At 40.1% G+C, this 115,343-nt stretch carries 115 protein-coding genes, 2 tRNA genes, 1 other RNA gene and 2 pseudogenes (1 of these 120 running past the window's edge); 72 read left to right on the forward strand and 48 right to left on the reverse strand.

What is annotated here, in order from left to right:
- Nucleotides 1-654: outer membrane beta-barrel protein (locus tag G6Q06_RS02590; RefSeq protein WP_163565638.1), on the forward strand; the 654-nt coding region annotated here is incomplete at its 5' end.
- A gap of 8 nt (nucleotides 655-662) precedes the next feature.
- The gene (locus G6Q06_RS08400) at nucleotides 663-3,077 is read left to right on the forward strand and encodes an outer membrane beta-barrel protein (protein ID WP_205435790.1); all 2,415 of its coding nucleotides are present in this window, start codon (nucleotides 663-665) and stop codon (nucleotides 3,075-3,077) included.
- A gap of 68 nt (nucleotides 3,078-3,145) precedes the next feature.
- Here the strand turns inward: G6Q06_RS08400 and G6Q06_RS02600 are convergent, their stop codons facing one another.
- Both G6Q06_RS02600 and G6Q06_RS02605 read right to left on the reverse strand, forming a co-directional pair.
- Nucleotides 3,146-3,322, reverse strand: coding sequence for a hypothetical protein (locus tag G6Q06_RS02600; RefSeq protein WP_163533894.1), 177 nt, complete (start codon nucleotides 3,320-3,322; stop codon nucleotides 3,146-3,148).
- Nucleotides 3,323-3,376: 54 nt separating this feature from the next.
- Nucleotides 3,377-3,955 carry a DedA family protein gene (locus tag G6Q06_RS02605; protein WP_163533895.1) on the reverse strand — a complete coding sequence of 193 codons (579 nt, stop codon included), beginning with the start codon at nucleotides 3,953-3,955 and terminating at the stop codon, nucleotides 3,377-3,379.
- 54 nt (nucleotides 3,956-4,009) lie between these two features.
- Here G6Q06_RS02605 and G6Q06_RS02610 point away from each other — a divergent pair, with 54 nt between their 5' ends.
- The 3 genes from G6Q06_RS02610 to G6Q06_RS02620 are packed head-to-tail and all read left to right on the forward strand — an operon-like array spanning nucleotide 4,010 to nucleotide 5,949.
- A complete protein-coding gene (locus G6Q06_RS02610) occupies nucleotides 4,010-4,825 on the forward strand; it encodes a flagellar hook-basal body protein (protein WP_163565639.1) in 816 nt (271 codons plus the stop codon).
- Nucleotides 4,826-4,835: 10 nt separating this feature from the next.
- Nucleotides 4,836-5,474 carry an outer membrane beta-barrel protein gene (locus G6Q06_RS02615; protein ID WP_205435800.1) on the forward strand — a complete coding sequence of 213 codons (639 nt, stop codon included), beginning with the start codon at nucleotides 4,836-4,838 and terminating at the stop codon, nucleotides 5,472-5,474.
- Between the two features lie 28 nt (nucleotides 5,475-5,502).
- A complete protein-coding gene (locus tag G6Q06_RS02620; protein ID WP_240329168.1) occupies nucleotides 5,503-5,949 on the forward strand; it encodes a DUF4149 domain-containing protein in 447 nt (148 codons plus the stop codon).
- Here G6Q06_RS02620 and fliP read toward each other — a convergent pair.
- Nucleotides 5,920-6,672: a flagellar type III secretion system pore protein FliP gene (gene fliP / locus G6Q06_RS02625; protein WP_163533898.1), complete on the reverse strand. Its 753-nt coding sequence runs from the start codon at nucleotides 6,670-6,672 to the stop codon at nucleotides 5,920-5,922. The two genes, G6Q06_RS02620 and fliP, sit on opposite strands and share 30 nt — an antisense overlap.
- A 74-nt stretch (nucleotides 6,673-6,746) precedes the next feature.
- Here fliP and glmU point away from each other — a divergent pair, with 74 nt between their 5' ends.
- The 6 genes from glmU (at nucleotide 6,747) to G6Q06_RS02655 (ending at nucleotide 12,993) form a co-directional block, all read left to right on the forward strand.
- Entirely contained in the window at nucleotides 6,747-8,063 is a 1,317-nt protein-coding gene (gene glmU, locus G6Q06_RS02630; protein ID WP_163565641.1) for a bifunctional UDP-N-acetylglucosamine diphosphorylase/glucosamine-1-phosphate N-acetyltransferase GlmU, read from the forward strand.
- A gap of 71 nt (nucleotides 8,064-8,134) precedes the next feature.
- Nucleotides 8,135-8,815: a F0F1 ATP synthase subunit A gene (locus tag G6Q06_RS02635; protein ID WP_163565642.1), complete on the forward strand. Its 681-nt coding sequence runs from the start codon at nucleotides 8,135-8,137 to the stop codon at nucleotides 8,813-8,815.
- An 8-nt stretch (nucleotides 8,816-8,823) separates the two neighbouring features.
- The gene (locus tag G6Q06_RS02640) at nucleotides 8,824-9,045 is read left to right on the forward strand and encodes a hypothetical protein (protein WP_163565643.1); all 222 of its coding nucleotides are present in this window, start codon (nucleotides 8,824-8,826) and stop codon (nucleotides 9,043-9,045) included.
- 218 nt (nucleotides 9,046-9,263) lie between these two features.
- Nucleotides 9,264-9,608: a thiamine phosphate synthase gene (locus tag G6Q06_RS08505; protein WP_275896947.1), complete on the forward strand. Its 345-nt coding sequence runs from the start codon at nucleotides 9,264-9,266 to the stop codon at nucleotides 9,606-9,608.
- 71 nt (nucleotides 9,609-9,679) lie between these two features.
- Nucleotides 9,680-11,329, forward strand: coding sequence for an L-lactate permease (locus G6Q06_RS02650; RefSeq protein ID WP_163565644.1), 1,650 nt, complete (start codon nucleotides 9,680-9,682; stop codon nucleotides 11,327-11,329).
- 101 nt (nucleotides 11,330-11,430) lie between these two features.
- The gene (locus G6Q06_RS02655) at nucleotides 11,431-12,993 is read left to right on the forward strand and encodes a flagellin A (RefSeq protein ID WP_163533903.1); all 1,563 of its coding nucleotides are present in this window, start codon (nucleotides 11,431-11,433) and stop codon (nucleotides 12,991-12,993) included.
- On the opposite strand, the gene hemW is transcribed toward G6Q06_RS02655, so the two are convergent.
- Complete coding sequence (gene hemW / locus G6Q06_RS02660; RefSeq protein ID WP_163565645.1) at nucleotides 12,994-14,061, reverse strand: radical SAM family heme chaperone HemW; 1,068 nt, start codon at nucleotides 14,059-14,061, stop codon at nucleotides 12,994-12,996.
- Nucleotides 14,062-14,125: 64 nt separating this feature from the next.
- Here hemW and G6Q06_RS02665 point away from each other — a divergent pair, with 64 nt between their 5' ends.
- The 10 genes from G6Q06_RS02665 (at nucleotide 14,126) to G6Q06_RS02710 (ending at nucleotide 21,433) form a co-directional block, all read left to right on the forward strand.
- Nucleotides 14,126-14,428: a c-type cytochrome gene (locus G6Q06_RS02665; protein WP_163533905.1), complete on the forward strand. Its 303-nt coding sequence runs from the start codon at nucleotides 14,126-14,128 to the stop codon at nucleotides 14,426-14,428.
- A 117-nt stretch (nucleotides 14,429-14,545) separates the two neighbouring features.
- Nucleotides 14,546-15,016 (forward strand): RNA pyrophosphohydrolase, encoded by a 471-nt coding sequence (locus tag G6Q06_RS02670; RefSeq protein ID WP_006565159.1) that lies wholly within the window; start codon nucleotides 14,546-14,548, stop codon nucleotides 15,014-15,016.
- Nucleotides 15,017-16,219: an aspartate kinase gene (locus G6Q06_RS02675; protein WP_163565646.1), complete on the forward strand. Its 1,203-nt coding sequence runs from the start codon at nucleotides 15,017-15,019 to the stop codon at nucleotides 16,217-16,219.
- A 2-nt stretch (nucleotides 16,220-16,221) separates the two neighbouring features.
- On the forward strand, nucleotides 16,222-16,737 hold the full coding sequence (locus tag G6Q06_RS02680; protein WP_240329169.1) for a HobA family DNA replication regulator: 516 nt from the start codon (nucleotides 16,222-16,224) through the stop codon (nucleotides 16,735-16,737).
- On the forward strand, nucleotides 16,734-17,366 hold the full coding sequence (locus G6Q06_RS02685; protein ID WP_163565647.1) for a DNA polymerase III subunit delta': 633 nt from the start codon (nucleotides 16,734-16,736) through the stop codon (nucleotides 17,364-17,366). The genes G6Q06_RS02680 and G6Q06_RS02685 overlap by 4 nt, the downstream gene beginning before the upstream one ends.
- Nucleotides 17,366-18,499: a dihydropteroate synthase gene (folP, locus tag G6Q06_RS02690; protein ID WP_163565648.1), complete on the forward strand. Its 1,134-nt coding sequence runs from the start codon at nucleotides 17,366-17,368 to the stop codon at nucleotides 18,497-18,499. Before G6Q06_RS02685 ends, folP begins: the two co-directional genes overlap by 1 nt.
- A gap of 88 nt (nucleotides 18,500-18,587) precedes the next feature.
- Nucleotides 18,588-19,832, forward strand: a complete 1,245-nt coding sequence (locus G6Q06_RS02695; RefSeq protein WP_205435802.1) for an aromatic amino acid transport family protein — start codon at nucleotides 18,588-18,590, stop codon at nucleotides 19,830-19,832.
- A gap of 11 nt (nucleotides 19,833-19,843) precedes the next feature.
- Entirely contained in the window at nucleotides 19,844-21,235 is a 1,392-nt protein-coding gene (locus tag G6Q06_RS02700; protein ID WP_163565650.1) for an L-serine ammonia-lyase, read from the forward strand.
- 42 nt (nucleotides 21,236-21,277) lie between these two features.
- Nucleotides 21,278-21,352, forward strand: a tRNA-Gln gene (locus tag G6Q06_RS02705).
- A gap of 4 nt (nucleotides 21,353-21,356) precedes the next feature.
- Nucleotides 21,357-21,433 (forward strand) — tRNA-Met (locus tag G6Q06_RS02710).
- 2 nt (nucleotides 21,434-21,435) lie between these two features.
- On the opposite strand, the gene G6Q06_RS02715 is transcribed toward G6Q06_RS02710, so the two are convergent.
- A complete protein-coding gene (locus tag G6Q06_RS02715; protein ID WP_163565201.1) occupies nucleotides 21,436-21,744 on the reverse strand; it encodes a thioredoxin family protein in 309 nt (102 codons plus the stop codon).
- 96 nt (nucleotides 21,745-21,840) lie between these two features.
- Here G6Q06_RS02715 and kdsB point away from each other — a divergent pair, with 96 nt between their 5' ends.
- The gene (gene kdsB, locus G6Q06_RS02720) at nucleotides 21,841-22,557 is read left to right on the forward strand and encodes a 3-deoxy-manno-octulosonate cytidylyltransferase (protein ID WP_163565202.1); all 717 of its coding nucleotides are present in this window, start codon (nucleotides 21,841-21,843) and stop codon (nucleotides 22,555-22,557) included.
- Nucleotides 22,532-23,467, forward strand: a complete 936-nt coding sequence (locus tag G6Q06_RS02725; protein WP_163565203.1) for a CpaF/VirB11 family protein — start codon at nucleotides 22,532-22,534, stop codon at nucleotides 23,465-23,467. Before kdsB ends, G6Q06_RS02725 begins: the two co-directional genes overlap by 26 nt.
- On the opposite strand, the gene G6Q06_RS02730 is transcribed toward G6Q06_RS02725, so the two are convergent.
- Nucleotides 23,457-24,278 (reverse strand): sulfite exporter TauE/SafE family protein, encoded by an 822-nt coding sequence (locus G6Q06_RS02730; RefSeq protein ID WP_205435830.1) that lies wholly within the window; start codon nucleotides 24,276-24,278, stop codon nucleotides 23,457-23,459. The two genes, G6Q06_RS02725 and G6Q06_RS02730, sit on opposite strands and share 11 nt — an antisense overlap.
- A gap of 248 nt (nucleotides 24,279-24,526) precedes the next feature.
- Between G6Q06_RS02730 and G6Q06_RS02735 the strand changes: the two genes are divergently transcribed.
- The 3 genes from G6Q06_RS02735 (at nucleotide 24,527) to G6Q06_RS02745 (ending at nucleotide 26,859) form a co-directional block, all read left to right on the forward strand.
- Nucleotides 24,527-25,354 (forward strand): hypothetical protein, encoded by an 828-nt coding sequence (locus tag G6Q06_RS02735; protein ID WP_163565651.1) that lies wholly within the window; start codon nucleotides 24,527-24,529, stop codon nucleotides 25,352-25,354.
- Nucleotides 25,355-25,422: 68 nt separating this feature from the next.
- Nucleotides 25,423-26,265, forward strand: coding sequence for a phosphoethanolamine transferase (locus tag G6Q06_RS02740; protein ID WP_240329170.1), 843 nt, complete (start codon nucleotides 25,423-25,425; stop codon nucleotides 26,263-26,265).
- A 297-nt stretch (nucleotides 26,266-26,562) separates the two neighbouring features.
- On the forward strand, nucleotides 26,563-26,859 hold the full coding sequence (locus tag G6Q06_RS02745) for a hypothetical protein (RefSeq protein WP_163533917.1): 297 nt from the start codon (nucleotides 26,563-26,565) through the stop codon (nucleotides 26,857-26,859).
- A 478-nt stretch (nucleotides 26,860-27,337) separates the two neighbouring features.
- Here the strand turns inward: G6Q06_RS02745 and G6Q06_RS02750 are convergent, their stop codons facing one another.
- Together G6Q06_RS02750 and G6Q06_RS02755 are read right to left on the reverse strand one after the other, a co-directional pair.
- Nucleotides 27,338-28,687, reverse strand: a complete 1,350-nt coding sequence (locus G6Q06_RS02750; RefSeq protein WP_163565652.1) for an MFS transporter — start codon at nucleotides 28,685-28,687, stop codon at nucleotides 27,338-27,340.
- A 12-nt stretch (nucleotides 28,688-28,699) separates the two neighbouring features.
- Complete coding sequence (locus tag G6Q06_RS02755; RefSeq protein WP_163565637.1) at nucleotides 28,700-28,906, reverse strand: hypothetical protein; 207 nt, start codon at nucleotides 28,904-28,906, stop codon at nucleotides 28,700-28,702.
- A 77-nt stretch (nucleotides 28,907-28,983) separates the two neighbouring features.
- Between G6Q06_RS02755 and sppA the strand changes: the two genes are divergently transcribed.
- Complete coding sequence (gene sppA, locus G6Q06_RS02760) at nucleotides 28,984-29,844, forward strand: signal peptide peptidase SppA (protein ID WP_205435803.1); 861 nt, start codon at nucleotides 28,984-28,986, stop codon at nucleotides 29,842-29,844.
- 18 nt (nucleotides 29,845-29,862) lie between these two features.
- On the opposite strand, the gene G6Q06_RS02765 is transcribed toward sppA, so the two are convergent.
- Entirely contained in the window at nucleotides 29,863-30,615 is a 753-nt protein-coding gene (locus G6Q06_RS02765; protein ID WP_240329171.1) for a glycosyl transferase family 90, read from the reverse strand.
- Between the two features lie 352 nt (nucleotides 30,616-30,967).
- On the opposite strand from G6Q06_RS02765, the gene G6Q06_RS08725 reads away from it, so the two are divergent.
- Both G6Q06_RS08725 and G6Q06_RS08510 read left to right on the forward strand, forming a co-directional pair.
- Nucleotides 30,968-31,096: a hypothetical protein gene (locus G6Q06_RS08725; protein ID WP_275896943.1), complete on the forward strand. Its 129-nt coding sequence runs from the start codon at nucleotides 30,968-30,970 to the stop codon at nucleotides 31,094-31,096.
- On the forward strand, nucleotides 31,042-31,263 hold the full coding sequence (locus G6Q06_RS08510; RefSeq protein WP_240328766.1) for a DegT/DnrJ/EryC1/StrS family aminotransferase: 222 nt from the start codon (nucleotides 31,042-31,044) through the stop codon (nucleotides 31,261-31,263). Before G6Q06_RS08725 ends, G6Q06_RS08510 begins: the two co-directional genes overlap by 55 nt.
- Before the next feature lie 145 nt (nucleotides 31,264-31,408).
- Here the strand turns inward: G6Q06_RS08510 and G6Q06_RS02780 are convergent, their stop codons facing one another.
- From G6Q06_RS02780 to G6Q06_RS02800, 5 genes and pseudogenes are all read right to left on the reverse strand, one after another.
- Entirely contained in the window at nucleotides 31,409-33,043 is a 1,635-nt protein-coding gene (locus G6Q06_RS02780) for a hypothetical protein (protein ID WP_163565209.1), read from the reverse strand.
- A 618-nt stretch (nucleotides 33,044-33,661) separates the two neighbouring features.
- Nucleotides 33,662-34,075: an N-6 DNA methylase gene (locus G6Q06_RS08775; protein ID WP_346009285.1), complete on the reverse strand. Its 414-nt coding sequence runs from the start codon at nucleotides 34,073-34,075 to the stop codon at nucleotides 33,662-33,664.
- A gap of 158 nt (nucleotides 34,076-34,233) precedes the next feature.
- Nucleotides 34,234-34,299, reverse strand: a pseudogene (locus G6Q06_RS08830) (Z1 domain-containing protein); the annotation flags it as partial.
- A 414-nt stretch (nucleotides 34,300-34,713) separates the two neighbouring features.
- A complete protein-coding gene (gene yedE / locus G6Q06_RS02795) occupies nucleotides 34,714-35,823 on the reverse strand; it encodes a selenium metabolism membrane protein YedE/FdhT (RefSeq protein WP_240328730.1) in 1,110 nt (369 codons plus the stop codon).
- A 65-nt stretch (nucleotides 35,824-35,888) separates the two neighbouring features.
- Nucleotides 35,889-37,100, reverse strand: a complete 1,212-nt coding sequence (locus tag G6Q06_RS02800) for a saccharopine dehydrogenase family protein (protein WP_163535297.1) — start codon at nucleotides 37,098-37,100, stop codon at nucleotides 35,889-35,891.
- Between the two features lie 79 nt (nucleotides 37,101-37,179).
- Here G6Q06_RS02800 and gltS point away from each other — a divergent pair, with 79 nt between their 5' ends.
- The 4 genes from gltS to G6Q06_RS02820 are packed head-to-tail and all read left to right on the forward strand — an operon-like array spanning nucleotide 37,180 to nucleotide 42,527.
- Entirely contained in the window at nucleotides 37,180-38,421 is a 1,242-nt protein-coding gene (gltS, locus tag G6Q06_RS02805) for a sodium/glutamate symporter (protein ID WP_163531871.1), read from the forward strand.
- Complete coding sequence (gene ribD / locus G6Q06_RS02810; protein ID WP_240329172.1) at nucleotides 38,421-39,455, forward strand: bifunctional diaminohydroxyphosphoribosylaminopyrimidine deaminase/5-amino-6-(5-phosphoribosylamino)uracil reductase RibD; 1,035 nt, start codon at nucleotides 38,421-38,423, stop codon at nucleotides 39,453-39,455. Before gltS ends, ribD begins: the two co-directional genes overlap by 1 nt.
- A complete protein-coding gene (locus G6Q06_RS02815; RefSeq protein ID WP_240329173.1) occupies nucleotides 39,425-40,150 on the forward strand; it encodes a tRNA1(Val) (adenine(37)-N6)-methyltransferase in 726 nt (241 codons plus the stop codon). Before ribD ends, G6Q06_RS02815 begins: the two co-directional genes overlap by 31 nt.
- The gene (locus G6Q06_RS02820) at nucleotides 40,131-42,527 is read left to right on the forward strand and encodes a heavy metal translocating P-type ATPase (protein WP_240329174.1); all 2,397 of its coding nucleotides are present in this window, start codon (nucleotides 40,131-40,133) and stop codon (nucleotides 42,525-42,527) included. The genes G6Q06_RS02815 and G6Q06_RS02820 overlap by 20 nt, the downstream gene beginning before the upstream one ends.
- On the opposite strand, the gene pseC is transcribed toward G6Q06_RS02820, so the two are convergent.
- Nucleotides 42,483-43,610, reverse strand: a complete 1,128-nt coding sequence (gene pseC, locus G6Q06_RS02825) for a UDP-4-amino-4,6-dideoxy-N-acetyl-beta-L-altrosamine transaminase (protein WP_163565655.1) — start codon at nucleotides 43,608-43,610, stop codon at nucleotides 42,483-42,485. The two genes, G6Q06_RS02820 and pseC, sit on opposite strands and share 45 nt — an antisense overlap.
- Before the next feature lie 737 nt (nucleotides 43,611-44,347).
- Here pseC and G6Q06_RS02830 point away from each other — a divergent pair.
- On the forward strand, nucleotides 44,348-44,680 hold the full coding sequence (locus G6Q06_RS02830; protein ID WP_163565656.1) for a hypothetical protein: 333 nt from the start codon (nucleotides 44,348-44,350) through the stop codon (nucleotides 44,678-44,680).
- Between the two features lie 323 nt (nucleotides 44,681-45,003).
- Nucleotides 45,004-46,575, forward strand: a complete 1,572-nt coding sequence (locus tag G6Q06_RS02835) for a hypothetical protein (protein ID WP_163565657.1) — start codon at nucleotides 45,004-45,006, stop codon at nucleotides 46,573-46,575.
- 26 nt (nucleotides 46,576-46,601) lie between these two features.
- Here G6Q06_RS02835 and G6Q06_RS02840 read toward each other — a convergent pair whose 3' ends face one another.
- The 8 genes and pseudogenes from G6Q06_RS02840 to G6Q06_RS02875 form a co-directional block, all read right to left on the reverse strand.
- Nucleotides 46,602-46,715 (reverse strand): SEL1-like repeat protein, encoded by a 114-nt coding sequence (locus tag G6Q06_RS02840; RefSeq protein WP_205435807.1) that lies wholly within the window; start codon nucleotides 46,713-46,715, stop codon nucleotides 46,602-46,604.
- A 116-nt stretch (nucleotides 46,716-46,831) separates the two neighbouring features.
- Nucleotides 46,832-46,981: pseudogene (locus G6Q06_RS08835) on the reverse strand (tetratricopeptide repeat protein); the annotation flags it as partial.
- Nucleotides 46,951-47,295: a tetratricopeptide repeat protein gene (locus tag G6Q06_RS08525; RefSeq protein WP_163565730.1), complete on the reverse strand. Its 345-nt coding sequence runs from the start codon at nucleotides 47,293-47,295 to the stop codon at nucleotides 46,951-46,953. The pseudogene G6Q06_RS08835 and the gene G6Q06_RS08525, both read right to left, overlap by 31 nt.
- A gap of 50 nt (nucleotides 47,296-47,345) precedes the next feature.
- Nucleotides 47,346-47,486 (reverse strand): hypothetical protein, encoded by a 141-nt coding sequence (locus G6Q06_RS02855; protein ID WP_163565659.1) that lies wholly within the window; start codon nucleotides 47,484-47,486, stop codon nucleotides 47,346-47,348.
- Nucleotides 47,487-47,512: 26 nt separating this feature from the next.
- A complete protein-coding gene (locus tag G6Q06_RS02860; RefSeq protein WP_163565660.1) occupies nucleotides 47,513-48,127 on the reverse strand; it encodes a LysE family transporter in 615 nt (204 codons plus the stop codon).
- 71 nt (nucleotides 48,128-48,198) lie between these two features.
- Nucleotides 48,199-48,648 (reverse strand): hypothetical protein, encoded by a 450-nt coding sequence (locus G6Q06_RS02865; protein ID WP_240329175.1) that lies wholly within the window; start codon nucleotides 48,646-48,648, stop codon nucleotides 48,199-48,201.
- 229 nt (nucleotides 48,649-48,877) lie between these two features.
- The gene (locus G6Q06_RS02870) at nucleotides 48,878-49,459 is read right to left on the reverse strand and encodes a hypothetical protein (protein WP_163565661.1); all 582 of its coding nucleotides are present in this window, start codon (nucleotides 49,457-49,459) and stop codon (nucleotides 48,878-48,880) included.
- A 74-nt stretch (nucleotides 49,460-49,533) separates the two neighbouring features.
- Nucleotides 49,534-49,911, reverse strand: coding sequence for a hypothetical protein (locus G6Q06_RS02875; protein WP_163565662.1), 378 nt, complete (start codon nucleotides 49,909-49,911; stop codon nucleotides 49,534-49,536).
- Between the two features lie 313 nt (nucleotides 49,912-50,224).
- On the opposite strand from G6Q06_RS02875, the gene G6Q06_RS02880 reads away from it, so the two are divergent.
- Genes G6Q06_RS02880 through queF form a run of 3 tightly spaced genes read left to right on the forward strand, consistent with a single transcriptional unit; the run spans nucleotide 50,225 to nucleotide 53,727 of the window.
- Nucleotides 50,225-50,473, forward strand: coding sequence for a S4 domain-containing protein (locus G6Q06_RS02880; RefSeq protein WP_163565663.1), 249 nt, complete (start codon nucleotides 50,225-50,227; stop codon nucleotides 50,471-50,473).
- Nucleotides 50,474-50,482: 9 nt separating this feature from the next.
- Nucleotides 50,483-53,302 carry an isoleucine--tRNA ligase gene (ileS, locus tag G6Q06_RS02885; protein ID WP_163565664.1) on the forward strand — a complete coding sequence of 940 codons (2,820 nt, stop codon included), beginning with the start codon at nucleotides 50,483-50,485 and terminating at the stop codon, nucleotides 53,300-53,302.
- Nucleotides 53,290-53,727, forward strand: a complete 438-nt coding sequence (gene queF, locus G6Q06_RS02890) for a preQ(1) synthase (RefSeq protein WP_205435808.1) — start codon at nucleotides 53,290-53,292, stop codon at nucleotides 53,725-53,727. The genes ileS and queF overlap by 13 nt, the downstream gene beginning before the upstream one ends.
- Before the next feature lie 150 nt (nucleotides 53,728-53,877).
- Here the strand turns inward: queF and G6Q06_RS02895 are convergent, their stop codons facing one another.
- A complete protein-coding gene (locus G6Q06_RS02895) occupies nucleotides 53,878-54,381 on the reverse strand; it encodes a phenolic acid decarboxylase (RefSeq protein ID WP_163534504.1) in 504 nt (167 codons plus the stop codon).
- A 178-nt stretch (nucleotides 54,382-54,559) separates the two neighbouring features.
- Here G6Q06_RS02895 and G6Q06_RS02900 point away from each other — a divergent pair, with 178 nt between their 5' ends.
- A complete protein-coding gene (locus G6Q06_RS02900; RefSeq protein WP_163565665.1) occupies nucleotides 54,560-56,209 on the forward strand; it encodes an alpha-keto acid decarboxylase family protein in 1,650 nt (549 codons plus the stop codon).
- Between the two features lie 198 nt (nucleotides 56,210-56,407).
- Here G6Q06_RS02900 and G6Q06_RS02905 read toward each other — a convergent pair whose 3' ends face one another.
- From G6Q06_RS02905 to G6Q06_RS02960, 12 genes are all read right to left on the reverse strand, one after another.
- Entirely contained in the window at nucleotides 56,408-57,043 is a 636-nt protein-coding gene (locus tag G6Q06_RS02905; RefSeq protein WP_240329176.1) for an indole-3-glycerol phosphate synthase, read from the reverse strand.
- Nucleotides 57,034-58,317 (reverse strand): ATP-dependent nuclease subunit B, encoded by a 1,284-nt coding sequence (locus G6Q06_RS02910; RefSeq protein WP_163565666.1) that lies wholly within the window; start codon nucleotides 58,315-58,317, stop codon nucleotides 57,034-57,036. Before G6Q06_RS02910 ends, G6Q06_RS02905 begins: the two co-directional genes overlap by 10 nt.
- A 68-nt stretch (nucleotides 58,318-58,385) precedes the next feature.
- Nucleotides 58,386-58,763, reverse strand: a complete 378-nt coding sequence (locus G6Q06_RS02915; RefSeq protein ID WP_163565667.1) for a YkgJ family cysteine cluster protein — start codon at nucleotides 58,761-58,763, stop codon at nucleotides 58,386-58,388.
- Nucleotides 58,760-59,335, reverse strand: a complete 576-nt coding sequence (locus G6Q06_RS02920; protein ID WP_163565668.1) for a hypothetical protein — start codon at nucleotides 59,333-59,335, stop codon at nucleotides 58,760-58,762. Before G6Q06_RS02920 ends, G6Q06_RS02915 begins: the two co-directional genes overlap by 4 nt.
- Complete coding sequence (locus tag G6Q06_RS02925; RefSeq protein WP_240328736.1) at nucleotides 59,335-59,862, reverse strand: hypothetical protein; 528 nt, start codon at nucleotides 59,860-59,862, stop codon at nucleotides 59,335-59,337. The genes G6Q06_RS02920 and G6Q06_RS02925 overlap by 1 nt, the downstream gene beginning before the upstream one ends.
- Nucleotides 59,846-60,853 (reverse strand): hypothetical protein, encoded by a 1,008-nt coding sequence (locus G6Q06_RS02930; protein WP_240329177.1) that lies wholly within the window; start codon nucleotides 60,851-60,853, stop codon nucleotides 59,846-59,848. The genes G6Q06_RS02925 and G6Q06_RS02930 overlap by 17 nt, the downstream gene beginning before the upstream one ends.
- Complete coding sequence (locus tag G6Q06_RS02935) at nucleotides 60,853-61,476, reverse strand: lysophospholipid acyltransferase family protein (RefSeq protein ID WP_163565669.1); 624 nt, start codon at nucleotides 61,474-61,476, stop codon at nucleotides 60,853-60,855. Before G6Q06_RS02935 ends, G6Q06_RS02930 begins: the two co-directional genes overlap by 1 nt.
- The gene (gene miaB, locus G6Q06_RS02940; protein WP_163565670.1) at nucleotides 61,460-62,776 is read right to left on the reverse strand and encodes a tRNA (N6-isopentenyl adenosine(37)-C2)-methylthiotransferase MiaB; all 1,317 of its coding nucleotides are present in this window, start codon (nucleotides 62,774-62,776) and stop codon (nucleotides 61,460-61,462) included. The genes G6Q06_RS02935 and miaB overlap by 17 nt, the downstream gene beginning before the upstream one ends.
- A 3-nt stretch (nucleotides 62,777-62,779) precedes the next feature.
- A complete protein-coding gene (locus tag G6Q06_RS02945) occupies nucleotides 62,780-63,022 on the reverse strand; it encodes an HP0268 family nuclease (RefSeq protein WP_006564810.1) in 243 nt (80 codons plus the stop codon).
- A gap of 25 nt (nucleotides 63,023-63,047) precedes the next feature.
- On the reverse strand, nucleotides 63,048-64,319 hold the full coding sequence (mqnF, locus tag G6Q06_RS02950) for an aminofutalosine deaminase family hydrolase (RefSeq protein WP_163565671.1): 1,272 nt from the start codon (nucleotides 64,317-64,319) through the stop codon (nucleotides 63,048-63,050).
- Nucleotides 64,309-65,559, reverse strand: coding sequence for an amidohydrolase family protein (locus G6Q06_RS02955; RefSeq protein ID WP_163565672.1), 1,251 nt, complete (start codon nucleotides 65,557-65,559; stop codon nucleotides 64,309-64,311). The genes mqnF and G6Q06_RS02955 overlap by 11 nt, the downstream gene beginning before the upstream one ends.
- 9 nt (nucleotides 65,560-65,568) lie before the next feature.
- Complete coding sequence (locus tag G6Q06_RS02960; protein WP_163565673.1) at nucleotides 65,569-66,300, reverse strand: cytochrome c biogenesis protein CcdA; 732 nt, start codon at nucleotides 66,298-66,300, stop codon at nucleotides 65,569-65,571.
- An 85-nt stretch (nucleotides 66,301-66,385) separates the two neighbouring features.
- On the opposite strand from G6Q06_RS02960, the gene G6Q06_RS02965 reads away from it, so the two are divergent.
- From G6Q06_RS02965 to G6Q06_RS03050, 18 genes are all read left to right on the forward strand, one after another.
- Nucleotides 66,386-67,777 (forward strand): DEAD/DEAH box helicase, encoded by a 1,392-nt coding sequence (locus G6Q06_RS02965; protein WP_163565674.1) that lies wholly within the window; start codon nucleotides 66,386-66,388, stop codon nucleotides 67,775-67,777.
- 8 nt (nucleotides 67,778-67,785) lie between these two features.
- Entirely contained in the window at nucleotides 67,786-68,679 is an 894-nt protein-coding gene (locus G6Q06_RS02970; RefSeq protein ID WP_163565675.1) for a branched-chain amino acid transaminase, read from the forward strand.
- 9 nt (nucleotides 68,680-68,688) lie between these two features.
- Nucleotides 68,689-69,780: a prohibitin family protein gene (locus G6Q06_RS02975; protein WP_163533734.1), complete on the forward strand. Its 1,092-nt coding sequence runs from the start codon at nucleotides 68,689-68,691 to the stop codon at nucleotides 69,778-69,780.
- Between the two features lie 6 nt (nucleotides 69,781-69,786).
- Nucleotides 69,787-70,320 (forward strand): DUF2393 family protein, encoded by a 534-nt coding sequence (locus G6Q06_RS02980; protein ID WP_240329178.1) that lies wholly within the window; start codon nucleotides 69,787-69,789, stop codon nucleotides 70,318-70,320.
- A 55-nt stretch (nucleotides 70,321-70,375) separates the two neighbouring features.
- Nucleotides 70,376-70,867 (forward strand): flavodoxin, encoded by a 492-nt coding sequence (locus G6Q06_RS02985; protein ID WP_163534496.1) that lies wholly within the window; start codon nucleotides 70,376-70,378, stop codon nucleotides 70,865-70,867.
- Nucleotides 70,868-70,959: 92 nt separating this feature from the next.
- The gene (locus tag G6Q06_RS02990; RefSeq protein ID WP_163565676.1) at nucleotides 70,960-71,541 is read left to right on the forward strand and encodes a hypothetical protein; all 582 of its coding nucleotides are present in this window, start codon (nucleotides 70,960-70,962) and stop codon (nucleotides 71,539-71,541) included.
- A 178-nt stretch (nucleotides 71,542-71,719) separates the two neighbouring features.
- Nucleotides 71,720-73,279, forward strand: a complete 1,560-nt coding sequence (locus tag G6Q06_RS02995) for a mechanosensitive ion channel domain-containing protein (protein ID WP_205435840.1) — start codon at nucleotides 71,720-71,722, stop codon at nucleotides 73,277-73,279.
- Nucleotides 73,276-74,535: a tRNA (N(6)-L-threonylcarbamoyladenosine(37)-C(2))-methylthiotransferase MtaB gene (gene mtaB / locus G6Q06_RS03000; protein ID WP_163565678.1), complete on the forward strand. Its 1,260-nt coding sequence runs from the start codon at nucleotides 73,276-73,278 to the stop codon at nucleotides 74,533-74,535. The genes G6Q06_RS02995 and mtaB overlap by 4 nt, the downstream gene beginning before the upstream one ends.
- Nucleotides 74,522-76,171, forward strand: coding sequence for an AAA family ATPase (locus G6Q06_RS03005; RefSeq protein ID WP_205435843.1), 1,650 nt, complete (start codon nucleotides 74,522-74,524; stop codon nucleotides 76,169-76,171). Before mtaB ends, G6Q06_RS03005 begins: the two co-directional genes overlap by 14 nt.
- Entirely contained in the window at nucleotides 76,171-76,722 is a 552-nt protein-coding gene (gene bioV, locus G6Q06_RS03010; RefSeq protein WP_163565679.1) for a pimelyl-ACP methyl ester esterase BioV, read from the forward strand. Before G6Q06_RS03005 ends, bioV begins: the two co-directional genes overlap by 1 nt.
- 84 nt (nucleotides 76,723-76,806) lie before the next feature.
- Nucleotides 76,807-78,684: a methyl-accepting chemotaxis protein gene (locus tag G6Q06_RS03015; RefSeq protein WP_240329179.1), complete on the forward strand. Its 1,878-nt coding sequence runs from the start codon at nucleotides 76,807-76,809 to the stop codon at nucleotides 78,682-78,684.
- Nucleotide 78,685: 1 nt separating this feature from the next.
- Nucleotides 78,686-79,246 carry a hypothetical protein gene (locus tag G6Q06_RS08530; protein ID WP_240329180.1) on the forward strand — a complete coding sequence of 187 codons (561 nt, stop codon included), beginning with the start codon at nucleotides 78,686-78,688 and terminating at the stop codon, nucleotides 79,244-79,246.
- Nucleotides 79,246-80,124, forward strand: coding sequence for a signal recognition particle-docking protein FtsY (gene ftsY / locus G6Q06_RS03025; RefSeq protein ID WP_163565680.1), 879 nt, complete (start codon nucleotides 79,246-79,248; stop codon nucleotides 80,122-80,124). The genes G6Q06_RS08530 and ftsY overlap by 1 nt, the downstream gene beginning before the upstream one ends.
- A complete protein-coding gene (gene radA, locus G6Q06_RS03030) occupies nucleotides 80,117-81,448 on the forward strand; it encodes a DNA repair protein RadA (RefSeq protein ID WP_163565734.1) in 1,332 nt (443 codons plus the stop codon). The genes ftsY and radA overlap by 8 nt, the downstream gene beginning before the upstream one ends.
- Before the next feature lie 382 nt (nucleotides 81,449-81,830).
- Entirely contained in the window at nucleotides 81,831-82,268 is a 438-nt protein-coding gene (locus G6Q06_RS03035; protein ID WP_205435810.1) for a CopD family copper resistance protein, read from the forward strand.
- Nucleotides 82,269-82,392: 124 nt separating this feature from the next.
- Complete coding sequence (locus G6Q06_RS03040; RefSeq protein WP_275896944.1) at nucleotides 82,393-83,823, forward strand: amino acid permease; 1,431 nt, start codon at nucleotides 82,393-82,395, stop codon at nucleotides 83,821-83,823.
- A 57-nt stretch (nucleotides 83,824-83,880) separates the two neighbouring features.
- The gene (locus tag G6Q06_RS03045) at nucleotides 83,881-85,305 is read left to right on the forward strand and encodes a Do family serine endopeptidase (RefSeq protein WP_205426725.1); all 1,425 of its coding nucleotides are present in this window, start codon (nucleotides 83,881-83,883) and stop codon (nucleotides 85,303-85,305) included.
- Nucleotides 85,302-87,200, forward strand: a complete 1,899-nt coding sequence (locus G6Q06_RS03050; protein ID WP_163565682.1) for a 6-hydroxymethylpterin diphosphokinase MptE-like protein — start codon at nucleotides 85,302-85,304, stop codon at nucleotides 87,198-87,200. The genes G6Q06_RS03045 and G6Q06_RS03050 overlap by 4 nt, the downstream gene beginning before the upstream one ends.
- Here the strand turns inward: G6Q06_RS03050 and G6Q06_RS03055 are convergent.
- The 7 genes from G6Q06_RS03055 to G6Q06_RS03085 all read right to left on the reverse strand — a co-directional run bounded on the left by G6Q06_RS03055 (nucleotide 87,197) and on the right by G6Q06_RS03085 (nucleotide 93,296).
- Complete coding sequence (locus G6Q06_RS03055; RefSeq protein ID WP_163533745.1) at nucleotides 87,197-87,502, reverse strand: hypothetical protein; 306 nt, start codon at nucleotides 87,500-87,502, stop codon at nucleotides 87,197-87,199. The two genes, G6Q06_RS03050 and G6Q06_RS03055, sit on opposite strands and share 4 nt — an antisense overlap.
- A 2-nt stretch (nucleotides 87,503-87,504) precedes the next feature.
- Nucleotides 87,505-88,359, reverse strand: a complete 855-nt coding sequence (gene rsmH / locus G6Q06_RS03060) for a 16S rRNA (cytosine(1402)-N(4))-methyltransferase RsmH (RefSeq protein WP_163565735.1) — start codon at nucleotides 88,357-88,359, stop codon at nucleotides 87,505-87,507.
- A gap of 13 nt (nucleotides 88,360-88,372) precedes the next feature.
- An RNA gene (rnpB, locus tag G6Q06_RS03065) (RNase P RNA component class A) lies at nucleotides 88,373-88,695 on the reverse strand.
- Nucleotides 88,696-88,733: 38 nt separating this feature from the next.
- Nucleotides 88,734-90,275: a phospholipase D family protein gene (locus G6Q06_RS03070; protein WP_163565683.1), complete on the reverse strand. Its 1,542-nt coding sequence runs from the start codon at nucleotides 90,273-90,275 to the stop codon at nucleotides 88,734-88,736.
- A gap of 23 nt (nucleotides 90,276-90,298) precedes the next feature.
- Nucleotides 90,299-91,555 (reverse strand): MFS transporter, encoded by a 1,257-nt coding sequence (locus G6Q06_RS03075; RefSeq protein ID WP_205435812.1) that lies wholly within the window; start codon nucleotides 91,553-91,555, stop codon nucleotides 90,299-90,301.
- Complete coding sequence (gene lpxD / locus G6Q06_RS03080) at nucleotides 91,555-92,571, reverse strand: UDP-3-O-(3-hydroxymyristoyl)glucosamine N-acyltransferase (protein ID WP_163565685.1); 1,017 nt, start codon at nucleotides 92,569-92,571, stop codon at nucleotides 91,555-91,557. The genes G6Q06_RS03075 and lpxD overlap by 1 nt, the downstream gene beginning before the upstream one ends.
- The gene (locus tag G6Q06_RS03085) at nucleotides 92,568-93,296 is read right to left on the reverse strand and encodes a triose-phosphate isomerase (protein WP_163565686.1); all 729 of its coding nucleotides are present in this window, start codon (nucleotides 93,294-93,296) and stop codon (nucleotides 92,568-92,570) included. The genes lpxD and G6Q06_RS03085 overlap by 4 nt, the downstream gene beginning before the upstream one ends.
- A gap of 118 nt (nucleotides 93,297-93,414) precedes the next feature.
- On the opposite strand from G6Q06_RS03085, the gene G6Q06_RS03090 reads away from it, so the two are divergent.
- From G6Q06_RS03090 to G6Q06_RS03100, 3 genes are read left to right on the forward strand one after another with little or no spacing between them, the layout of a single operon-like run.
- Complete coding sequence (locus G6Q06_RS03090) at nucleotides 93,415-94,182, forward strand: fumarate reductase cytochrome b subunit (protein WP_163565687.1); 768 nt, start codon at nucleotides 93,415-93,417, stop codon at nucleotides 94,180-94,182.
- A 12-nt stretch (nucleotides 94,183-94,194) separates the two neighbouring features.
- The gene (locus G6Q06_RS03095) at nucleotides 94,195-96,180 is read left to right on the forward strand and encodes a fumarate reductase flavoprotein subunit (RefSeq protein WP_163565688.1); all 1,986 of its coding nucleotides are present in this window, start codon (nucleotides 94,195-94,197) and stop codon (nucleotides 96,178-96,180) included.
- The gene (locus tag G6Q06_RS03100; protein WP_163533751.1) at nucleotides 96,177-96,905 is read left to right on the forward strand and encodes a fumarate reductase iron-sulfur subunit; all 729 of its coding nucleotides are present in this window, start codon (nucleotides 96,177-96,179) and stop codon (nucleotides 96,903-96,905) included. The genes G6Q06_RS03095 and G6Q06_RS03100 overlap by 4 nt, the downstream gene beginning before the upstream one ends.
- Here G6Q06_RS03100 and G6Q06_RS03105 read toward each other — a convergent pair.
- Both G6Q06_RS03105 and rpsO read right to left on the reverse strand, forming a co-directional pair.
- Nucleotides 96,858-98,138 (reverse strand): O-antigen ligase family protein, encoded by a 1,281-nt coding sequence (locus G6Q06_RS03105; protein ID WP_240329181.1) that lies wholly within the window; start codon nucleotides 98,136-98,138, stop codon nucleotides 96,858-96,860. The two genes, G6Q06_RS03100 and G6Q06_RS03105, sit on opposite strands and share 48 nt — an antisense overlap.
- A gap of 2 nt (nucleotides 98,139-98,140) precedes the next feature.
- The gene (rpsO, locus tag G6Q06_RS03110; RefSeq protein WP_034376968.1) at nucleotides 98,141-98,413 is read right to left on the reverse strand and encodes a 30S ribosomal protein S15; all 273 of its coding nucleotides are present in this window, start codon (nucleotides 98,411-98,413) and stop codon (nucleotides 98,141-98,143) included.
- 113 nt (nucleotides 98,414-98,526) lie between these two features.
- On the opposite strand from rpsO, the gene flhA reads away from it, so the two are divergent.
- The 12 genes from flhA (at nucleotide 98,527) to G6Q06_RS03170 (ending at nucleotide 113,619) form a co-directional block, all read left to right on the forward strand.
- The gene (gene flhA, locus G6Q06_RS03115) at nucleotides 98,527-100,722 is read left to right on the forward strand and encodes a flagellar biosynthesis protein FlhA (protein ID WP_163565689.1); all 2,196 of its coding nucleotides are present in this window, start codon (nucleotides 98,527-98,529) and stop codon (nucleotides 100,720-100,722) included.
- 8 nt (nucleotides 100,723-100,730) lie between these two features.
- Nucleotides 100,731-101,822 (forward strand): DHH family phosphoesterase, encoded by a 1,092-nt coding sequence (locus G6Q06_RS03120; RefSeq protein ID WP_163565690.1) that lies wholly within the window; start codon nucleotides 100,731-100,733, stop codon nucleotides 101,820-101,822.
- 25 nt (nucleotides 101,823-101,847) lie between these two features.
- Nucleotides 101,848-102,531 carry a hypothetical protein gene (locus G6Q06_RS03125; RefSeq protein WP_163565691.1) on the forward strand — a complete coding sequence of 228 codons (684 nt, stop codon included), beginning with the start codon at nucleotides 101,848-101,850 and terminating at the stop codon, nucleotides 102,529-102,531.
- On the forward strand, nucleotides 102,521-103,534 hold the full coding sequence (pheS, locus tag G6Q06_RS03130) for a phenylalanine--tRNA ligase subunit alpha (protein WP_205435814.1): 1,014 nt from the start codon (nucleotides 102,521-102,523) through the stop codon (nucleotides 103,532-103,534). Before G6Q06_RS03125 ends, pheS begins: the two co-directional genes overlap by 11 nt.
- On the forward strand, nucleotides 103,535-105,820 hold the full coding sequence (gene ytpR, locus G6Q06_RS03135; protein ID WP_240329182.1) for a YtpR family tRNA-binding protein: 2,286 nt from the start codon (nucleotides 103,535-103,537) through the stop codon (nucleotides 105,818-105,820). It begins immediately after the preceding gene.
- Nucleotides 105,817-107,136, forward strand: a complete 1,320-nt coding sequence (gene aroA / locus G6Q06_RS03140) for a 3-phosphoshikimate 1-carboxyvinyltransferase (protein ID WP_205435816.1) — start codon at nucleotides 105,817-105,819, stop codon at nucleotides 107,134-107,136. Before ytpR ends, aroA begins: the two co-directional genes overlap by 4 nt.
- Entirely contained in the window at nucleotides 107,126-107,950 is an 825-nt protein-coding gene (locus tag G6Q06_RS03145) for a 4-hydroxy-3-methylbut-2-enyl diphosphate reductase (RefSeq protein WP_163564320.1), read from the forward strand. Before aroA ends, G6Q06_RS03145 begins: the two co-directional genes overlap by 11 nt.
- Nucleotides 107,951-108,122: 172 nt before the next feature.
- Nucleotides 108,123-108,398, forward strand: coding sequence for a lipopolysaccharide biosynthesis protein (locus G6Q06_RS03150; RefSeq protein WP_163565693.1), 276 nt, complete (start codon nucleotides 108,123-108,125; stop codon nucleotides 108,396-108,398).
- 11 nt (nucleotides 108,399-108,409) lie between these two features.
- The gene (locus G6Q06_RS03155; RefSeq protein WP_275896948.1) at nucleotides 108,410-108,928 is read left to right on the forward strand and encodes a glycosyltransferase family 25 protein; all 519 of its coding nucleotides are present in this window, start codon (nucleotides 108,410-108,412) and stop codon (nucleotides 108,926-108,928) included.
- Between the two features lie 319 nt (nucleotides 108,929-109,247).
- Nucleotides 109,248-111,305, forward strand: a complete 2,058-nt coding sequence (locus tag G6Q06_RS03160) for a carbon starvation CstA family protein (RefSeq protein ID WP_163565695.1) — start codon at nucleotides 109,248-109,250, stop codon at nucleotides 111,303-111,305.
- Between the two features lie 41 nt (nucleotides 111,306-111,346).
- Entirely contained in the window at nucleotides 111,347-112,786 is a 1,440-nt protein-coding gene (glnA, locus tag G6Q06_RS03165; protein WP_163565696.1) for a type I glutamate--ammonia ligase, read from the forward strand.
- A gap of 110 nt (nucleotides 112,787-112,896) precedes the next feature.
- Nucleotides 112,897-113,619, forward strand: a complete 723-nt coding sequence (locus G6Q06_RS03170; RefSeq protein ID WP_163534584.1) for an HpaA family protein — start codon at nucleotides 112,897-112,899, stop codon at nucleotides 113,617-113,619.
- Here G6Q06_RS03170 and G6Q06_RS03175 read toward each other — a convergent pair.
- The 3 genes in view from G6Q06_RS03175 to motA are tightly spaced (each overlapping or abutting the next) and all read right to left on the reverse strand, a layout consistent with a single transcriptional unit that may run on beyond the window.
- Entirely contained in the window at nucleotides 113,616-114,005 is a 390-nt protein-coding gene (locus G6Q06_RS03175) for a hypothetical protein (protein ID WP_240329183.1), read from the reverse strand. The genes G6Q06_RS03170 and G6Q06_RS03175 overlap by 4 nt on opposite strands.
- Nucleotides 114,002-114,775 carry a flagellar motor protein MotB gene (motB, locus tag G6Q06_RS03180; RefSeq protein ID WP_205435819.1) on the reverse strand — a complete coding sequence of 258 codons (774 nt, stop codon included), beginning with the start codon at nucleotides 114,773-114,775 and terminating at the stop codon, nucleotides 114,002-114,004. The genes G6Q06_RS03175 and motB overlap by 4 nt, the downstream gene beginning before the upstream one ends.
- Nucleotides 114,775-115,343, reverse strand: partial view of a flagellar motor stator protein MotA gene (motA, locus tag G6Q06_RS03185; RefSeq protein ID WP_163498815.1) — the 3' portion only. The gene runs 202 nt beyond the window's last position; 569 of the gene's 771 nt are visible here — the last part of the coding sequence; its start codon lies off the right edge, out of view; its stop codon occupies nucleotides 114,775-114,777. Before motA ends, motB begins: the two co-directional genes overlap by 1 nt.

Below are 115,343 nucleotides of genomic sequence, written 5' to 3' on the forward strand. Positions count from 1 at the left end.
GTAGTCGCAGACGCCCGCTCTTTTGCCTCTTATCTTAGTGGCGCTTTTTTCTCTTTGGGCATGAATCTTGGGGGCGGAAGTGTTTTAGTCTCCAAACAACCCTTTTTACAGCCAACAGGACATGGACGGTACAACTCTTTACAAATAGGCATGCAGGCAGAAGGGGGGTATCAAAGATACTTCACGCCTTTTTTTGGGGTCTCTTATTATGGCTATTTTGGCTACCGCTATTTGTATATGAATAGCGCTATGAAAATGGCCAGCGATTTAAACAATGTCAACCGCTACACTTTAGGTTTTGGCGCTAACATGCTTTTTAATGTCTATAGTAAGATCAAAAACGCAGACAAAGCCCACCCTAAAATGCAAGCATACGGCTTTTTTGGCGGCTTACTAGCTATGGTCAATATCTGGACTGAAAGCCTCATAGATCAGAGTCATAGCTATGTTAACAATAATGCTAATCTCAACGCTACTTTAGGTATTAGCTTGCGTACCGATCATTTTAAATGGAGTTTAGGGGTTTATGTCCCGCTTACTAATCAAATCCGCGTGATTAAAATCCCTAGTAGAAGCGGTGGGCTAGAAACCCTTGATATTATAGACAATTACAAAAGTACCCAAGTTTTCATGAATTTTACACGGGTGTTTTAAGTAATGCAATGCCAGCAAAGTACAAAATAGGCCTCTTTCTCTTCTTTCTTCTGCTCTCCTTTATTAAAGCCCATCCTTTTTCCTCTTATTTAGATGGCCCCTTTGTTTCCTTTGGCATGGGAGGGGGGCCGGGTGATATTATGCAAAGTAGCAACGCCACTTCCATTAATGCCCAAGCCCAACAAGCTTACAAGGCCGAAATTAACGCTTATGATAAGGCTATTTCTTCTCTGCAAGCTAATAAAGAACAAACCATTACCCAGCTTAAAAAATTAGCCGAGCAACTCCAAGAGGCAAACCCCTCCTCAGTGGCTCTAGATCACCTCATTGATAAATTAGACGCACTAGCTAAAAATCCAGATGTTAAAAATCTGCTAGCTAGTGTGAATAGTTCTTTATCTGCATACCAACAATACCTTGAAAATACGATCAATTCCTACAACAAGGAAAACCAACAACTCATCAACAGCGCCCAACAAGCGCTTAAACATGATGAGACTCAGATTAACCAATCCTACACGCAAAATCTAAAAACACTCACACAGGCTATTAGTACTTTTAACTCACTAAATAGTGCGATTGAACAAATTTCTAAGGATTTGGGTATATCCTACACTCCCCTATCTCTCCCCCCGCCTCTAAATACGGGTCATATCTCTTCTCTAACCCCCTCTCAAGTTTATCAAGCACTCTTAACCCTCTCTGGCGATATTAATAAAATGGTGGGCTTATTTAGCTCAGATGAAAAGACTTTAAGTCAAGATGATCAAAAAATTGCAGTGGCAAATGCTAATAAACTTTCTGCATTAAACGCGACTAAACAAGCAGACATCACTCAAGCGATGAACTCCATTACAGGCGTAACAGAAATTCTAGGACGGGCTTTTCATAACCAGTGGATCAATTATGCCGATGGACACACCTTTTTTTTAACCAATGGACAACATAGTTCTTATCTTACTGCGGGCGATCTTTGCGTCTTTAATATTATTTTTGGTAATGGTTTATCCGGTGCTAATGGTTGCGGGTATGCCAGCGACACTTATGCGCCTTATAATTCTTACGAACAGGCGCTTAAACAAGACGGTTATACCAACGCAGAGATTTGGGGTACACTTTTTAACTTAGACGAGCTAGAGAATAAGTTTACAATCTACCCTGCTGATTGCGATCATGCAAATGTCGGTTGTACAGCAGATGAAAAAAACTTCCAAACCTTTTTTAATTTGATGAATAACTATGTGGGAGCGGCTAATTTTGCGGGTAATTTTGAAAATTCGTCCATGTATAGTATCCTACTAGGGGATTTACAAAATGGAAATAGCTCAGCTGTTAGTGATTTTCTAAATGCCTATACCCATGTTTTTGCTACAGATATGATAGATTTTTTTGTGTATAACCCTATATGGATCATGAGCACTATCGAGTCTGGTAAACCCAAACCACCAACAACGCCTCCTGAACCCGCACAGGCTAAAAGAGATACCCAATACGGAGACAATGTTACCTACTGTTATCAGAGCCCTACAGTGGGGCTAAGTTTTTCACAAGGTTATCAAGTCTGCGGATATAATTCTTGGGCAAATGCGATTTTTGTAGGCTATTTTGGGTTTTTAACTAATCAAGTTTCTGATATCTTACACGATGTCCTTGAAACTGCCTACGGCCCCACTGGCTCTAGCACAAATCCAAGCTCTGATTCTGCACAAGCTAGTATCAATACCGCCCAAACTGCTTATAATAACTGGAAAAATTTTATCCCCCAACAAACCTTTCCCCTCTCCTCCATGCCTAATATCCCCACTTTAACCCCCACTAATCCTACTGGAATTATTCCTATCAGCACTAACGCGGCTAATCTGCCCCAAGTACAAAAACCCCAAGCCCCCTTAATCACCTTTTCTACTAAAGATTTGCGCCAAAACTCTTTAAGAATAGGGCTCTTTACAACTGCCGGGTATCAAAAATATTTTAATTCCTTTGTGGGCATGTCTTATTATGGCTATGCGGGCTACCGTTATTTATATATGGGCACACAAAGCAGTATAGATAATCTTAACCGTTACCAACTAGGCGTGGGGAGTAATTTACTTTTTAATGTTTATAGCAAAATTAGCGTACCTAAAATGGGGCTTCCTAGAATAGGGCATGTCCAAGTTAGAGCTTATGGCTTATTTGCTGGGCTTTTAGGGGTGGTAAACTTTTGGAATGCGAATTATTTTGGGGGCTCGCTTATGCGCTATGATTTAAATATTGATGCAACGGTGGGTATAAGCGCACGATTTAACCGTTTTAAATGGAGTTTAGGCGCGCATATTCCGCTAGTTAATCAAACCCGCACCCTTGATCCAGATGGCAATCTTAAACTCATTGATAGCTATAAAAGTACAGATATTTTTATGGACTTTACCACCTTTTTTTAACTTTGCTAGAAATTTTAAGCGGTGCTAGCCCTGCTAAATCCAAAGTCTTTAGCATAGAGGCATTTTGCTTACTCTACTTGTTTAGGTTCGCCATCATTGGGGCATTGATCGGCTGGGGCTTGCTGGGCTAGACCTTTTGCAACAGCGGGCTTTTTATTTGAACAATTAGCTGCACTTGCAGTTTTAGTACAACCCATCACCAAAACACCACTCAGAATAGAAACAAAAAACCACTTAATTTTCATAAAAATCTCCTTTAATTGGGAGTTTAACGCTACACTGTTTAAAATAACTGCGTGTTAACGATTAATTTTCTTGCTTAACTTAATAATTAAGAGCCATAAAATGATGAGAAATCCTATAAAAATTAAGGGTAAAACATAAGAGTAAGTACTACTTTGTTCTAAAGAGTGGCGCATCCAAGTACTTGCATAGTAGGCTAGCAAACTTAAAATCAAAGTCCAAAGCATACAAGAGAGAGCATTGAGCCATACAAAGCGTTTAAAATCAAACTTACTTAGACCAATGGCTAAGGGTACCATAGTTTTAACCCCATAAATGTACTTATTAATAAAGATCAACCACGCGCCATATTTGCGTATCCAAATATAAATTAAAGCAAATTTGCGTCTGTGTTTGGTTAAATAAGCATGCAATTCTTTTTTTTGAGTGCGCCCCACATAGACTAGTAAACAACTCCCCACAAAATTACCCAAACCCGCTACTAGCATGCTCATTTTAATATCCATGTGCCCCCCAGCGCTTAAAATCCCGGCTAGTACAATCCCTACATAGCCACTCCCAAGCGAGTAAACAAATAATAATAAATAACCCCATGTATTAAACATATCTTGGAAATGCTGGAGGGTTTCCTGCACGCTAGTCCTTGAGAATTTTTAGGGTATAATAACACAAAAGTTTTAGGAGTCTGCATGACAAATGGCTACTATGCTGCCACCGGTGGAATGGTTACAGAATTTAATAAATTAGATCAAATTTCTAATAATTTAGCCAATCTAAACACCCCCGGTTTTAAACGCGATGATGTGGTGGTGGGCGATTTTTTACGGCTTTATCAAAACTACCGCGACAAACTCCCTTTACATGATCAAACCAAACAAGCGGCTAAATATCTTAACCGCAACCTCAACCGCGTGCCCATTATCACCGAGCGCTACACTGATTATAGCTTAGGGCCTATGCAAAAAACAGATAATGAATTAGATTTTGCTTTAAGCGATCCTAACGCTTATTTTGCCGTGCAAACCCCGCAAGGGGTGGCTTTTACACGAGATGGGAGTTTTACTATTGATTCACAGGGGTTTTTAAGCACCAAAGAGGGCTACCATGTACTAAGCCGTGGGGGTATTGAAAACCAAGCAGGGATTCAGATGTTGCCCGGATCTAGTGTGAGCGTCAATCCTAATGGGGCGATCTTTTTTAGACAGGGTAATGAGGAAGTGCCGGGGGGTAATTTAGCTGTTGTAGGATTTGAAAGCCAAAAGCTTTTAAAGAAAATAGGCAATAATTTATACACCTACCCACAAGCAAAGATGGCAGAAAGAATAGAACTTAACGCGCCTATTGTGCGCCAACACTTCCTAGAAAAAAGCAATGTAAACGCCGTGCTTGAAATGACTCGTTTAATTGAGGCTAACCGCTTGGTTGACATGTATTCTAAAGTTTTAAAAACCCATATGGATGACATGCATACAGAGGCTATTAATAAACTAGCCCTCCGTGCATAAAGGAAATAAAATGCAATTATCAAAAACTTTAACCCTAGTTGGAGTACTAACTCTAACAGGGAATTTACAAGCAGAACAAAGTGCTTTTTTTGTGGGCGCGATGTATGAAGTGGGGGGGTCTACTTTTAAGGCGCGTATCTTGCACGATCAAACCCCTAGCTATGCTGATCGCAGTGCTATCACTCAAGGTATAGGGGTGCATGTAGGTTATAACCAGCTTTTTGGACAGAAGGGATATTTTGGACTGCGTTATTATGGCTTTTATAACTGGGGGCTGACTAACTTTGGTAAGATTGTGTATAACAACGCTGCGTATTTTGGTAAAAATACCTTTAATTTATCCGGTTATGGGGTTGGAATCGATCTACTCATTAATTTATTTAATGGTGAGCGGTCTAATTTTGGTGTTTTTGGCGGGGTAGCTGTAGGGGGCAATACTTGGTCTGCGATTAATGGAAGCAATGCCACACAATTTCAATGGATGTTTAATGCGGGCGCAAGGCTCGTGGTGGCTAGACATAGCGCTTTTGAGCTAGGGGTTAAAATCCCTATGCGTGTTACACGCATGTACACCCCTGTTATGGAGGATACTTATCTTTCCCTCAAACGCGATTGGGCTTTTACAGCCGCCTATTACTTTCTTTTTTAATCCCTTGTTAGCGCGTTTATGGGGAGGTTTGGTTCTTTTATTTATCGGTATGGGGGTTGGGATTGTGATTTTTACCGGAGCCTGTGTAGCCCCTGTTATTTTTAAAACCTCTAGCATTTTACCCACACCTATTACCCGTTATGATGCGGGTATTTTGATGAGTCATATTTTTATCCGTTCTAATTGGGTTTTAAACGCCCTAGCCTGTATCTTAGTGCTAGATAGTTTAATACTCAAAAAAGCCATTCTTTTACGCCTATCTCACCTAGCTAATGCTGTTTTGATCTTTCTCTTTAGTTTTTACTACACGCCCTATATTCTTAAGGCTCAAAGTCTAGGGAGCGCTTATGTGGCAACCCAAAAATTTGCCCAAATGCACGCACAAAGTGAAATCATCTTTAAAATCCTTCTAGCGTTGCTTTGTTGTTCGTTTTTTAGCCGTGCTTTAAGAAATATGTCTAAAACTAGCCACTAAATTTTCTACCAAGAGATTAAACCCATCTACTAAAATAAAAACTAAAATTTTAAAGGGTAAGGAGATCATCACGGGGGGTAACATCATCATACCCATAGCCATTAAAATAGAACTCACCACCATATCAATCACCAAAAAAGGCAAGTAGAGTAAAAAGCCAATTTGGAAAGCCGTTTTAAGCTCACTAATCATAAAGGCGGGTACTAAAATATTTAAGGGCACGGCACTAGCATTTTTGGGGTTTTCTAAATGGCGGATTCTAAAAAAAAGGGCTAAATCCTTTTCGCGGGTGTTTTTAAGCATAAATTCTTTAAAGGGTACAATTCCTTTTTCAAACGCCTCTGTATAAGAAATTTTTTCTGCCAAATAGGGTTTGATCGCACTTTCATAGCTTTGTTTGGCCGCAGGCTCCATGATAAAAAAGGTTAAAATAAGCGCTAGAGAGACTAAAATTTGTGTGGGCGGGGTTTGTTGCGTACCTAGGGCTGTACGCAGAAAAGAAAAAACCACAATGAGGCGGATAAAACTTGTCATCACTAAAATAAGCGAAGGGGCTAGCACTAGAAGGGTTAATACCAACACAACATTTAGCGTTGTTACAAGCTGAGTAGGTGTATGGGGGGCACTTAGTGAAAGATTAATAGTAGGGATAACCGGGTCTTTAAGTGTTGCAGCACATGTTAAAGAAAAAGCCAAAATAGCCCAAAAGAGAAAAAAGCGCAACAATAGACCTTTGGATGGGGATGAGAAACTTTGAGTATAATAATCCTGATGTTAAAATTGCCTAAAGGGGATTAATGGCGGTTTCGGTTGTGATTTTAGCAGCAGGTAAGGGTACGCGCATGCGCTCTTCTTTACCTAAAGTTTTGCATAAAATTTGTGGGCAAGAAATGTTACTTTGGGTGTTACAAGAAGCACTTTGTATTAGTGATGATGTGCATGTGATCTTACAACACCAGCATGAGAAAATAGAGGCGGTGATTAAAAAGGCATTCAAAGATGCGCCCCTCTTTTTACATTTACAAAATCCAGACTTCCCGGGCACTGGGGGGGCACTCATGAATAAAGATAAAAACCCTCTTAAAACTGCCCACTCCCATGTATTAGTTCTTAATGCCGACATGCCTTTAATTACCAAAGAGGCGCTACAACCCTTTATTAACAAAGCAAATAATGCCATTGGGGTTTTTAAACTAGAAAATCCAGCCGGCTATGGGCGTGTACAACTCAAACAAGGAAAAGTCAAAGCCATTATTGAGCAAAAGGACGCTAGTACAGATACTCTAGCGCTTGATACCCTCAATGCGGGGGTGTATCTCTTTGATCGAGCACTTTTAAACACATTTCTACCTAAGTTAGATAATTCAAACGCGCAAAAAGAATACTACCTAACCCAGCTAGTGCAGTTAGCAACCCAAGCGGGGGTAGAATTTCTCCCCGTATTTGTCAACCCAACCTACTTTTTAGGCGTTAACTCCCAAAGTGAGCGCGCAAGAGCTGAAGAGATAATGCTTCAAAGACTACGGCAAGGGGCAATGGATTTAGGCGTGTGTATGCACTTAGAACACACAATCTATTTAGAAAAAGGCGTGGTTTTTGAAGGGAATTGTATTTTAGAACAGGGGGTGCGTATTGTTGGATCGTGTTATCTTAAAGACGCACACATTAAAGCCCATAGTGTTATTGAGCAAAGCACAATTATAGCTAGTAGTGTCGGGCCACTTGCCCATATCCGCCCGGGTTGTTCTATCATTGATAGCCATGTGGGTAATTTTGTAGAGATCAAAAATGCCCAATTAAACGGCGTTAAGGCTGGGCATTTGAGCTATTTAGGGGATTGTCAAATCCAAAAGGGAACTAATATTGGAGCGGGGGTGATCACTTGTAATTATGATGGCAAAAATAAGCACTCTATAAGCATTGGAGAAAATGTATTTATTGGTAGTGATACCCAACTTATCGCCCCTTTAAATATTCCCTCCCATGTACTCATTGGAGCGGGTAGCAGTGTGAGTCAAGAGATGCAAGAGGGGGATTTAGTGCTAACACGCGCCCCCCAAGTTAATAAAGCTCAAGGGTATTACCGGTTTTTCAATAAACCTCCTAAAGTGTAATTGTGATTTAGGCTTTAAGGGTAAGCCTAAAATTTGGGTAATTTTGTTATAATAGAGATTTTGGAGAAGGCATGGAGCACCGGGTTTTTACTTTTGCAGGTCTAATTAATGGCGATCACAACTTCATCATCGGGTTTTACGCGGTATTTTGCGCCCTTTTTACTTTAATCATTAGTAGAATAGCCGCTCAGAGATTACAAATGGTACCCTTTGGGTTACAAAATATCTATGAGGCTGTGATTGAGGGAATTTTATCTGTAGCTAAAGATGTAATCGGCGAGGAATTGGCGCGTAAGTATTTTCCTCTAACCGGCACCATTGCGCTTTTTGTCTTTTATGCCAATATGATAGGGATTGTTCCGGGGTTTGAAGCGCCTACGGCAAATTGGAGTTTTACGCTTGTATTAGCCCTTATTGTCTTTTTCTACTACCACTTTGAGGGCATCCGTACGCAGGGTTTTATGCGCTATTTTGCCCATTTTCTAGGCCCAGTTAAATGGCTCATGCCTATTATGTTCCCTGTAGAAATTGTTTCACATCTCTCGCGTATCATTTCTCTATCCTTTAGGCTCTTTGGGAATATTAAGGGCGATGATATGTTTTTACTCATCATGCTTTTACTTGTACCATGGGTGATTCCCGTTGCGCCCTTTATGGTGCTCTTTTTCATGGGCATTTTGCAAGCCTTTGTTTTCATGATTTTAACCTATGTCTATTTGGCGGGTGCTGTTTTAGTAGATGAGGGGCATTAAGTTTTACAATGAGTAAAGATACACTGGTTTCTCTTTTAGATTTCTTTGCCGGGTTGTTTGCAGGGATTGCACTAACTTGTGGGGGGTTGTGTTTTTTTATTTTTAGCGATTTTGGTTTAGTGGTCTCAATCTTTTTAACTCTCTTTGTTTTTGCCCTTTTTAGTTTCTTTGCTTTGATCGCAAAATCCATGTCTGCCATGCTTAAAGAAAGTTCTAAGGAGCGCCTTTAAACCATCTGGAAGCCTATTGGATCACCCCTGCTTTTATTGGCGATCTTTCTACAGAGGCTTTTCAAACCCTTTTACAATCTGTTTTTAAAACCCACTCCATTGATAGAGCATGCCTAAGAGTTACACAAATAGCCAATTCTCATTTAAATCTCTTTGTCCAAACCTGCCATGCCCACCATGTTATCAGTTATCTTAACCTAGCTAGTCTTGAATTAAGTATACAAAAGGCATTAGAATATGGTTTTATGGGCGTGCATGTCAAGGGAGCAGAACTTGCAGGTCTTATAACAATTCCGCCCACTCTAAGTAGTTTTTATAGCGCCCATAGCGCCTTAGAAGTCATGCAAGCTTTAGATTTAGGCGCGCAGTTTTGCACCCTAAGCCCTATTCTTGCTACGCCTAATAAACCCCCCCCACTAGGATTAGATTATTTAGATCAATTTTGTTTAGAGGTTAAACAACACTTATTTGCCTTAGGGGGTATGCGCTCTGAACTATCCACACTTCTAGCAGACAAGGGTTTAAGAGGGTTTGCGGGCATGCGTTGCTTTTTAGATAAATAGCCTTATTTTTTATGGCTAACCTTTAGTTTATGTTATACTAGGCGGTTTTTAATTTAAGATAAAGGAAAACCATGCAATGGCATCAGGTTTATGCCCCCTTACTGGGAAATATTTGGCTTAGCGCGTTGGCTGCTGTCTTACCCATTGTGCTGTTTTTCATGTCCTTAATTGTCTTTAAATTAAAAGGGCATGTAGCCGCGTTTTTAAGTGTTGCGCTCTCAGCACTCATCGCGCTTATTGTATATAAAATGCCTGCAACGATGATATGGGCTAGCTTTGCCTATGGTTTTCTTTATGGCCTATGGCCTATTGCATGGATTATCATCGCGGCGATATTTTCCTATAAATTAAGTGTTAAATCCGGGTATTTTGAAATTTTAAAAGAAAGTGTACAATCCATCACCCCTGATCACCGCATTTTAGTGATTCTAGTTGGCTTTTGTTTTGGATCGTTTTTAGAAGGTGCGATTGGTTTTGGAGGACCTGTAGCCATTACAGCAGCCATTTTAGCCGGATTAGGGCTAAATCCGCTTTATGCTGCCGGGCTATGCTTAATTGCTAATACCGCACCGGTGGCCTTTGGGGCGGTGGGTATTCCTATTACAGCTATGGCTGGGGCGGTGGGTGTGAGTGCACTTGCTATTAGCGCCATGGCAGGCAAGATTTTATTTTTCATTAGTTTACTTGTACCCTTTTTTATCGTCTTTTTAATGGATGGGCTACGCGGGATTAAAGAAACTTTCCCCGCCGTTTTTGTTTCTGCTTTTAGCTTTGCTTTAGTCCAGTATTTAAGTTCTAACTATCTAGGCCCTGAACTTCCCGGGATTCTCTCAGCCATCATTTCTTTAGTGGCTACAGCTGTATTTTTGCGCTTTTGGCAACCCAAGCACATTTTTAGAAGTGATGGACAAACCCAAAGCACCCACCACCAACACCCGATTTATAAAATTTTAATCGCTTGGACTCCCTTTATCATTTTGATTTTAGCCATTATTGTCTGGACACAACCTTGGTTTAAAGGCCTCTTTGCTAAGGGGGGATTACTCGCTTTTTCTGATTTTTACTTTGAATTTACAAGCATTAGCCAAAAAATATTTAAGAGTGTACCTTTTGTCATTGAGGGTAAAAGCCCAACAGCCCCCGTTATTTTTAAACTTCCCTTAATTAACACGGTAGGTACAGCTATTTTTGTTGCGGCTATTTTGAGTGTACTTGTGTTAAAAGTTAAGATGAGTGAGGCGGTGGGCGTTTTTGGCGAGACACTTAAAGAGATGCGCTATCCGGTTTTAACAATCGGGCTTGTATTAAGTTTTGCTTATGTTTCTAACTATAGCGGGATTTCTGCAACAATGGCGCTAGCACTCACCCATACCGGTAAGGCTTTTACTTTCTTCTCGCCTATCATCGGCTGGGTAGGTGTGTTTTTAACCGGGAGTGATACAAGTTCTAATTTACTTTTTGGATCACTCCAGCAACTCACCGCTAATAATTTAAAAATTCCTGAAATTTTAACCATTACAGCTAACACTGTGGGGGGGACTTTGGGCAAAATGATTAGCCCTCAAAGCATTGCAATTGCCTGTGCTGCAGTGGGCTTAGCGGGTAAAGAATCTGATCTGTTTAAATTCACGGTTAAATATTCTATTTTATTTGTGATTCTAATTGGAATTGTTGTTACGGTTATTGCCTATGGTTTTCCTCAAGTTGTGCCGGTCTCTTAAAATGGGTTGATTTTAAATAGTAAGTTGAGTAAAACTATTTTTAACCGATATAGCAAGCGCCAAAGCAAGGAAGCTTTAGGAAACATTAACAAGGAGTTATGATGGCATTTCAGGTTAACACGAATATCAATGCATTAAACGCCCACGCGGTGGGGCTAGTAACACAACGCGATTTAAAAGAATCGCTTGAACGCTTGAGTTCTGGTTTGCGCATTAACAAGGCAGCTGATGACGCTTCGGGCATGACTATTGCGGATTCATTGCGCTCTCAGGCTAAGAGTTTAGGGCAGGCTATTTCTAATACCAACGACGGTATGGGAATCATCCAAATCGCAGATAAGGCAATGGATGAGCAAATTAAGATTTTAGATACCATTAAGACTAAGGCTACACAAGCCGCTCAAGATGGGCAAAATACGCAGTCCAGAAAGGCGCTTCAGGCTGATATTGTGCGCTTGATTCAAAGTTTGGATAATATCGGGACTACCACTTCTTACAATGGGCAAACTTTATTATCAGGCGCGTTTTCTAATAAAGAGTTCCAAGTGGGGGCGTATTCTAACGAAACCATTAAGGCTAGTATCGGATCAGCCACTTCAGATAAAATCGGGCAAACAAAAATTGTAACCGGTAGCCTTATTACAGCTGCTGGAGAAGTAGCCTTAACTTTCAAACAGGTTAATGGTACCCATGATGTAACTTTAGAAAGCGTGAAAATTTCTACTTCTGCAGGTACGGGTCTTGGTGTGTTAGCAGAGGTGATTAATAAAAACTCCAATACAACAGGTGTACGGGCTACGGCTAATGTGATTTCTACCTCAGATACGGCTGTGCATTCGGGTAATTTGCACAATATCGTGCTTAATGGTATCCATATCGGGAATGTAATAGGCATTAAGAAAAACGATAGCGATGGCCGCTTGATCGCAGCGATTAATGCTGTAACTTCTCAAACTGGTGTAGAGGCCTATACAGATGCTAAGGGACGACTCAATCTTAGAAGTCTTGATGGTAGGGGCATTAGTCTTAAAGCCGATAATGAGGGGGGCAATGATCGAAAAGGGGGCGGTTCTGGCGTTATGGCTGTAGATACTATGAATGGAGGCCAAAAGGTTACACAAGGTTCTGTAAATTTTGGTCGTCTTTCTTTGGTACGCCAAGATGCTAGAGATATTTTAATTGTTTCGGGGGCTAATGTAACCGATCCTAATGCGGGTTATAGAGCCATTGGTTTTGGCAGGGGAGAAACGGCTAATACGACGGTTAATCTTAGAGATGTCTTAGGTGAATTTAACCAAGCAGTGCGCTCTGCTTCAGGGGCTAACTACAATAAAACCATAGCCGCAGAAAATCTCACTTTAGGTTCTGGGGTTACCACTCTTAGGGGAGCTATGGTGGTTATGGATGTTGCTGAGTCTGCGCAGAAAATGCTAGATAAAATCCGCTCTGATTTAGGTTCTGTGCAAAACCAAATGGTTAGCACTGTTAATAACATCACGATCACCCAAGTGAATGTAAAGGCGGCCGAATCACAAATTAGAGATGTGGATTTTGCTGAAGAGAGCGCTAACTTTAGTAAAAATAATATCTTAGCCCAATCTGGTAGTTATGCTATGAGTCAGGCTAATACCGTGCAACAAAACATTTTACGGCTCTTAACTTAGTTAGTCTAGCAGCCACAGGGCAATTTCATCAGCTAGGGAAAAATCCCTAGCAGTTAGCCTTTGATTTTTTACCTCACAGATTTTCTCTTTTAGAAGGGTTTGGACTTTTAAAGAGTCTAAGCCTTCTAAGGGCGCGCCTAAAATACAGCGCAAACCTAAAAACAACGATTCAAACCACAAATCTTTTTGGCTTAATTTTTCTACCCGCGCTTTAAAAGGGTTGTCTATATAGGTGGCAACATCTTTAATTTTATAAAGCCTTTGTTGTTTGATCCTCCCTACAGCCCCCGCCCCACAGCCTAAATACTCCAAACCCTCCCAGTAGCCTAAATTGTGGCGTACTTGATAATCTCTAGCATAGTTAGAAACTTCATATTGTTTAAACCCTCTATCTTTTAAACATTGCTTGAGGAATGTATCTAAATGAAGGAGACTACAAGAGTTCATGTCTTTGGCTAACCTTGTATTATCCTCCAGAGTGAGGCTGTAGGCTGAGAGGTGATCAATGGGGAGTTTGCTAGCTTGGTTACATTCTTCTTCTAGGCGCTCTTTTGTATCTAATGGGGTGTTATAGATTAGATCAATACTTAAATGTTCAAAGCCACTTTGATAGGCTATGTCAAGTGCTTTAAAAATAGCGCTGTGATCGTGTTTTCTTTGTAGGAGGTGTAATTTATCAGGAAAAAAGCTCTGCACACCTATAGAAAGGCGCGTAGCCCCTAGTTGTTTTAATCCACAGCACCACTCTTGATTAATGAGATCTGGATTAGCCTCTAAAGTGATTTCTATATCTGATTTTAAATAAGCGTATTTGCTAATCGTGTTAAAAATTTGCTCATAAAACTTAGGCTTGAGGCTATTGGGCGTACCCCCACCCACAAAGATAGAGGAGAGCACAGGGGAGGCTGCTAGGCTTGTTTTTAGATCACAGATTAAAGCTTGTGTGTAGGCCTCTTTTAGCGCATCTAAACCTACAAAAGAATTAAAAGCGCAGTAGCCACATTTACTTTGACAAAAAGGAATGTGCAAATACAGGCTACTAGGGCTTTGAGGTGGGATTTTAAACATGGCTTAATCTTTAAATAGTATCATCTTACCATGTTTTTTGATAAAAATAATCAAAGGAGATTGTGTGAAAAAGTACTTGTTTTTAAGCTCTGTATTAGGGCTTAGTTTGTTAGGAGCAGCTGATCCGTCTGCGCTTGTTAAAAGATGTGCTGGATGCCATGGACCTGCTATGGATAAAAAGGCATTTGGTAAAGGGCATGTAGTTAACACCCTAGATAGCGCGACGATTAAAGAGGATTTATCAGGTTATAAAGCCGGTACGCTTAATCGGTATGGAGCAGGTGGTGTGATGCATGCACAGGCTCAGGGCTTGAGTGATGAAGATATTGATGCGCTATCAAAATTTATCCCTACTCTTAAAAAATAATCCAATCATCTAGTTTAGATACAGCGGGGTCTTTGTCTTAGTTTTGTGTGTGCTATAATGTCCCTTAGTTTTAAGTTACGCAGTCAAAGATATGGCGCAAATAGCTAAAGGACAAGCATGGAAACTAAGAAAAGTTATCGGCCTAATGTGGCCGCTGTTGTGCTTTCCTCACATTATCCTAGTGATTGTGAGTTTTTAATCGCACAGCGCATTGATATTCAAGGAGCATGGCAGTTTCCTCAAGGAGGGATTGATCAAGGCGAGACGCCTTTAATGGCATTGTACCGCGAGCTTTTAGAGGAAATAGGCACGGATGCGGTGGAGGTGATTGCAGAATATCCCAAGTGGATCACCTATGATTTTCCCCCAACCATGACTAAAAAACTCTACCCCTTTGATGGCCAAAGACAAAAATACTTTTTAGTACGGCTTAAAAATAACGCTTTAGTTAACATTAAAACCCTTTGTCCAGAATTTGATCGTTATTGTTTTGTCAAAACTAAGGATTTATTCCATAGGGTGGTGTATTTTAAACGGCAGGTTTATAGGCAAGTGATTGGTTATTTCCGCAAGGAAGGATATCTCTAGGTGTTAGTGGTCCAAAAGTTTGGGGGCACGAGTATGGGGGGGTGTGCGCGTATTGAGGCTGTAGCTAAACGGGTACTTGAAAGCAAAAGACGCTTTGAAGACCTTGTGGTGGTGGTCTCGGCTATGGGGGATACTACAGATGATTTTTTAAATCTAGCCCGCCATTTTGGAACACGCCCTAATCAAAGAGAATTAGATAGACTGCTAAGTAGTGGGGAGCAAATTGCTAGTGCTTTATTAGCCATTGCTTTAGAATCTTTAGGGCAAAAGGCTTGTTCATTAAGTGGGAGGGAGGCAGGGATTCTAACAGATTCACATTATAGTAAAGCCCAAATCTTAGAGATCAACCCCTCTAAAATCCAAGAACTTTTAGCCCAAAATTTTGTGGTGGTGGTGGCTGGATTTCAGGGAGTAAGTGTACATGGAGAGATCACCACTCTAGGTAGAGGTGGGAGTGATTTAAGCGCAGTGGCTTTAGCCGGGGCTTTACATGCTAATCTTTGTGAAATTTATACAGATGTAGATGGGATTTATACCACAGATCCGCGCATTGTACCACAGGCTAGAAAGATCGATCAAATTAGTTATGAAGAAATGTTAGAACTAGCCTCTATGGGAGCCAAGGTTTTATTTAACCGCTCGGTAGAATTAGCTAAAAAGTATCATATTCCGCTAGTTACCCGCAGTTCATTTAGTACAGCAGAGGGGACGCGCATCACTTCAGAGGAGCAAATTGTGGAAAAACCCATTGTAAGCGGTATTGCTATGGATACAGATCAGGCGCGTGTAAATATCGTTGATGCCCGTGATTACCCCGGAATTGCCGGAGAAATCTTTGGGCTTTTAGCAGATGCAAATATCAATATTGATTTAATCGTGCAAACTGTGGGGCGCAATGGCAAGACAGATATTAATTTTACAGTGCCTAAGGAGGATCTACAAACTTGTAAACAGGTTTTAAAAAATCTACAAGATATTGGATCGGTAGAATGTGATGATCAAATTGCTAAAATCTCTGTTGTGGGGGTTGGTATGCGCTCTCACTCAGGAATTGCTAGCGCGGCCTTTAAAGCTTTAGCCAAAGAAAACATTAATATTTTGATGATTGGCACGAGTGAGATTAAAATTTCAGTTGTGGTAGATGTTGCTTTAGCCCAACTAGCTTTAAAAACACTACACGCTGCTTTTAAATTAGAAGTATAGGGATGCATCAATGGTTATACCCTATTTTACAAGAACAACCTTCTTTTTTAAAAGATTGGCTACAAAATTGCAACTGGATTGCTTGTATTCAGGCAATCAAACACATTATAGAGGGGGGGAGTGTTTTGATGGATACGGATACAGAGCGCGCATGGTTTAAGCTTTATGTCCTCTCTCATCTAAATAACCACCCTTTGCGTCCTTTAATCCCTATTTTTGAAATCCCTACAACCCTTCAATCTCGCCTAAATCAGTCAGAAAATGCATTGGTGAGCAGTACTTTAAATCTTGTTTATCAAAGCCATATTCTATGGTATGTGGGGGCTTTTAGCTCTCCAGTAGCTAATCTAGTCTTGCAAGAACGCGGGCTTTTATGGGCTTTTGATTCGCCACCTAGAGAGGAGATCATTAGCTTTAATTCTTTAGACCCATTAAGCGATCACCAATTACTCCAACTCTATCAAGTTTTTGAACGCGTGTTATTAGACGCTTTATTAGGAAAGCTGAATTTAACATGACAAGTAGCCTTATTTATGCAAATACACCTTGTGAGGAGGCTAAGCACTACCAAGCAGAATTAAAACAGCATTTTTTAGAGCAAAATACCCCGGTTTTTATAGAGTTGTTTATAGAAGAAGAACTTAAAATTGATCATGCCCATGAAATTAAACGGCGCGCTACTTTAAGCTCTAGGGAACAAAAAGTCTGCATCATTGCAGCCAATACTTTCAATATCTTTGCCCAAAATGCCTTGCTTAAAATTTTAGAAGAACCCCCTGAAAAAACACTATTTATTCTATTTGCTAAGCATAAACATGCATTATTGCCCACTATCCGTTCACGCCTGCCATGCATAGATAAACGCGTTAAACCCACGCCTAAGCCCTTTGGGTTAAATTTGCGCACCTGTAGTTTAGATGAAATGTATCGCTACTTACAAAGAATTGATCAAGAAAATTGGAGTAAAGCAGAAACACAAATGCAAATTAGCGCTTTACTTGAAGAAATAAAGCGTACCCATATCACACTTAAGCGCGAAAAACTAGAATATTTTCAAGAGGCCATTTATGCTAATGCTTTGTATTTGCGCCCTAGTTATAATCTATTACCTTTATTGTTAGCAATTTTGGAGGCTAGAGAAGTTTGATGTTTTTACGGCGTCTTAATCCTAAAAGTTTTCCTTTAGCCCTGCAAACTATTAAAGTCCATAAAATCGGCCAAGAGATCATGGCAAAAAAAGGGCGACTCTTTAGTTTTAAAATTGAGGATTTACCCTTAAGCGCTACCTTGATTTTAAAACAAGAAGCTTTACGCGCAGGGGCTGAATTAGCCACACCCAAAGATTGTATTTTGGCAAAAAAGAAAGCCTATGATTGCCTTTTAGTGGGCACTCAAGATCAATTAGAACGGCTCAGCCAAAAGTGTAAAAAACAAGATTTTGGTTTAAAAGTTTTAGCTCAAATGCTAGAAAAACACCTCAAAGTCTCCCAAATTCAACCCACTTTAATGGGTGTACTTAATCTCACTCCAGATAGTTTTTATCCTAATAGCCGCTACAGTACAAAAGAAGCCCTAAAAACAATCCAAACTTTTTTACAGCATAAGATTGGTTATATTGATATTGGAGCGGCTAGTTCTAGGCCTTCAAGCACTTATGTAGACTCTAATACAGAAATAGCGCGCCTAAAAGAGCTGTGTTTAGAGATTAAAAACCAGAAACTTTATACGCACACTAAATTTAGCATTGATACTTATAACCCTAAAACGGCTGCTTTTGCACTTGAACATGGCTTTGCTGTACTTAATGATGTCAATGGGTTTAGAGATACACAAATGCTAACAATTGCCAAGCATTATAAACCCGAAGTTATTTTAATGCATTCATGTGGCGTACCTATGGATGGGACTTTACTTTCAGCTAAAAATTTATGGCAGGATTTAGAAGTGTTTTTCACTTCTAAAATTGAGGAGTTATTAAAATCTGGAGTGGATCGCATTATTTTAGATATTGGCTTTGGTTTTTCTAAAGGCACAACTGAGAATTTAACCCTTATCCAGCATTTAGAACATTTTCTACACTTTGGTTATCCGTTATTAGTGGGCTGTAGCCGTAAAAAGAGTATAGGGGAAGTCTGCAAACAAGAAGTACAGGATAGATTAGCCGGAACACTAGCCTTACATGGTTTAGCTTTAGCACATGGGGCTAGTATCTTGCGTGTCCATGATATACCCGCCCATGCAGATTTAATAGCCATTCATAGCGCTTTATCTTGCTTGTAGCGGATTTTATAAAAATTAGGCATGAAAATTAGTATTATTATAAAATTTGTTGGTATCACAACATTTTATCTTATATCAAAGGCAATGCATGGACGATTCGCGTAAATCTCTTAATCTTTTTGACATCCGCTGGATGTGGTCCATGTTTGGTACAGCTATTGGAGCTGGAATCTTATTCTTACCCATTAGAGCTGGTGAATACGGGTTTTGGCCTGTGGTGGTGATGGCACTTTTAAGTTTTCCGATGACTTGGCTAAGCCATAGAGCCTTAGCGCGCTTTGTAAATGCCATTGGCAATGAGGATATTACCCATGCCGCTACACATTTAGGTAGAAAAGTTGGTTTTTTCATCACGCTTATGTATTTCTTTGCGCTTTATCCTATTTGTTTAGCCTATGGGGTGGGGATTACAAATACCGTTGATTCTTTTTTTAGTAACCAATTAGGCCTGCATTATTTTGAAAATAACCGCTTTTTTTTAGCCGAGCACCTCATCACTGGCATGATTTTTGTCATGATTTTTAACACTACTGTGGTTACCCGTATCTCTAATGCTTTAGTTTACCCCTTAGCTTTAATTTTATTGGTATTTTCCCTCTATCTCATTCCTTACTGGAAAACTTCCATGCTCACAGATATTCCCACTTTCAAGGGGTTTTTTGCGGCTCTATGGTTTACCTTGCCTGTTTTGATTTTCTCTTTTAATCATAGCGCCATTATCTCTACTTTTGCCCAAGCGGTAGAAAAACATTACGGCGAACTCAAACACTATAAAACTAACCAAATTGAATTACTCAACACTTCGCTTTTATTATTCTTTGTCATGTTCTTTGTCTTTTCTTGTATTCTTTGTTTAGAACCAGCCGATCTAATCAAGGCTAGAGAACAAAATATCCCCATATTAAGTTATTTTGCCAACACTTTAAATAACCCTATTATCGGCTATGCGGGGCCTGTTGTGGCCTTTTTAGCTATCACCACCTCTTTTTTTGGGCATTATTATGGGGCTAAAGAAGGTTTAAAAGGCTTAGTGGTGCAAATCTTTACAAAAGATAAACTCAATACCAAACGGCATAAAACCATTGATTTATGGATCACCTTGTTTTTATGGGTGAGCATTATTGCAGTATCCTATGCCAACCCTAGTATTTTAGGTTTTATTGAAAGCTTAGGAGGACCGGCTCTAGCCGCTGTTACTTTTATTTTACCCATTGTGGCGATGTATGCTCTGCCTTCTATGAAAGAATTTAGAAGCCCTTTAGCCGATGGCTTTATCTTTTTAACCGGCGTGTTAACCGTTTTAAATGCTATTATTGAGATTGTTTTTAAATAAGGAGTGTATCCATGCCCTCTTCTAACCAATCAATCACCGCGATATTTAAAATTGGAATTGGCCCTAGTTCTTCACACACCATTGGACCTATGGATGCCTGTGCGCGTTTTTGTGCTCTTTTATGCGATCAAGGTTTAATAGAACAAGTTAATCGCGTGCGTGTGATTTTACATGGCTCGCTTGCTCTCACCGGTAAGGGGCATTTGACAGATTTAGCCTGTATTGTGGGCTTAAGTGGTGTGAGTGCTAGAGAGGTGCGGCTAGAACAAAGAGAGGTTATTTTAAAACAAGCTATCCAAGATCATAAAATCCTTTTAGCCCAAAAAAAAGAGATCGCCTTTTCCCTACAAGAGGATATTCTCTTTGATTCTAAAGCCCTACCACTACATGAAAATGGCATGGAAGTACAAGCCCTCAATGCGCATGGAAAAGTACTAGCCCAAGAAATTTATTACTCCACCGGCGGGGGATTTATCTACACACAAGAGGAATTACAGCACAAAAAAAATAGCACTACACAAGATTGCCACACCCCCTTTGACTTTGCAAGTGCTCAGGAGTTAGAAAAATTATGTGAGAAACACCATACCCACATTGCCGGCATTGTAGAGATGCATGAAAATACCCTGTTTAAAGAAAATTATGCCCGTAATTATTGTCTAGAAATTTATCAGACCATGCTAGCTTGCTATCAAAGTGGGGTTTCTTCTAGTGAAAAAAGCTTGCCCGGTTATATTGGCATGGCTTCTTTAGCCCCTAAAATTTACACACGCCTAAGCCAATCACATAATAAAGCTAATCCTTTAAGCCTAGTAGATTACATTACACTCTATGCGCGGGCGGTGAGTGAGGAAAATGCCAGAGGGCATAAAGTGGTTACCGCTCCGACTAATGGGGCTTGTGGGGTGGTGCCTGCGGTGTTACTTTATTGCCACCAGCACATTAAACCTTTAGAAACCGAACAAATTGTAGATTTTTTGCTCACCTGTGCGGCCATTGGCTATTTATATAAAAGAAATGGCTCACTAAGCGGGGCTGAGGCGGGGTGTCAGGCTGAGGTGGGGACTGCTTCTTCTATGGCTGCTGCTGGGTTTGCTTTTGTAATGGGGGGAAATGTGCGGCAAGTTTTAAGCGCGGCTGAAATTGCCATGGAGCATCATTTGGGTTTAACTTGTGATCCGGTAGGTGGCCTTGTTCAAATTCCATGCATTGAGCGCAATGTAGTAGGGGCGATTAAAGCGGTGTCTTCTGCGCGTTTAGCGCTTGAAGATGGCTATCAGGCTAAAGTGAGCTTAGATGATGTGATTTCAACCATGTATGAGGTGGGTAAATCTTTAGACCCTAAATACCGCGAAACTTCTTTAGGCGGTCTAGCTACCCATGTACACATTCCAAGATGTTAGCTTGACTTTTACACTGCAATTAGATAGAATGGGACTTTTTGTTGGGGTATCGCCAAGTGGTAAGGCACCAGGTTTTGGTCCTGGCATTCAGAGGTTCGAATCCTTTTACCCCAGCCAAAGACGCGGGGTAGAGCAGCCCGGTAGCTCGTTGGGCTCATAACCCAAAGGTCGGTGGTTCAAATCCATCCCCCGCAACCAAATCACAACAGCGCTTTTAAAGATTTTTCAATCTCTGCCTTACTACTAGGCTCTACTAGCCTGTTACCCACTTCTACCCCATTTTTATAAAAAATAAGTGTAGGGATACGCTTAATGCCTAGTCTCTCTTTCAAATCTGTGCTTTGATCAAAATCTACTTTAAAAAACGCTACCTCCGTGTAAGTTTTCTCTAAAACTTCCATAATTGGCTCAATGCGCCGGCAATCCGGACACCAATGCGCACCCACATTAATCACTACCGCCCCCTTAGCTATTTTATTTTGATAATCTTGGCTATTTAGTGTTTGCAAACAAATCCTTTCTTCTAAAGATAAATAAGAGCATAACCAAAAAAGCTAAGCTTGCTATAAAAGACTATAATAATTTATCTGATAAAAAGGCTATCTATGATTATTATTCCTGCTAGATTAGAATCTAGCCGTTTTAAAAGAAAACTCCTTGTACCACTTGGTGGAGTTCCTATGCTAGTGGTTACAGCCCGTAACGCCCAAAAGGTAGATGAGGTGGTGGTAGCTTGCGATGATGTATTGTTATTAAAAGCCTGTGAAGATTTTAAGATCAAGGCTATTTTAACAAGTGTGAATCACACTAGCGGTACAGATAGATGCGCACAAGCCTGCGTGCTTTTAAATTTACCTCCAGAAACTCCGGTAGTTAATTTACAAGGCGATGAGCCTTTTTTAGAACCAGAAATTATTGCTACTCTTTTAGAAGAATCTAAAAACACGCCCTTCATGCACACATGTATTAAAACAATCACCCCAAAAGAAGCCCTTGATTCTAATTTAGTTAAGGTGGTGCTAGGGGCAAATAAACAAGCTTTGTATTTTTCCCGCGCTGTTATTCCTTATAATCGCGATGGAATTTCTGTAGAACTTTTAGGGCATATTGGTATTTATGGTTTTAGAGCCCATACGCTTTTAGAATTTTGTGCGCTTCAAAAAAGCCCCTTAGAAGAGATTGAAAAACTTGAACAACTCCGTGCTCTCTACCACCATAAGATCATCACAACTAGCCATGTACAAACAAATAGCATAGGCATTGATACCCCAGAAGATTTAAAAAAAGCGCTTAACCGTGTTAGATCAACTCAGCACCCATAAAGTTTTAAAAGCCCAGATTGCCCGTTTTATCCCTTATTTAGAAAGTGGCATTAGCGAACTAATTAGCAATACAGAGCAAGAACTGTGGCTTTATAAACTAGATGGATCGCGCCATAAAATCCATGACAGCACTTTTAGTAAAGAGTTTTTATTGCACTTTTGTGAGCAACTGGGCAATTACCGCCATTTATCCTTTAATTTGCAAACCCCTACCCTTAACTGTTCCATTCCCTTTACCCGCTATAGAGTGAGTGCTAATCATTTTAGTATCACCACTAATAACCAAATTAGTTTAAATATCCGTATCCCAAATCTCCAAAAATTCCCTTTAGAAGCTTTTATCATAGCGCCAAATTGCGCTTATAGTTATGGCGATCTAAAGGACATGGTTAAAGAGGGGTGTAACATTCTAATTAGTGGCGGTACAGCTAGTGGCAAAACTAGTTTACTTAACGCGCTTTTAGAATATATTCCTAAGGGGAGTCGGGTTGTGAGTGTAGAGGATAGTCAAGAATTAGATTTAAGCGGGTTTGAAAACCATGTAGGGCTTTTAGTGGGCAAGAATGAACAAATTCCCTTTAGCTATGAAAACGCTCTTAACATGGCCATGCGTATGCGCCCTGATTGTCTTATGGTTGGTGAGATTGATACTAGAAACGCGCTTTTATTCTTGCGTTTAGCCAATACAGGGCATAAGGGCATGTTAAGTACTTTGCATGCTAATAGCCTCTCTCAAGTTTTAGAGGCCATTGCACTTAATATTGAAATGGGGCATAAGGCTAAATTTGATCTAAGAGTTGTAGAAAAGTATTTTAAAAGTGCTGTTGATGTACTCATACAAGTTTGTAAAATCCAAAAACAGCACCATATCCAAGAAATTGTTTTGACTAAGGATTTAATTAGCCTGTAATGAGTTTATAAAGTGTGGCTGAAATACTGAGCGCATAAATGCAGAGTAATAAAATTTTATGGATTTTTTCATTAGCTAATAAAATCAGTTTAATCCCAATGCCAACACCCACTAGCGCACCTAATCCGGTGATTAATCCAGCTTGTAAAGCGTGGCTATTTAACACGCCAGAGTGGGCTAAAGAGATCACCCCTGAGAGTGAGGAAAAGATCACAAAGAACAAACCTAAAGGTACAATTTTTTGTGTGTCATATTTTAAAAAATAGCCTAAAAAGGGCACCATTAAAATCCCCCCACCCATGCCAAGAGGAATAGAAAAAATCCCTGTAATCAAACCTGCTAGGACTAAAATAGCATGTGTCTTACTCAAATGCCAATGGATAATAGGGATTTTTAAGGGGACTTTTTTTGCGTGCATGTAAAAGTGCGCGTTTTGATAATGCCTTTCTTTGCGCCCAAAAGCATATTCAGTAAAGGTATAGCACACCACCACTACAAACACGCTCATGAGTACGCGATCATCTATCACTTTTAATAAAAAGCCCCCTACGATCGCTCCTATTAATCCCCCACAAGCAGCAAAAATACCCTCTTGTAAATTTAACAAACCTTTTTTATAGTTAATCACCGAGCCTACTAGAGAAGAACAAAGCATTTGGGCTAGTGAAATCCCGACGGCATGGTTATAACTAAAACCTGCAAAGATAGCAGCAGGTACCACAACTTCGCCCCCACCAATGCCAAAGAATCCAGCCGTAATACCAGTTAGCACCCCCACCACACATAAAACAAGGGCTTCTGAGTTTTCCAGTACTAGCATTATGGGCGCTTAATGGCTGGTGTTTGGCATGGATTGTAGGTATCTTTGAAAAACCCTAGAAATGGAGCATTAATAGCCTGCATAAAAATCTGTCTCCTGTTGTTTATGATTGTTTTGATTATAAGTAATAATAACCAAAAAATGGTGTTCTTAGAGTAGTAGAACTTTGTTCACTTGTGCTAAAATCACAATTTTTGGCTTGCTTACAAAGTTTGTCCTCATTTTAAAAAGGAATTTATATGCCTAAAGTGATCTTAGATATGCACTTTTTAGTGGCGTGGCTTGCGCCTATTGTAGTTTGCTTTTTCTCTCCAGATGTGTATATAAGCGGCATGCTAAGTTATCTAGTGATCAAAGTGGCCTTTTATGGCTTTGCACTTTTCTATACTTTATATTTTCTAGTCAGTTTCCTCCCCCCAAAAATCAACACAATTTGTAAAAATCTTATTGTTATCCTCTCTCTTGGCTGTGCTTCTTTAGATTTTTTTACCTCCTACTATTACCAAATGGGTTTAAACCAAGCCCTGATAGAAACCTTACTAGCCACCAGCCTATCTGAAGCCTATGAATTTTTTCTTAGCGCCTATGCGCATTTATTCTCTCTCTTAGCTGTGTTACTTGTAGTGGGCTTATTCTTATACTTTGTACGCTACAACCTTTCACTTTCTCTTAAACAAGCCCTCTTGGTCTTTGTACCTTTTTTAATCGGATTTAGCGCACACTGCATACGAACAGGCTTAAATACACACAGAAATATCAGCGCCTTTGCTAATACTGTGCATATCATAGCCCGGGATACTCCTTTGATCAAAGAGATGCTAGCGCTTTTAGATACCTTGCATAACCACAAACAAGCCCAAGAAATCTATCAAAATTTTTATAAACCTCTCCCACAAGACTACATGCAAGTAGATCAAAACAGCGTATCCTTTGTAGTGCTTATTATCGGCGAGAGTGCCTCTAAAAATTTTATGGGAGTTTATGGCTATGGCCTGCCTAACACGCCCTTTTTAAGTGGCTTTAACGAGAGAGAGAGAGAGAGAGAGTACAAGCGTAGCTTGTCCTAATTGCTCTAATTTCCTCCTCCCTACTTGTAAATCCTACCCTTAAAGGAAATTTATCCGTCTTTACAGATGTGATCGCACCCTTTGCCTCCACAGAGGCTACTTTCCAGGTTTTACTTAATTATAGCGATGTAGAAAACCGCAATATCCCTTGGTTTAAAACAAAAAATTTAATTGATATTTTTAAAGGTGCGGGCTATAACACCTTTTGGCTGGATAATCAAGAACCCCCAGAAACTAGCAACGCCCGCAATTTAATTTCTAGACAATCCAAGTGGCGCGTATATACTCCCCTCTCTCTTAAAAGGGTTTATGATGGCTCTTTAATTACCACCTACCACTCCCTTAAGCCCCACTTAGGGGCTAAAAATTTTATCATCTTTCATCTGATTGGAAGCCATGTTCTCTACAAAGATCGCTTCCCTAAGTCTTTTGCTAAATTTAGCGCGACTCAAGTCCCTACTAACCATTTGCACATAAAAGATAACAAGGATAAGCAGATTGTGGCTGATTATGCCAACTCTCTTTACTACACTGATTTAGTTTTACAAGAAATCTTTAAGCTTTTTGAAGATAAGGACGCTTTGATTCTTTATTTATCCGATCATGCTCAAGACATTTACCAAAGCGATTCTACCTATGGGCATAAGTGTAGTGTTTATGGCGTACAAATCCCCTTTATCCTCTACACCACCCCAACTTTTACAAAAAAGCACCCCGAAAAAGTCAAAGCGATCTCCTTGGCCACCCATAAGCCCTTTATGAGCGATGATTTGATCCACTCGCTTTTACCCTTAGTAGGCATCCATACTAAAGATAACCTAGAAAGTAAAAACCTTTTTTCTCCAGCCTTTGATACCACAAGAAAGCGGATTTTCTGTAATGGGTTGGAATATAAAAAAGAGGGGGATTAGGGCGGTGATATTGTCTTAGAAGGTTGGCTAAAAACCTATGCTTATGCTTTTCAAACGGGCAAGAAGATGATGATATTGTTTTGTTAGGTACTAGTGGTGTGTCATATGGGCTTTATATGCATGGGATTAAGAAACTATCCCCCTTGAACCGCCACAAGAACAGCCATACGCTCTTAGCTAAACCTAAAACGCGCATTTTCTGATCAAAGCCCATTGTAAAGTCCATTCAAAAAAAGTTAAGGCTATTTTTCTACAGCGCTACAAAAACTAGAGGATCGCATTAGTGGGCTTAATGTGATGCGGGGGCGGCTTATTAAGTTTGTTAATCCACAGAGCGCACAAATACCGCCCGCTCCTAGCGCCGCTAAAGTGGTTAACACTAGCACACAGAGCGCCGCCCCTGAAGTGAGCAACACTAGCGCGCCCACTCAAGCGGAACTAACAGATCAAGAAAAACAAGAGCGGCTAGACTTGATTAACAAATTAGTACGCGCTAACAATATTACCAATGAGGCAATCGCCCCGTTAGGTTTGCATTTTGAATATATAGAGCCTTTTAATGGTGTGGTTTGGCGCAATAATGAATTAACCTAAGCCTTTAAAGATTATATGCGCGGCATGGATAGTATTAATGCTTTTGGCGTTATTCATGAATCTATGTGGGGGTGGAGTTTAGAAAACTTGATTTTACACTCATAACCGGAGATAGCGGAGTAGCTTTTATTCACTATAGATATATTTTAGGTTTAGTTGATCTTTATATAAAACAAATAAGCTACTCAAGCCATTCATGATGTTTTATTTGCCTTTCTTCACTTTTTCACTTTCATCTTTGCCTTCATTAGATTCCAATCCCAATAAAGCACTAAATAAGCCCATGTAAACCCCTATTGTGTTTTTTAATTCATTTTAATACAATCTATTTTAATACAAGAAGTAGTTAATGGTCAAATTTCCAACCTTGCAAGTTACATTTACAAGTTCGTTAAAAATTCATCACTCAAACACCACTATATTAGCGTTTAAGGATAAATTCGCCTTATTTATCTTGGCTAAACTTAAGATTTTAACCCTACACAGACGACTTTCTAAAAGCCACTGAAGTCTCTATAATCTGCTCTCTACTAATTTGCAGGGCATCGTATTTGACAATGATAGTATTTTGGGTTTCATTCACATACCACTCTAAAATCCCCGGTGTGTTTTCCAGTGTGCTAAACTTTGCGCGCTCAAAGGCATCTAAGGGGAAATAGACATTTTTTTGTTGGTTGGGGTTACTTAAAAAACAAACCAAGCCAAACCACAACGCACACACACCCACCACAATGAGCGCTAATTTTTCTACACCCAAGTAGTGATAACCTATTCCTCCAAGCATTCCTCCTATAAACGATCCTACATAGCCATAGGTTACAAACATCCCAAGCACTAGCCCGCGTTGGTGTGCTTTACAAAACTTACTAGCCAAAGATTGCATGATAGGCTCAAGCGTACCAAATCCGGTAAAAAAACACATAATCCCGGTGATAAAGAGCCAAGTAGCCGGAGAATTAACATGGTAATCGGCAAAGGCTAAACATAAATAGGCAACTAAGAATAATGTAATGCCCCCTAAAAGTACACCCTTAGCTTTGTGGAATTTTTCAGCAATGATGGCTGCTGGCCCCATGCTTATCATTCCAAGCACGGCTCCAGAGGTATAAATTTTCCATAACACACTTTTATCCATTTTAAATTCATGCACAATAGCCAAAGGCACAACCACAAAAATCAAAGTCATCAAACATTTTTCAAAGAAAGAGCAACTACTGATGATAAAAATATCTTTGTTTTTAAATACATCTCTTAGTTGGGGTTTTTCTTTGAGGCTATAAAAAATCTTGGGGGGCTCTTGGACTTTAAAAGCCATTAAAAACATAGAAAAAAGAGTCAAAAGCGCGGTAAGAAAAAAAAGCCACTGCACCCCAAAGGCCATGCCAATACTAGGCCCTATTACCATAGCTGCGGTAAAACTCATAAAAATCCCTGCTCCCATAAAAGCCATAGCATGGGTGCGCTTTTCTTCTTCTACCACATCAGCTACCATAGCGCTAAGCACACCCCCCACAGCTCCCATGCCTTGTACTAATCTACCCGCCACTAGACATGTAATATCATGGGCAAAAAAACAGAGCAAAGACCCTACAGTAAAGACTCCCAAACACCCAATCACCACCTTTTTACGGCTATAACGATCGCTTAGTGCCCCTATGGGGGTTTGGAAAAGAATTTGGGTAAAATACGCACCCCCTACGGCTAAACCCACCATAGAGGCGCTCGCATGGAAACTAACCGCATAAAGAGAAATCACGGGTAAAACAATGAACAAACCCAAAAAACGCAAAGACGATACAAAAACCAAAGGTAAAATTTTTGCTAGCATATTAACCCCCATTTAAGGCGCATCTAGATTTAAAGATTCTGGCATGCTTTTATCTTGGTGTGAATCAGCCTTTTGGATTTTGCGTGGGTTTTCTATGTGTTTTTTTGTGGCTTCTATGGCTGCTATTTGGTGCGTATAAACCCCATAAAAGGCCCCACCCGCAATCAACACAAACAGCAAATCCGTAGATCTGATTTTAGGACAAAACTTGCACGCCATGACATTTCTTTTTGTCGGTTATAACACACTTTCATTAAAGGTAGTATAATGGAGGCTTTATCATCCTAGGAGTTTTTATGTTTAATAAGTTAGCCAAAACCATCACCATTCCCTTAGAATTCATCACCCGTTATTTTAAAGCCCTTGTACTTTTATTAATTGTGGCTGTTTTACTCATCAGTACCAAAGGCACTACAACACAAAAACCCAATTTGGCAAAACTCTATCTGTATGGCCCTATTTTTGAAAGCGAGAGTTTTTACGATCAGATCAATAAAATATTACAAAACCCCAGTATTAAAGGCACTCTTTTGATGATTGATTCTCCGGGCGGAACTATTAGCGCGAGTGTGGAGTTATCTGACATGGTGGCCAGTTTAGCTAAAAAAATGCCTGTAGTGGCATATGTACGCGGTGTGATGGCTAGTGGGAGTTATTATGCGGGTATGATGGCTAGTAAGATTTATGCCAACAGAGGCGCACTTATTGGATCTATTGGTGTGATCTTTAGTGGCGTAAATATCGCGCCCTTAATGGATAAATTGGGGATTAAGACACAAGGTGTTGCTAAGGGTGCGTATAAAGAAGTGGGTACTTTTATGCGGGAGTGGACACCGCAGGAAAAACAATATCTCAATGGCTTACTCAATGAGCAGTATGGCATGTTTGTAAGCGATGTGGCTAAGGCTAGACATTTAGACCCTAAAGACGCCCCCGTATTTGCTGAGGGCAAAATCTTTAGCGCCAAACAAGCCCTATCTTTAAAGCTCATTGATCGAGTTAGTACTTATGATGAAGCGATTAAAGCACTGCAACATTTGAGTGCGGTTAAAAATCCAATCTGGCTTCAAAAGGATAAATTAGAAATTTTTATGGACAAGTTTTTTAAATCCAGTAGCCAAGCACTCGCCCAAGTCTTGAGCTATCAGATGCGCTAAGATAAAAAAGTGTGTTATCTAATGGAATAAATCCTCTTCTAAGGGACAAACTTGCAATTGTCCTGTAACATAGAAGTACTTGCGCATCACCAAAAAAGCCACCAGTTTTTCTAGCTTGAGAAAGGTCCGCACATAAGCATTAGCATGGGCGATGAGCCTCAGGCAATCCCTGGGGCGAGCACTAAAAAATTTGAGCTGCGCTTCCACATCGCTGTAATCATCCTTAATGAGAATGTAGTGGACATTGGGGATAAGCTGGCTTTCTAAAAAAAAGCTTTCAAATTTGGGTGCGGGCATCAGCGCAATCGAATTAGAACTTAGGATCCATTTCAAATTACTCGCCACATCATAACCCTCCAAAGAGAGAATAAATTTGTACCTTAAGTGCCTAGCAATGCTGGCTCTTGGCTTACTTAGAGGGAGCAAGATTTGCTCTAACTTAGAATCGTTTAGAGTAGCACCCACATGCCCTAAGTCCATAAGAGGATGGTTGAAGTAGCGTTGCAAAAAGGCAATGCGATGGGGTTGTAAACTTGCGCCCCTAAAAAATAGCATGTCTTTTTTAGCACCAAAGGGTAGGTTTACTGGAGGAAAAATATATTTGAAGTGCCGCCTTTTATCTAGGGGAAGCAACACATTGTAGGAATAAGGGTGGGTCTTGCTTAAAACAGGCCTGCTTTTACAAAAGGTAGGAATCAACATATTGTAATTCACATCACCATATTCCAAATGATAAGCCAAACCTTGGGGGAAGTGCCTAAAATGTTGCATAAAATCGTAGTAGTAGCGACTTCCTTTAGCTATACCTTTAAAGAGTCCTAAAGATTGGGGGGGGGGGGGGGGGTAAAAGTTGCAGTAGAATTAGGAAAACTGCAACAAATATTGACTCTTCTTTTAATATCTTCTAATTCTGCCGTTGATAAAAACCCAAGCTGTTTAAGTACCCCATTAATATGAGATTTACACCTCAGAGTATGTAGAGGCAAATAAGGATCTACACAGGCAAAAAGACCCACAAGATTTGTTACAAAAGCACCCATGCTAAGAAGCGAGCAAATTTTATACCTTGCTAAGGAATACTAGGTGCTTGCTTGAATTTAATCAGTTTATATAAGGTTAGCCTATGAACCCCTATAGCACCCAAAGCATTAGCGCTGAGGATATTTTAGCTCTCAGTCAAGCGCTTTGGCGGGTTATTTGGGGGTTAAGCATGTTTGTGTATGCACCTCTGCAACAAGTGCGCTTTTTATGATCTATCAGGCTTTAAACTTCAAAGATCAAACTATCCTCACCACTCCGCTAAGTTTTGTGGCCACTTCAAGCATGTTACTTGCTAATACTAGGAGAAGAGTATCGCACTTACCAGCAATAGCCTTATCAAGCAATAACTCCGTCATGTTAGAATTCTCAGGGTTATAAGGCATTTCTGCACTCACTAAGCCGCCTACATTAAAATCGCTACTATTAAACTGCACAAGATACTTTACATTGCAATCAAATTTTGCTGCTATTACTGTGCGGCTAGAACAACCACCAACTGGCAAAGTGAGCAACTCACAACTTCTTAATGATCAAGTAAGACTAAGATTTTTTCTAAGGGGGGCAGGGCTTGATCTTCCCCCTCCCATAATTTTTCTAAAGCTTCTTGAAGTATTTGTGCGATGCTTTCCTTTTTATTCTTAGATAGCGTTTTAAGAATTTCTTCTACACCTTTCCTAGCTTGATCAAGGATTTTTTCAGATTCTTCCAGCCTCTTGTCCGTTATAATCCCCTCTTGTTGGAGTTGCTGGTAGGTTTGCTGGTAGTTTAAAAAGGCGCCTTGAGTTTGCGAGAGCACAAATTCTAGATCGATTCGAGCCACATCTTCAGCTAGCTTCAGATCAACAGCCATGTTAAAGGCAACATCCTCCAAAGGCTTAAACATTTCTCTTTCTAAATTCTCTAGTCTTGTTTTTAAACCATTATTTGTTGTGAAGTCATGTTCTAGATAAAACTGGTAAACCATTGGCATATATTTTATCCCTGCTAACCAAGCCCGGCGCACTTGATCTACCCCTAAACTTATATCATTAGCCAAGAGCAACGCCCTTATATGTGCCTCTAACTGATAGCTTAACTCTATAAGCGACTCGCAGATTTCTTTTGCTAACACCTCTTTTTCATCATCAGAGTTACTAATACCTCTTTTAGCCTTTTCTGATGCATAAAGGGATAGTATCTCTTCTATATCTTGCTCTACCTTAGCCCTAGCCTCTTGCACCTCTGTATCTGAATTTCTCACAAGGGCTATAGCTTCTTTTAGTTTGAGAATACTAAAAATTTTGTCAGAAATAATATTCCAAGAATAATCAGATCTAAAATCAGAAAAATACAAGTACTCTACTTCTTTCTCCGCATTCTCAGCTTTACCCCCGTTAGAAAAATACAACGAATAACCCGGATTTAATAGCCTGCGCAGAGTACCTATCCCAGAAATACAATCCATGCATGCCAAAAACCCATCAAGAGCCCCTTCTAGATCATAATAGACAAGATGATTCTTATGATTAATTTTTTTCTTACCCCTCTCCTTATACTTCTGTCTCTTATACTCTAATAGACTCCAATAGCCCTTTAACCTCCGCTCCTTAGTGTTGGGGAAAGTGTTGAAAAAGAATGATGAAGGAGAATAAGAAAGAAAGGATAAACTTCCAGACAGAGTCTTAAAATCCTCTTGAAGTTCTGTATCTGTGTATGAGAATAGAGTAGAGAATGGATCTAAGTGTAATATGGATACAGGAGAATAAGAATTTATTAAAGAACGAAGCCTTTCACTCAGATATTTTCTTAAAATTCTTGTAGTATGAAAAAAGGAGGTTAATTTTTCAGATAAAACCTCAAAATCTATGCGAAATTTTGCCTCCTCTCCACTTTCAGAGAATAGGTTCAAGTCTAATCCAAAAGGAGACCTTCTTAAAAATCTTACAACCTCTTCTTTCCATGTCTCTTGTGGGTCCGCACTTTCTTTAGCAAGTAGGTAGAAATAGAAAGTGCCAATTAATGCCTGCCAATGGTATTCAAGCGTTTCTACGCTTTTAAAAAAAGTATTTTTTTGTTGTAGGCGCTTATCACAAAGGGATTTATACTCCCCCCATGCTTTTTTAAGAGTCTCTACGCAGGCTTGAATATCACTAATAGCTGCGTCTAAGTCATCACGCATGCAAACCCCTTTAAACAAACAGTGCAAAAATTAGTTAGAGAGAAAGAAAAAGAATTAGAGAGAGTTACCCCCCCCCCCCCCCGAAGTAGAAGAGTAAACCATAAAAGCCCTTTAAAAAAAATAACGGGTATCATAGTAGATCGAAGTAAACTAAAAGCAAATTTGTTTTTAATGGGTAAAATGCGCGTATTCAAGATTATGTGGCCTCTAATACAAAGTGCGCTCTAGAGAGTATCTATTAAGCTTAATCAAACTTGCGTTTTATTGATTAATGCCGCTGTGAAATAGCGCCTATACTTAATTTTGCATATATTGTTTGAAACACGCGGGGCCGAGGCGCTTGACATACTATCCACAGCGTTAAGCTTGCGAGATTGAGAGGATCATCAAGGCTTGAGCGCTAGACCGGTCTAGCGCCTCCACTCTTAGAGTTAAGCCCTTACCCTGGCGATTTAGCACAAAACCTTATAGCTGCGCCTTAATCGCTTTAGCTAAACTTGCGGGCTTTAACGCGCAATTGGTAAAGCTAGAGCGGTGGTATCAAATACAAATAAGTGATACAGAGCTAGTCAGTTTGGAGCATTCCAAAGAAGTGTTCATATTAAAAAAGGGTTTGAATTAAAAATTGATTTTAAAAAGCTCAAGGAGATCTGCTACTCTAAGAGCCTTACACTTTTTCTCAAATAGTTTTAGCGACACTAAAAAACGAGGTGAATTTGTTAATCTTGGATAACAAATAAGATCACCATCCCGAGATATATCAAATCTCTGTGTTAGGATTGCGCTAGGGTTATAAGCTCCCATCTCTGTTAAAAAATGCCCCGCTCCACAAGCAAAATCAAGCACTTTAAGATCTGAACTGAGTTTGGGCAAGGAAGCAATCATAAAATTAGTAAGAGGCATGGGAGTGAAAAAGCGCCCTTCTGTTTGGTGTACTGAGCGGTTTAAAAACCCTTCAAAGAGATCGCCTAGAAATTGGTTAGATTCGCTTTCACTCAAGTATAAATCTTGAATGAGCCCAGATACTTGCACCAATACCTTGTTTCTAGCTGTGGGCAATATTTCAAAAAATACTGAATTTTTAGTGCAATGTCTAAGGGAGTTTGCTCCTTATTATCTCTCATTTTTCTCATTTTTTTAAGTTGTTTCATGAGATTATTCGTGGTTTCAGTGATCGTCTCAAAAGTATCTTAGACTTCTCTTGGCATGTAAATTTTACACAAATCCTCATAACCTATCCTATAGCCAAGCCAACGGGCATCTGCATGAGAGTATCAGCGGTAACTTTTTCTGTGGTTTCTTTGAATCATATAGCCTCCCCCGAATAAAATAATTCACACTTAGCGATAAGCCCAGTCCGCCCACTACAATTACATTTAATGTGTTTTATTTGTAATCAAGCCCCTCTTTGCTTTTTTGGTTGACAAGTCTTACTGATATACTGGATACCATATCAAGCGATACTTTTTAGACTTTTTCCCACGGAAAATTAACATTTTTAAACTTACAATCAAAAGTTGTCTTCATCTCTGTAATGAGACTGACTTTATCTTAAAAAATAAGGGCATTTTTGAGCACCTAACTAGCAGATGGTGCTGTATTTACCTAAATATCCTTAGCTTTACCCCCCACAACGATTTTAGCGCAGGCATTAACTCCTTTAGAACGCTTTAAATACGACTCATTACTCTTTTAGCCACTCTTTGGATTATAAAATAGAGCACAAAGAGTAAAATTACTTGGAGTATTAACCCTAAATTGCCCATGTCTAATAAGTTAATTTTAGGAAAGCTAGTAAAAAGTGGTGCGTAAAAATCCCAGCTTAAGGCCACTAAACTAGCCCCCACAATATTACCCAGCCCTATAAAAAGCGCGCGCCCCTCCCCTTGCATGGTGCGATACATCCAACCACACTCACACCCCCCGGCTATGACAATCCCAAATCCAAAGAGTAATCCCCCCACAACAATACCCGGACTAGCCCACATAATTTTAGGCATAACCCCCAACCGTATATAAGTCATCACCCCGATACTCCCCACTAACATAGCCCAAACTAACGCGCTAGCCTCTAAACCCTGCCCCCGAGTAAAGAGGCGCGCAAAGGCAGCTGTAAAACAAATCTGTCCTTTAGAGACAATAAAGCCAAAGACATAGCCAAAGAATAGCGCATAGGTTAATTTAGAGGGAAAATACCCACATAGAAGTAGCCCCATAAAACCTACTAAAGCAAATAGGCCTAAGAGTTGGCTGAGTTTAAGCGAAATAGATTTTCCTTTAGGCGGGATAAAACAGGTGGTAGGAAAGCATTTAAAGGCAAGATACATGCCAAGAAGAGTAGCCAAAGTAAAAAACCACGCATGCAGGCTAAATTGGGGGATACCGGTTAAAAAGCTAGCTAAATTACAACCTAGTCCTAAACGCGCCCCTAGTCCGGCTAAAATCCCCCCTAAAAACGCACGCCCTAACTCTTTGATTCTAGGCCAACTTAGACAAATAGAACCGCTTAAACTAGCCGCACAAAACATGCCAATAAACATGCCTAAAACCATCACCCCATCTATGCGCTCTAAGAAATTGCCATGTAGACCGATGATTTTAAAATACCCTAAGTGATTTGTATTGACATGCAAGGCTTGTAATAAAGCCCCGCCCCAACGGGTAAACTCACCCGTAACCGCCCAATAAGTGCCCAAAAGACCAAAGTAATAAACAGAACCAACGCTTAAAGCCAGACAAGAAGGCGCAAAATCCCATTTGCGCATTAAAAAGGAGTACATGGAAACTCCAAAGATCAGAGTCCATTCTAAAAAGAGAATGTGTGCCTTAACTAAGGCCTAAAAATCTACCGTTCAATCACTTCGTATTTAAGCCCTTGCTTAACTAGTTCTTCTAAAAAAGGATCGGGATTGAGTTGTTCTAAATTAAACACCCCTTTAGAATTTTCCCCGCCCCAAATGCCCTTACAAATTAAAATCGCCCCTACCACAGCGGGTACACCTGTTGTATAGCTAACAGCTTGGCTACCCACCTCTGCATAACATTTTTGGTGATCGCAAACATTGTAAATATAAAGGTATTTTTCTTTCTTATTTTTAGTGCCATGGATATAACAACCAATATTAGTTTTGCCCCTCACTTTGCCGGCTAAACTAGCTGGATCGGGTAAAAGTTGTTTGAGTATTTGGATAGGCACGATTTTACCTATTTGGCCATCAGCTAGGGGTACATCTACAGGTTGAATACCTAACATCCCCACATTAGCCAAACAGCGCATATGGTTAAGATAATCATCTGAAAAGGTCATGAAAAAGCGGATGCGCTTTAAACCCTGAATATACTTGGCTAGAGATTCTAATTCCTCATGGTAGAGTAAATAAGAAGTGCGCTCGCCAATTTCAGGATAAGCCCAAGTTTGCTTAATTTCTAAAGGTTTTGTTTTAATCCATGCCCCATTTTCATAATAACGCCCCGGGGCACTCACCTCACGCAAATTAATCTCAGGGTTAAAATTAGTCGCAAAAGGATAGGGGTGGGTGCCGGCATTGCAATCTAAAATATCAATGTTATAGATTTCATCAAAATGGTGTTTTTGGGCATAAGCGCAAAAGACATTGGTTACACCCGGATCAAACCCGCTACCTAGCAAAGCAAAAATCTGCGCATCTTTATAGGCTTTATCAAAAGCCCATTGTTCTTTATATTCAAACTTAGCTAAATCGGGGTGTTCATAATTAGCTGTGTCTAAATAATTGGTCTTGGTGAGTAAACATGCCTGCATGATTGCTAAATCTTGATAGGGCAGGGCGATATTAAGCACCACCTTAGGTTTGTATTTTTCAATTAAACTCACCACAGCCTCTATACAATCTGCATCCACTTGCTCACAAATTATCTCCCCTAACCCCTTAGCTTTAATGCTACTAGCAATACTTTGGCATTTACTTAAAGTGCGGCTAGCCAGTACCACCCTTTCAAACAAGTCGCGGTTTTGGCACAACTTATGCGCTACCACGCTTCCCACGCCCCCGGCTCCAATTTGTAAAACTGTGAGCATTTATTCCCTTCTGTCAATCTTCACAACTATGCTATTATACAAGAGGTATATTACCTTTTGATTAAATGAAAGAGTCTTTATGATGATGATTAGCCTAGATATTTATGCGACTTTAGTTTGTATGGTAGGCGTGTTATTGCTTGGCCGTTTGATTATCCGCCATGTCAAATTCTTAAGAGACTATGATATTCCTGAACCGGTAGTAGGCGGGGTACTGGTTGCCTTTGTAATTACGGTGTTACACCATTTCTATGATTTCAAACTCGTTTTAGACTCTAGCCTTAAAGACCCGCTCATGCTCACTTTTTTTATCACTATTGGTTTAAGCGCAGATTTTGCCTCTTTAAAAAAAGGGGGCAAAATGCTAGGGGTGTTTTTAATCGTAGTGGGGGTTTTTGTGGTGATACAAAATTTAGTAGGTATTGGGGTGGCTAGCCTCATTGGGGTTAATCCTCTCATGGGTTTGTTAGGGGGCTCTATTTCTCTAACTGGAGGGCATGGTACGAGCGTGGCATGGTCTTCTACTTTTTCTCAACCCCCCTATAATTTCCCTGAAAGTTTAGAAGTTTCTATTGTGTGCGCCACTTTTGGGTTAGTCAGTGGAGGGGTTATTGGTGGGCCTGTAGCTCATTATCTGATTAAAAAATACCACTTAGAACCCACCAGCCAAGAGAAACAACAACGCGAATTAGCCCCCAAGCTTGCCTTTGAAACCCCCAAACAAGAAAGACTCATCACCGCTAATAGTTTTATTAATAGTTTGGCTTTAGTCAGTCTTTCTTTATTGCTAGGTACATTTATTGCTAAATACGCTAAATTTGCCCATATCGGGAGTTTTACCCTACCCACTTTGCCTACTTTTGTTTGGTGTTTATTTGTGGGCGTGCTTTTAAGAAATTTTCTTTTTTATAGCAAAATCCACCAAGTTTTTGATCGCGAAGTAAGCGTAATTGGCAATGTCAGTTTGAGTTTATTTTTAGCCTTTGCCCTCATGAGCATTAATTTAATGGAATTGATCAATCTTGCTTTACCCATTGCTATCATTCTGACCGTTCAAGTAGCGGTGATGATACTTTATAGCGTCTTTGTAACTTTCCGTGTGTGTGGTAAAAACTACGATGCAGCCGTGCTAAGTGCCGGACATTGTGGCTTTGGACTAGGCGCTACCCCTACAGCAATGGTCAACATGCAAACTATTACCAACCACTATGGCCCTAGCCATGTTGCCTTTATTGTTGTACCTCTAGTGGGGGCGTTTTTTGTAGATATGATCAACGCTCTAGCGATCAAGGGATTTTTAGCCCTACCCTTCCACTACTAATGCTCACTGAAATTTTAATGCGCGCCTGCCTTGATTGTGCCTATAAAAGCCAGACTTTAGCCTTGCCAAATCCTAGCGTGGCTTGTATGATCTTAGATCAACACCATAACATTTTAGCCTTGCAAGATCACAGCCAAGCAAACACCCCCCATGCTGAAGTACGCGCCCTTAAAGAAGCTTATGATAAACTAAGCCCCATACCCTTTCCAAAAGAAATTAATAGCAAAGATAGAGAACAAACCTACCAATTTTTAAGCAAGCATCATAATAACCTATTTAAAGATTGCACTCTTTTAGTTACTCTAGAACCCTGTAATCATTTTGGTAAAACCCCCCCTTGCGCTGCCCTTCTAGCCCAAATCAAACCTAAAAAAGTGATCATTAGCTGTTTAGAAACCCATAAAAAAGCTATGGGCGGTTTGGCTTGCTTAAAAGAGGCCGGTATTGAGGTGATTACTGGCGTATTAGAAAAAGAGGGCAGGGCTTTACTGTATCCTTTTAAGCGTTTAGAACAAAAGGGGGTGTTTAATCTCTTTAAAATTGCGCTAAGACTAAATGGCTCTTTTGAGGGCAAAATTTCAGGAGAATTAAGCCAAATTTTTACCCATACCCAGCGATCTATTGCCAATTACCTCATCATCTCAGGCCAGAGTGTGCGTAGCGATCGCCCCATTTTAGATAGCCGTTTGAGTGCTTATACAAAGCGCCCCCCTAATATAGCTATTCTTACAAGAAACACAACGCCCTTTGATCTTACTATTCCTCTTTTTCAGGTAGAAAAACGCCAAGTACAGATATGCCACCAAGTGGAGGAGTTGCCATTACAACAGGGTTTTAACATCATTGAGGGAGGTTGGGACTTGTTTGTCAGTCTACAAAAACACATAGACATGCTTTTAATACACCAAAATAGCACCCTAGCCGGATCGCTTAAGTCTACTAAAATTCCTCTACAATCCTTTATTTTTTGTCATAGCCAGCTTTTAGGACCTGATGTATTGGAGTGGTTTATTTGCGATTCTACCAACCACTAAAGGGCTATGCCTACAACAGCACTAGTTTATTTTTAGTCCACTTTGCTTTGCCCTTTATCAAAAAAGGCGATCGGCTTTTAGATGTGGGGGCGGGCTGTGGGATTGTGGGGATTTTGTGCGCTAAAAAATATGCTAATTCTTTAGATTTGATAGAAATAGATAGCAATCTTGCCTTCTTTGCTAGACTTAATAGCCAAAACCTCCCTCAAGCACAAGTCTATCAGGCAAATTTTTTAGATTATCCTTTAACTCCGGGCTATGATGCCATTCTCTCTAATCCCCCCTACTACCCAGCAGAAAGTCTTAAAAGCCCCTACACACAAAAAGCCCGCGCCACGAATCAAAGCTTTTTACCCTTGCTAGATTTTTGTACTAAAGTCTCCTTTTTACTCAAACCAAAGGGTTATTTCATTCTTTGTTACCACGCTAGCTTAGTAGATACCCTTCTTCATGCCTTACAAAAGGCTAAACTGAAAGCTATTTTGTTGCGCTTTGTACACCCCTTTATAAATCAAAAAGCTAGTTTAATTCTTTGCTGTGCGCGTAAAAATTCTAAAAGTCTCTTGCAAGTTAGCCCCCCGCTTATCACGCATAAGGCCAAAGATCAACGCGCCATTACAGATGAGGTTGCTAGCATTTATGCGCGTTTTAAAACCCATAGTATCAAGGCCTCCCTTGAAATGTGCGCATTGTAAACTCCCTATCTCCTCTAAACCTCTAAGCCTAGAGACACTCCATGAAAAACCCCTACAAACCCCGCTTTATTTTTGTTGTAGTGGCTGCAAACAAGTTTTTTTACTCCTACACTCCTTAGAGTTAGAAAGTTTTTATACTAAGTTAGGAGATCGCACTCTAGAGCCTATCTCCCCCATAAAAGAACATGATAGCAATTACTACAACTCTGCCTACTTTCTAAAAAACTTCACCACCCCTTTAGAAAATGGCTATTTAGAAATAGCCCTTTTATTAGAAAATATCCATTGTGCTGCCTGTGTGTGGCTTATTGAGCGGGTACTTTTAAAACAAGAGGGGATTAAAAAAGTACAGATCAACTACACAGCCCAGCGCGCTACCTTAGCCTTTGATCCGCAAAAAATTAACATCGCCACCATTTTAAACACCATTGCCTCCATAGGATACAGAGCGCAAGTCTACGATCCGCGTATCCAAGATAGCCATGCTAGAAAAGAGGAGGAAAAAGCTTTTAGGGCACTAGTGGTGGGGATTTTTGCTAGCATGAATGTGATGTGGATAGCCATTGCTAGCTATGCGGGTTATTTTTCAGGAATGGATGCGTCCATGGCCTTTAAACTCAACCTTGCCTCATGGACGCTAGCTAGTTTGACGCTTGCTATTACAGGGTGGCCATTTTTAAGAGGCGCATTTTATGGACTCAAATATCAATTTGTAGGCATGGATTTTAGCGTGAGTGTGGGCGCGCTGGGGGTTTATGGCTACTCTATTTATGCTACCTTTAAGGGACTAGAACCCTATTTTGAATCCGTATGCATGCTGCTTACCTTTATCTCTGCCTCTAAATTCTTAGAACTTAAAAGTAGGCACAAGGCCAATGCAATCTTAGATCAGTTACAAAATAGTTTACCCTTGCAAGTGCTGGTTTTAGAGTTAGAAAACGGCCAAATAAAGCGCGTACTTAAAGAACCCCAAGAGGTAGAAATTGGAGCGCGTGTAGAAGTGTTGCCCGGGGAGTGCGTGGCATTAGATGGGATTTTAAAAAGCCCTAGTGCTTGTGTGAGTACGCAAGCGCTCAATGGAGAAACTCTACCCATAAATCTTCAAAGCGGGGATAAACTCCTAGCTGGTTATGTCAACCACGCACAAGCCTTTATCTATCAAGTTACAGAGAGTTTTAAACTCTCCTTTTTAAGCCAAATGGTTCAACTTATCCAAAAAAGCTTTGCACAAAAACCTTTATTACAACAAAAAGCCGACACTTTAGCTAGATTCTTTAGCCTAGCTATTCTTTTTATCGCTCTTTTGGGGTTTTTAATCTGGTGTTTTCTAGCAGGCTTATCCAAGGCTTTTATGGTGGCTATGGCGGTGGTGGTGGTTGCCTGCCCTTGTGCCTTTGCTTTAGCAACGCCTATTGCCCTAGTGGTGGGGGTACATTTGGCCTTTAAAAAAGGGGTTTTATTTAAAAAGACAGAAAGTTTAGAGTACTTAGCCAAAGCCAACACGCTTTTTTTAGACAAAACCGGGACTTTAAGCACGGGCTTAAGTGTGGTAGATTATCAAATCCACGCCCCCTATAATCCTAGCTTACTTTTATCTTTAATTTGGCATAACTCCCACCCTATCTCACAAGCTATCAGTGCCTTTTTAAGAAAAGATACCCGCCCAGATATACCATTAAAATCTATCAAGCAAGAGGAAGGCGGCTTAGAGGGGCATTATCAAGATCAACTTATACACGCAGGCAGTGTGGCTTATTTAAAAAGAAAGGGCGTAGAAGTGGGCAATTTGTGTGCAGATTTTGCATGTAGCATTAATTTAACATTGGTATCTAGCTTTGCCCTAAATTCTCCACTTAAACCTAAAGCCATGCAACTTGTACAAACTCTTCAGAAAAAGGGGCTCAATCTAGCCATTTTAAGCGGCGATAGTTCGGCTCAGGTGTTTGAGATCGCTAAAAGTTTAAATATTGCCTGTTTTGCGCCCCTCACGCCCCAGCAAAAATTACAACACATAGAACAAGCCTTAGCCAAACGCCAAATTGTAGTCATGGTAGGCGATGGAATGAATGATACGCCAAGCCTAGCTAAGGCTCATGTCTCAATTTGCATGCATGAAGGGCATGATTTAAGCTTACTGTATAGCGATGTGATTGTGCTTAATAATAGTTTAGAGGGTGTTTTAGAAGCCTTTAGAATTTCTACTAGGGTACACCGCCTCATTAAGCAAAATCTAGCCCTAAGTTTTCTGTATAACACGCTTTTTATCCCCTTAGCCCTCTGTGGGCTTATCACACCATTAATTGCCGCACTTGGCATGGGTTTGAGCTCTTTATTAGTGGTGGGTAATAGTTTGAGACTTCTCTCTAAGAATTTCTAAAACTTTTTGGGCCGTGTCTTTGGCTTCTTTTAAACTCATTTTTTGATGACAGGGTAAAGAAATTTCACTTTTGTAGAAATCTTGCGCCTTAGGAAAATGCAAAGGCCCTAAGAGATTTTGATAGAGTTTAAAGGTGTGGATAGGTTTATAGTGCACCTGCACTCCAATTTGTGCCTTTAAAAGTTGCTCTAAAATCTGGGGCTTATGCGCCCATAAAAAGGGTTTGAGCAAAATAGGGTAGAGGTGGTTAGAGCTTGTGATGTAATTTGGAATTTGTGCATGCAAGCAAGTAAAATAGGGATTATCTTTAAAAGTTGCATCGTAAAACTTAGCAATTTTCTCGCGTGTGGCAATAAAACTATCTAGTTTTTTAAGTTGGCTTAAACCTAAAGCCGCTTGTAATTCTGTCATTCTAAAATTAAAGCCCAAACTTTCTACTTCTACCTCAAAGCCTTTTTTGATCACCCCGTGAGAAACTAAGAGTTTAAGTTTTTGATATAAGTTACTATCATTGGTTGCAACCGCCCCGCCCTCACCGGTGGTGATGGGTTTAATGGCATGGAAGCTAAAAATGCTAGCATCGGCTAAAGTCCCAATCTTAGATCCCTTATAACTACCCCCTAAGCTATGCGAACTATCTGAGATAAAATACAAATTGTGCTTTTTACAAAATGCTTTAATCGCATTTGCCTCTACACTTTTACCCCCATAATCCACACTCACCACCGCCTTAATCGCTTTGTTTTGCACATGCTCTAAAAGATTCTCATCTATATTTCCATCTTCTTTAATGTCGCAAAAAAGAGGCAAGGCATTATTGGCAAGTAACATGCTTGAAGTGGCCACAAAACTTAGCGGAGTGGTAAGAACGATCTGTCCTTCTAAATGCAAAGCCCTATAGATCATAAAAAGCGCACTTGTTGCAGAGGTACACACCACAACATGCTTAACCCCCAAATAACCCGCTAAAGCTTGTTCAAATTGCTCCACTAAGGGCCCTTGTGTGAGATGTGGGCTTTGCAGGGCTTGACTGAGAGCTAAAATATCCTCAGCGCTAATGCTTTGGGTGCTATAGGGGTTCATAGGCTAACCTTACATAAACTGACAAATAAATAAGCATCTAGTATTCCGTTTTTAAAAGTTTCTAGCTAGGGTATCCAGTTTGTTAGAGCTAGACTCTAACCATATCTTAGCAGAAATCCCAAACAAAGGCGTACCAACAAACGCGAAGCATTTGTTATATCAGGAAAAATAGATTTATTTTTAATTTACTTTAATCCACTATTAATAACTCCTATTAGTTTTTTTGGAGGTTTTGCATGTTTAATCCTACCATTTCCGCTGTTCTACGGGGGGGGGGGGGGGGGTAATAGTGGTACTGAGCTAGAGGTTCTTGAAAAGGAAGTTTTTAAAAAGCGTGGGGAGGGTATAAATCCTGCTGGTGGGCGTTTGCAACCAAGTGCGGGGGTATTTGAGAAGCATCGGCAGTTTTTGGCCGACATGGCATATTTCTACCTGCTTGCTAAAAAGAGTGTGGACTCACAAGAATATCCTCTGAAATTAGACTTAGATCCGTCCTTGTTCCATGATATATTGGATATATACATAGAACTTCTAAAAGATTTCGAGGCCTTATTTGAAGAGTTGATCTCTCTTTCTCATGATTTGCTAAATCTTCTAGATATAGAAATTTAAGTATCTTTGGCAAAAATCCCACTCGTCTTTAGCGGGTGGAATGAGTGCCGTCTATTTCCACTTTCGCGGTACAATACCCGCATGTTACGACGATACCCGTTAATTTTTTTTAACAAGGATGTTTTATGTTTGGTGGGTTTTTGTTAGAGGGGTTGTTACTCGCTTTGCTACTTGGTGGTTGTTCTAGCCGCACAGTAATAGCAGCAAAATTTGATCGCAATGTAAAGTATCTTGTGCAGTTTAATAGTAATGATTTTAATGTGGGTGGCTTAGTGAGTGCAGAAATGCCCTATAACCCCAAGAATCCTAATATGACGGAATTGTTGCTTGATAAGGCTATTGCTGCATGTAACTGCGATACTCTTCTCCTACCCCGTTATGAGATTATTCATCCCGGCGGTTATGGCATAACTTTGATCAAAGTTACAGGGAGAGCAGCCACTTTTAGGGCGAGGTAGTGATTGTCCTTCATGTCCATTGCATTCTCATCAAGGATAATTACCAATTGCGCGCTAAAGCCCGCAAGCTTAGCTAAAGCGATTAAGGCGCAGCTATAAGGTTTTGTGCTAAATCGCCAGAGTAAGGGCTCAACTCTAAGGGTGGAGGCTGTGAGAGCGGCCTAGCGGGCGAACCTTGATGATCCTCTCGATCCTCTAACCTATGGGGAGTATGCCAAACACTAAAAGTAAGTTTGAGAATCTTAAAGCTTTTATAGAACAAGCTAATATTTCAAACGTAAAACTACTCAGCGCCATGGATAATGAATAGAGCGATTATTTTTTTGATCCTGATCCGAAGCAACTTAAAAGTATTTGATGATCGTTTTTTCTACTTCCTGCACTATGCCAATGCTTTTTTTGCACTCGAGCATAAGTATACAGAGCAAGATAACAAAGACCAACAAGGCCGAGAAAATATCACTATTACAGATATTTTGAATACAGAGCGTGCTATTGATAAATCTTATAGGTTTTTACAAGAAGGAGAGAACTTAGAATTACTTGATCAAACGATTAAATTATTGCCAAAATGGCAAGAGAAGGGAAAAGAGCTGTGGTTTTTTGGAGTTGAAAGGCCTAAGTTCTTTAATCAAACATTAGAGAATAAAGAAGTATGCCATTTCTTTGCGCTTTTATTCATGGTTAAGACCGGTGCAGAAAAATTGAATCTAGATTATTTGCGCGTTTGTGGGCATTTTATAGAGAACTTCTACTTGTACACTGGAGATATTGAAGGGTGTTTTGGGCTTTTAAAAGAAATTTCTAAGGGGGTTACTGGGGATAATTTTTACCGGTTCTTATCTGAGCATAAAAGAACATCACAATTTAATGAAAAAGTCTACGAGGTAGAACACAGAAAGGCTAAACTTATCTCTAATAATTCAGACTGGAGGGAGGTTTTAGAAAAAGTAAGCGATCATAGATATTTAAGAGGTTATGTAAACTTTTTGCTAGATTTTAGTGGAGGGAAAGATAAAGAAGATTTAGAAAAGTTTAGAAAGTATGCCGAGTTGACTATAGAAATTTTAGATACATTTTTCCTAAAGACAGAGGATTTAGCACTATTCCAAAGAGCGTTTTTGTGTTTTGGGAATTATAGTGTTGGAGCAACTAAGACTACAAATAACATGTTTTTTGGTAACCGTCACGAGACGGGGAGTTTCAGATATAGACAACCTGTATTCCGTCTATTTGAAAAAAGCGATAGGCGCTCTAAAGATGGCAAGTATGAGATAGAGATTTTATATTTTAAAAAGCTTTTAGATTACCTTTTAAAATCTCAAAAGCAAACATTAGAGGAAAAACTGAGAGATATTATTCAGAACTACAGAGATGGAAAATTAAAGGGTGGTGAGGGTTTAGAGCCGCTTGAAAAGAGGTCTTGGTGGGAGCAGCTTTTGATCCAACAAGGAGAGTTGTTTGGATTTATTAATCAAAATCAATCTAAGGATTGTAGGAAAATTCAGATAAACGATCAACAAGTTTACCTTATAAAAGAACGGAATTTTTCTTCGGAATCTAGAGATCTTTTAGGCTATGCCTTGTACTGCTACTGTAAGGAAAAAGAAATTAAGGAGGAAAAAGAAATTAAGGAGCTGAGCTTAGAATATGAAAACAACAGGGGAGCTCGCCAATTTACCATTAAAAATTCTGCTATTTTTGCAGATAGTAAAAAATCTATGATCGAGGTCGCAAAAATAAAATCAGAAGAACAAGAGGGGGAGATAGAGGAATCCATTAAGATTGATCTTAAAGAAGGCGACATTCTTAAGGAATTTGAAAGGGTGTTACCTAAAATCGTAGAAATCGTAGAAAAACAAAAAAACGATCAAAAGAAAGATCAAAACCTCTAAGTGGCTTACTAGCACATTGCTTTTTACTATTCTACGCCCGCTTTTTCATAATACTCCTTAGACTTTTGCGGGGTTTTTTGCACACCAAGTCCATCTTTATACATGATTGCTAGTTGGGTAGCAGCCTTAGTATCCCCCATATCTGCAGCCTTTTTATAGTACTTAAAAGCTTTTTGTAATCTTGCTTTTTTAAAGGAGACTCAAATTGATACATAGTCGCTAAGTACTCATAAGCTTTAGCCAAACCCATATCTGCAGCCTTGTAAAGATACTGCATGGCTTTTTGCACATCCTGTTTGATACGGCACTCATATTGATCCCCCCTATAATCTCCTAAATACATGTCGGCCACATTATAATATCCTTCTGCATTCCCTAAGTCTCCAGCCTTTTTATAATATTGCATGGCTTTTTGGCAGTCTTTTTTACACCCATCCCTTCATAAATATCCCCCTCTTTATACTCTGCTAAGTTTAAATAGCCTTGAGAATCTCCTCTCTTTGCGGCTTTCTGCCAGTATTGTAGAGCTTTTTGAACATATTCTTTAGCTTTTTGGTGGTCTTTTTTCACACCTTCTCCATCCTGATAGAGAAACCCCATGCCAATATAAGCATCTACATTTCCCATATCTATTGCCTTTTGATAATATTCTTTAGCTTTTTTAAAATCTTTATCTGTATTTAGACCATCTCCACTTCTATAAGTCCCATCTCTATACATCTCTGCTAGACTTAAATAGCCCCTAGAATCTCCCTCCTCTCCAGCTTTTTCTAGTACTTTAAGGCTTTCTGAGTGTCTCCACTTCTAAGGGCTTTTTCAGCGATAGAATAAGCGCTCTTCTCCTTAGCCTGTATATTTGCCAAACACAACACCCCCGCCAACGCCATATACAAAATACATTTAAACACCATCTATTTTCTTTAAATTCAATTGATTTTTAACCCACCACCCACTCTCTATAAAGATTAATCGCAATATAAATAACAAATCCAATAAAAATCAAGGCACAGATAAGATCTATCTTTTTGTAATGTTTAAAATATAAATTTTTAACTTTGGGATTTGAAAAGAGCAGGGCTATACAAAGAAAGTATAAAAAACTTTCTGCCACCAAAAGAAACACAAGCAAGCAGAGGGTTAAAAAGTGATAGGAAAAATTTAGGCTTGAGAAAATACTACTGAAATAAAATAAAGCCTTAACATTGCTGATATTTGTTATAAAACCTCTGATAAAGGGTCTGTCCATGTTAATTAAAGTTTCAAAATTCTCTTTTTGCTTTAAATTTTTTAAGAGCAAGAAGGCTAAGTATGACAAATAAAACATGCCAAAGAGAGTTAATAAAATTTTCATGAGAGGGAAAGCCTCTAAAAGCATTTTTAATCCGCTTAATGAGAGAATAATCCAAAAAAAGCAGCCTAAAGAAACGCCACAAACAACCAAAAATGCGCTTTTAAAGTTTGTTTTTAAGGCGTACGAACTAACGATTAAAAAATCAGGTCCTGGGAGTAACAAGGCAAAAAAATCAATCAGCAGAATGGGCAAAAAGCTCACGACTAGGTCCTTTGTTGCAAAATAGTACGCGTTTTAGTTTAAAGACTTTGGGCTAAATTTTAGCCATAAAACTAATGAGAGAAAAGAGATTTTTTGACTTTGTCGTATAAATCTGCGGGGGCTAGCCATTCTTTGATATTATGTTTGATTGAAAAATCCCTTGCTTGAAAATCAATGCAGTGTAATAACTTGAAAATAATTGATTCATTTTCATAGGGTGCGACCAAGCACATGCTAGAAAGGTGGAATTTATCAGAAGATAGCACGATAAAAGTAGGGTATCGGCACAATAAAGGATTTTCATTATTTAGAGTAATCACATCTCCAAAAGATAGTTTTTGAGCTAATTCAATCTCACATGATTTATTTTGTAAAATGATTTGTTTTAAAAATTGTTCAACTAAGCGCTTTCTATCCATTAATATTTTTATATCTCGCAGTTGGCTAGCAAGCTCTGTTTTCTGATTCTCTTTAAAACTTTGGATTTGTAATCTTGGAATGATTTGTAACTGATCTACCATCACCTCCCCACCGCTTACAATATAATTTCTATGTGAAGGGTATTTTCTACTCTGTTTATCTTGTGTTGTTACCGGGAAAGCTAGAACAAATACTTTGTCTTCATAAATAACAAAGTACGGGCGTTTTTCCCCTGTTCATGCCCTTTTCTATAAATATTTTGGGCATACATAAATCCAAGCACCAAAAGCCCCTAGATTTGATAATTCATTTGAGTATAGCGGTGTGCTCTTAAGCGATGCTATGCAGGGGCAGATGCGCAATCTCTTTAAATCTAGCCTCTTTGCTCAAATAAGTAAAGTTGCCTTTTATATCGCGACTCTGGCAGACATCATGGGCCAAACAGTATTCTTGGAGAGGTGCTAGGATAAAAGGGAATTTATCTACAAGACTTTTATGGATAAAAAACGCATTGGTGCTAGATCTATCACAGCCTACCAAAACATAACCTTTCTTAATTCCTAAAGAAAGAAGTGCTGGCAGACTCGCTCCAAAATAAAGCCCGCTGTGGTGTGCTTTAAGGCGGTTAAAGTCCGCCCTATAGGGCACACTCACACAACAATTAGCCCCAAAAATAGCGTTAAACTCGATCACAACAATTGCCGGCTCTACACATTTAATTGCCTCCCATACAAAATAATCCACCCCATCAATGTCTATACTCAAAATAGCGACATTGCTTAAATCTCTAGAACGCAGGTAATCCTCTAAAAGAGAGTTGATATTTTCACGGGTGATAAAGGCACAACGCGCCTCTAAATCATGCGAGACAGAAACAACATCATCTTCTTTAATTTGTTTGTTATGTTCCAAGCTCCCATCCATCACAAGACCTGCAAAACGGCGTTTTCTAAGAAGATAACGGGTGTTGGATTCTTTGTAATTTTCTACGCCAAATTCAATAAAAGCACGGGGGTAGGCAGAGAAGAAGAATCAAGATCAAGCGTTTCTATGAGCAAATCTAAAATCCCATCCTCGCCATTTTGAGAGTAAACCTTAAACTCAAAATCGCGAATATCCACCCCCCCCCCCGATATTATGATGTTTTCGTAAGTTTTTTTATGTTGGTCAGAAAGAGTTTCTGCCTGCAACATGAGGAGCTTTTCTAATTTATCTTGATTAGAACAAGCCTCTGCTTGTAACATGTTTAATTTATCATTAAGGTGGATAGTAGAGGCATAGTTGAGATTAGAAAGCGATGCATACAATCTCTTTTTAAGTGAGCGTATCAAAGGAGCATTTGAGAGCAGTTTGAATAAATCCATTTTACATTCCTGATTAGTGTATTTGATTCTATTGTAAGCCGTTTTGGCTTAAATTCTGTGCACCAAGCATGGCAAAACAAATTTTCCATGACGCGGTAATGTAAAAAAGATATTTCATTTTCACTAAATAACATAGACAAACTAGCCATTATTTGTAAGGATTTCACATAGTTTAAGTTTTTCTTAGCATCTAGTTCAAAAAAGTTTGTCAAGATAACACCGCTATAATCAAAAAGATCGATCAACAATAACAAAATTGGCTATTTATCGCCATCTAGGATAGTTTTAAAGGATTAGGTGCTACAATACTCCCATGCGCATAGATAAATTTTTAAATGCTGTCAATCTTACTAAAAGGCGCTCTATAGCGCTAGACATGCTCAAAGAGCGGGTTGTTTTTGTCAATGGGGTGGTTGTTAAGCCCAGTAAAGAGGTAAAAGTGGGCGATGTGATCGAGCTTAATTGTTTAGATCAAAAAAAGCGCTACAAAGTGCTTGCTATCCCCACCCTTAAAACCATTCCTAAAAGCCAAAGCCATCTGTATTTCCAAATCCTTGATTAAAGATTAACCATGCCCAAAGATTACAAAGATACTTTAATTTTGCCCATAACTTCTTTTCCAATGAAGGCTAATTTAGGTGAAAGTGCGCCTAAGGTTTATGCTAAATGGCAAGAGCAGCACATCTACAATGCTATGCAAAAAAAACGCGCCCACGCACAAGAAAGTTTTATTTTACACGATGGCCCGCCCTATGCTAATGGGCATTTACACATCGGGCATGCCCTTAATAAGATTTTAAAAGATGTGATTTTCAAACACCAGTATTTTTTAGGCAAGCGCGCTAACTATGTGCCCGGCTGGGATTGCCATGGCCTGCCTATTGAACAACAGGTAGAAAAAGATTTTAAAACAGAGCAACATAAACTGCCCCCAGAAAAGCGCCACAATTTAGATGCTTTAGAATTTAGGGATCGTTGCTATAAACACGCGCAAAAATTTATCCATATCCAGCGCGCTGAGTTTTTAGAGCTAGGGGTGGTAGGCGATTATGATCACCCTTATGAAACTTACCAATACGCCTTTGAAGCAAGTATTTATGAAATGCTTTGTATTGCCGCACAAAAAGGTTTACTCAAACAGCGCTTTAAGCCGGTTTATTGGAGTTGGGCGTGTCAAAGCGCGCTAGCAGAGGCAGAGGTAGAATACCAAGATAAACAATCTGATTCGATCTTTGTAGCTTTCAGATTAGAGCAGCAGGCGGGGCAATTTCTTAAAGAGGAGGCGCATTTTAGCACGCAAAATATCCCCAGCCATTTTTTTGTAGTGATTTGGACAACTACGCCTTGGACTTTGCCGGCTAATGTTGCCCTTGCACTTAAACCAAAAACTACTTATGCTATCACCTCCAAAGGGCACATCATCGCTTTAGAGCTAGCCCAAAAACTACTCGATCAAGGCATCTTAGAGGGCGAAATTATTGGCAGTTTTACTAGCGATCTTTTAGAGCATAAACGCGCTATTAACCCGCTTAATCAACGCTCTTCTTTAGTGGTGTTAGGCGATCATGTGAGTTTAGAGGAGGGCAGCGGGGCGGTGCATACTGCCCCCGGGCATGGGGAGGAGGATTATCATTTAGGCTTGCGTTATAATTTAGAGGTACTGGTACCGGTAGATGATAGGGGTTGTTATAATGAGGAGATTTTACAAAAAAAGCTTTTGCCGGAGGCCTTTTTAGGCAAACATGTTTTAAAAAGCCAGCCCCAAATTTTAGAACTCTTAGGGGAGCATTTATTACACCACAAAATCATCACCCACTCTTACCCGCATTGTTGGCGCACCCATGAACCCATTTTATACCGCGCTACCACCCAGTGGTTTATTTTAATGGATACGCCTTTTTTACAAGCCAATGGGAGTTTGAAAACTTTAAGAGAGGTGGCGCTAGAGGCATTAGAAAGTGTAAATTTTTATCCAAAGCAGGGTAAAAATCGCTTAAAAGCTATGATTGAGCAGCGCCCTGATTGGTGTGTGAGTAGACAGCGCAACTGGGGCGTGCCTATGGCTTTTTTTCTAGATAAGAAAACCCAAGAGCCCTTGTTAGAGGAGGCGATTTTAAAGCATATTAAGCAGACCTTTAAAGAGCAGGGTTGTAATGTGTGGTGGGAATTAAGCATTGCAGAACTTTTACCCCCTGAGTTTAAACATTTAGCCCCAACTTTAGAGAAAAACACGCATATTTTAGATGTGTGGTTTGATAGCGGGAGTACTTTTAAGGCGGTGTGTGAGGAGCGCTTGGGGGTTTATCCTAGCGATCTAGTTTTAGAGGGAAGCGATCAACACCGCGGGTGGTTTCAAAGCTCGCTACTACTTAGTTGTATCAAACACTCTAAAGCGCCCTTTAAAGCAGTGCTCACACATGGTTTTACCGTGGATGCTAAGGGGCATAAGATGAGTAAATCTAAGGGCAATGTCTTTTCTTTAGAGGAAGTGCTTAAAACCTATGGGAGTGATATTTTACGCCTGTGGGTGGTGATGAATGACTATCAGGATAACCTCAGCGTCTCTAGTGCCTTTTTTAAACAAACCTCTGAGAGTTATAAAAAGGTGCGTAATACCCTGCGCTTTTTGCTAGCTAACATGGAGGGGTTAGAAACTCTAGTACCCTTACAAGATTTAGGTTTGATTGATCGCTGGATTTTAGCGCTAAGCTCTAGGGTTTTTATACAAGTACAAGATCATTTTAAACATTTTGATTTTGTAAAAGGTTTACAAAAACTTTTAGCTTTCATGGCTAATGAGCTCAGTGGCATTTATTTAGATATTTGTAAAGATAGCCTCTACTGCGCCTTTGAAAAAGATCCTAAACGGCTAGCGATTCAAACTACCATGTTGTACCTTGCCCACCAACTTTGTTTTACTCTAGCCCCCATTTTGACCTACACCATAGAGGAGGTTTTCACACATGCTAGTGATCTGTTTAAAGAGGTGACGCTAGAAGGAGGTGGGGTGTTTGATCTAAAAGAGCCTTTGTTATTTGAGGGGGATCAAGAAATTTTAGAGGATTTTAAACGCCCCTTAGAAGTGCGCGCCCTCTTTAGCGAGGCTTTAGATAGCCTTAAAAAAGAGAAAAAGATTAAAACTTCTTTAGAGTTAGAATTAGGCTTTAAAAACCCTAAAGATTTAAAATTTTCCCACTATGAGGAGTGGCTTATGGTGAGTGTAGTAGGGGGTTTGCAAACAAAAGAGCCACTTTTAGAGGGTGAGGGCTTTAGCCTTTATCTTGCTAGTAAATATAAATGCCCGCGTTGTTGGCAGTTTAACAGTGTGGATCAAGAAAATATTTGCCCGCGTTGTACAGAAGTTTTAAAGAAAAGCGCATGCAAGGTTTAAGCCATTTGGGGCATAAAACCCCCTATATTGACAAATACGACCCCAGTCTCTTAGAAGCCTTTGACAACCCCCACCCGCATTTAGATATTTTTACCCGTCTCTACACAGAGGAATTTACAAGCCTTTGTCCTATCACTTCCCAGCCAGATTTTGCCAGCTTAAGCATTAATTACATTGCCCATTTAAAAATGGTGGAGAGTAAATCGCTTAAACTCTATCTTTTTAGTTTCCGCAATGAAGGCATGTTTGGCGAGGATTGTGCGGGCAAGATTTTAAACGATTTGGTTGCTCTTTTAAAGCCTAAATATTTAGAGGTACAAGCCAAGTTTAGTAAACGCGGGAGCATTGCCTTAGAACCCTTTGTGAGTTACGCAACAAAGGACTACCAAACTTTAAAGCAACAAAGACTTGTAAGGATTTATTAGAGTCTTTTTAAGGCTTTTATCAATCTATGCGTAAACTTTTGCTTTTTTGGGCGTAGTCAGTTATTTGGTAGTTGTAAGCAAATTAGTATGCTTGTGTTATCTGTAAAAGGGCATTTTAGAAACTCTGCAAGAAATCATAACCTAAAGAACCTACGGTTCTTTTCCAGAACGAATCGTATCTGTTAAACCGGGGTAGGGGGCTTTGTTAATCACGGCCTCGTTATTTTGCCCCCTATTTTTGGCATAGGTGATCGTGGCAAATTCAGAGACAAGGTATTTAGGATAGGTGGCGTAGGTATCGCGCGATTTTTCCATTAAAGGGATGTGTTCGTTTTGAAAACAAACCGTGATTTCAGGATGTTCATGTACCCATTTAGGGAAGAAAATCATGCCATGGATTCGCTTTTCACAGGGCATAAAATCCAGAGCTACATCTGTACCTGTAGGTTCTGTCCAAGTGATCTTAAACACGCCCTCTACTAATTGCACTAAATCCACCTCTTGATTTTTAACCCAGCGCCCTGCTACCATGCCCCCGTGGATGCGATAATCAATGGTGTGGCTGTTTTTCACATACAATTCATACTCCCACCCATTATCATAAGTGTAAATAAAATGCATACCTAAAAAATCCTCTAAAGTCCTGCAATCCATTTTTATCCCTTATTTTTCTTTTAATTATAGCCAAGTCCTCCTAAAATGCGGACAAATTTAAAGATTTTACATGATTAATTAGCGATTTTTTGCTAAAGTTGTGGTTTGTATTTTCAGCCTAGCTAACAAAGTTAGAAAGATTGAGATTGCAACAATATTTTTAAACAAGGAGTTTATGATGACAACAACTGTAGGCCAGTATCTGCTGGATCGCTTAAAGGATTATGGGGTACGGCATGTCTTTGGAGTACCCGGGGATTATAATTTGGAGTTTTTAGATCTGATTGAAGATGATCCGGGCTTAGAGTGGGTGGGTAATTGTAACGAGCTTAACGGCGCATATGCTAGCGATGGTTATGGGCGTATTAACTCTATGGCCGCTCTAGTAACTACCTTTGGCGTGGGCGAACTGAGTGCGATTAATGGAATCGCGGGCTCTTATGCTGAAAGTGTACCTGTGGTTAAGATTGTGGGCATGCCCTCAAGAAATGCCTCTATCAATCGCCGCTACATGCACCACACTTTAGGCGATGGGGAGTTTATGAAGTTTTATGATATGTATCGTGCTATCACGGTTGCTCGCACGGTGCTTAACAAACAAAACGCTAAAAGCGAGATCGATCGCGTGTTGGCTGAGTGTGCTTTGCATAAAAAACCGGTTTATATTGGTATCCCTGCTGATGTAGCCCACCTCTCTATTGAGGTTTCTACGCCCATGCTTTATAAACCCAAGAGTGATAAAAAAATTTTAGATTCTTTTTTAGAGGCGGCTAAACAGATTATCAAAAACGCCAAAGCGCCTCTTGTGCTGGCCGACTATGAGATCAAACGCTACAAACTTCAAGATGAATTGCTTGAATTTATTGAAAAGGCTAATCTACCCATCTCCACGCTTGCTATGGGTAAGGGCGCTTTTCCTGAAACACACCCTAATTTTATAGGGATTTATAGCGGTATTTTAAGTGATGAACGGGTTACTTCTGTGGCAAGAGATAAAGATTGTTTGATTCTTCTTGGGGTTAAATTTACAGACTTTTTAACAGCCGGATTTCACTACATCAACACAACCCCGGGCTTTGGTGTCCCTGTTATAGAAGTGCACCCTCTTTATAGCCAAATAGGTGAAAAAGTTTATAGCGATATTTTAATGCCCGATGTGCTCAAAAAACTAGCCACCCTTAAATACAGCGCTAAGTTGCCTCACCCTGAAAAACACGAGCACACTAAACTAAGCGGTAAACTCACCCAGCATAAATTTTTCCAAGTGATTGAACAACATCTGCGCCCTAAAGATGTGTTGCTCACGGAAACAGGAACTTCCTTTTTTGGTTCTATTACAATCCATCTCCCCGAAAAAGTTACTTTTGTAGGACAACCGCTTTGGGGTTCTATTGGCTTTACCTTTGGGGCTTTGCTTGGAACTTGTCTTGCAGATAGAAAACGGCGCAATATTCTTATCATTGGCGATGGCTCTTTCCAGCTCACCGCTCAAGAATTATCCACAATGCTACGAGAAAACCTCACACCTATTATCATCGTGATTAATAACGATGGCTACACTGTGGAGCGCTGTATCCATGGGCCCAATCGCAAATACAACGATATTAATATGTGGCATTACACTAAATTAGTTGAAGTATTTGATGTACATCTCAAACGGCATGCCTTTAGCGCGACTGCCTCTTCTGTAGAAGAACTCAACCACGCCCTAGAGGAAGCGGATAAATCTAAAAAGCTCTCTTTTATAGAGGTGATTATGGATCGCGACGATGCTCCCGTTCTTTTAAAGAAATTGGGCGAAATTGCCTCCAAAAACAACCAACAATAAGGATTGATAGCGCCTAAGGGCGCTACCGCTTAGCCTTTTCATCACCCCTGTAGTTAAGCCAAGAGAATTGACCGGTCAAAATCGGTGGCTATTGTGGCTGTGCTATCGCCTGAACTATTAAAAGGAGTTTAATCGTCCCCGCTTGCTTGTGCGCTATAAGTAATTGCCTCCATGTTTAGGCGTTTAAGTCCAAACCCCCTAAAAAATCAGAGCGTCCGCGCCATACTCAGAAGTGGTAGCTTCTTTTAAAATCACAAAATTTTGGGGGGTGAGTTTGAGTAGGTTTTCAGAATCTCTAGCAAGAAAAAGCGCCTTAGCTCTAGCAAAAACAGCTCTTTGTAAATCCTTACTACTGCTAATTTGTACAATAGCAAGCAAACCTAAATGCGCGCTATACTCCACCATTTGCTTTAAATTCTTTTCTAAAAATTGTGCTTCTAAAAGCAAAGCATCCGCCCCATACACTAGCGCCTCTAAAACTTGGTAACGATCCATAAAAAGATCTTTTTGGATAATAGGCTTACTGCTTAAACGGCGGATATAACCTAATAAATCAAGCGTTTCTAAAGACGGGGGGCTTTGATAGATTTGGCTAAAATCTAGCAAAAGGGCGGAGTAATTACTCTGCTCGGCTTCTTGTACCCTTTGTACTAAATTTTCTAAATCGTGGGTGGCATTAAGGGTAAGGATTTTATGAGGTTCTTTAAGGCGTCTGAGATTTTCTAAATCAAGTCTTGGCAAATGCGGGTTATAGGCTAAACTCCTGCCCAACATCTCAAAGGGGCGTAAAGTTTGCCTTAATTCAAGAGATTGCTTTAAATATTCTAGTGACACTCTGCAATAGATTTAGAGTGGGCTTTAAGCTCGGACTGAGAATTAATCGCCTCCTCAGAAATGGTTAAAAAGAGCTTTTTAGCCTCAGCACAATTACCCAGTTTATAATATCCCCAAGCTAGAGAATCAATATAAAACACCGAATCGGGTTCTATTTTCAAGGCCATTTTGACATAATCAATACCCTTACGGATATTTAAATTATATTCAATCAGAGAATAACCCAAGAAATTATAAAAAAAGGCATCTTGGGCGTCTAAATTGCCCTTATTGCGCCTTAATTGGTACTGGCGTTCTGCAATGGCTTGTTCTAATTTACGGGTTATGGGGAGAATTTCAGCCCTTTTAGGGGGTTTTTTAGCGCTTATATCCTCGTAAGAATAAACAGCCTCTAGGGCTAAAAACTTAGGGTCTTTGCGTTCATTATAAAGTAAACCCGCCTGTTTAGAAGCAAGGGCAAATTTCTTTTGCGCGGTGTATAGATCAAGTAATAGCCGTCTATCAAAGGGATAATTTAAAGCAATTTTCTCCGCCTTACTAAACTCTTTTAGCATGGTCAAAATCCCGATATAAAGCTGGGCATTTTGCACCACTGGATCTTTTTCATAAAGAGTAGCAAAGGCTTCTTTGGCCTTTTGTAATTGGTGGAGCTGGATTAAAGTATTAAAACTTTTTTGGCACAACTCAGGCGAACAGCCATATTCCTCTAGATGTGAGGCGATCAAATCGGCGGCCTCTTGCTGGTTATTTTGAATCAAATAGAGGGTAATGAGTTTTTCTAGACTATCCTCATCGTGTACTTGGTTATAAAGCTTACTTAAAACATCAAAGGCTTTGGTGTATTTTTTCTGGCTAATATAAAGCGATCCCAGTACATTATCTAGCATTAAAGACTTGTCTTCTTTGCGGATTTTCTCTAACAAAGCAACCGCTTTATCCAGCTGACCGGTTTTAATATAGCCATCTACTAAAATCTTATTGATAGAAAGGTCTTTATTGTTCTTAGTAACCCGCTTATAAAGCATGGCTAATTCTACAGCGGTGTTAATATCCCCATAGCTAGCAGCAGAAATCGCCGCCTCTTTGGCATAAATGATATTATTAGTTTCTTTATACAAATGGAGATAATCTTTTTTAGCTGCCGCAAAATCCCCCCGCTGGAAAGCATCTGAAGCGATCAAAATCTGTTGATCTTCAGTAACGCTTTGGGCTAAAAGGGTGCTACAGAGTAATCCTAAATTTAACCATTTCCATTTACGCATCTGCTTTTGCATCACACCTCACTTCCTAGAGTTTCAACGAGTATATAATAAATTTTTTAATTAAGAGTATTTCTCACACATTACAATCCATTAAGCACAACGCCCGGGCATAGCGCGGCTAGCTTTTCTAATTGTTGCTTTGTTTTAAAACACTCCCAAAAAGGAAAAGTCGCACATTGTTTGGGGCGTACTGGATAAATACGGCATCGCTTGGTTTCTTCTTCTAAAAACACACAAGCCCACCCGTTTTTTGCATCATGGGCGGGTTTTTCTAAAAGGCTATAAGCATTTTGGACTTTTCTAATGTATTTTAAAGTGAAAGTTTCAAAGGATAGATTTAAAAAGGCGCTAATGGCGCGCATTTGCTCCACACTCACAAAAACATACCCCCTTTTGCCTAAACAACACCTAGCCCCACAAGTAGTACAAGCATTTGGATTAAAAGAAAATGATCTCAACGCTCAATTGCTCCATAGTCAATATGAATCCCAAAGGCTAGTGCGAAGGCTTTGTTGGTTTTAGTGATGCTAAGGGGGAAATCTACTTGTACATGGGCACTCATACCCACGATATTATCTAAAAATTTATACAAATCATCTAAATAATTTGCCATAGCCTTAACCTCTAATTCTTCATGGAAAAAATGCCCTAAGGGGTCTATTTTGCGGTTTTTCTCTTGGATTTGTACATGGCTAAAATGTTGGTTTAAAATAGCACTAATGGCATTAGCCACTCTTTCATAACTAGGGGGTTTGAGTACATCTCTATTTTCTTGTCTAATAGAGTAGTAAGATCGAAGTACACTAGCAAAGTTCTTTTGCTGGCGCGTCTCAATAATGCGCTGTTGTTTGGCTTCTATATCTTGAGCTCTAAAATCTTTAATCTTAGGATAAAGCACCATGCTTATGCCCCCTGCTGCTATAATAATAAACAGCGCGCCAAAGATGAGGTTTTTAACCATGCCTTGAAAGGCGATGTCTTTATGGTAGTGGGTTTTAAAGAGGGCTTCTAGTTTTTGTACTTCTTGCATCAGTTAACCTTTTTTGCAATGAAGGGTAAAACAGATGAATTGATAGAAACAAAGCTAAACCAGCCATTGCTTAGCGGGTAAAATTCCACATGGCTATTTTCAAAGATCGAATCTAGTCTTTGTTGGATCGTTAATTCAAAAGATTGTTTGGAGGGGACAATCCCTTTAAGAATGAGGCTAGAGTAATCAATGGTGATAGATTGAATCGTAATACTATCTGGAATCATCTCTAAAACGCCCTTAATGGACTCTTTAATGTTGACAATGTAATTAGATTTATCCTGAACACCTTGCAGAGTTTGCATGGTGTTTGCAATGTCTTCTTTAAGCCGCAAAGTTTCATGGTTATAGATACTGCTTTGTACTTTTAAAATTTCTACATTACGGGCAACTAGCCAAGTGTATTTTTGTAAAGCATAAGTTGTGCCATAGATTGCCAACACAGAGAGTAAGATATAAAAAATCCAGATTTTGGTAAGCGAACTTACCATGCGTTTGACAAGTGGATTTCTATAACTCAGTTTCACGGTACTGCTCTTTTTTAGCCAAAATACTCATTTGCTCTGTAAGAGACATGGGGATACTCACCACATCTAACATAGTCTCTTCTGCAAGCGTTTCAATGAGTTGGTGGGAAATTTCATAAGTGTTTAAAATAACAACTTTCTCAATAAAATCATTGACATGGCAACTAGGATCGTCATAAACCGCTTTAATAGACTCTTGTAAGAACTGGACAATATTAGTTGCATGGAGCATGTTATCCACTAATGTCTCTGGATCGTCTGTGGGCTGTTCTTTGGATACAGGTTGGCCAAAATCCATATTCATCAAATTTGCCTCAATGGATTTTAAAAAAGATTGGAGCTTGTGCTCTTCTCGTTCATAAGCTTCTTTGTCCTCTTGTTGCATCTGCAACCCTAATTTAGCATCCTTTTCAAAATGATAAAATTTACTATAACAAATCTCCTTTTGATTACTAACCATTACAAGAAAGCGCGCATGTTCTAAAATAGCATAGATAACGATATTATCCTCTAACATGGGTTTGATAAAACTATACATCAATAAAAAAGGCGAAAAGAGATAATCAAATTCGCGCAAGTCAGAGTTAAAGGTGTTGACTTCTTGTTCCAAAGCCCTTTTAGTGATGAAAAAATAATAATTATCAATTTCAAGGATAACTAAATCTTTAGGGGTTGTTTCAGGGGGCAAATGCCGCTCTAAGTCTGTTTTTTTACACATACCCTGTTCTGTACTCTTTGGCATGCCACATAGATAGGAGAAGGGATAAGTTGTGAAAAAATCACTCGCATCTTTAAAGGCTCTAATTGTAACAAGGCCATTTTTTACCGGGTAGACTCTATCAATAATTTCACGGGTTTGCTTCCATTTAATGCGTTCAATGCGGCTTAAAAAAATATCGCTGTCATAATTAAAACACAAAAACACATCAGAGAAAAACAAAGCCCGCACATTGTCATAAAAAGCATCTTTAAGAGATTGCCACACCCCCACTATTTAACAACCTCCATGTGTGCTGCAAGTAAAGCCTTAGCCTCTGATAAATTCATGTCTTTTGGAATAAAGAAGGGCTCTAACATGTAATAATGGACTTTAGAAAAGGGTTTGGGGAGTTTAAAGCGATCCCAAGTGTTAAAAGTAAAGGCATTAGCAAAGATCACACGGCAAACCACAACCCCCACTCCGGTTTTTTGTGCTAAAGCCACCACCCCATCGGCAATGCTATGATAAGGCCCTTTGGGCCCATCTGGTGTAAGCCCTACATCTGCTCCCTCTTTTAAATGTTTCATGCCCTCTACTAACACCCGCACACCTCCCCTTTTAGAAGAACCTCTAATAGACATAAATCCAAAGCATTCATAAAGCCTTGCGGCTAAACTCCCGTCAAAATGTTGGCTAGCCACCACATACAAATTAGGCTTTTTTTTCAAGCGCAAATAAGCAAAGGGCAACATCGCAATTTCTCCATGCCAAAAACTGGCGATAAAAGATTGTTTTTCTAACCCTTGAGCCAAATAAAAGCGGTTTCTACAAGTCTTAAAAAGGCATGTCAAAACCCAATAAATTAACACCGGTACAGCCCGCAAAACAAAGCCATTTCTAAAGCGCTTTAACAAGGTTAAAATCCTCTATTAAACGCCCCTTTAACCTGCCTTTATGATGTGCTACTACTTGCACACGCACTAAATCCCCCACCCGTGCATTCAGCGCCTCAAAGCTTAATAGCCGTCCATTATCGCTACGGCCTTCTGCTAGGGGTTCTGTAATATTTTCTATTAATACTTGATGGACTTTCCCAACCTCACCTTTTGCCTTTTGTTCTAAAATCTCTCTATGGCGGCTTTGTAACCGTTCTAGATTATGGTGGGCGATGTTTTTTGGTACTTTTTCTAAATGATAGGCAGGGGTAAGCGGGCGTGCTGAATAAATAAAACTATAAAGCGTATCAAAACGCACCTGTTCTAACACCTCTAAAGTTTGTTCAAAATCCTGCTGTGTCTCACCCGGAAAACCCACAATAATGTCTGTGCTAATCCCTACATCTGGTACAAGACTTTTTAAACGGGTGATGCGATCTAAATACCACTCTTTGCTATATCCCCGCTTCATCGCCTTTAAAATAGCATTTGATCCACTCTGCAAGGGGATATGAATACTCTTACACACTTTAGGATTTTTAGCAAAACATTCTAAAAAGGCATTATCCATATGCAAAGGGTGGGGGGAGGTAAAACGGATGCGCTTTAAACCCTCTATCTGGCTAAGATTTTCTAAAAGGGCGCTAAAATTAACCTTGGGGTGCTTGCTACTAAAACGCACCCCATAATTATTCACATTTTGCCCTAAAAGTAAAATCTCTTTAACCCCTTGTTTGGCTAGTTTTTCTGCCTCTTTTAAAATCAAATCCATAGGGATAGAAATTTCTTTACCTCTTGTATGGGGTACAATGCAGTAAGTACAGTGTTTATCACAGCCAATGGAAATATTTAAAAGGGCTTTAACTTGGCTAGGGGCGTGGGTGTTAAAAACATAGGTGCTATCATCATGATCTAAAGAAATCTCAACGGCTTTTTCTCGTTTAATAATATCTGTAATCTTAGAAACATTGCGCGCCCCTAAAACAAAATCCACACTCGGGGCTTTTTGTAGAATTTGTGCACCCATATGGCTTGCGCTACACCCACACACGCCAATTTTAGCATGGGGCTTTTTAATCTTGGCAAACTGCCCGATCTCAGAAAAAAGCTTTCGTTCGGGTTTTTCGCGTACGCTGCAAGTATTAATTAAGATCAAATCAGCTTCTTTGGCCTCTTTTACCTCTACATAACCTACTTTACTTAACTCACCTATTAAATGCTGGCTATCGCGGGTATTCATCGCACAGCCCATGGTTTCTATATAAACTTTTTGGTGCATGGTTTAAATGATGTGGAGCTGGTAGATAAAATCCTTCTCATCTGAACTAACCTGTACTTCAGATAAATGCACACGGCAATTTTGCTTTTCTAAAAAAGCCACAGCTTGTAGCATATCCTTATGGGAGTTGGTGGGTGCAAAGTAAAAAATATGTTCTTTCTTAAGGGCTTTTTGGTAGAGTTCTTCTAAACTAATGCTATAAAGTTTACTTTGCTTTCTATCCATCTTAGCTAAACGCAATTCCATAAAACACCTCCAATGAACTAGCCGCCTAGCTTAGCGCATGTTGGCTTAAAAGCGTTTTTAAGCGCCATGCTAGTACGACCCTCTCCCCCTGTATCCATAAATCTTTCACACGGCGTGCATGTAAAAGCCAGTTTAAAATATAGGCAAGTGTGGGCTCTATTTGTCCAGAGAGGCCAAAGAGTGCCAAATCTGCATCCTTGCCCTTTTCTAAACTCCCGGTATTTAGCCCTAAGGCTTTACTAGCATGTAGAGTTGTACCTAATAAAACCTCTGGCAATAAATCTAATAAGGGTTTTTGAAATGACCATAGGGCGATGCGCAATTCCTCTAAAAAATTGATATTGTAATTAGAACTCTCTCCGTCAGTAGCGATAGCTATAGGGATGTTTAATTGCTTAGCTAATCCTGTTTTTAAAATTTTGCCACTTAAAAGGCGGTTAGAGCGCGGGCAGGTGATAAGGGTGGTTTGTGTACTAATACGCTTAGCATATTTTAAATGCTGGCGGTTTGCAAATAAAGCATGCACGAGTAATAAACGCTGGTTTTTAAAGAGGTCTAAAAATTCAAAAGGGCTTGCAAAACTAGGTGAGGGTACAACTTTTAAAATCTCTGTGTAAAAATGATTAAACCAACCTTGTTGGTTTTCTAGCCATTTTAATTCGGCCTGTGATTCTAAAAAGTGGGTGGAGATCACAGAACTTTTAAAGGTGTGTAAAACCTGTTTAGCCAAATCTTTATGTACCGAATAGGGCGCATGGATAGCAATAGCCGGGATAAAACGCGCACTTTTAAGTTGCTTAGTGAGGGTATGGCGCTGGCTAAAAGCTTTAAAATTAGAAGAAGTGGCCTGCCCCCCGATGAGCTCATCAAAAAAGACTACCCGCAAGGGCGAGTTTTTAAGGCAATACCGATCCAGCCCATAACTGCTAATAGCCCCCACACTGCCTACTCCGCTAAGAATCTGGGCATTAATAGTCTTTTGCATAGAAATTTGTGATTTTTCTAAAACCCTTGTACGCTTTTTAAGAAGAGAGCTAAGCCACCCTTCAAAACTCCCATACTCAAAGCATCTTTGGCCACTAAATTCAAAGTGTACATGCGGGTTTATAAAAGCAGGGAGTAAAAGTGCTTTTTTATCAAAGAAAACCGGGGCATTTGGATAGGTTTTACAAAGATATGTTATATCACCTAATTCTATAATTGTGCCTTTCTGTATCACCACACCCGCATTTGTTAAAATATCAAAGTTAGGGTTACAGGTTAAAACAAGCCCTGCGCCAATGATTTTAGTAGGCAAAAAGTACCCTCTCTCCTTGCAACACTTGGCACACCCGCCCCTTTAAAACTTCTCCTTCATAAATGCTTAAAGGGTTATTTACGCGAGTAGTTGCCTCTAAGTCTACTAACATCAAGCGGGCTTCTTTTCCTAGCGCTATTTCTCCATAATTAGCTTTCAAAAAGCAAGCAGGATTAGTTGCCATTAAAGTGATTAACTGCTTGAGTGTGAGGGTTTTATTGTGCACAAGGTGGGTATAAGCCAAAGGAAAGAGATGATCAATGCTTTGCATGCCAAAGGGGGCTTCTTCAAATATTGTTAAAGAGGGCGTGTGGGTGTAGTGTAGTGAGGTGAGCATGTCTATTTGGCCATTTTGCAAAGCGTGTTTGAGTGCCTCTTGTTGATCTTTACTTTTGAGGGGGGGCAAAATTTTAGCGCGTGAATCATAGCGCCTATAAATTTGCTCTTCTAAAATCAAATGGTGTAAGGGGGTTTGTATCAAAAGAGGCGCGCCTAAAGACTTAAAGGCCTGTGTAATTTGAAGCGCTTCTAATTCCACTACACTATCTAACATAGTAGGTAGTTGGGTGTGTAAAGCCATAGCTGCATACTTGCCCACTTCTTTAATTTGAATCAAGGGGCTTACACTGGGCAAACCTAATTCATAAGCTAAAGGACTAGAGTCCATGATAGCAAGAGTAGGCCGCCCCTCATAGCCACGCACCCCGCATACCAAAGGCAAACCAAGCATTTTGGCATAATCTAAAGCGGGTAAGAGTTTTTGCCCCTCTAAGTTATAAATATACAAACACGCCGGGCTATTTGGGGGTAATTGTCCATGTAACATGGCTAAATTTTGTAATCGTTCCTTATTGTTTAGAGGGTGAAAACAAATGGGGTCTTTAAAGGTAATAGCCTGCTCTAATGCAGCTTCTAGGGGGCTAGGGCTCTCTTGTTCTAAACTTAGAGGTTGCATGTCAGGTTCATTCAAAGAATATAAGGGGGTTAGATCAATGCCCATTAAAGTCCCCACACCCCCTTTTAAGGCCTGATTCTTAAGTTTTAGATAGGTTTGGGCTTGCAAATTATGTAAAAACACGCCTAAATCTACAAAACTAGGTAAGAGGGTATGTTGCTGGCAATCTATTACATTTTCATGTTGACTAGGGCTTAAAAAATTTTCTATTGCCACAATATAATCGCCCACCACCCGCACATCTACTTTTTCCCCCTCTGCTAATCTTGCATTTTTTAATACCAAAAAGATCTCCTATAATCGCAATAAAAAAGCGCCCAAACGATCCATCTGTCCGCTTATAATTAAAATCCCCATTAAAAGTAACACTAACCCTGAAATCTTTTCAATCCAATAAGCATATTGTCTAATCTTTTTAAGAAACCCTAAAGCTTGGTTGATCACCAAAGCCACGATTAAAAAAGGCACGCCAAAGCCTAGTACAAATACCCCTAATAATGCCATGCCATAAACATGCTGGGCTCCGCTTAGTAGTACAATGCTTGTAAAAATAGGGCCAATACAAGGAGTCCACCCTAGCGCAAAACTCATTCCAAGTACTAAGGGCACTAAACTTTGTAAAAACGGGTTTTTAAATTCCAAACGCATATCCCAAGTTTTGCTTTGATAGAGCAATTTAATGGGCAAAATCCCTAAAAAGTGTAGCCCAAATAAAATCACTAAAGATCCAGAAATTATGCGCGTCCATGTGCCATTTAAGTAGGCATGCATGATCTTAGCCATAGAAACCCCAATGAGCCAAAAGATCAGCCCAAAACCTAGCACAAATAAGCTAGCCTTAATCAAGATAGAAAAACGGCTAGCTTGGCCATTTTTAAGGTCTTCTAGGGAGGTTTGGGAGATATAAGACATGTAGGCTGGAATGAGGGGTAAAATACAGGGGCTTAAGAAGGCTAAAATCCCTGCAAAAAACGAGGCCACTAGGGGCATGTGATCAAAAATAGATAGTAAAGTATCCTCCAACATTTCAGTTATCCTAAGTGTTTTTTGCTATAATAACAAATCTTTAAGGATACTTAGCACTAAAAATAAGGATACTGACATACACCACATGCCGACAAATAACCCTGAAGAATCTCCCGTTTGTTCTTTTAAAGATTTGGGTTTGCACTCTAAAATCTTAAAATCTATTGCTGATGCGGGTTTTACTAGCCCTAGCCCTATCCAAGAAAAGGCCATTCCTGTTATCTTAGAGGGTAAAGATGTGATTGCCCAAGCCCAAACCGGTACCGGTAAAACCGCTGCTTTTGCTTTACCCATTATCCAAAACTTACAAAATGATAAAAGTATAGAAGCACTTATCATCACCCCCACGCGTGAACTAGCCATGCAAATTAGCGATGAGATTTTTAAGCTAGGTAAAAGTTCACGCACCCGCACTATTTGTGTTTATGGGGGGCAAAGCATTAAAAAGCAATGCGATCTTTTAGAGAGAAACCCACAAGTCATGATTGCTACCCCCGGACGACTCTTAGATCATCTAAAAAATAAACGGCTTAAGCGTTTTGCTCCTAGAGTAGTTGTATTAGATGAAAGCGATGAAATGCTAGACATGGGTTTTTTAGATGACATTGAAGAGATTTTTAATTATTTGCCAGAAGATGCCCAAATTTTGCTCTTCTCAGCAACCATGCCCGCTCCTATCAAAGACTTAGCCAACAAAATACTACAAGATCCGGTATCTATCCACATCGCCCCTACCCATGTAACTAATGCAGATATTTCCCAGCGTTTTTATGTTATCAATGAACATGAGCGCAATGAGGCAATCATGCGCTTACTAGATAAAGAAAATCACAGCAAAAGCATTATTTTTATGCGCATGAAAAGAGAAGTAGATGAGTTACACCAATTTTTAAGCGCTAAGGGCTATAAAACCACGCCTTTACACGGCGATATGGAACAACGCGCCCGCCGTGAATCTATCAAAGCTTTTAAATCTAAACTCGCTGATGTCTTGGTGGCTACGGATGTAGCCAGTCGTGGTTTAGATATTAGTGATGTGAGCCATGTTTTTAATTATCATTTACCCTTAAACACAGAGAGCTATATCCATCGCATTGGGCGTACTGGGCGCGCGGGTAAAAAGGGTGTGGCTATCACTTTAGTAACACCCCTAGAATATAAAGAACTCCAGCGCATGCAAAAAGACATCGGTTCTTCTATTGAGCTTTATGAAATCCCTAACATGAATGAAGATCGCTTGATTCAGGCTATCTCTAAGGTAGAAGTAGATGCAGAGGTGGTAAGTCTATACGAACAACTCACCGAGCAATTTGAGCCTTCTCAATTAGTGCTTAAACTCTTGAGTTTGCAATTTAAAAGCTATAAAGTTGATTTAGATCAGGTTTTAGCAGAACCCAAACCGGTTACGCGCCCTAAAAAACATGCCTCCAAAACTTATAAAAGTGGGCGCTTTAAAGACTCTAGACGCAGATATTAAGGTTAGATATGAATCATCGCTATATTTGGCAAGATAACGCCGTTATTCCATTTGATAAGGCTACAGTCCATGTGCTGAGTTATAGCCTGCACTATGCAAACGCTGTCTTTGAGGGTATCCGCGCCTATAAAGGTAGCGATGGCCTCTATGTTTTTAGATTACACGATCACATGCAAAGACTCTTAGATTCTTGTAAAACTTTGATGCTTGATCAGGTTTATAGTTTGGAGGCCTTAAAACAGGCTACTTTAGATCTTTTAAAAGCCAATGCTTGCATGGAGGATACTTATATCCGCCCGCTTGTATTCATGGGGCTTGGTAGTTTAGGGATTTGTAGTAATAATCCTCCTATCCATACCGTAATTGCCACAGTAACATGGAAACACAACCCTATAGAGGGCATTAAGGTTAAAACCAGTTCTTTTAGAAAAAACGATGTACAATCTAGCCCTAATAAAGCTAAGGCTAGCGCACATTATCTTAACTCCCAACTAGCCAAACAGGAGGCACTTCTGTGTGGGTTTGAAGATGCGTTGTTACTAGATAATCAAGGTTTTGTGGCTGAAGGTTCTGCTGAAAGTTTTTTTATGGTGCACCGCGATCAGCTCATCGTTCCTCCCCTAGATTATGCCCTAGATTCAATCACCCGCCAAACCGTTTTAGAATTAGCGACGCATTTACAAATCCCCACCATAGAGCGCCACATAGCACGGGAGGAAATTTATAGCGCGCAGGAAGCTTTTTTTGCAGGTACAGGGGCAGAAATTTTACCCATTCAATCTTTAGATTTTAGACCCATAGGTGGCCAAGAAAAACCCATTACTCAAGCTCTAGCAGAGGCGTATATGCAATTAGTCAGAGGCGAGCTTAGCGCACTTAAACACCATATAACGAAGGTGTAGGGGAAACACATGCCCATTGATCTAAACGAGCATTTGAAAAAAAAACAATCCAATCAATCAGAACCCCCTAAGATTCCTCCCAAAAATACCACCCCTCTTAAACCCCCATTCCCCCCTGTATTGCAATCTAAAAAGATCACTTATTTAATTATCTTTTTTATTCTCTTGGCTTTTTTATTGATCGCCAAACCTTTTACGGTGATTCAATCAGGCGAAATTGGAATTAAAATCACAGCCGGTAAATACGATCCCATTCCTTTACAACCGGGCATTCACTTTTTTGTCCCCATTGTGCAAGATATTTTAGTGATTGACACGCGCGTACGCACCATTAACTTTTCGCGTACAGAAGACATGGGCATTGTGGGCAAAAATCAAGGGATTTTTAGAAACGATGCGATCAATGTGATGGATTCTAGAGGGCTTACCGTTTCTATTGAGTTAACCGTGCAGTACCGCTTAAATGCTAAAACCACCCCCCAAACTATTGCCACCTATGGACTAAGCTGGGAGCAAAAGATCATTAATCCGGTTGTGCGCGATGTGGTGCGATCGGTGGTGGGGCGCTATCCAGCTGAGGATTTGCCCATTAAACGCAATGAAATTGCTGCTTTGATCAATACAGATATTAATAAAGAAGTTTCTAAGTTGCCTAATTCTCCGGTAGAGTTAAGTTCGATTCAACTTAGAGAAATTGTACTACCCCAAAAAATTAAAGAACAAATTGAAAAGGTACAAATTGCACGCCAAGAATCTGAGCGGGTTAAATATGAGGTAGAGCGCGCCAAACAAGAAGCCCAAAAACTCGCGGCTTTAGCAAAAGGTGAGGCGGATGCTAACCGCATTAAGGCACAGGGGGTAGCTGATGCAATTGTAATTGAGGCTAAGGCTAAATCTGCGGCTAATTTAAGTATCGGGCAAAGCCTTAATGATCGGCTCTTACAACTCCGCCAAATTGAGGTACAAGGGCAATTTAACGAAGCGCTTAAGGCTAATAAAGATGCTCAGATTTTACTAACCCCCGGGGGGGCAGTGCCTAATATTTGGCTAGATACAAAAAGTAAGCAAAAAGCCCTAGCAGGGCATGCAAACCAACATTAAGATTACATGCTCATCTCCACTCTTTTACAAACAGTTTTAGATCACCTAAAAATATTCTGGGAACAGGCTAGTCTTTTTGCTTTGGTGATCTTTGGGTTGCATTGTGCTTTTTTTCTTGGCTTTTTTATTCTAGGATTGTATTTTAGGGGATTTACATCTACTCTATTGCATTTAATCGCTCTTGTCTTTTTATTAGGAACGCCCTTTGGAGTGCGCTATATTTTAGAGCAACAGCTTTTTAAAATCCAAGCCACCGTACAACAAGCTTTTTCTTTCACTTATACAAGTGCTTTTGTTGCTAAGGTGCGGATTAAAAATGAGGGTTATTTACCCATCCGCAAATGTTTTTTACGCCTAGATGTGTTGTTGCCCTCTACTAATAAATTCCAGAGTTTTTTACACCAGTGGATTTTTGCACATTCCTATATCCAACCTTTCCAACTCTTTTTACCACCCCACAAAGAACAAAATCTGGTTATGAATATCGAGCCCTATCCTTATAAACAAGCTTCTTTTAAACTTTCTAGTACCTGCCACTAGTTTTATTAACTAAACTTAGTTAGAATGGTCAAATCTTATTTTTAAAGGATATAGCATGGCAGTTGGCATCTTCTATGGCACAGATAGCGGGAATGCAGAAACAGTGAGCAATAAAATCGCAACACATTTTAGTGGCGCAAAAGTCTTTGATGTGAGCAAGGCTAGTAAAGGCGATTTTGATGGCTTTAGTTCTGTGATTTTGGTTGCGCCTACAGCAGGGGCGGGGGATTTACAAAGCGACTGGGAAGAATTTTTAGGGACACTAGATGCATCCAATTTTGCTAATAAAACCATTGCTCTAGTGGGACTAGGCGATCAAGATACTTACTCTGAAACCTTTGCTGAGGGCATTTTTCATATCTATGAAAAAGCTAAGGCGGGTAAAGTTGTGGGCTTTACTTCCACAGATGGGTATACCTTTGAGGGGTCTAAATCTGTAGAGGGTGGTAAATTTGTAGGGCTTGTGCTAGATGTGGATAACCAAGATGAATTAACAGATGGGCGCATTAGTGCTTGGGTTAATGAAATTAAGGGGCAGTTGAATTAGCCTTTTTAAAAACTTGTAGGGAGGAGGGGTTTTTCAGGTTTGTTTATCATGAGTATGTGTAACAACCTTTTGATCTCATTATAAGGAAACCTATGCGACCTAGACGGTGTTATTTGCACCCTGAAATGATCTTCTTAGCCTTTCTAGGAGTTTTGGGCTTTTCTGCTTGTGGTTCTAATCCTCCCCACAAAAGAGATGTTTTTTTGCAAAACATGCCAGCTTGGATGGTAGAAGATCGCAGCATGTTTGTTACCCAAGGCATTGATAGCTCCCATGTTATTGACGGACAAGTGGAGCGCTCAGAGGGAATAGCCAGAGAACGGGCGCGTTTCCGTGTAGCGGAGCACATCGCTAATAAGATTAAAGAAATCTACACAAAAGATCAAAATGCCGACCAAAAATCCTATGATAGCGAAGTCTTTTCAGAGATCACGCAGGCAATCGCTGCTAGTTTTGATAAATGGGTGCAATTAGGGGAGTATATTAACCCTAATAACCAAGAGGTGTTTATGCTCATGCGAGTAGATGGCTATAGCCCCGGTGTTTTACAAGATAGACTTGAAAAAATAGAGTCTCTAAGTACGCAGACCATTAAGGACATTATACAATCTGTAAAAACCATCTTTAAAGAGGCCATAGATTATGGTGATATTAAGGTTCCACAAAGCATGTAAGCACTACCTAATAGGTAGTGTGCTTAGAGGTTTTACTTGGTAGGGCGCGGTTAGATTTGATTCTAGTTACACCTTATTATTTAGATTGAGTTGTCCTTGTGTTAGACTGCCCCTTAGCCTATTAAACGAGGGTGTGTTGTATTTTTTAAAATCGTGGTATACGCGGCCTATTGTGTCTATGGTTTTGCTTGTTTGGGGGTGGGCTGGAGCTGATAATTTGCAAATACAACACCTCAAAGAAGAATATAAGCGTATCGAGCACCAGATTGATTCTAGCAATAGCATTTGGTTGAAAAAATTTAGTAATGCTGAAAGTTATGAGGAAATTTATACAGAGATCCAAAGCGTCCAGCGCCAACTCAAAACTCTTGACAGCAAGAAAGATAGCGATACGCTTAAAATTAATACACTAAAGCATGTTTTACAAGCCCTTAAACACCAAGAGGAATTACTCGAACGCTATAAGATGAATCCTTTTAAAGACCTTGTAGAAAAACCCAGTATCCCTAACATTCCTAGTATCACTAACCCTATTGCAATTGTGGAGGGGATTTCCTTTATTAAAAAAATCAAAGCCCAGTATAGTGTCATGAAGTCTCACCAAAAGAGTTTACAAGCTATCTTAGCCTTAATCAACAAAAAGTTAGAGATTCTAACCCAATTAGAATCTAAAGAGGAGGGCGAAGCTTCTAAGAAAGAAAAACTTGCTAAGCAAATTTATCAAGAACAGATCAAAAAGATTGAATTACAAGGCGCACAAAATCTTTTAAAAATCAGCATTGATGTTTTTGCTAAGGATATTGAAGAAGCTAGCTTAAATGTCAACTCCCAAATTAAAGATCAAATCCTTAAATTAATCTATGTTGTTTTAATCGCCTTAGTTAGCATCGTTTTGGCATGGGCTTTAAAAATCATTAGCCATAAATATATCCATAGCAACGAACGCGCCTACACCATTAACAAGGCGATTAACTTTGTCAACGCTAATGTCGTGGTGTTGATTTTTTTATTTGCCTATCTTGAAAATGTTTCTTATTTAGTTACTGTGCTAGGTTTTGCTAGTGCCGGGCTAGCCATTGCCATGCGCGATTTATTCATGAGTCTTTTAGGGTGGTTTACCATTATCATAGATGGCAATATCCATGTGGGCGATCGAATCAAAGTATCTAAGGATGGCAACACCTATGTAGGAGATGTACTAGATATTTCTGCGCTTTACATCACAATCTTAGAGGAAGTAACCCTTACTAGTTCTAAGGAGAATAGCTATCGCGCGGGGCGGATTATTTTTATCCCTAATAATTATATTTTTACTAACCTCCTTTCAAACTATAGCCATGCGGGCATGAAAACCGTGTGGGACGGGATTGATTTTTTTGTTACCTTTGATTCTAATTATAAAAAGGCTATGGAAATTGCTCTTAGCGTTGCTAATGTCCATGCCAAGCAATATACCGAGATGACCTATAAACAAATGAGTAACATGCGCACGAGGTATTCTTTGCGCAACACCAGCGCTAATCCGCGCGTCTTCATGGCTTTAGAAAAAGACGGGGTTCATATCAGTATATGGTATCAAACAAATTCATACGCCACTTTAGTACTCAAGTCTAAAATTTCGGCTGATATTTTAGATGCGCTTTTGAAAGAACCCGATATTTTTGTAGCCTACAACACAACCAAGTTTATTAAAGAAGGTGGGGATGGTTTTGCCAATAAAGAGCATAGGATTTTATGATGAAACAAAAAGTCTATTTTAAAACCTTTGGATGCCGCACTAATCTATTTGATACTCAGGTTATGCTAGCGCATTTAAAGGATTTTGAAACTACAAATCATGAGGAGGAGGCACAAATCATTATTCTTAACTCCTGCACGGTTACTAATGATGCAGATTATAGCGCTAGAAGTTATGCTAAAAAAGCCACCCGTTTAGGTAAAAAGGTGTATTTTACCGGCTGTGGGGCAAATACACAGGGGTTAGAACTCTTTAAAAGCGGGCATGTCTTTGGAGTCTTTGGCCATGATCACAAAGAAGAGATTAATGCTTTACTCCAAGAAAAACAGGGATTTTTTTATGAAGACAAACAAGAACACTTAGATCAAATCCTTTTATCTAATTTTGTTGGTAAAACACGCGCATTTGTCAAGATTCAAGAGGGCTGTGATTTTCGCTGTAGTTATTGTATTATCCCAACTGTGAGGGGACAATCTAGAAGTTTGAATCAAGATCATGTTTTAAAACAAATTGAGATGTTATCCCAAGCAGGGGTATTAGAAGTGGTGCTTACAGGGACTAATGTAGGCAGTTATGGGCTTGATAGAAACACTAATTTAGCCCGTCTAATTCTTAAAATTGCGGATTTAACCCCTATTAAACGGGTGCGTATTGGTAGTTTAGAGCCTAGCCAAATCAATACAGAATTTTTAGAGCTTTTAGATCACCCCATTTTAGAGCGGCATTTGCATATCGCGCTCCAACACAGCCATGACAACATGTTAAGGCGCATGCGGCGGCGTAACCGCGTGAATAGCGATATTAAGCTTTTAGAAAAGATAGCTTCTAAAGGTTTTGCAATTGGTACAGATTTTATTGTAGGCCATCCTTATGAAGATGAATTAACTTGGCAAGAAGCGTTATTAAACTTTAAACAACTCCGCCTAACCCATATCCACCCCTTTATCTATAGCGTGCGTGATAATACCCCCTCTAGTAAAATGCCTTTAAATGCACGCGTTCCGGGTAATATTGCTAAAACTAGATTAGATCAAATCAAAACCCATGTGGCTATGCAAAATCTGGCATTTAGACAACAACTTAAAGAAAACAGAGAGGTTTTAGAGGTGATCGTGGAGAATTTTAAAGAACCCTATTATCGCGGCTATGATCAGTATTTTAACCCGGTTAAAATCCTCTCTAAGCAAAATTTACAAGGGCTTGTATACTTAAATACCTATGAAGTGAGGGCTGATGCCAACTATGCTACGCTCTAAAAAAGCCCTGATTGGGGGGTTTGCCTTATTAGTAGGGGTGATTTTTATTGCATTCTTATTTTTTAGAGAACCTACAGAGCTTGTGAGTATCCGTGATTTTAATGCGCTTTTGCATTCTGATAAAATCCAAAGTATCAAAATTGATAGCCACTATATTTATCTTAAGATCAATTTTAAGATTTATAAAACCGCGCGGCTAGGTTGGAAAGATTCCATGCAATTTCCTACAAATATCCCCATTGAAGTGTTACAAGAGAGTAAAACAACAGAGCAATTATTAGATTTAGTCATTATTTTCTTCTTTCTGGTGCTTTTGGCTATTTTGTTGCGTTTTGTATGGAGCAGAAAAACTTTACTACAACCCTCCTATGAAACCCCCAAGCTCCAAAACACCCCCCTGCCCTCTTTACACGCGACCTTGCCCAATGTGAGGTTTGCAGATGTAGCTGGCACTAAGGAAGTTAAAGAGGAGCTGTATGAAATTGTGGATTATCTTAAAAATCCTAAAAAATACCAAGAGCTTAAGATTAAACTACCTAAGGGTGTATTGTTAGTGGGCCCTCCGGGTGTGGGCAAAACCATGATTGCTAAAGCTTTAGCCTCTGAGGCCAAAGTGCCTTTTTTTTATCATAGCGGGAGCGCATTTGTACAAATTTATGTGGGTGTGGGGGCTAAGCGGGTGCGCGAATTATTTGCCAAAGCCAAAGCCTTTAGCCCCTCCATTGTTTTTATTGATGAAATTGATGCGGTGGGTAAGGCCAGAGGCCACCAGCGCAACGATGAAAGAGAAGCCACGCTCAACCAACTTTTAACAGAAATGGATGGCTTTGAGGAAAGCGCGCAAGTGATTGTGATTGGTGCGACTAATAAAATAGATGTGATTGATGAAGCGCTTTTAAGAAGTGGCCGTTTTGATCGGCGCATTTTTATCTCTCTACCCGATCTAGAGGAAAGAGTTCAGATTCTACAATCTTATTTGAAAGATAAAAACCACACCCTAGATTGCATGGAGGTGGCTAAAATCTGTGTGGGCTTTAGCGGGGCGATGTTAGCCTCTTTAGTCAATGAAAGCGCGCTTAATGCATTAAGGCATAATACGCAGGTTATCACCATGAGAGATATTTTAGAAGTAAAAGATAAAATCGCTTTTGGCAAAAAGAAGAATGTCGCTCTAAGCGAACAAGAAAAGAATCTCTATGCGCTTTATCAGAGTGCTAAGGCGCTTAGTGCTTATTGGTTAGAAGTGGCATTTGATAAAGTTTTATTAGTGGGGGATTTTCTCATCGCTAGCGATCAAAGGATTTTAAGCAAAAGCGAGATGAATAATAATATCAAAGTCTATTTAAGTGGCATGATCATTTTAGAACTTTTCTTCCAAGAACACTACACTTTAGCCAAAGACGATCTTAAACATGCCCTTGAGATAGCCAAACGCATGTGTGAGGAATATGGCATGGGGGATAAGTTTATCGGGGATCGATCGGATATGGAGGCTTTATTAAGCACGCTTTATAAAGAACAACGGGATTTTTTAAGTAATTCTAGAATGCAGGTAGAGGCTATGGCTAAGATTTTATTAGAAAAAGAAAAGCTCTCTAAGTCTCAAATGCAAGAAATCTTGCGCTCTTTTGTGTGATGCATTATTTTAGTGGCTTTTGTTTTAGAGGGGAAAAATGGTTATTTGATTGGATTTTAAAACCTTATAGGCTTTATAACATCGCCGGCTTTAGCTATGGGGCTATCAATGCCCTTGAGTTTGCCTATAAACAAGTTAAACAGGGTTTACGGGTACAAAAACTCTTTTTAATTTCTCCTTGCATGCTAGCCTTTAAACCTAAAGTCTTTAAGCGCTTACAAATCTTAAGTTATCAAAAAAATCCGTCCCTTTATGTGCGCTCTTTTTTACAAAACATTGGTTGGAATAGCCTACTTGATCTTAACCCTCATTTAGCGCGCTTTACACATTTAGGCAGTTTAGAGGATTTAAAAATTCTCTTAGAATACACCTATAGCACAGAAAAATTAGCGTTTTTATGCGATGAAGGCATCTCTATTAGCGTGTTTTTAGGGTTAGAAGATAATTTACTAGATGTTAAAGAAGCCTTGCATTGTTTTAAACCCTATGCAAGTGTGTGGCAGTTTAAGGGGGCTAATCATCTACTACAAAAGTCGCCAATTGTTTACTAGGCCACATGATTTTTTTGCTACAATTCTTGCCTTTTTGTTTTTTGCGATATGGCTTTTATGAATTTTTTGTTTTAAGGGAATTTCATGACTTTTAAGAGCAAAATTATTCTTTCACTGATAGTTCTTATCAGCTTATCTTCTATCGTGATTACCGCCGTTGCCACTTATCAAATACGAAAAGGGATTATGCAACGCACCCAAACATCTCTTTCTATGAGTGCTCATATTCTCTCTAATTTTTTAGAAGAGTGGGATAATAATATCCGCACAACTTTAGAAAGAACAGCCAAAACCTTTAATAATGTAGATTTAAGCGATACACCACGACTTAAAAAGATTCTAAGTTTTGTACAAGATGGCCTTCGATCAGCAGATGTACATGTGGCCTTTGAAGATGGGAGTATTATTAAACTTGTTGGAGAAGCGCCTGAAGGGTATGATCCTAGAACTAGGGGGTGGTATCAATACACCAAAGAGCATAAAAGGCTTTTTGTTACCCAGCCTTATATGGAGCTTTTTACAAAAAAGATGGTAATCACTTATGCTCTGCCACTAATTCAGCATGGAGTTTTTAAAGGTGTTTTAGCCTCTGATATTTATCTAGCTGATGTGTTTCACTCTATCCGTAGGTCTTTTAAGCCTAACCAACGGATACACCTCATAGATCAAAAGGGCACGATTTTAAGCTCCTCTGTTTATAAAGAGGGCACAAAATACCACGCTAACGATCCACAATTTTTACAACGCATTCTATCCACCCCATCTGGCTTTTTTGAACAGCAAGAAAAAGACGGAGAAGTAAAATTTTATATCTATGATACGATTAAGGGTTTAAATTGGAAATTTATCACCACAGTTATTAAAAAAGAAGCGCTTAAAGATTTATCAAGTATCCAGTTTTCTATGCTCAGTGGCGCATTTATTTTTTTAATTATCGCTTTGGTTGTCCTTTATGGTGTGATTCAAATCCTATTTAGACCCTTAGTTCAATTGCGTGATCTCATTGTTGGGCTTGCGTCCCAAGAGGGGGATTTAACCAAAAGATTAGCGGTTAAGGGAAAGGGCGAGATTGCGACTATCTCTGAAAATGTCAATAAACTTTTGGCTAAAATACAAGGGATTATCTCTAAAATTAAAGAAGTGAGTTCTGAGAACACTAAAATTGCTAACACCTTGCATGCTAGCTCTGTGAGTGTGCAAAAGCAAACCCAAGAGGAGAGTAAACTTATTGGGGTGGCTATGGAAAATAGTAATAATATCATTAACACGATTCTAAGCAGTGTTGCTAATGCAGATAATAACAATAAAAATCTATTGCAAACCGATAACACCCTAGAGGAGATTCGATCTAAAATCCAAATCTTGAGCAAGGATTTAGCCAATAATGCCCAACTCAGTGTAGAATTTTCTAACAATCTAGAAGAAACCTCTAAAAATACCGAGAATATCAAGGCGGTTTTAACCATCATCTCTGATATTGCCGAACAAACTAATTTATTAGCCCTCAACGCAGCTATTGAGGCCGCACGGGCGGGTGAACATGGAAGAGGCTTTGCGGTGGTGGCCGATGAAGTCAGAAAGTTAGCCGAAAAAACCCAAAAAAGTTTAACTGAAATTCATAGTACGATTAATGAAGTGGTGCAAAGTGTGGGCGATATTAGCCAAAATCTACACACCAACTCCCAAGAAATCCTTAAAACTTCTGAACTCACACATTCTTTACAAGAAATGGTAGATTCTAATGTAAAAAATATTCAGGCTGTGATTAGTGCTACAACTCAAGATGTAGAGGAATTTAAAGGGGTGGCTAGCGCGGCTAAAGTGATTGTGAATGAAATTTCAGAGATTAATAAGCTGGCTAGTTTAAGCTATGAAAATGTGCAAGATGTGGGCAAGGCTAGCACTTCTTTAAATGAAATGGCTAAAATCTTTGATACAGAACTGGGTAAGTTTAAGGTTTAATGTGCATGTAAAAAATTCTATGGCTTATTTACGCGTTATTTTAGTAGGGTTGTTACTTATCTTAGGGGGGTGCTCAGATCATAAAAAGAAAAAGCAAGTACCACAAGAGAAAGTAGAAAAACAAACCCCGCCAACTTTTCACTTTTTAGATCAACAACACCAAGAAATGCAGTTTAAAATAAACGATCAGACCCTAGAAATTAAGCCTACTAAAGTCATGCCAACTTTGATCATGGTTTTAGATTTAAGTCCGCAAATGTCCCCCTACACCCTTTTATTAGAGCATTTACAAAACCATTTTAAACAGGTGCGCTTTTTAGCTATTCTTAATAAGGCCTATCCTCAAGATCAATTAGATAGCTATGTCAAAGATCATGCCTTACACATTTCTTTACTTAATCCTATGGAAACAACTTCTTTTAGCGCGCGTTTTTCTTGGCCTCTGCCTTATTTTTTACTCTATAACGCTAAAGGAGAGCTTTTACAAAACTACCACGGGGCTATTGTGGAGGAAATGTTGTCTAAAGACCTCCAAGATTTATTAGACAATGAGGGAAAATAATGTTTAACTTTTTTAAAAAAACAATCCAAAATGTCGCTTCTTTACTTAAAAATAAAGACGCCACTTTTAGCAAGGAAAGTATAGAGGAAATTTTAATTGGTTTTGATGTGCAATATGATTTAGTTGAAAAATTACTAGAACACCTACCCGAGCAAATCAAACGCAACCATTTAGAAGTGGCTTTAATGCGTTTTTTGCGCAAAGAAAGTTATTACGATAAAGTGAGTTTAAAACCCATTGAGAGTAAACCCTTAGTGTCTTTAATTTTAGGGGTCAATGGAGCGGGCAAAACCACTACCATTGCTAAACTCGCTAAAAAACACCTTTTAAACGGGCAAAAGGTGATCTTAGGAGCGGGGGATACTTTTAGAGCGGCTGCGGTTAAACAACTCCAACTTTGGGGGGAAAAGTTACAACTAGAAGTTATTAGTGCGGGGCAAAATAGCGATCCTAGTGCACTGGCTTATAACACCATAGAAGCCGGCACAGCAAGAGGCATGGATCAAATTATCATTGATACTGCCGGGAGATTACATAACCAAACTAATCTTAAAAACGAGTTATTAAAAATCTCTAAAGTTTGTTCTAAGGCTTTAAAGGGCGCGCCCTATTATAAAATCTTGATTTTAGATGGTACGCAAGGTAGTTCAGCTTTAGAGCAGGCTAAAATTTTCCATGAAAGCTTAGAATTAGACGGGGTGATTGTAACTAAGCTTGATGGCACAAGTAAGGGGGGGTGTATTTTGAGTATTCTTTATGAATTACAATTACCTATTTTGTATTTAGGTGTAGGGGAAAAAGAAGATGATTTAATTGTCTTTGAGGAGAGGGAATATATTAAAAGCCTCTTAGATGCGATCTTTAAAACCGATGGCTAAAAAATCCCGTGTTTTTGAGTGCCAACATTGCGGGTTTATTAGCCCTAAGTGGCTAGGTAAATGCAATAATTGTAACCAATGGGAAAGTTTTATAGAGCACAGCACAGAGAAAATTAAAAGCTCTTCTTCTAAAGATGTATCTATGCCTGTTTCTATTGCTAGCATAGAACATGAAAGAATTAGTGCCTTTAGCTCTACCCAATTAGAATTAGACATTGTTTTAGGTGGGGGGATTGTACCGGGTGGGTTATATTTAATTGGAGGTAGCCCGGGGGTGGGTAAATCTACTTTGCTATTAAAAGTAGCTGGCGGGTTAGCTAAAGAGGGTTATTCCGTCTTGTATGTGAGTGGGGAGGAGAGTGCAGGACAGATTCGTTTAAGAGCGGAGCGCTTAAAATGCGTGCAAGAAGAGCTGTATTTACTCAATGAAATTAATTTAGATGTGATTAAAACTAGTTTATGTGCTAAAAATTATGCTATTTGTGTGATTGATTCGATTCAAACCCTCTATTCAAGCGCTATTAGCGCAGCCCCGGGCTCTATTTCTCAGGTACGCGAAATCACCTTTGAACTCATGCGCTTAGCTAAACAAGAACAAATCGCGATTTTTATCATCGGGCATATCACTAAAGAGGGCTCTATTGCCGGGCCTAGAGTACTTGAACACATGGTTGATAGTGTGCTTTACTTTGAGGGCGATCCAAGTAGAGAACTGCGCATTTTACGCAGCTTTAAAAACCGCTTTGGCGCGACTAGCGAGGTGGGTATTTTTCAAATGCACCAAGAGGGTTTGATCAGCGCTAAGGAAGCCTCTAGACTTTTTTTTTCACAAAAAGAGAGTTTGGCGGGTAGTGCGCTAAGTGTTGTTTTAGAGGGTTCGCGCGCGCTTATTTTAGAAATACAAGCCCTTGTATGCGAAAGCTCTTTGAATAATCCTAAACGCTTAGCCACTAGCTTTGATACTAACCGCTTACACATGCTCTTAGCTTTATTAGAGAAAAAATTAGAAATCCCGCTTAATCGTTACGATGTTTTTATTAATGTCTCTGGAGGGATTAAAATTAGCGAAACAAGCGCGGATTTGGCCGTGATTGCAAGTATTTTATCTAGCTTTAGAAACCGCCCCATTAGCAATAAAACAGCCTTTATTGGAGAAGTAGGCTTAACTGGATCTTTACAAGAAGTGCCTAACTTGAATGTGCGTTTAAAAGAGATGGAAAACTATGGTTTTTTAAAGGCCATTGTGCCTAAAAAGCCTAATATTACAACCTCCATTGCTTGCTATGAAGCTAAAGATGTGTCTAAGATCATTGAGTGGATGTAAAACCACCCCTTTAAATTCCAAGCAAAACGCGCTTGTTTTTTGGTTGGCTATAGCTATGAAGTACCCACACTTATAGACAGACTGCATTAATGCTAAAGCTAACCACTTCTACTATGTAAAGAAAGTGAAATTTTTACCAAAAAATTATTATTGCTCTAATTTCTTAGTCTTAGGCATTTGACACACCCCCACGCTCAAGCTAGGGAAATGATAGAATTATCAAAATTAAGTAAAGCTGTGGTTCTACTCTTTAGTTTGTTTAAAATTTATGCCTAGCACTTGTTAATTTGGCAAATGTAAAAATCTCTATTCTTGGGGTAGCTTATGGTGGTTTAATTATCTAAGTTATAATAGGGATTTGATCTTGTTTTAGGGGTGATTGATGGCTGCTATTTATCCTTATGTCTTGATCGTCCATTTGATTTGTGCCATTATTTTTATCGGCTATTTGTTTTTTGATGTGGTGATTTTCCCCAATGTTAAACGGCTTTTTGGCGAAGAGATTGCACAAAAGGCCGCTCAAGGCATTAGTCAGAGAGCCATTAAAATCATGCCTCTTTGTGTGCTGTTGCTCTTAATAACGGGGGGTATGATGGTAAGCCAGTATATGGGTGGAGATAAGGGATTTTTTAACACTCCCTTTCAAAAACTTCTGATGCTTAAAATCTTTCTAGCTTGTTTAATTTTTGCAATGGTAGGCACTGCACTTACTTGTAAATTTCTAGGTAAGCCCAATCCTCTAGGCTCAATTATCCATCCAGCGGTTTTAACTCTAGGCGCTTTGATTATCATTTGTGCTAAACTCATGTGGTTTGTTTGATGCGTTTTACCTACACTATCTTTCTCTTGCATAATCTTAAACTCTTTATTTGGCACGCGTTTTTGAGGCGCTGTGCTTAAGTGGTTTTAGTGGCGGTGTGAGAGGAGAGGGTGAAAGGAAACTTGTGGAAAATGAAACATTAAAACGCGATATTAAACTACGGCAATTACTCATGATTGCCTTAGGCGGGACGATTGGAACGGGCTTATTTGTAGGGACGGGGGGCAATATTGCTAATGCTGGACCCTTGGGGACTTTGATTGCCTATTTAATAGGGGGCGTGATTGTCTACTCCATTGTTTTATCTTTAGGGGAGTTAGCCAGTGTCTACCCTTCAACCGGAAGTTTTGGGGATTATGCGAGTCGCTTTATTGGCCCTGCAACAGGCTACATGGTGTTTTGGGTGTATTGGGTGGGCTGGATTATCTCTGTAGCTGTGGAATACATCGCGGTGGGGTTTTTAATGCAAAGATGGTTTCCCCATGTCCCTGTTTATTACTGGGTGAGTGCTTGCTTTGTACTTATTTTTGTACTTAATTCCTTATCTGTGCGTATTTTTGCTGAGGGGGAGTTTTTTTTAGCCTCTATTAAGGTTTTAGCTGTCTTTATTTTTATTGTTTTAGGCGTGATTGGGATTTTATACCAAGCGTATTTACATGGTTTAGGCAGTGTTTTACATAATTTTTATTTCAGTGCTGATTCCATCCATCACCTCAACCCCGGATTGTTCCCTAAGGGGAGTTATGCCATTTTTGGGGTTGTTTTAGCCGTGATCTTTGCTTATACAGGCACAGAAATTATTGGCGTAGCTGTGGGTGAAACTAAAGATCCAAGTTCTGTGATGCCAAAAGCGATTAAGGCTACATTATGGCGCATTGTCTTTTTCTTTCTAGGCTCTGTTTTTATCATTTCTGTTTTTTTGCCCATGACCGATTCAAGTATTTCACAAAGCCCCTTTGTCAACACACTAGAGCGTATCCCTTTGCCCTTTTTAGGTACGGGTATTCCCTACGCCGCAGATATTATGAATTTTGTCATCATTACCGCTATTCTTTCTACAGCTAACTCCGGTGTTTATGCTTCTAGCCGTATGATTTATGGTTTAGCCCAAAAAAAGATGTTTTTCCCTCTTTTTGCTAAACTCAATAACAAAGGAACACCTGTTTATGCGGTTTATCTTTCTATGGCATTTACCTGTTTGGGCATGCTCACTAAAATTTATGCACCCGAAAAAATCATTGAAGCCCTCATTAATCTTATTAGTTTTACCGTTATTATTGTCTGGATTAGTGTGAGCATCGCGCAGTATAATTTCCGTAAACAATTTATCGCCTCAGGCAAATCTCTTAATGATTTACCCTACCGCGCTCCATTTTTACCCTTAATCCAGTTTGTAGGAATTAGCGGGTGTGTTGTGGGGGTGATTGGGGCTTATATAGACCCTGAACAGCGCATTGGGGCTTATGCGACTTTGATCTATGTGTTTTTCTGCTATATTGCCTATTATGCAACCAAGAATAGATGGGGGTATTGCCCTCAAATGGGGCTAGATTAAACAAAGTTTAGCTATACTGGGGCGGTTTGTGTGTAAAAATAATTTAAAGGATGTTTGATGAGGTTTATGGCGTTAAGTACAGCATTAGCCGTAGCGCTAGGGGCTGCTACGATTAATATCCAAAACATGCCACCGGTACAAAAGCGCGTAGGTGCAGATAGTGGGAATAGTACTATCTATTCCTACCATGATTCTGTCAAAGAGGCAACTAAGGCTGTTGTAAATATTTCTACCCAAAAGAAAATCAAGAGCAATTTCATGGGTGGGGGAATGTTTAACGATCCTTTCTTCCAGCAATTTTTTGGGGATTTATACAACGCTATCCCTAAAGATCGCATAGAAAGGGCTTTAGGGAGTGGGGTGATCATTTCTAAAAATGGCTACATTGTTACTAATAACCATGTCATTGACGGGGCTGATAAAATTTCTGTAACCATTCCGGGGAGCAATAAAGAATATTCTGCTACTTTAGTTGGTACAGATGCAGATAGCGATTTGGCCGTCATTAAAATCAATAAAGAAAACCTACCTGTGATCCAGTTTTCAGATAGCAGTACAACTTTAGTAGGGGATTTAGTTTTTGCGATTGGTAATCCTTTTGGAGTGGGTGAAACCGTAACACAAGGCATTGTCTCAGCTTTAAACAAAACCGGAATTGGGATTAATAATTATGAAAACTTTATCCAAACCGATGCGGCGATTAATCCGGGTAACTCCGGGGGGGCATTAATTGATAGTCGCGGGGGATTAGTAGGCATTAATACCGCTATCTTATCTCGCACGGGGGGTAATCACGGCGTAGGTTTTGCCATTCCTTCTAACACAGTTAAACACATTGCAACCCAGCTTATTAGAACCGGTACGATTCATAGGGGCTATTTGGGTGTAGGGATTCAAGATGTGAGTAGCGAGTTACAAGATAGCTATAATGGTAAAGAAGGGGCTGTTGTGATTAGCATTGAAAAAGACTCACCGGCTAAAAAAGCGGGTTTGATGATCTGGGATTTAATCACTGAGGTAAATGGTAAAAGGGTCAAAAATGCGGCTGAATTGCGCAATCTCATTGGCTCTCTTGCACCTAACCAACACATCACCATTAAATACATACGCAACAAGCGAGAATACACAACAAGTCTTGTATTAGCTGAGCGCAAAAATCCCAATAAAAGAGAGACTAGTACAACCCATGAGGGCGTAAATGGCCAATTAAGCGGCATTAAAGTTGAAACCCTCACCCCTAGATTACGCAAAGAAGCGCACATTCCTGAAAATATCCATGGCGTGTTTATCCAAGATGTTAAGGATAATTCTAAAGCTCAAGAATTAGGCTTTAGACAAGGAGATGTGATCATGCAAATTGAAAATGTCAGCATTAGAAATATTGAGGATTTCAACCGTGCGCTTACACGCTATAGAAATATGACTAAACGCTTCTTGGTTTTTGATCCAAATAGAGGCTATAAACAAATTGTGGCTAAGTGAGTGTTTTAACTCAGGAGGGGATTTCTGAGGAAAAAATAGGGGCGTGTTTTAGAGATAATTTGACTTTCTTTAAAGCGCATTTGCCTAAGCTTTACGCTAAACTTTTACCCCCCCCCACTCTTTATAATCTCCTCTATGATGTAGGTGGGATCAATATTCTTAATCTTACAAATGGTACTTTACTCTTCCCTTGTTTAGAGGGCAAGCACCAGATGTTAGCCATCTCAAAAGACTGGGCAGAGCATATTTTAAATAACCCAAAATGGCAACTCCATGATAATGGGGTGAGTTTAGGCCCAAGTACGCTTTCTTTAACCAATCAAGCCTGCCAAGCTATAATTGAAGTGGTTAGTACCTATCCTTGTAGCCAAGAATACCATTTAGGACGAAATTTTTACCCGCCTACGGCTATTTATGGGCTAGCTGGAGGGCTATTTTTAGCTTTGTTATTAGAACAGGGGGCTTTTTTCCACGCGCTTTATCTTTTTGAAGAGCATATAGATTTGCTGCGCATTAGCTGTTACTTTATCAATTATAGGCAATTGTTTAACACAACCCCCCCAAATAGCTGTGTGATTAGTCTTGAAAAGCTAAATGTTAATCTATTCCAGCATATTTTTACTCATAAAAAAATCACGCATAGTTTTTTACATTTAGAATTTGACCCCTATAAAGACAAGATAAGCCAAGAAATAGCCCACCGCTTTAACATGGCTAAAAAAAGCGCCTTAAGGGGTTGGGGTAGCTTTGAAGATGAGATGTTGGGTTTAAATAACACTTTAGAAAATTTCAAGTACAACCCCTCTTTACTCCACCCAAAAAGAATCAAGCGCATAGAAATGCCTATTTGTGTTGTGGGTAATGGACCTAGTTTAAATAATCTACTTCCCTTTTTAAAAGAACATGCTAAAGAAATGGTGATCTTTAGTTGCGGTACAGCGCTTAAGGTACTTAAATCGCATGGGATTTTGGTAGATTTTCAAGTTGAAATTGAACGCATTAGTTACTTAAAAGAAGTGTTATTAAACGCTCCCCTAGGTGATACTCCTTTGATGTGTGCTAATATGATCAATCCAGAAGCTTTAAAATTAGCCAAAGAATCTTACATGTTCATGCGTGGAGGGAGCGCTAGCGGGTATATTTACCCACATTTAAGCGTAGAATATAGCGCACCCTTTGTAGGTAATGCCGGAGTAGCGCTAGCTAGCCTATTTAGTTCTACTTTAATTTTATGCGGGTTAGATTGTGGTTATATAGAAGGACAGAGCAAACATGCCAAAGGCTCTTATTATGGGGTTGAAAAGCCCTCTATCCCTCCTGATACCCTAGAGGTGCGTTCTAATTTTGAAGACACAAGAGTATTTAGCGATGGGTTATTTTTGCTCTCTCAAATGCAAATGTCTGCGCTATTTGCCAAACAAAAAATGCGGGTTTATAATCTTTCTAGCGGGGCTTTTATCAAGCATACAATCCCTACCCACCCACAAGATTTACATTTTAAACCTTATCAAAAATCCAAAGCTATCCGGCACATCAAACAAGCCTTTAAAAAAAATCAATCCCCCACTCTTTGCATAACTCCCCTAGAAACTTTTCAAACAAAACTAAAGGCTCTCTTACAAACCTCTATTACAAGTAAAAAAGACTTGTATCACTTAATAGATTGTATCAGTACTTTGAGTGTCAAAAGTATTCAAGAAGAACCTTTAGCCGGTATTCTCTTAGAGGGCTCTTTATCGCATATATGTTTACACATGCTTGTCTCTTCTTTACACCTCAAACAAAGCGACATCCCTAGTTTTTATGCACAGGCTAAAGAAATCCTATTATCCACTTTAGAGAAAATGATAGGGCGCTACCGCTGGCAAGTTTTGCAGCATAAAAGCAAAATCTAGGGCATGTTTTCAATATTGTATTTGTAGCGCTGTTTTTCTAACTCAAGCTCAAGGCGGTGTTTTTCCTCTTGAAGTAATTCTTTTTGGCTAGATAACTTTTGAATCACGCGGCTAGTGTAATAAATATTATTGGTTAAATAAATTTTAGGGGTAAAAAGAATCAAAGCAATAAATAACATGCCCAAAACCACCGCCAAAGAGGCAGGAGAAAGTCCTTGTCGCTCTTTTTGCTCATGTGCAAATAAAGCCTCCCGCTCTTTATTGCTAGTTCTAAGACGCCTCTCCTCTGTCTCTTCAATCACCCTTAAGCCCCTTTGAAATAAAACGCGCGCATTTTAGCACTCCGCGCACGCCTATTCTCTTGAATTGCCTTTTTACTAGGAATAATGGGTTTTTTAAAGAGCAAAACCCCTCTGTTTTGCGCCCATTCTTTAAAGGCGTGTTTGACTTTTCTATCCTCTAAAGAGTGGAAAGAGATGATACATACAATCGCCTCCTCTAAACTTTGCACACACTCTAAAAGCTGATCTAAATTGTGCATTTCTGAGTTAACTTCCATTCTAATAGCCTGAAAGATCAAGGTAGCGGGGTGGTGCTTGCTATGGCGGCTATGCTGGCTTATAAAATCTGCAAAGTCTTTGGCGCTATAAAAGGGTCTATTTTGCACAATCAGATTAGCCATTTTCTTAGGCGCATATACCTCTCCTGCTTGCAAAATCTTTTCTAAGGCATAGGTGCTATAGGTGTTAATCACTTTAGAGGCATCTAAGCTTTGATGAGTGTCCATACGCATATCTAAAGTGGGGGCGTTAAAACTAAAACCACGATCTAAACGATCTAATTGTAAAGAACTCACCCCCAAATCTGCTAAAACCCCACAAATACGATTTTCCTTTAAAAGAGAGGGTAGAATAGTCGCAAAATTCCCGCTTTTAAAGGAAAAACGATGTGCAAAGGGTGTGAGCTTTTCTAAGGCTTGCTCACTAGCCTCTTTATCTCTTTCTATGCCAATAACGCGCAGATTTGGGTAGGTTTGGAGTAAGGCTAGGGTATGCCCGCCTAAACCTAGAGTGCAGTCTATTAAAACAGGCTCTAAATGGGATTTAATCACTTCTTGAAAAATAGCAACAACTTCTTCTAATAAAACACTTTGGTGCAGATACTTTCCTTTTATGGGTGCATGGGCATAAGCCGAGTTCTGTCGTGGGTGGTTATTTATCTGTGGATGGGTTTTACAACCCACCTCTTGCGAAGTGCCGCATTTAAGACTCTACCATGCACTTCTTGCTACGGATTGGGTTTACCTAAGCCAACCCCAATTACTTGGGGTGCGGTGGGCTCTTACCCCACCTTTTCACCCTTACTCTAAAAAGAGCGGTTCTTTTCTGTGGCACTTTCCCTTAGCTTACGCTAGCCATCCGTTAAATGGAATCCTGTCTTGAGTAGCTCGGACTTTCCTCTTTGGTTTGACCCAAAGCAACCACCGCCCATGCAAGGGCGCATTATAAAGTAAAATTTCTTAGAAAACAAGCATTATAATTCACTTTCTGGCAAAATCTTAGACCAATTTTTAATAAAGCGCAAAAAAGGCGAAGTGTCCGGGGGCTTAATATGGCGCACCACCTGCCCACCCTCCACCCCCTCCCACACTAAACGCGAATGGAGTGCATGTTTTTCTAAGAGCAAATGCCAACTAGCGCGCATTTGATCTTGCATGCGCTGCTGTAAATAAGTAGCAAAATCGCTATTATCAAACACCACCACCGATTCGGTGTTGATATTAGCCGAGCGCGCATCTAAATTAAAACTACCTATCCAAGTTTTTTGCCCATCAAAAATCAAGGTTTTACTGTGCAAAGAATTTTTTAAACGGCCTTTGATCTTGAGTTTAAGCCCCTTACGGGTGTATTTGACATAGTGGAAAAAATCACTCTTAGTCTCATAAACATTAGCCCCTGCCTTGACCAGTTTTTTAGCATACCGTTCCCACGCCCCATAAACCACAATGGCATCTGTGGAGGCTAGCGAATTAGTCAAGATATTTACCTCTAGGCCTTGATCAAGCTTTTCTGTTAAAAGTTTAAGAAGAGTGGGGCCGGGGATAAGATAGGAGGAGGCGATGTATAAAGAATTAGTGGTTTGTTTGAGAATATCTTGGAGGGCTTGATTAATAGGCGAGTGGGGTTTAAGATCATGGATTTTAAAAGGGCTATCGGCAATAAAAGAGGCTTGCCCCTCATAAGCTTTATTTCTCTTATGAAGGAGTTTTTCTATAAAGGCTTCTACCTGCTCATCATAGCTATTTTGCTCGCCTAAAAGCAATTTAGAAAGGCTGTGGCTGTAGTTTTTGGCGTATTTTTTTAACTTAGCATGGCTTGGTAGCAGGTTAGCAGGGACAGCATCTTTACAATTCCAATAATCTAAAAAACTTTTCTTAGCCTGTAAACTCACAGCCCCTAAAAACAGCGCGTCGGTGTCTAAAAAATTCTCTTCTAAATCATTATCAAAATAAACATCTGCAATATTACGCCCCCCAATAACCAAAGCCACATTATCCACAATAAAAATCTTGTTGTGCATCCGTTTTTCAATCTGATCGTAATTGGCCATGATCTCAAAATAGCGCAGACCTTTATTGCGGATATGATAGGGGTTAAAGATTTTAACATCAATATTAGGGTGGGTATTAAGCATAATAATATCTGACATGTCTGAATCTAGCCCATTATCATCAATGAGTAGCCGCACTTTTACACCTCTATTAGCCGCTTTGTAGAGCTCAGACATCATCACCCGCGAAGAGATGTCGTTTTTATATAAATAAGTTTGGATATCTATATTGTGCACAGCTAAACGAATGAGTGCGATGCGCTGCAAAAGGGCTTTATCGCCCTCTTGTAAAATAAAACCTAAGCTTTTGAGTGGGTCTTTTTGTAAAGTCTTTGCATAAATCTGCCCTAAAGGAGTTTGCAGAGGGTCATAGGTTTCTAGGCTTTTGTAGGGTTCTTTTAATGTTTTAAGAGAGAGACAGCCACTTAATAAAAGGCTTATACAGATACATAAAAACCGCCACAACTAACTAGCCTATTTTACCTCTATCAATCCAACAATTCCTTTTTGGGTAAACACATGGCCGCAATAAACATTAAAACCATTAAAACCGCCACATACACAAAAAAGCCATTTTCTATATGGGCGTTTTTAAACTGCAAGGCCACATAAGTAGCTGAGCCCCCACACAGCGCATTACCCAGAGCAAAACTAAAACCCGTGCCTAAAGCGCGGACATGTTCAGGAAAGAGCGAAGCAGTAACGATGCTTGTAACAGAGGTATAAAAACTTAAAATTGAAAAAAGCGCGATCACGATAAAAAAGACAATAGCCGGGTGGTTCACATAGATGGGTAAGAGCTTGAAGAGAGGATAAATACCAAAGAAGGCTAAAACCGTGAAAACAAGAACCGCGTTTTTATGCCCAATTTTATCCCCTATAAAGCCAAAGAGGGGTTGGATAACCATTAAAATAAAAAGCCCCCCCATAAAAATTTGATTCACCACAGGTTTAGCCATGCCCGCGTTTTCTATGTAGGTTTTAGCATAGGTGGTGATGGTATAAAAGGCTAAAGATCCGCCAGCAGCAATGATAAAGACAATTAAGCACAAATTCCAATAAGGCAACAAGCCTTTTAAAGTTCCGCGATCGGCATGTTCTTCAAGTTCACTAGAACTCTCATCCATTAGCCGCCGCGCTAGTAAAGAGCCCAAAGCCAAGAGTCCGCCCAGTACAAAGAGAAATCGCCATGCAAAATCCATCACCTCAGCCGCACTAAAAACTAGCAACACCAGCTCAATAGAGGCCACCGCTAAAAATTGTCCCCCGACAATGGTACTATGCTGGAAAGAGGAATAAAACCCGCGTTTACCTTTAGAACCTAGTTCAGATAAATAAGTCGCTACAATGCCATATTCTCCACCCACGCTTAAACCCTGAATCATGCGCGCTACTAACAAAAGTAAAATCGCCAAATCGCCCACCTTTTCTTTAGTAGGCAAGGCCGCGATGAGAAAAGACCCAGCAGCCATTAAGCATACAGATAAGATCATGGATTTTTTACGCCCTATTCTATCAGCCAATGATCCAAAAAACCAAGAACCCAGAGGACGCATAAGAAAACCGACAGCAAAAATCCCAAAAACTTGGATTTGCTGGACAATAGGGCTACTTGATTCAGAAAAGGAGTGGGCAAAATAGGTAGCACTAAAGGCATAAATATAAAAATCAAACCACTCTACCAAGTTCCCGCTGGCTGCGGCGATGAGAGACCTAATTTTTTGGGCACGGCTTAGATTTTGCATTAGCGTCTCCACAACCCTCTAGCCTTCTCAAGCAGGCTAGGTTTTTGCTTTTTAACAAAGCGCCTCAGCGTGGCTAAAAAGTGATGCCACTCGTGAATCTCCATTGCTGGAATGGCTCCGGCATAATTTGTATGTGGGGGTAAATCCTTACCCACAGCTCCCTTACCTCCAATTTGGCTAAACTCACCAATGTGCATATGTCCTCCTGTGCCTACTTGTCCGCCTAAAACCACATTGCGCCCCATAGTTGTAGAACCTGAAAGCCCCACCTGCGCTACAATAATGGAATGTTCGCCTAAAACGCAGTTATGCCCCACCTGTACAAGATTATCAATTTTAACACCCTCTTTAATATGGGTGATGCCAAAGACAGCGCGATCGATAGTGGTACTAGCCCCAATTTCTACCCAATTATCAATGCATACACAGCCGGTATGCTCAATTTTAACATGCGCGCCTTGTTTAGTGTGGGCATATCCAAAACCGTCGCTACCAATCACGCTATTAGCATGGATGTAAACATGATCGCCAATGGTGGTGTTTTGATAGATAGTAACATTAGGATAAATCTTACAATGCGCGCCAATTTTGACATGATCGCCAATCACCACATTAGCCATGATCACGCTGTGATTACCAATTTCTACGCCTTCGCCCACCACAACATTTGGCATTAAGATTACGCCCTCGCCTAGTTTTGGGGTATTTTGAGCATGTGGATTTGCAAACATTTCTACTTTAAAGGCATCTGAAATAAGGGCAAAGGCAAGGTGGGGGTTTTCTACGATAAGGGCTTGGCTCATTGAGGGGACTTTGTTTGCATGCTCGGCACGGATAAAAACAGCCCCGGCCTTAGTATCTTTAAGCTTTTTAACATAGGATTTTTGATCCACATAGCTGATATGTTGTTGCGTGGCTAACTCTAAAGGCGCAATCCCGGCTACCTCAAAATCTTTAAAATTAGAGGGGAGGGTGATTTCTAACGCATAGGTTTTAAGCAAATGTTGCAAGGTCATGCAAACTCCTTAGTAGAACTGATTTTTATGATTTCAAGTAGGTCTTTGGCTTTCAAAGAGGCTTTGCCAACAAGCACGCCATCTACAACGGGGATATTTAAAATTTCCTCTACATTATTTAGTTGCACACTCCCGCCATAAACAATAAAGGGTGTAACGCCCTGCGTGCTTTTTAAAACTCCCTTAAGGCGCTCTAAAGTCTGCTCAATCTCTTTTGTTTGCGCGCTAATTCCTGTACCAATGGCCCAAATAGGCTCATAGGCTAAAATGAGTTTAGGATAAGACACATCAATACCGGCTAGTTGGTTTGTTAAAAACTCTAAAAGTGCTTCTATGCCTTTTTGGCGCACTTCTAAAGATTCTCCCACACAAAAGACGATCTTAAAACCTTGATCTTTGTAAAAATCAAATTTAGCACGGCACATCTCTAAACTTTCTTTTAAAAGTAAGCGCCTTTCGCTATGCCCGATTAAAACAGTTTCTATTTTTTGATTCTGCAGGGCTTTTAGCGTGATCTCTCCTGTAAAAGCGCCCTCTAAAGCAGGGTAGGCATTTTGCATACCTAGCTCGAAATGCTTAGAGGAACTGAATTTTTCTAAGCAAAGCAGAGGAGGAAAAAGCGTGATAAAGGGAGCTAATTTAGGATCTAAATTTTGCTCTAAATAATTCACATAGGGCAAAACATCTAACGCGTACGATTTTAAATTAGCCAAAACATATTTCACGCCACACTCCAAAAAGTTTCTCAAACATCTTAACCTACAAATCCTAATTCAAAGTTTACTCAAAAATATCATAAATGCGCTACTATTTGGGCAAAATTTTTGAAAGTACGAGGCAGGCATGCAACAAGAGGAAATTATTGAAGGGTATTATGGGGTTAGTGCAGAACGCAAAAAAAGTGGAATCTACGCCAAACTAGATTTTTTACAAAGTGCCACGGGGCTTATTTTAGCGCTTTTTATGATCGCGCATATGTTTTTAGTGAGCAGTATTTTAATTAGCGATAAGGCCATGGAAACTGTGGCTAAGTTTTTTGAAGGGAGTTTTTTAATCAAAGCAGGAGAGCCAGCCATTGTAAGCGTGGTAGCAGCAGGGGTGATTGTGATTTTAGTTGCCCATGCGTTTTTAGCCATGCGCAAATTTCCTATTAATTACCGCCAATACCAAGTTTTTAAAACCCACAAACACCTCATGGCCCATGGCGATACGAGTTTGTGGATGGTACAAGCCGGAACGGGTTTTGCGATGTTTTTTCTAGCCAGTATCCACCTCTTTGTCATGCTCACCCAGCCTAGTAGCATTGGCCCGCATGCCTCCTCTTATCGTTTTGTAACCCAGCATTTTTGGTTACTCTACATCTTTTTGCTTATTTCTGTAGAGTTGCACGGCTCTATTGGGCTTTACCGCTTAGCTATTAAATGGGGGTGGTTTAAAGACTTAGGCATTGAACAATTGCGCAAAATCAAATGGGGCATGAGTGTGTTTTTTATCGTGCTAGGCTTACTCACCTATGCGGCTTATATCAAAAAAGGCATAGCCGGAAAAGAGGCAGGCATTACAACCATGCAACAGGCTAAACAAGCCGATGAAAAACTCCATAAAGACTAAAAAGGATTTGAAATGAAGATTGTTTATTGCGATGCGTTGGTGATTGGGGGGGGCTTAGCGGGTTTGCGTGCTAGCATTGCCTGCCGCCAAGTAGGTTTAGATGTGGTGGTGCTAAGTTTAGTACCTGTAAGACGCAGCCACTCAGCTGCCGCACAAGGGGGCATGCAAGCAAGCTTAGGCAATGCTAAGATGAGTGAGGGGGATAATGAAGATCTGCATTTTTTAGATACGGTTAAGGGGAGCGACTGGGGGTGTGATCAACAAGTAGCGCGCATGTTTGTAACCACCGCACCTAAGGCTATCCGCGAGTTGGCTAGTTGGGGCGTGCCATGGACTCGCATTAAAAAGGGCGATCGACCGGCTGTAATTAATGGCGAACATGTAACCATTACCGAACGCGAGGATCGGCACGGCTATATTTTGAGTCGTGATTTTGGGGGGACTAAAAAGTGGCGTACTTGTTTTACTGCTGATGCGACTGGCCATACCATGCTTTATACTGTGGCTAATGAAGCTTTACACCATAATGTCAAGATTGAAGATCGCAAAGAGATGATCGCGCTTATCCACCATGGGGGTAAATGTTATGGCGCGGTGGTGCGCGATCTTATCACTGGAGAATTAGCCGGTTATGTCTCCAAAGGCACACTTCTAGCTACAGGGGGCTATGGGCGGGTCTATAAACACACCACAAATGCTGTAATTTGTGATGGTGTAGGGATAGCTAGCGCTTTAGAAACAGGGATTGCTAAACTGGGCAATATGGAGGCGGTGCAGTTTCACCCTACCGCGCTTGTACCAAGCGGGATTTTAATGACGGAGGGGTGCAGAGGCGATGGCGGGGTTTTGCGCGATAAAGATGGTTATCGCTTTATGCCGGATTATGAACCAGAGAAAAAAGAATTAGCCAGCCGTGATGTGGTGAGTCGGCGCATGTTAGAGCATATCAAAAAAGGTAAAGGCGTACCCTCACCTTATGGGGAGCATTTATGGTTAGATATTTCTATTCTAGGGCGTGCGCATATTGAAAAGAACTTACGCGATGTACAAGGCATTGCTAAAACCTTTGCAGGAATCGATCCAGCTGATGAGGGGAGCAAGGGTTGGGTGCCTGTTAAGCCTATGCAACACTATTCGATGGGGGGTTTGCGCACCGATTGTAAGGGGCATACCCACCTTAAGGGGCTTTTTTGTGCCGGTGAGGCGGCGTGTTGGGATTTACACGGGTTTAACAGACTGGGGGGTAATTCAGTAAGTGAGGCTGTGGTGGCTGGAATGATCATCGGGGATTATTTTGCCCAACACTGTAAAAGCGCGGAATTAGATATTAGTACCCACATTGTAGAGAATTTCATCCGCGCAAGTGAGGATTATTTACACCATTTGTTACACAATGAGGGAAAAGAAGATGTGTATGTGATTAGAGAGCGCATGCGTGAAATTATGGATGAAAAAGTGGGTGTGTTTCGCGAGGGGCAGGTGTTAGAGGAGGCTTTAAACGAGCTTGAAGATCTTTATAAACGATCTAAAAATATCCAAGTGAAAAATAAAAAGTTACACAATAACCCCGAGTTGGAGGATACCTACCGCACCCAAAAAATGCTTAAAATCGCGCTTTGTATTGCCAAAGGTGCGCTAGATCGCACTGAAAGCCGCGGGGCGCATACACGAATTGATCACCCTAAAAGAGATGATGCTAACTGGCTAAACCGCACTTTGGCCTCTTGGCCTGATCCTAACCAAACCTTGCCCACACTAGAATATGAGCCATTAGACATTATGAAAATGGAAATTAGCCCGGATTTTAGGGGGTATGGCGCAAAGGGTAATTTTATCCCCCACCCTCTTAAAGAAAAAAGAGATGCAGAAATTGCTCAGATTACAGAGGAAATCAAGGCTAAGGGAGGCGATCGCTACGATTTACAAGAAGCATTAATGCCCTTTGAATTGCAGGATAAATATAAAGCTAGAAATATCAGACTAGGAGAAGAGTCATGAGTCGCACCATTACCATTAGAGTTTTAAAATTTGATCCCCAAAGCGCGGTGTCTAAGCCGCATTTTAAAGAATATAAACTTGAGGAAATCCCTTCTATGACGCTTTTTATTGCGCTAGGTATTATCCGGGAAAAGATGGATCCAGATTTGAGCTTTGATTTTGTGTGCCGTGCGGGGATTTGTGGGAGCTGTGCGATGATGATTAATGGCCGTCCGCGCTTGGCTTGCAAGACTTTAACCTCTAATTTTAGCGAGGATACAATTACACTTATGCCCATGCCCTCTTTTCCCCTCATTAAAGATTTAAGCGTGAATACGGGCGAATGGTTTGCACAAATGGATGCACGGGTGGAGAGTTGGGCACATCATAAAAAAGAGGTGGATATTACCCGCCCAGAGGAGCGCATCGATCCAGATGAAGCCCAAAATGTTTTTGAATTAGATCGCTGTATTGAATGTGGGTGTTGTATTGCAGCTTGTGGGACTAAACTCATGCGGCCTAATTTTATTGGGGCTGCAGGAATGAATCGCGCGGTGCGTTTTATGCTTGATTCACATGATGAGCGTAGCGATGATGATTTTTACGAGTTAGTGGGTGATGATGATGGGGTTTTTGGGTGCATGAGTTTAATTGGTTGCCATGACACCTGCCCTAAAGAATTGCCCTTACAAGGCACTTTAGCTGATTTGCGCAACCGCATGTCTAAAGTCGGGCGCAACCGCTGATTTAACATGCAAAGCCCCCAATGCTATTAGCCCTACAAAAAAACTACCCTCAATAAAGAAAGAAAAGGGATCAAAACCAATCCCTAGCACAATATAAAAACAAAGCATGCTAAGCATGAGTAAGCAAAGGGTGGGCTGGGTTTTTAAAGCGCGCCAAAAGAGAGTAAAAATAACCCCCCAAAGCAGCAAAAGTACCCCTAAGCCAAAAAGCCCAGTACGGGCAAGGGTGTTAAAAATCTGGTTATCGTATTTTTCGGTACAATCAATGGTGTTTGCTTTTCTATAAGAATGGGCTAGTTTGACAATTTCTTCTAAATGCTTGCACTTAGTACTTAAACTCATACCAAAGAGAGGTGAGAGGCGTACAATAGCCATTGCCTCCCTCCAGCGCGCAAGCCGCGCCCCAATGCTAGAATCGGGGTTTTTATGCTCATAGAGTTCTAAATCTTGTTTAAAAGATTGATTAAGCGCTCTTGGGGCTTGGATGAGGTGTTTAGTTTCTAAGGCTTGGTTACAAAAAAACATACCCGTAAAAATGAGAGTGAGAGCAAGCATGTAGGGCAGAGCATGCAAGGATTTTTGCAGGACTAAAATACAAATAGAGAGGATTAAAAAAGTACAGGTAAAGGCAATCCAAGCGCTTCTAGTGGCACTAAAGAGCAGTACAATAAAGCCTAAAAGCATGGCCAAAGTAAAGGCGATCTTTTCATTTTTACTAGCATAATAGATTGCATAAATATAACAGCCTAAGATTGCAATAGAGCTTAAAGTTGCAAAACCCACAATGGTGCTAAATCCATCTGTACGCGCGATTGCTAAGCCTATTTTTTGAATCAGCGCGATAACGCCATTGATCACACAGGTAAAGGCCATGCTATAAAAAATAGGTTTGTCATTAAGTTGTAAAGAGATTCCGCTCAAGCAAATAAGAGTTATCGCGCCTAAAAGATAGATTAAAGGCATGTTGAGTACGCGTAAATTATAGCGCCAAGTCTCTAGATCGCTTTGTACAAATAAATTAGGCAGTACGCAAAGAAAGGAAAGCAAAAGAGCAACAACAAGCCATTTAAGAGGTTTATTCAACGCTAAGGGGGGTTTGTATTTGAAATAATAGATTAATGATGCTAAGGCCAAAAGCACCAATAAAGTCTGTGCCATTGGCTTTTTAAAGGAAGTGAGGAAAAAGAGAGCAAAAAAGAGGGTGGCTACCCGATTAAAGGCGGATAGCTCCATTGTTAGCGGGTTTTAATGCCTAAGGCGCTAGTTAGATCGGTGTAGCGATCGTGGTGGGTGCGTTTTAAATAATTCAATAGACTTTTGCGTTGCCCTACCATTTTTAAAAGCCCTAAACGGCTGGAATGATCTTTGGGATTACTTTTTAAATGTGTAGTCAAATCGGCAATTCTTTGGCTTAAAAGCGCGATTTGTACCTCACAAGAACCCGTATCGTTTTCCTGTCTTGCAAAGCGTTTAGTGATTTCCTGTTTTTTCTCCATACTCAAAGCCACAACTTGCTCCTTAAGAATAAATAAAGCGCCCATTATAACCTAAAAAGTCAAATTTTATATGAAAGATTGTAAAATAGGCTTTCATTTCTCAAAATTAGAGGTGATGATAGTCTGTGGCTAGCAATAAGCAAAAGAGCATTCTTAAAAGAACCTTTCCTTTCTTAAGACAACTCACCCAGTCTAAAGATTTAACGGTTGTGGCTTTTGTGATTGCCATTTTAGGCATCATCATCGTGCCCCTGCCCCCTTTTTTACTAGATTTTTTACTCACCATTTCTATCGCCCTCTCCGTGCTCATTATTCTTATCGGGCTTTATATCACCAAACCTACCGACTTTAGCGCTTTCCCTACTTTGCTTTTAATTGTAACTTTGTACCGCCTTGCTCTTAATGTCGCCACCACGCGCATGATTTTAACGCAAGGCTATAAAGGCCCTAGTGCAGTGAGTGATATTATTAGCGCCTTTGGGGAATTTACTGTAAGCGGGAATTATGTTATTGGCACGATTATTTTTAGTATTTTGGTGTTAGTTAATCTTTTAGTTGTTACTAATGGCTCAACCCGTGTTACAGAAGTACGCGCCCGTTTTGCTTTAGATGCCATGCCGGGTAAACAAATGGCCATTGATGCGGATTTAAACTCCGGATTAATTGATAGCGAAGAGGCAAAAAGAAGGCGCGCAAGCTTAACACAAGAGGCAGATTTTTACGGCGCAATGGATGGGGCTAGTAAATTTGTAAAAGGCGATGCGATTGCCTCTATTATTATCACGCTGATTAATATTATCGGGGGGTTTTTAGTGGGGGTGTTTCAACGAGATATGAGTGTGAGTTTTAGCGCCTCTACTTTTACGATTTTAACCATTGGCGATGGGCTAGTAGGGCAGATTCCAGCCCTCATTATTGCCACCGCAACCGGTATTGTCGCTACGCGTACCACCCAGCATGAAGAAGAAAATTTTGCCAGTAAGCTTATCACCCAGTTAACCGATAAAAGTAAAACTTTAGTGATCGTGGGTTGCGTGCTTTTACTTTTTGCTAGTATCCCCGGGTTGCCTACTTTTTCTATGGCCTTTGTGGGGAGTTTATTTTTATTTATTGCATGGCTAATTTCAAGAGAGGGTAAAGACAATCTTTTTACCAAGTTTGAAAAGTGGCTTGGCAAAAAAACAGGGATAGATTTAATGCCAAAAGAATCCACTCCCCTTGATCAAGCCCCCGTGCGTACCCAAAAGAGCGCAGAAGAGATTAAAAAAGAAGAAGAGCAAGCCATTAATGAGGTACTTAAAATTGAATTTTTAGAGCTTGCGCTAGGTTATCAGCTTATTTCTTTAGCCGATGTCAAGCAAGGCGGGGATTTACTTGAGCGCATTAGAGGCATTAGAAAGAAAATTGCAAGCGACTATGGCTTTTTAATGCCCCAGATTCGTATCCGTGATAATTTACAACTCCCCCCCACCCATTATGAGATCAAACTCAAAGGAATTACAATTGGGGATGGGAGCGTGATGCCCGATCGTTTCTTAGCGATGAATACAGGTTTTGCAGGTAAGCAAATAGAGGGCATTGCTACTAAAGAGCCGGCCTTTGGAATGGATGCGCTTTGGATTGAGCCAAAAGATAAAGAGGAGGCGATCATTCAGGGGTATACCATTATTGATCCTTCTACCGTGATTGCCACACACACCAGCGAACTAGTTAAAAGTTACGCGGAGGAATTCATCACCAAAGATGAGGTTAAATCGCTCTTAGATCGTTTAAGCAATGATTATCCAGCCATTGTAGAGGAGGCTAAAAAAGTCCCAACGGGGGTGATTCGATCTGTCCTGCAAGAACTTTTACATGAAAAAATCCCCATTAAAGACATGCTCACCATTTTAGAAACCATCACCGATATTGCCCCAAGTGTGCAAAACGATGTTGGTATTCTAACCGAACAGGTGCGCGCTAGGCTTTCACGCGTGATCACTAATATTTTTAAATCCGAAGATGGAACGCTTAAGCTCCTCACTTTAAGCACAGCTACCGAACAATTTTTACTCAATAAACTCAAAGATCAGCCCTCCGGGAAATTTTTACTTTTAAACGCAACAGAGATGCAGCAATTAATAGAAAATGTCTCAGCAGAATCGATGAAAATTTTACAACGCGGGATTGCTCCGGTTATTTTAATTGTTGATCCAGAGTTGCGCCGTCCGCTCTCAACTAAAATGGAACAATTTAAAATTGATATTGTGGTGCTTAGCCACGCTGAATTAGACACCAACGCTAAGTATGAGGTATTGGGTACAATTAACATCAACTTTTAAGGAATGGCATGCAGGTTTTTCATTTATCCCACATTGATTTAGATGGCTATGGTTGCCAGTTTGTTAGCCGTTGTTTTTTTAGTGAAATCAAGTTTTATAACGCTAATTATGGGCGCGAGGTAGGGGCTAGATTGCATGAAATTATTACTGATACCAAAAAGGCTATCACTCAAGGGGAGAGAGATATTTTAATTTTAATTACAGATTTAAACTTGACTTTAAGCGAGGCGCAGTTTTTACAAGAACAAAGCGATGCGTTACGCCTTTCTGATCAAAAAATCCAAGTACTACTCCTTGATCACCACGCCACAGGTTTAGAGGCCTCTAAGGCTTATACATGGTACTTTTTAGACACGGAGCGCAGCGCTTCTAAGATCACTTGGGAAACTCTAAAGGCGCAATATCCACTCAAAGAGGGGAGTAATAAAGAAAAATTAGAGCTACTAGTGGCGATGATTAATTCTATTGATATTTGGAAAGAAGGGGAATTTGGCTTTGATTTAGGCAAGGTGTGCATGCGCATGATTGCTAGCACCCATGAGCTTAACCGCTTCATGTTTGATCAAGAACACCGCGTTTATAAATTTATTCTCTTAGAAAAGGTATTGAATTATCTCGATCAAGATAACGGCGCTGTGCTCTTTGATAACGATTTATTTAAATTAAAAAAACAGGCCTTAGGGGGTGATCCAGATAAAGAAATCATGGATGATATTGCCTCCAATGCGCAGGTGGCTTTACTTTCGCGTAAAAAAGAGGAGTGTAAGGTCTCTTGTGGGGATAAAGTGGGGTTTATGAGTTATGCAATGGGGGGCATTAGCGTACTAGCCAATCTCTTTTTAACCCAAAATCCTGAATTTGATTTTTATATTGATGTTGGGTTTAAGGGTTCGGTGAGTTTGCGCTCTAATGGAAAATGTGATGTGAGTCAGTTAAGCCAGCAGTATTTTAATGGCGGGGGGCATAAAAACGCCAGCGGAGGAAAAATTGAGGATTTTAAAGAGAGTTTTAGTTACTATGATATTAAAGAGCAACTGGAGAGGGCTTTTAGCAAGGAAAAGGAGAGCAAGGGGTTTTTTACCAACCGCTTTAACTTTTGAGCTTTTTAAACTTTAGAAAGGAGAGATGGTGCGTTTGTCTGTTTTTTTGTCTTTTTTGCTAGGAGCTTTTTTTCTAACCGGGTGTGCGAGTTATCAAATCAGGCCAGAGAATATTACCAGTTATAACAATGGAATTAAAGTTCTCACATCAGGCAAGGCCAAATCTAAGGTACAAATTGAAGTCGCACAAAAAAAACTCAAGGGGCTAGATAATCCGCCCTTAGTTTTATATGTGGGGGCACAACTTATAGGGGGTAGCCCGGTGGATTTTGACACTTCTAATATTTCTGCGAGCGAAAATGGGGTAGAGTTGCCGGTATTGACTTTCCAACAAATGTTTAAGTCCAGTTATGATTTTGAACCCATTTTACAAAGTTATAATATCGCTACCCCGGATAGCAATATCGCAACAAGTGGCATAGGTCCTTCCATGTTTTACTATGGACAAGGGGGTTTTCTAGCCTATGACATGATGTTTGGCCCCTTTATGATGATGGATGATGTACAAACCCAAGAGATTATGCAAGAGGAAAGACAGGCCTTTAAAATCATGGCAATTAACTACCTTAAACGCTCTACTCTAAAAGTAAATGGGAAGGCAAAGGGTGGCTTTGTGGTGATTAATTCTAGGGGGATTACACCCGGAGTTGTCATGATCAAAGTGTCTTTAGAGGGGGAAACACACACCTTTAAACTAGATGTACGCTAAAGGAAAGTCTTTGCAAAATCTAAAAGATCAACTGGAATATCTTAAGAGAGTTGATTCTCTTAAAGACCTTGAGGATTTGCGCTTAAAGATTTTAGGCAAAAAGGGTATCTTAGCTCAAGCCTTTAGTGATTTAAAAAGCCTTGATCCTGAGGCAAAAGGCAAGCAAGCAGCTAAGCTTAACCAATTTAAAGAGAGCTTTATCACTCTGCATGCTAGAAAAAAGCAGGAGTTACAGGCCTTAGAGCTAGAGGAGAGGTTATTCTCTGAAAAGCTTGATCCTAGCCTAGCTAATACCCATTTTGGCGCAAGTTTAGGCCATCCGCTTAACTACACAAAAGAGCGCATTATCACACACTTCATTCAGCGAGGCTTCAAACTCCATTTAGGAAAACTAATAGAAGATGATTTTTATAATTTTAGTGCGCTTAATATCCCTCCTCATCACCCCGCTCGCGCCATGCAAGATACCTTTTATTTTAAAGATGCTAAGCTTTTGCGTACCCACACCTCACCGGCTCAAATCCATGCCATGCAAAGCCAAAACCCTCCGCTTAAAATGATTGCCATTGGGCATACTTTTAGGCGCGATCACGACACCACCCACACACCCATGTTTTCTCAAGTAGAGGGGTTAGTGGTGGATAAGAGGGTGCATTTTGGGCATCTCAAGCACATTTTAGAGGAATTTTTACAGGCCTTTTTTGGAGAAATTAAGGTGCGTTGGCGTGCTAGCTTTTTTCCTTTTACAGAACCTAGCGCAGAGGTAGATATTAGCTGTGTTTTTTGCAAGCAAAAGGGGTGCAAGGTGTGCAAACAAAGCGGTTGGCTTGAGGTTTTAGGAGCAGGCTGTGTACACCCTGCTGTTTTTAAGAATGTGGGCTTGAAAGATGTTAGCGGGTATGCCTTTGGGCTAGGGATAGAACGGCTTGCGATGCTCTCTTGCGGGATTAATGATTTGCGTAGTTTCTTTGAAACAGATTTGCGCTTTTTAAAGGCCTTTTAAATGTTACTACACACCGCCCACCTAAATTATTTTTTAGATACAAAGACGCCAGATATTTTACAACTTAGCGAGGATTTAGCCGCGCGTGGGCTAGAGGTAGAAAGCAGGCGCTTTTTTAGCTGGCAAAATGTCGTGGTCGCAAAGGTGCTAACAAAAGAAAAACACCCCAACGCTGAGAAATTAAGCCTTTGTCAGGTTGATAGCGGATCGCAGGTTTTAGAAATTGTGTGCGGGGCGCATAATGTAGAGGCGGGGCAATTTGTGGCTCTAGCGCTAGAGGGGGCATATTTGCCAGCTATTAGTACGCACATTAAACCTAGCATAATTCGCGGGATAAAGAGTTTTGGCATGATCTGCTCAGCCAAAGAATTAGGCTTGCCTTTTCTCTATGAGGGGATTTTAATTTTAGATAATAGTTTACATAAAAGCCCCTTAGTGCCCGGTACCCCGCTTGATCAACTTGATTTTTTTCAAGGCGTACTTTTAGACATTGCCATTACACCTAATCGCGGGGATTGTTTAAGTGTTTTAGGCCTAGCTAAAGAGATCGCAGCCCTGTATTCTTTAAAACTCACTCTGCCACAAATCCCCCCTTTGCAAGACCCGCTTTCCTTAAGCCTTCCACAAAATCTGCCCCTTGCTTTAGGTTATGCCTCCTTTAAGTTAGAAAACCCGTATCTGCCCTTAGAAATTTTACTCACTTTAGCCCTGCAAAATAATTTGCAAAAAAACCCCCTCTCTAACCTTTTAGAGTACACCACCTATTTAAGTGGTATTGTTGTGCATGCCTACCCTGCGCATACCTCTTTAAATATCCAAAAAGATTCTTTAGGTTTTGTGCGAATTTTTGACGCTCAAAAAGAGCTCTCTAACATCGCTATTTCCTCCACCCAAACACAAGATTTAGATTGTTTATTAGAGGCTAGTTTTTTAGACCCTAACTACATAGCCACTAGATTACACGCGCACAATCTAGAACACAACGCCCTAACCCAGCGCACCACACGCGGGAGTAATCCTCATGTGGGTTTAGCTTTTGGCATTTTGCAGGCTCTTTTAAAGCGCTTTGAAATTCCCTTTTCTTTGCATTTGCGCTTTTTAAGCCCCCCACTAAATCCTAAAACCCTAGAGATAAGCGCTGTAAAAATCGCCAAGATTTTAGGCCTAAGACTTTCTAATAAGAAAATCCAAAATGTCTTAGAAGCTTTGGGTTTTAAGGTGCAATCTCAAAATTCTAGCTTAATTGTACAAATCCCACTAGATCGCCATGATGTTACGCTTGAGGAGGATATTGCAGAGGAAGTATTGCGCTTTGTAGGCCTAGATAAAATCCCCTCTACCCCCCTACCTCTTTTTGAAAAAGAAATTAATAACCCCCACTACACTCGTTTTCTCTTTGAGCGCCAGTTAGCCTATAAAGCCCTAGCCTTACAATTTAATGAGGTGGTGCACTATCTCTTTACCAAAAAAGAAAATTTAGAAAAGCTAGGTTATCCAACTTTGCAAGAACATTTAGACTTACTTAATCCCATTAGTAGCGATCTTAACACCCTGCGTACCTCTTTAATCCCCGGGCTTTTAGAAGCGAGCAAACGCAATAAAAACTTGGGTTTTAAAAACATCGCTCTTTTTGAGTTAGGCAGTGTCTACAATGCCCAAAGAGAGGAGGGGCAAAGTTTGGCTTTTCTAGCATGTGGATTACAAATTACCCCCCACTACCCAAACCCTAAAGGAATACCTTGGGATTTTTATAGCTTTGCGCGTACACTCTCCCAAATCATAGGCCCTTTTGATCTCAAACCTCTTAGTACAAAAGAGTATCAAGATCACCCCTTTTTAAACACCACCTATCACCCCCACCAAAGCGCGCGTATTTTTAAAGATGGGCACTCTTTAGGCTTTTTGGGTGCGATTCACCCAGCAATGATCCAACAAGAAGATCTATTAGAGGGCTTTATTGCTGAAATTAATAGCGCTTTACTTGTTGCTAAAGCTTATCAAGCTGAGGCGTTTTCTAAAATGCCCACTAGTTTACGGGATTTAACAGTGATAGTGGCTAAAGATTGTATCTTTGCAGAGATTAAAGATAAACTTTTAGAGGCAGACATTACCCACCTACAAGAAGTCTTTCCTTTAGATATTTACCCCGAAGATGCCCACAAAATAGCTCTGAGTTTGCGTCTTAAAATCCAATCTCAAGAGGCTTTAAATGATGTTGCTATAGAAGAAGTCGTTGGGCAGTCTTTACGCGTACTTGAACAACACTTTCAGGCTAAACTCAAATGATCTTGCACATTAGCCCGGCTAAAAGTTTTGATCTAGAGTTAAAAGAGCTAAGCACGGATAAATCTTTGAGTCATCGCGTACTTTTATGCGCCCTTTTTACTAATAAACCCTGTTTTATACAAGACCTACTCATGGGACAGGATTGTTTGAGTACATTAAGTATTGTGAAGGCCTTAGGACTTAGAGTGCAAAAAGAAGCGCCTAATATACTTAAACTCATCCCCCCTAAACAATTTTTACACTTCAACGAACCTAAAAAAGTGCTCCATTGCCATAATTCAGGCACAACCATGCGCCTTTTAAGCGGTCTATTAAGCAGTAGTAGTACCCAACAAAACCATTATATTTTAATAGGCGATGCTTCTTTGAGTGAGCGGCCTATGGGGCGCGTGGTTATGCCTTTAAAACAAATGGGCGCACAGATAAGAGGTAGAGCACATGATACTTTGGCCCCGCTTAGTATTGTAAGTACACCTTTACAAGGGATTAACTATGCTAGCCCGCTTGCCTCTGCCCAGCTTAAAAGCGCTCTTTTGTTGGCTACTTTGCAGGCTAAAAGCGCTAGCACTCTCAAAGAGCCATCTTTGAGTCGTAACCATACCGAATTAATGCTACAAACTTTGGGCGCTAATCTTAAAATGAATAAACAGACAATCTTTTTAGAGCCCTTAAATAAACCCTTAGAATCTTTTTCTTGGCACATTCCAAACGATCCTTCTAGCGCCTTTTATTTTGCCCTAGCGGTGATGCTTGTGCCTCAAAGTGCAGTGCTTTTAAAACGGGTACTTTTAAACCCCACGCGTATAGAAGCCTTCAAAGTCTTAGAAAAAATGGGCGCACAGATAAGCTACATTCCCACAGAAACCATGGGCGCAGAAGAGGTAGGAGATATTTATGTTAAACATGCCCCTCTCAAAGCCATTAACTTAGAGAGCAATATTGCCTTTTTAATTGATGAATTACCCGCTTTGGCGGTGGCTATGGCGGTGGCTGAGGGGGTGAGTGTGGTTAAAAATGCGCAGGAGCTACGCGTTAAAGAAAGCGATCGCATCACTACTACGCTAGCTAATCTAAAAAAAATGGGAGTAGAGTGCCAAGCCTTTAAAGATGGCTTTAGCATTCAAGGGGGGACTTTAAAAAGCCCTCAAGAACCCCTAGAGAGTTTTAACGATCATCGAATCGCCTTAAGTTTTGCAATAGCGCTTTTAGCCTGCGGAGGGGAGATTAAAAATACAGAGTGCATGGCTATTTCCTTCCCTAAGTTTCAAGAGATTTTAAACCAAATCACCCCCATTAAGGCAGTGCATGCAAGTTAAAATGGCTAAAAATTATGGTTTTTGTTTTGGCGTGAAACGGGCTATTGAAATTGCCCAAAAGAATAAAAATAGTGTAACTCTAGGGTCTTTGATTCATAATCCTAAAGAAATTAAAAGGCTTGAGCAAAATTTTAATGTTAAGGTACAAGAAAATGTGAGTGCTATTGAGTCTAATAGCCATGTGATTATCCGCACCCATGGCATTCCTAAAAACGATTTGACTTTGCTTAAGGAAAAGGGCGCACATATCATTGATGCGACATGCCCTTATGTGATCAAACCCCAGCAAATTGTAGAAAAAATGAGCGCTAAGGGCTATCAGATTGTGATCTTTGGCGATGCTAACCACCCTGAGGTTAAAGGGGTGATTAGTTATGCACACACCCCGCCCTTAGTGATCAATTCTTTAGAAGAGCTTTACACCCAAAAACTTTCTAAAAAAGTAGCGCTTGTCTCTCAAACCACCAAACAAACCCCTAAGCTCTTAGAAATTGCCTCTTTTTTAATTGTGCATTGTGCTGAAGTGCGCATTTTTAACACGATCTGTAATGCCACCTTTGAAAACCAAGAAGCCGTAAAAGAGCTAAGTCAGGAGGTAGATATTATGGTTGTAGTAGGGGGTAAGACCTCTTCAAACACCAAACAACTTTTTAACATCGCTAAAGAATTTTGTGCAGATAGCTACCTAGTAGAGGATTTTAAAGATTTAGATCCCACTTGGTTTATGGGCAAAAAGCTTTGTGGCATTAGTGCAGGGGCTTCTACTCCTGATTGGATCATTGAGGGGGTGCGAGAAAAGATTTTGGGATTTTAGGGCTATTTGTGTTTTTAAAAAGGTAATTAGCGTTTACAGCCAAAAACTAATAGTATTAATCCCAACCTGTTAGAAGTGGTGTATGAATCATAACAGGTATTAGCCTGAGCTAAGCCTAGTCTTCAAAGAATTTTGACTATACTTTGTCCTCTTTTCTAAGAAAGGTTTGAAAATGCAAATTTTTATAGTCCACCTAAGCGATGCTACTTGTAAAAAGTTTGGGTTAGAACCACGCGATATTAGCCCTCTGCTAAAAAGTTTAAAACACCCTAAACATGAGGTGAAGGTTTTTGATGCCATCTATGCTAGAGTAGATCCGGATAAGCCCACAAGTGAAGCCTTGCACCCGCTTATTAAAGCGTATCTACAGCCTGTTTTTGTACAAAAAGAGATCGCCTCCCCCCCACTTTCAAAGATTATCTACAAGCCCACTTTATTGCCCTATTAAAACGCGGAAAAATCATGTCTTTAGCAGAACTGGGCTGTTTTGCTAGCCATTATGCTCTGTGGCAATATTGCCTCTGTCATAACACCCCTATTTGCGTGCTAGAAGACGATATAGAAATAGAATCCTCTTTTTTTGAAGCCCTTGATTTTTTAGAAAAAGAAATACGAGGTCTGTACTATGTTAGATTAAACTACTCATGGAAGCACACAAAAACCAAACCCACCCCTTTTAAACAAATCCATGAAATTATAGGGGTATACAATGGTATAGGTACACAAGGCTATGTACTCACACCCCAAGCAGCTACTGCTTTCATTAAAGCCTCCCGCTTTTTTCATGTATCTGTAGATTGGCTCATGGATGCCTACCATCTGCATAAAATCCCTAATTTGGTTATCAAGCCTTTTGCTATTAAAGATGGCGGATTGTACTCTAGCCAAATTCAGCACCTAGAACGATCTCTTTCTCCCTCCCTGCAACTTATGCATAAAATTTGGTGGCGCTATTTTCCTAGATTCTACCCACACTAGCAATTATAAAATACTCCATTAAGTTGCTACTAATCTTACTTTGCTACGAGTTAAACATCATCTTGATACATTATATTAAGGCGCATTTTTTATACTTGCGTCTCTGGCTTTATTTAGTTTTAATTTATAGGTTTTACCCCTATCTCTTGGTTATGTCAAATCAGCCATGCTAAAATGGTAAAACATTTGGATCATTAAAAGAAGTCAAATTCGTGGTTTTTAGTTCTTTCTCCCTTTTTTTAAACACAAAGACCACCCTCCCTAAAATATTTACTAACAAAGAGCACAATAAGATTTTATTTTTAAGATAAGGCAAACGATGCAAGCGGTGATCTCTTTACTCTGGGGGCTTTTGGCTTTAGTGGGGGCTGTGTGTTTGGGGGTTTTGGCTTTGCATAAGGGCGAGAGCATTAACGCGCTTTGGCTAGTGTGCGCGGCGGTGTGTATTTACACTTTAGGTTATCGTTTCTATAGCCATTTTATAGCATTCAAGGTTTTAGAGCTTAATGACAAACGCGCCACCCCCGCCCATGTGCTTCATGACGGACAAAATTTTATCCCCACACATAAGGCTGTAACTTTTGGGCATCATTTTGCTGCTATTGCTGGAGCTGGGCCTTTAGTAGGACCCATTCTAGCCGCACAGATGGGTTATTTGCCCTCTGTACTTTGGATTTTAATAGGCAGCGTGCTAGGAGGTTGTGTTCATGATTTTGTGGTGCTTTTTGTCTCTATGCGGCGCAGTGGGCACTCTCTAGGCGAGATGATTAAAGAGGAGATGGGTCCTTTTGTGGGTTCTTTAGCGATGTTAGCTACCTTAGCCATCATGGTTATTATCATCGCTATTTTAGCTATGGTGGTGGTTAAGGCCCTAGCCCACTCACCTTGGGGGCTTTTTACCATTTCTTGTACAATTCCCATTGCTATTCTTATGGGCCTCTATACCCGCTTTTTTAGACCCAAAGTACTAGAAAGCTCAGCTTTAGGTTTGATTCTTTTATTTTTAGCAATCTATTATGGCAAGGTTGTAGCCAGCAATGCATTATTAGCCTCTTATTTCACCCTCAAGGCAAGTACCCTTGCATGGGGCATTATGGGCTATGGCTTTATCGCCTCTATTTTACCCGTGTGGTTTTTACTCGCCCCAAGGGATTATCTAAGCACCTTTTTAAAAATCGGGGTGGTGCTTGCCTTGGCTCTTGGTTTAATTTTTGTTGCCCCGCCCATGCACATTCCCAAACTCACCTCTTTTATCAATGGCAATGGCCCTGTTTTTGCCGGTGCGCTCTTTCCCTTTCTATTTATCACGATTGCTTGCGGGACAATTAGCGGCTTTCATGCCCTCATTGCTTCCGGCACCACCCCTAAAATCATTGATAAAGAAAGCCATGCCCGTTTAGTGGGCTATGGATCGATGCTTATGGAATCTGTAGTGGCTTTAATGGCTCTTTTAATGGCTGCTATTTTACACCCCGGATTGTACTTTGCTATCAATGCCCCCGAAAAAAGCATAGGCAATAATCTAGCCCAAGCGGCTAAGGTGATTAGTTCTTGGGGCTTTTCTATCACACCTGAGGAAATTAAAACCCTCACCCAAAACATAGGCGAACAAAGCATTTTAAGCCGTACAGGAGGCGCACCTACCTTTGCTATCGGGTTAAGTTTATTACTCTACCAGCTTTTAGGCCACCCCTCTATTATGGCCTTTGGCTATCATTTTGCTATCCTCTTTGAAGCTCTTTTTATTTTAACCGCTGTAGATGCCGGCACCCGTAGCGCGCGCTTTATGATCCAAGACATGCTAGGCCATCTTTATAAACCTCTTGGTAATCACAAGTCTTATAGTGCAGGTATTTTAGCCACTTTTCTAGCCGTCGTATTCTGGGGGTATTTTTTATATCAAGGCATTTTAGACCCTAAAGGCGGGATTTACACCCTTTGGCCTCTTTTTGGAGTGAGTAACCAGATGTTAGCCGGCATGGCTTTAATCTTGTGCACCACCATTTTATTTAAAATGCAACGCTTTAAATACGCCCTAACTACGGCATTACCTGCCTTTTTTATCCTTTCTATTACCTTTTATAGCGGGGTGTTAAAGATTTGGCCAAGAGGAGAGGACGCCGTGCTTAATAAAGTCTCCCATGTGGCTACAATCCAAGCTTTAAAAGAAAAACTCGCCTACACCACAGATTTAAAGCAAATAAGCCAGCTTAAGCAGGCCATTTTTAACCATAGCATAGATGCCATTCTTTGCCTTTTTTTCATGTGTGTGGCGTTTTGTGTACTTTGTGTGGGTTTGTACATTTGCTATAACGCCTATTTTGGCAAAATAGCGCCCCCGCTTGCAGAGTCTGTTTTTGTACCCTCTAAAAATTAGCTATGCCATGTTAAAATGAGGAAAAATACTTAAGGAATGCAATGGATAGACATAATAGCGATGCTGATGTGGCGCAGTTTTTGCAATTTTGCAAAGAAAAAGAAGTGGAGTTTGTAGATTTTAGATTTACTGATGTGAAAGGTACTTGGAATCATCTGGGTTATTCTGTTGGCGGGGTGGATAAGGATTTGCTGCAAAAAGGAATTCCTTTTGACGCAAGCTCCATTCCAGCATGGCAAAGCATCGATCGCTCAGACATGATTTTAAAGCCCGATTTAATCCGCTACTTTTTAGATCCTTTCAGTGCAGACATTACGGCGGTGGTTTTCTGCGATGTGTGGGATGTGTATAAGGAGCAGGATTATGAAAAATGCCCAAGAAGCATTGCTAAACGGGCTTTAAAACACCTACAAGATTTAGGCATAGCCGACATCGCCTACTTTGGCGCAGAAAACGAGTTTTTCATCTTTGATTCTATTAAGATTAAAAATAGCGCTAACTGCCAGTATTATGAGATTGATACAGAAGAGGGCGAATGGAATCGCGATCGCAGTTTTGAGGGGGGAGTGAATTTTGGCCACAGAACAGGGCATAAAGGCGGGTATTTGCCCACCCCCCCCACAGATACGCTTGTAGATATCCGCGCTGAGATTGTCAAAGTTTTAAATCAAGTGGGGCTTGAAACTTATGTGGTACACCACGAAGTGGCGCAGGCGCAGTGTGAGATTGGGGTGCGTTTTGGTAATCTTGTAGAGGCTGCAGACAATGTACAAAAACTTAAATATGTGGTTAAAATGGTGGCTCATCTTAATGGCAAAACCGCTACTTTTATGCCAAAACCCTTGCATGGAGATAATGGAAGTGGCATGCACACCCATGTGAGTTTATGGAAAGAGGGGCAAAATCTTTTTAGCGGAGATGTGTATAAAAATTTAAGCCAAATGGCTTTACACTTTTTAGGCGGGGTACTTAGGCATGCCAGAGGGCTAGCAGCCTTTACTAATGCCTCTAGTAATTCTTATAAACGACTCATCCCGGGTTTTGAAGCCCCCTCTATTTTGACTTATTCAGCACAAAATCGCAGCGCAAGTGTGCGCATTCCTTATGGGGCACAGGGCAAGGCTGCGCGTTTTGAGTTGCGCTTTCCAGACAACTCATCTAACCCCTATTTGGCTTTTGCAGCTATTTTAATGGCAGGCTTAGAAGGGATTGCACAAAAAAGCGATCCGGGAAAACCTATGGATATGAATTTGTTTAAACTCACCCTAGATGAAATCCGAGAGAAGGGGATCAAACAATTACCCCACACCCTTAGAAGTGCGCTTGAGGAAATGCTAGCCAATAAAGAATATCTTAAAAAGGGCGAGGTCTTTAGTGAGGAATTTATCCAAACCTACCAGAGTTTTAAATTTAAATCTGAGGTATTCCCTTGGGAGAGCCGCCCACACCCCTTTGAATTTAAAACCACCTATTCTTGCTAATGCGTAAAAGAGGCAGTTCTTTTAAGGATAGCTACAGCAAATTTAAGCTTTTTATGCGGGCTGTTAAAATCATTGCCCGTTTCTTTAAAAAACGCTAATTAAGGATGGCCATGAAAGAGATAGTCTTAGCTTTATTTGTACTTTTATTGGGTGTGGGCTGTGGGTTTAAGGCAGATAAACATGCAGAAGGGCCTATTCCATTTTCTTATTACGAGTCTAATGAAAAGCCACAGCCTAAAAACCATTTATTGGTTTTATTAGCCCCTATGCACATCACTTTTAGTAAAAATGTACCCGCTAATATGCAACAAGGCTTTAAAGATTCCATGCTCGATCAAATCCAGATGATTTTAGAAAAAAGGGGTTTTTCTGTTGCAGTAGCCCATACACCTCTTAGCGCTACTGAACAAGATCAAGGGTATGTTCTTGTAGAAGTGAGTGGAGATGTTAAGGTTTTAGAAGACATTAGTTTAAGGGAGGATAGATTACGCAATGGGGGGCTTGAGGGTAAAAATAGCAATTTGTCTATGGGCTTTTTAGAGCTTAAAATTCTAGAACCTAAGAGTCAAAAGGCTCTAGATCAAGCTAGTTTAGAATTGCCCGGTTATCAGGTAAGAACGCGGGTTACCGTGCGCCAAGAAAGAACTTCATCGGGGGGTTATATGCCTGTTAGTGTGGTTACGCCTATACATGGTAGCGGATTTGATAGCAATGTGTATCAGATTTTATCACAGATTTATGCCCAAGGGGTTGAGAAAATCAGCCGCAAACTTAGAAGCGATGATCTCATGCGCTATAACTATTTAGTGCAAAAATTTAAAAAGAGCCATTAGGGTAAATCCTCTTGCAGGTGTAATACCTGCGTACCAAAGTCAGTATCAATTTCTACGCGCAGTGCCCCCTCACAAAAGACTTCATAGCGCATTTTTTCATGCAAACTCAAAACATAGCTAGGTAAAATAGGCAAGAGAGCGCAATGACCGCGGTTTAAGCTAATTTTATTGATATGCACTTGTTTAACCAGTGCTTCAATTTCTAAAATGTGTTTGGTGCGGTAAACTCCATACTTTTTACTCCAAGAAGTATAAGGTTGTCTTTGGCTAAAAAAGAGGGCTTGAACGGGGTTTTTGGGTAGTTGCATTTGCTCTTCTCTGAGTAACTGCTCACCGGTTGGCAGAGCCAAAAGAGGGACAAAAAGAAAACAAAGAAAACGGATCAATTATTCTCGCTACCAAAATTGCGATCTAAAATTGAGCGGATTTTCACAACGCTTTGTTGATCGGCATGGAAGAAAATCTCTACGCGGTTATTTTGCATGCGTTCCTCTAGGCTGTTATTAGGGACAATGGGATCATTCTTGCCATAGGAGGTAAAAGAGAGTTTTTGCGGATCGATTCCATCGCTAAGCAAGACTTTCATGACTTTGTAAGCACGGCTAGCAGCAAGGGCGTAGTGATCTTTAAACCTTGAATTGGAGGGGAGGGGTGTATTATCTGTAAACCCGCGTACATTAATGTCTACTTGATCGGGGAGTGCGTGGATAATCTTAGCGATGCGGTGGATATACTCGCGCATAGTCGCATTGATCGTATCATCATAAGAATTTTCAAAAAGAAGAGAAGAGGGTAGCTTTAAAACCACACCTTGGGCTATTTGTTCTAAAATCGCGCCTTGTCCTACTTTGCTAATGGTAACTTGGGAGCGATTAGAATTTTCATTAGCTTTACTTGACTCTGTTTCCATGCTAGTTTGAGTATCCCCCGGAGCGGGTGGAATGGTGATAACAGGTTGCACAGAATCAGGTCTAGGTGCATAATCAAAGATTTTAAGAAATTCTTTTTTTAACGCCTTAACCTTAGATTTATTCACCACAGAAATGGCATAAAGCGCGATAAAAAGCGCTAGTAATAAAGAGAGAAAATCAGCATAAGGAACAGCCCAGCGCTCTCCAGCAGGGCATTCAACCGGTTTAGCTTTTTTAGCAGCCATTATTCAAACTGCGACTTTTTAGGTTCGCCCGGGGCGATATAATTTAAAAGCTTCATCTCTAAATCCCGTGGGTTATCCCCATTGGCAATCCCTACAATGCCCTCTAAAATCACCACTTTTTCTTTAAGAATGTCTTTAGCCTTGCTTTTAAGTTTATTACCAAAAGGACCAAAGAGCGCATAAGCACAAGTAATTCCGGTTACGGTTGCTGTAAAGGCCCCAGCGATGCCTAGCGCCATTGCTTGGGGGTTATCTAGTTTTTGCAAGGCAAGCATCAAGCCTAGCACCGCCCCCACTAACCCAAAAGTAGGCGCTGACTCGCCAGCTGTGATCCAATAATGCGCCGCGCCGTGATAATACTCTTCTAACTCTTCAATGGCTACATCTAGGCTTTCTTGCACAGATTTAATATCCTTACCATCAACAATCATAGAAAACCCATTGCGGGTAAAATCATCCTCAATCTGGCTAACTTTAGACTCAAGCGAGAGTACCCCATCTTTTCTAGCCATTGTAGAAAACTCTACGATATTTCTAATCGTCTCTTGCAAATCAACCTTTGGGTTTA

The sequence above is a fragment of the Helicobacter suis genome (genome assembly GCF_902196135.1).
GTDB lineage: Bacteria > Campylobacterota > Campylobacteria > Campylobacterales > Helicobacteraceae > Helicobacter > Helicobacter suis_A.

Coding starts and splice junctions, on each gene's coding strand:
- G6Q06_RS08400 (WP_205435790.1), top strand. CDS start 663: ATGCCAGCAAAGTACAAAATAGGCCTCTTTCTCTTCTTTCTTCTGCTC.
- G6Q06_RS02600 (WP_163533894.1), bottom strand. CDS start 3,322: ATGAAAATTAAGTGGTTTTTTGTTTCTATTCTGAGTGGTGTTTTGGTG.
- G6Q06_RS02610 (WP_163565639.1), top strand. CDS start 4,010: ATGACAAATGGCTACTATGCTGCCACCGGTGGAATGGTTACAGAATTT.
- G6Q06_RS02615 (WP_205435800.1), top strand. CDS start 4,836: ATGCAATTATCAAAAACTTTAACCCTAGTTGGAGTACTAACTCTAACA.
- glmU (WP_163565641.1), top strand. CDS start 6,747: ATGGCGGTTTCGGTTGTGATTTTAGCAGCAGGTAAGGGTACGCGCATG.
- G6Q06_RS02635 (WP_163565642.1), top strand. CDS start 8,135: ATGGAGCACCGGGTTTTTACTTTTGCAGGTCTAATTAATGGCGATCAC.
- G6Q06_RS02640 (WP_163565643.1), top strand. CDS start 8,824: ATGAGTAAAGATACACTGGTTTCTCTTTTAGATTTCTTTGCCGGGTTG.
- G6Q06_RS02650 (WP_163565644.1), top strand. CDS start 9,680: ATGCAATGGCATCAGGTTTATGCCCCCTTACTGGGAAATATTTGGCTT.
- G6Q06_RS02655 (WP_163533903.1), top strand. CDS start 11,431: ATGGCATTTCAGGTTAACACGAATATCAATGCATTAAACGCCCACGCG.
- hemW (WP_163565645.1), bottom strand. CDS start 14,061: ATGTTTAAAATCCCACCTCAAAGCCCTAGTAGCCTGTATTTGCACATT.
- G6Q06_RS02670 (WP_006565159.1), top strand. CDS start 14,546: ATGGAAACTAAGAAAAGTTATCGGCCTAATGTGGCCGCTGTTGTGCTT.
- G6Q06_RS02680 (WP_240329169.1), top strand. CDS start 16,222: ATGCATCAATGGTTATACCCTATTTTACAAGAACAACCTTCTTTTTTA.
- G6Q06_RS02685 (WP_163565647.1), top strand. CDS start 16,734: ATGACAAGTAGCCTTATTTATGCAAATACACCTTGTGAGGAGGCTAAG.
- folP (WP_163565648.1), top strand. CDS start 17,366: ATGTTTTTACGGCGTCTTAATCCTAAAAGTTTTCCTTTAGCCCTGCAA.
- G6Q06_RS02695 (WP_205435802.1), top strand. CDS start 18,588: ATGGACGATTCGCGTAAATCTCTTAATCTTTTTGACATCCGCTGGATG.
- G6Q06_RS02700 (WP_163565650.1), top strand. CDS start 19,844: ATGCCCTCTTCTAACCAATCAATCACCGCGATATTTAAAATTGGAATT.
- kdsB (WP_163565202.1), top strand. CDS start 21,841: ATGATTATTATTCCTGCTAGATTAGAATCTAGCCGTTTTAAAAGAAAA.
- G6Q06_RS02735 (WP_163565651.1), top strand. CDS start 24,527: ATGCCTAAAGTGATCTTAGATATGCACTTTTTAGTGGCGTGGCTTGCG.
- G6Q06_RS02745 (WP_163533917.1), top strand. CDS start 26,563: ATGCGGGGGCGGCTTATTAAGTTTGTTAATCCACAGAGCGCACAAATA.
- G6Q06_RS02750 (WP_163565652.1), bottom strand. CDS start 28,687: ATGCTAGCAAAAATTTTACCTTTGGTTTTTGTATCGTCTTTGCGTTTT.
- G6Q06_RS02755 (WP_163565637.1), bottom strand. CDS start 28,906: ATGGCGTGCAAGTTTTGTCCTAAAATCAGATCTACGGATTTGCTGTTT.
- sppA (WP_205435803.1), top strand. CDS start 28,984: ATGTTTAATAAGTTAGCCAAAACCATCACCATTCCCTTAGAATTCATC.
- G6Q06_RS02765 (WP_240329171.1), bottom strand. CDS start 30,615: ATGCAACATTTTAGGCACTTCCCCCAAGGTTTGGCTTATCATTTGGAA.
- G6Q06_RS08725 (WP_275896943.1), top strand. CDS start 30,968: ATGAACCCCTATAGCACCCAAAGCATTAGCGCTGAGGATATTTTAGCT.
- G6Q06_RS02780 (WP_163565209.1), bottom strand. CDS start 33,043: ATGCGTGATGACTTAGACGCAGCTATTAGTGATATTCAAGCCTGCGTA.
- yedE (WP_240328730.1), bottom strand. CDS start 35,823: ATGTACTCCTTTTTAATGCGCAAATGGGATTTTGCGCCTTCTTGTCTG.
- G6Q06_RS02800 (WP_163535297.1), bottom strand. CDS start 37,100: ATGCTCACAGTTTTACAAATTGGAGCCGGGGGCGTGGGAAGCGTGGTA.
- gltS (WP_163531871.1), top strand. CDS start 37,180: ATGATGATGATTAGCCTAGATATTTATGCGACTTTAGTTTGTATGGTA.
- ribD (WP_240329172.1), top strand. CDS start 38,421: ATGCTCACTGAAATTTTAATGCGCGCCTGCCTTGATTGTGCCTATAAA.
- pseC (WP_163565655.1), bottom strand. CDS start 43,610: ATGAACCCCTATAGCACCCAAAGCATTAGCGCTGAGGATATTTTAGCT.
- G6Q06_RS02830 (WP_163565656.1), top strand. CDS start 44,348: ATGTTTGGTGGGTTTTTGTTAGAGGGGTTGTTACTCGCTTTGCTACTT.
- G6Q06_RS02840 (WP_205435807.1), bottom strand. CDS start 46,715: ATGGGGGATACTAAGGCTGCTACCCAACTAGCAATCATGTATAAAGAT.
- G6Q06_RS08525 (WP_163565730.1), bottom strand. CDS start 47,295: ATGTATAGAGATGGGACTTATAGAAGTGGAGATGGTCTAAATACAGAT.
- G6Q06_RS02855 (WP_163565659.1), bottom strand. CDS start 47,486: ATGGTGTTTAAATGTATTTTGTATATGGCGTTGGCGGGGGTGTTGTGT.
- G6Q06_RS02865 (WP_240329175.1), bottom strand. CDS start 48,648: ATGGTAGATCAGTTACAAATCATTCCAAGATTACAAATCCAAAGTTTT.
- G6Q06_RS02875 (WP_163565662.1), bottom strand. CDS start 49,911: ATGGATTTATTCAAACTGCTCTCAAATGCTCCTTTGATACGCTCACTT.
- G6Q06_RS02880 (WP_163565663.1), top strand. CDS start 50,225: ATGCGCATAGATAAATTTTTAAATGCTGTCAATCTTACTAAAAGGCGC.
- ileS (WP_163565664.1), top strand. CDS start 50,483: ATGCCCAAAGATTACAAAGATACTTTAATTTTGCCCATAACTTCTTTT.
- queF (WP_205435808.1), top strand. CDS start 53,290: ATGCAAGGTTTAAGCCATTTGGGGCATAAAACCCCCTATATTGACAAA.
- G6Q06_RS02895 (WP_163534504.1), bottom strand. CDS start 54,381: ATGGATTGCAGGACTTTAGAGGATTTTTTAGGTATGCATTTTATTTAC.
- G6Q06_RS02900 (WP_163565665.1), top strand. CDS start 54,560: ATGACAACAACTGTAGGCCAGTATCTGCTGGATCGCTTAAAGGATTAT.
- G6Q06_RS02910 (WP_163565666.1), bottom strand. CDS start 58,317: ATGCAAAAGCAGATGCGTAAATGGAAATGGTTAAATTTAGGATTACTC.
- G6Q06_RS02920 (WP_163565668.1), bottom strand. CDS start 59,335: ATGCAAGAAGTACAAAAACTAGAAGCCCTCTTTAAAACCCACTACCAT.
- miaB (WP_163565670.1), bottom strand. CDS start 62,776: ATGCACCAAAAAGTTTATATAGAAACCATGGGCTGTGCGATGAATACC.
- G6Q06_RS02945 (WP_006564810.1), bottom strand. CDS start 63,022: ATGGAATTGCGTTTAGCTAAGATGGATAGAAAGCAAAGTAAACTTTAT.
- G6Q06_RS02960 (WP_163565673.1), bottom strand. CDS start 66,300: ATGTTGGAGGATACTTTACTATCTATTTTTGATCACATGCCCCTAGTG.
- G6Q06_RS02965 (WP_163565674.1), top strand. CDS start 66,386: ATGCCGACAAATAACCCTGAAGAATCTCCCGTTTGTTCTTTTAAAGAT.
- G6Q06_RS02970 (WP_163565675.1), top strand. CDS start 67,786: ATGAATCATCGCTATATTTGGCAAGATAACGCCGTTATTCCATTTGAT.
- G6Q06_RS02975 (WP_163533734.1), top strand. CDS start 68,689: ATGCCCATTGATCTAAACGAGCATTTGAAAAAAAAACAATCCAATCAA.
- G6Q06_RS02980 (WP_240329178.1), top strand. CDS start 69,787: ATGCTCATCTCCACTCTTTTACAAACAGTTTTAGATCACCTAAAAATA.
- G6Q06_RS02985 (WP_163534496.1), top strand. CDS start 70,376: ATGGCAGTTGGCATCTTCTATGGCACAGATAGCGGGAATGCAGAAACA.
- G6Q06_RS02990 (WP_163565676.1), top strand. CDS start 70,960: ATGCGACCTAGACGGTGTTATTTGCACCCTGAAATGATCTTCTTAGCC.
- G6Q06_RS02995 (WP_205435840.1), top strand. CDS start 71,720: ATGGTTTTGCTTGTTTGGGGGTGGGCTGGAGCTGATAATTTGCAAATA.
- mtaB (WP_163565678.1), top strand. CDS start 73,276: ATGATGAAACAAAAAGTCTATTTTAAAACCTTTGGATGCCGCACTAAT.
- G6Q06_RS03005 (WP_205435843.1), top strand. CDS start 74,522: ATGCTACGCTCTAAAAAAGCCCTGATTGGGGGGTTTGCCTTATTAGTA.
- bioV (WP_163565679.1), top strand. CDS start 76,171: ATGCATTATTTTAGTGGCTTTTGTTTTAGAGGGGAAAAATGGTTATTT.
- G6Q06_RS03015 (WP_240329179.1), top strand. CDS start 76,807: ATGACTTTTAAGAGCAAAATTATTCTTTCACTGATAGTTCTTATCAGC.
- ftsY (WP_163565680.1), top strand. CDS start 79,246: ATGTTTAACTTTTTTAAAAAAACAATCCAAAATGTCGCTTCTTTACTT.
- radA (WP_163565734.1), top strand. CDS start 80,117: ATGGCTAAAAAATCCCGTGTTTTTGAGTGCCAACATTGCGGGTTTATT.
- G6Q06_RS03035 (WP_205435810.1), top strand. CDS start 81,831: ATGGCTGCTATTTATCCTTATGTCTTGATCGTCCATTTGATTTGTGCC.
- G6Q06_RS03045 (WP_205426725.1), top strand. CDS start 83,881: ATGAGGTTTATGGCGTTAAGTACAGCATTAGCCGTAGCGCTAGGGGCT.
- G6Q06_RS03075 (WP_205435812.1), bottom strand. CDS start 91,555: ATGCAAAATCTAAGCCGTGCCCAAAAAATTAGGTCTCTCATCGCCGCA.
- lpxD (WP_163565685.1), bottom strand. CDS start 92,571: ATGACCTTGCAACATTTGCTTAAAACCTATGCGTTAGAAATCACCCTC.
- G6Q06_RS03090 (WP_163565687.1), top strand. CDS start 93,415: ATGCAACAAGAGGAAATTATTGAAGGGTATTATGGGGTTAGTGCAGAA.
- G6Q06_RS03095 (WP_163565688.1), top strand. CDS start 94,195: ATGAAGATTGTTTATTGCGATGCGTTGGTGATTGGGGGGGGCTTAGCG.
- G6Q06_RS03100 (WP_163533751.1), top strand. CDS start 96,177: ATGAGTCGCACCATTACCATTAGAGTTTTAAAATTTGATCCCCAAAGC.
- G6Q06_RS03105 (WP_240329181.1), bottom strand. CDS start 98,138: ATGGAGCTATCCGCCTTTAATCGGGTAGCCACCCTCTTTTTTGCTCTC.
- G6Q06_RS03120 (WP_163565690.1), top strand. CDS start 100,731: ATGCAGGTTTTTCATTTATCCCACATTGATTTAGATGGCTATGGTTGC.
- G6Q06_RS03125 (WP_163565691.1), top strand. CDS start 101,848: ATGGTGCGTTTGTCTGTTTTTTTGTCTTTTTTGCTAGGAGCTTTTTTT.
- pheS (WP_205435814.1), top strand. CDS start 102,521: ATGTACGCTAAAGGAAAGTCTTTGCAAAATCTAAAAGATCAACTGGAA.
- ytpR (WP_240329182.1), top strand. CDS start 103,535: ATGTTACTACACACCGCCCACCTAAATTATTTTTTAGATACAAAGACG.
- aroA (WP_205435816.1), top strand. CDS start 105,817: ATGATCTTGCACATTAGCCCGGCTAAAAGTTTTGATCTAGAGTTAAAA.
- G6Q06_RS03145 (WP_163564320.1), top strand. CDS start 107,126: ATGCAAGTTAAAATGGCTAAAAATTATGGTTTTTGTTTTGGCGTGAAA.
- G6Q06_RS03150 (WP_163565693.1), top strand. CDS start 108,123: ATGCAAATTTTTATAGTCCACCTAAGCGATGCTACTTGTAAAAAGTTT.
- G6Q06_RS03160 (WP_163565695.1), top strand. CDS start 109,248: ATGCAAGCGGTGATCTCTTTACTCTGGGGGCTTTTGGCTTTAGTGGGG.
- glnA (WP_163565696.1), top strand. CDS start 111,347: ATGGATAGACATAATAGCGATGCTGATGTGGCGCAGTTTTTGCAATTT.
- G6Q06_RS03170 (WP_163534584.1), top strand. CDS start 112,897: ATGAAAGAGATAGTCTTAGCTTTATTTGTACTTTTATTGGGTGTGGGC.
- motB (WP_205435819.1), bottom strand. CDS start 114,775: ATGGCTGCTAAAAAAGCTAAACCGGTTGAATGCCCTGCTGGAGAGCGC.